This window comes from Pelagicoccus sp. SDUM812002 (assembly GCF_031127835.1).
Lineage (GTDB): Bacteria > Verrucomicrobiota > Verrucomicrobiia > Opitutales > Opitutaceae > Pelagicoccus.
Genome location: NZ_JARXHX010000007.1, coordinates 1 through 115,343 on the forward strand (window position 1 = coordinate 1; position 115,343 = coordinate 115,343).

Genomic DNA, 115,343 nt, shown 5'->3' on the forward strand with positions numbered 1-115,343 from the left:
GATTTAGAACCTATAAAGCGCTGGAAGTATGTCTTTATCATAATCTTGGGGATCTTCCAGAACCCGAATCAACCCACGAATTCTTCTGACGAGGCTTAAGTTTTTGTAGGAGTCTGTTGTGTTTAGTAGCATAAGAGGAGCGAAGGAAAGACTCAAACAGCACGGTTTGTTAGGCTTTAATTGTATTACTCCTAGAAAGGATGTATGTATTTATTACATAACCCCAGGGTATCGCCAAGATTGGAAGGATCACAAGTGCGAAAGGGAATAGCATTCCATGAGTTGATTCGTTTGATAAATTACCAGTGCGATAAAGAGGTAAAGCAACTAATATTAACCAGATGAATTTATATGCGATCTCTAGTAGTAAAATGGGCAGCATCTTCACTGTTTTGAAAATACCGATAAACGCAAATAAGGTAAATGCGGCCCAGATACTCCAATTCATGGCCTCGCTTGGATCCCAAGCTTGAGCATGTGAAAAAATATAGGTCCATACATCTTTAGCTAGCAAGGAAGCCATTAGGATATATATAAACCTCATTGCGTAAATGTTTATGGGACGAATTCCATCGAATTTTTCATAGTCAGGCGTGAAGGTACGTTTTAATATACTCATTTGATAGTTATTTTGCGCTTGGGTCAAAGCAACGCGAAGATGGCTTCGCTTGAGATTCCAAATCTGTTTAGGTAAGAGTTTATGGGGTTATTTCGCGATAGGCAGGCGTAATTGCTTCATATTATTTCTTCTAGCGTCGAGTGCATACGCGGATATAGGCTAGCACGGAGTGCTGGCCGGAGCTGTATGCGCGACTGACTAGATCGATTTCATTTTCAGTATTTCTAGGTAGATCTCGCCTAAATAGGAAACTACATGGCCATTAGATACAGCGGCGAATCCCTTCATCTCTGTGGATTCTAGCTTCTTTTCATCGTAATGAGTTATTTGATACGACCAGATCTCGTCTACGGTGTAGAGCTGCTTCTTAAAGCCTAGCCACTTTTCGATTTCTGGATATCCGCCTATTACGTGTAGGTTGTCATCTGCAGCTTCGGCTTCAGCCTTGTTTGAGTATGCTTCACTTATCGCTCTTTCGAACTCATCGATTGAATAACCGCAGATCCAGCTCCCATCGTCCTTTGGTGGTCCAAGTGGCTTTGGAAATGCCGATTGAACGCAGATCAGGAAAGCCGCTAAGATGAGTTTCTTCATATTTTTGATTGTTCGGCTTAGGGGGAATTCAGGGACGAAGGGCGGCGTGGTACGGGGAGTAGCGACATATTTAAGTGGTTCCCGGCAAGAATTTGTTTCAGCTGACTTCGAAGAATCGCGGCTGAGTGTTTTCTTTGCTCCCTGCCTGTTGGTCGAGGCTAGGGCTTACTGTTTTAGGAGGCGTTGGATATGGAGGTCTTGAAAGGCTTCCTTGTCTTTCCAAGAGATTGCGACTTTGGCGGTGAAGGGGCCTTGGGGGTCGCGGAGAGTGTATCCGTCGTCCGTGACTGAGAATGTGATATCTTCATAGTTTAGCAGGCTTCCGTCATAGGCCATGTAGACAGCGATGTCGTCAAATAGGGTGGAACTGCGTGTGGTGAAGAAGTCGCACTCCATCCAGGGAACCCGCGGGGCCCAGACGCAGTAGTTTTCGATGACGGAACGCAGGAGGGGATCGTCGGTGGAAGACCAGATCTTTTGGTAGTTATCATCTTCGAGGCTGTAGAGGCCGCAGGTGTCGAGAGGGGTCAGGGTATTGGAAAGCCAGTTGGCGGACATAACGGCGCGAAAAGCGCCAGGGTCGACCCGGACGTTGGTCTCGGCGGAGATGCTTTCGCTGCCGCCGTAACCGAGGTCGAAGCTTCCGTGCATGCCGTAGAAGTGGCATTTCTCTGCGATCTCGGGCGCTTGTTTGAGGGCTGCAGCGAGAGAAGGGGGTGGGCCGATGGCGATGATATTTATGGGACCCTCGGTTGTTTTGACCAGATTGATAAAGGCTTGCACGCCGTCTTGGTGCACGGTGCCTGGATAGGCTGAGAGATCGTAGTTTTTGACCCAAGGGCCTTGGTGGCGATGTTGTTCTCCCATGACGCCGTAGTCTTTGCCGAGGGCGATGGAGACGTCGGCCCTTTGGGTAGCTTCAAGCACTTTGCCGGTGACTTGTCCACGGTAGAGGGCTTCGCCGGTCTCGGTGAGCACCATCTTTAGGTCGAGCTCTGGCGAACGAAGAATATGGGCGAGAGCCCAGGTATCATCGATATCACTACCGATGTCGGTGGAAAGGATAGTGGGTATGGGCTTGGCGGTGAGGAATGTGATAGTGCTAGCGAGGGTGAAGAGTGTAGTGAGAAGTTTCATACGATTGAAGGGGGGTAGGATGTATTTCAGTTGTGGGAGAGGATCAGGAGCCAGTCGTTCGCGGGTGACTCGTCGCCGGGGGGATTGAAGGTTCCGCCTTCAGGCAGAGCAAATGGGATTGAATGCCCGTCGCGTGGATTGAACCAGTGGGCATTTTCGATTTTTGGAAGTGAGGCGTCGCCGAGTGTGAAAGATTGCCCGTGGGGAATGTAAGCGAGGATTAAGTCTCTTTTCTCGGTCGCTGCTACGCGGATGTGCTGTTCGACTGAATCAGAGGGATCGAGAAGAAGGTTCTGGGCAGGGCGGAGATTTTGCCAATCGATGGATTCGAATGCTTTTCTCATGTATCCGGCTTGGTGGGCGCCGGGGTAGTAGATGGCTTCGCTCCAAGGTACGTCTGCGCCGAGGACGGGATGGTGCTCGGGCGACCACATTTGCCAAACGCTGTTATGGCCGTAGGTGTGTCCGAGGGCCCCGGCGAGGACGGACCAATAGCCGGCGCGACGGCTGTGGAAGTCGGCGAAACGCGGGTTTTCGGTTTTGAAATTGATGTGGATGTATTCGTAGAGAGGTTCGCCGTCCAAGGTCGGTTTTGCGGGGGAGAGGGAGAGGTCGTTTTCGACGAAGGTGTAGTTCGGGTTGTGCAGGAGAGAGTGACCGCTTTGGAAAAGGTTGAAGTCGAGCCAGTCGGCGTCGTGGAAAAACTTCGAGGAACTGCTCATGCCAGAGGAGTGGTAGGTGATTAGGTGTCTGCCGCCGGCGGCTGAGCGGATGCCGCGCGCCATGGCGTGGGTGATCTCGTAGTCTTCGGGTTCTTCGGGTGGGCGGTCGCCTCCGAGTATCCAGACGATGGATGCATCGGCATAGCGTCCGCTGAGGAATCGACCGTAGGTTTCGGCGTTCTCTGGAGAGAAGATCTCGGGGCCGACTCCCCACTTCTTGTTGAACTTGTCTCCCCAGGTGGGAAGGAGGCCGACTACGAGGCCGCGGGCGTTGGCATTTGCGACGACGGCATCGACGTGTCGGAAGTAGGCTTCGTTGGGGCGAGTGGGGTCGAGTTCGTGCAGGGGAAGGTCTCCGTTGGCGTTGGGTACGGTGAGGCCCGATTGCTCGGCGAGGATGACGGCTTGCACGAGGTTGAAGCCTTGGGCAGCGCGAACGTCGAGGTAGTGGGTTGCGTCTTCGAGGTTGAGCCGGTGGAAGAGCTCCCAAGCGGTGTCGGCCAGCCAGAAGAAGGGTGCACCGTTTTGGTCGACGAGCTGTCGGTTACTTTTGGATACGGCGAGCTGGCTGGGTAGGTAGGGGAAGAGCGTCGCTTGAATGGTCACGGGAAAGTGGTCCGAGGGGTAGCGTTGTTCGATGAGATCGCTACGCGTGGCGTAGGAGCTAACGGCTACGTCCGGTGCAGTGAAAATATAGTCGATGCGGTCTTGTGGTAAGGTCTGGTTGTCGAAGTCGTTGAAGGTCGCTTCCGGTCCGCATGGCGTAGTCGAGCTAAAGACGCGGCTGTCGAGAAGGTGTTGGGAAAGGAGTTGGATCGGCGGGGATTCAGGTGTGGCGTTTAGGTCGCCCATGAGAAAGTAGCTTTCGGTGGGGGCCACCAGTTCTTCGATGCGTTTCAGGATGAGCCGGGCGCTGTTGAGGCGAGCTTCAGGGACCTCGTGATCAAAGTGTGTATTGAATACCCAATACGTCGAGCCTGAAGAACGATCGCGGAAGTGCCCGTAGGTGCAGATGCGCCGATAATTGGCGCCCCAGCCGTAGGAGGGCTTCTGCGGCGTTTCGGAAAGCCAGAAGGTTTCAGTGGCGAGGAGCTCGGTATCGGCAGGTCGATAGTAGAGGGCGCTGAACTCGCCTTGGCGTTTGCCGTCGTCGCGGCCGACACCGATGTGGGTGTAGCCCTTGAGTCGTTCTGCGAGGTAGTCGACTTGGTGGGGCATGCCTTCTTGGATGCCGATAATGTCGGGGGAGAGTGCGGCGAGTTGGGCGGCAAGTTGTTCCTTGCGCTCGTCCCAGCGGTTAGGGCCGTCACTAGCGAGGTCTAACCGGATATTATAGCTGGTGAGGGCGAGCTCGCTGGCTGGCAGGGCGATGGTCGCTGATAGGAGCAAGGGGATCAAGATCGCGGCGAGTTTCATGTGGAATGGGGTTCAGTTGCTGTCAACAGGCTGGGTGGCTAACGAGCTATGCCTGTAGAAGGGTGGCTCCTACATTCCGGAGTTTAGGCTAGGGGTCAAATCGGTTTGGTTCTGGGTTGTTTGAATTCCTCAGGAGTGCTTGAAAAGAAGCCATGAGTGAAATCGTAGTGCTAGGAAGTTTGAATGCGGACCTGGTGGTCAGCGCGGAACGGGCGCCAGAGGGTGGCGAGACGGTGGCAGGAAGCGACTTTTCGGTTTTCAATGGGGGCAAGGGGGCGAATCAGGCATTTGCGGCGGCGAAACTCGGAGGGGCAGTGTCGATGCTCGGTCGGGTGGGAGAGGACGATTATGGGCGAGTCTTAAAAGCGGGCTTGGCTTCGGTGGGAGTCTCGGTCGATGGAGTGCGTTGTATCGAGGGTGTTACTACGGGTGTGGCTGCCATTACGGTGGAGGCGAGCGGCGAGAACCGGATCGTAGTGGTGCCGGGCGCGAACGGGGCTTACTCGGTGGAAGAACTGGAGCGTGACATGCCTCTTATCAAAGGAGCGAAGATTGCCCTGTTTCAGCTAGAGATTCCGATCGAAACGGTGAAGAAGGCCCTAGGCATAGCTAGGGACGCGAGCTGTATCACGATTTTGGATCCAGCTCCGGCGACGGCTTTGGACGAAGCGGTTTTGACCAAGGTTGACTATGTGACGCCGAACCTGAGCGAGCTTTCGCTTCTGGCAGCTTGCCCATTGAGCGCGGAATCGAGCGAAGCGGAAATAGTGGATGCGGCCCGCTCGCTCCTGGACAAGGGCGTGGGAAAGGTACTTGCCAAGCTGGGGGCTCGCGGCGCGGTCTTGGTCGAACGAAACGGATATGAACGTATCTACGCGGTGAACGCGAAGGCGGTCGATTCGACAGGAGCGGGGGATTGTTTTAATGGCGCTTTTGCAGCGGCTCTCTCCCGGGGGATCGCTGCTGTGGAAGCGGCCCGCTTTGCTTGTTCGGCGGCTTCGATTTCGGTGACCCGACCTGGAGCCCAGAGCAGCGTGCCTAGTTTAGACGAAGTATTGAAAGGGGTATAATGATATGAGCGAACCGAGCGTACTGGAAATAGCAAAGATGATTGAACACTCGTTGTTGCACCCGAAGCTAATGCGAGCGAAGGGCGGGCCGGATGTTGAGATCAAGACCGCCGGGTATTGAAGGGCGGGTGAGCGTTCGAGCGAACGCGGGCGTTGCCGCCCTTCGCAGGAGCGAATCAGGTTTTGGTTGCAGTGGCAGTTTCGATGGCAGCGTAGAGCTTGTCCGGGCGAGTGGGTTTGCTGACGTAGTCGTTCATGCCAGCGTCGATGCAGCGCTCTCGGTCGCCGTCCATTGCGTTTGCGGTGAGGGCAACGATGTGAATTGAGTCGTGGGCTGGGTCTGCGCGCAGTTGGCGGGTGGCTTCGAGTCCGTCCATGCCCGGCATTTGGCAGTCCATAAAAATGACGTCGTACCGTTTCTTCTGGGCGGCCTTCAGTACTTCGTGACCATCCTTGGCGAGGTCTGCCTCGATGCCCATTCGCTTGAGCTGGAGGAGGGTGACGCGCTGATTGATGGGTATGTCTTCGGCCACGAGAACGTTGACGGGCGGCCCTTTCCAGGTGGGTTTCTTAGTTTTCTTAGCAGGTGCAGAAACATCTGTTTCAACGACTTCGTCTTGGGAAGGAGCTACTTTCTCGAAATGGGCTGTGAACCAGAATTTCGAGCCGACGCCTTCTTGGCTGGTCATTCCGATTTGGCCGCCGAGGAGGGAGACGATCTCTTGGGAAATTTTGAGTCCAAGCCCGGAGCCACCAAAGCGGCGAGAGTGTGAGTTGTCAGCTTGTACGAATGATTGGAACAGCTTCGCTTTGGCTTTTTCAGGAATACCGATTCCTGTATCCACGATTTGGAAACGGTAGTTCACGGTGGTGTCGGTCTGGGAATCGAGTGAAATGGATACGCGCACTTCTCCTTGCTCAGTGAATTTGATGGCGTTTCCTACGAGGTTCAGGAGCACTTGGCGGAGGCGACCGGCGTCGCCGAGCACTTGCTCTGGCAAGGTCTCGGGCAGGGTGAGATGGAAATCGATCTCCTTCGAAAGGGCAGTGGTTTCGAGTAGATTGACGGTTTGCTTGACGGCCTCGGCTAGGTTGAAGGGGTGTGGATCGACGGTGAGTTTTCCGGCTTCAGCCTTGGAGAGGTCGAGAATGTCATTTAGCAGTACGAGGAGGGATGCGGCGCTGTCGCGAATGGTTTCTCCGAATTCGCGCGCTTGTTTGCTGACTTTGAGGTCTAGCAGAAGTTCGGTCATACCGATGATGCCATTCATAGGGGTGCGCAGCTCATGGCTCATGGTGGCGAGGAAGGCGCTCTTGGCCCGGGTGTTTTCCTCTGCGGCTTCCTTGGCCCGGGTGAGCTCGCACTCGACTTGCTTGCGGGAGTCGATGTCGTGCATGACTCCGAAGAGGTAAGCGGCTTCTCCTTTTCGCCGGATGAATCCGGCGCTGACTTCCACCCAAACGAGACTTCCGTCTTTCTTCCGTATCTGAGTTTCAAATACGGAGTTCTCGATGTTCCGTTTTCTGGAAAGTAGCTTGCGGAGGATGCGGCTTTTCCGTTCGTCGAGCAGGTCGTAGATGGTGTGGTAGCGGATTTGACTTTTGGCGTATCCGGTCAGGCGTTCTCCTGCTTCGTTGAACGTGAGGAATTTTCCGTCGAAGTCGATCGTGAAGATGAAGTCCGCAACGCTAGAAACAATTTCTCTGTTTTGGCTTTCCAGCAGGGCTTCACGCTCGATTTTTTCGCGAATGGTGAGGGTTTGGGCGGCGACTCTGCGACGGAGGAAGAAGGCCCACGAACCGCCGATGGCGATAGCGAGCAAACTAAGTAGCAAGGCGCCAACAGTTCGCTCCGGCGTCCACCAAGGGGCCGACTTTAGTATCACGATGTCGTCGGCTTTTCTTAGGAGGAGACTGGATTCTTGGGGGAGCGAGTGTTCGTTGTAGACAAGGTAGTAGACGCCGGTGAGTTGCAGCTGGGCGCCTTGGGCGAGTTGCGAAAGCAGGGGATCGAAGTCCTCGCGGTCTCCGATAGCTTCGATCATGTTTTGGTCGCAATTGAGGAAGAGGCGTATTTGCTTTTCGGATATGGCTAAGTCGGTGAGGCTGCCGTTCAAACTAATGAGGCGTCCGTCGAGCTTTTGGTCGAGGGCTGTGATTTCGTTGCCGAGGGGGATGGGCTCGATGTCGGCTGTTTCACCGGTCTTTTTAATCTGGGAGTTTCGCAGGTAGAGTCCGGTGGCTGAGCGCTGGGGGAGACCGACGACGTCCACTACATCGTTGGGCTCGAGTTGGATATTGGAGTGACTGAGGACGCGTAGAATATTTTCGCCGTCGCTTAGGTAGAGGGTGCGTCCGGCTTGGTGGTGGGTTACAACGCCTCGGACATGCTGGTACTGGTTCGAAAAGTTACGCGGTTTGTAGCGCTCGAGGGTTCCGAAGTCAGAGAGAGGGAGCTCGAAAGGGTTTTCGAGCGTTTTGACTTCGATGCTTGTGAAGCGTTCTTCCGGTACGACAAAGAGGATCGAGCGAAAATGGCGATTGCTGTCCGCTTCGGTAACGAGAACGCCGCGTAAGCGCATCGTGGTGCCGACTTGAAATTTCGGGATATTCGTCTCGTTGGCGGAATAGATTTTTGCTTCGAAGTCGCCTTGCGGTGTGGAGAGCACTAACTCTGTCCAATGGCCGTCGCTGCGGGCTTGGTCGACGTAGCCAACCATCTCGACCCACTGGCTATCGTAGCTGCCGGAGAGGGCTTCGTTATAAGATGTATACTCGGGCGCGGGAAGGGGAAGTTGACCCGAGAATTTGAGGTCGCGAGCCAGTACCATGGGGGAGAAGGGGCCTGGAGCGATGGCGCCTTCTACCGAGACCGAATCGCCGATCTGAGGTACGGCGGTGATCGGTTCGGTGGGCTCGATGCGGACGCCTCCGGTCGAGTCTTGCATGTAAAAGTACTGGTGCTGCGGGTCGACGTAGGTAATGACGCCGGAAAGTTTGGCTGAATGCCCAAGTTCTAATTGGTCTATGGGTACACTGAGCACTTGCTCAGAAAGTCGATACTGGAGGAGCAATGCGCTGGTTTCCTCCGAGGTATCGCCTGTCTTCGCGGGTAGGTAAAGCGCGTCGGCGAGGCTCCAGCTCGCTCCGGCGGGACGAGGGTAGCCGATTACGTCCACGAGGTCGCCGGTTTTGAGTGGGCTTCGTTGTTGAATGGGTACTTGAACCTGGCCGGTTTGGTCTCGGAGGATTAGCGTGCTTGCGGGGCTATGCCGGTAGACGACGCCGTGGACACGCAGGAGTTGGTCGGGTTGATGCTCGGGTAGGGTTTCGAGATCGCTTTGCGGAAGTTTGGAAGCGCTTTCTGCAGATGCGGTGGAATGCTGGATATTGTCGATTCCGTCCACCCAAATGGTGATCCCGTCTTCTGTCTCCTCGCCAGCGTTGGTGACGACTATCAGCCCTTGGATTTTGACGAATGATCCGGTCACGTTTGGAATGGGTTCCCGCTTGTCGACGAGAAGGCGAACCTCAATGCGTCGTCCTCCTGTGATCATCTCGTAGGCGAGGTGGGTAGGGTCTTGGTGGACGAGTTGATCGATGTAACCTTCGACGCTGGCCCATTGAAGTTCCTTTTCGCTCAAGGCGTCACTATCATCGAATGCGGTGAAGCTCCTTGGGTCGGGGAAGGCTTCAGCTGCGAGAACGCTTGGAGTTATGAGCTCGGGTTGGAGTCCTTTGCTCGGAATGATGAGTCCTTTGAGCGAGACGCGGTTGCCCGATTTGAAGGGCATCGGAGTGGAGGAGATCGGAACGTAACCGCCGACCCCGTCTTGAGCTGCCCAGAGGTTTCCCCATTCGGGGTCGTAGTGAAGGACGTCGAACTCGAGTTCGAGTGAATGTGGCAGGTCCTTTAGTTCCTCGATTTGAGCGGCTATCCAATACTCACCGAAGGTTGTGATCTTTGTGGGTGTGAGGCTGCCACTGTCTTCGGACGTTGATTCGTTTTGGGCACGGGCGAGCCCGCCAACTCCGCCAAGGACGAACACAATGGATGCGATCAGAAGTGTGAGGCAACGGGTGTGTCGAAAATTGGGATGGGTGGCGTTTGCTGATTTCAACGGAGATTGGGGATATTCCCTAGTCACCTAAGGTGTATCGACGCACTCGAAGAATCTTTCATTTAATAATGCGTTTCAGGGTACGATTTTGGGTCGTTTCAGAGTGATTTGATCGTTTTTTTAACGGTAGGTCTAACGGGATGCGGTCGGTCGCGCAGTGCCTTGTATTTCTATGCTCTTTTGGGTGAGTTCTGCGGAGCTTTGGCAGGTACGGTCCTAAGTCTATGAATCCAGTTTTAGAGCCGATGAGCAGACGGCTCTATTCGATGATTCGAGCGTTCACGTTCGCATCCCAAGCAAACTTCAATTCCTCTATCCCAATGAAGAAAAGTCTATGTCATGGATTGAAATCCGTCTTGTTCAGTATCGCAGCAGCAGCGGTGGCACTTGCATCCTGGGCTGAAGGTACGTTCAGCGACGAGCGCAGCGCCTTGGAATCCGGGAAGCAATTTTCGCAGGTTTCGGTTGATGGGAATCGATTCGTGGACGCGTCGGGCGAGACGGTGGTTTTTCGCGGCTTGGCTCTGGTGGATGCGGCGGCCTTGGTGGATCGGGGCACCTGGAGCCGGGAGTACTTCGAGAAGGCGGCGAGCTGGAATGCAAACGTGGTGCGGCTACCCGTGCACCCGCGAGATTGGCGCCGCTTGGGTGAGGAGGGATACCTGAAGTTGCTGGATCAGGCGGTACAGTGGTCAGCCGAGTTGGGCATGTACGTGATCATCGACTGGCACTCGATCGGCAATCCGTTGACGGATGTCTACCACCGCCCGATGTATAAAACGGACCGGGGTGAGACTTTCCGGTTTTGGCATACAATCGCCATGCGTTATAAGGATAATGCGGCGGTACCGTTTTTCGAGCTGTGGAACGAGCCCACGAACCAAAGCGGGCGCATGGGGCGTCTTCCATGGTCGGACTACAAGGCCTACATGGAGGAGCTGATCTTTATGATCAAGGCCATCGATCCTAAGAAGATTCCTTTGGTAGCAGGTTTCAATTTTGGATACGATTTGACGGATGTGAAGAAGGATCCGATTTCGTTTCCAGGGGTGGCTTACGTGGCCCATCCTTATCCGCAGAAACGTCCGGCTCCGTGGATCGAAGATTGGGAACGGGATTGGGGCTATGTGGCAGACAGGTATCCGATGATCTGCACCGAGTTCGGGTTTATGAGCGAAGACGGGCCGGGAGCTCACGTGCCGGTTATTGGCGACGAAGTCTATGGTGAGGCCCTGATCTCATACTTCGAGAAGAAGGGCATTTCGTGGACGGCTTGGGTGTTCGATCACCGCTGGTCACCACAACTGTATTCGGACAAAGACTACACGCCAACCCGTCAAGGCACTTTCTTCAAGGCGAAGATGGAAGAGTTGAACCAGTAGGCGATCGGGGACGGGGGTGTCGCTCGAGTTTTTTTGTTTTGGCCAGATGGTTGGGCTTTAGGTCTTCGAGTCGGGCGAGACGATCTGGCGTATGAAGAAGAGGACCCACTGGTTGGAGGCGGTGCGCTGTTCCTGGCGTGTCACCAGGAGAGCGGTCCCTTCGATTAGGCATTGCAGAGCGTAGAAGCGCTTGTTGATCTCGTCCTCGGATAGGAAGCTGCCGGACTTCTCGGCCAGGTTGTGCATCCATTTCTTGAAGTCGTTTCGGTAGGCATTATCGGCTTGGGTGATTGCGGCCTGTATCTCTGGATCTCGCGAGGCTTCCGAGCACATCTCGATGAACAAAACTGGATTCATGCGTGAGAAGTCGGAGCTAGTCCAGCTGTTGACCAATCCGAGAATCTTCTGGACGTAGTCTTCGGCGGATGAGGATTCCTCGGTGATAGAGTGGCGCTCGGAGAGTTGGCGCTCGATAATGGCGAGGATAATGGCGCTCTTGCTTTTGAAGTAGCGGTAGGCGAGGCCTTGGCTGATGCCGGCAGTTTCGGCCACACGGGCCATGCTGGCCGCGTGGAAGCCGAATTTGATGAAGCACTCTTCGGAGGCGTCGAGGATGCGGTTACGCTGGGCCTCGGCGTGCTTGGGGGAGCGGGGATTGTCTTTTTCGGCAGGTTTCATGACTCTTCATTCCAGCCGCCTCCAAGGACTTTGTAGAGTTCGATGCGATTGCTCTGTTCGCGGAGGAGTGACTGTACGAGGGCTTGGCGGGCACTGTAGAGGGTTCGTTGCGAATCGAGCAAGGTCAGATAACTGTCGCGGCCCGCTTGGTAGCGTTTCTCGGAGAGGGATTGCGTTTTGGAGGCGGCCTCGACGAGGGCTTCGATGGCCTGGCGTCGCTGAGCCAAGGTCGAGCTGAAGGTGAGGGCGTCGGAGACTTCCTTGAATCCCGTTTGGATGGTTTTTTCGTAAGTGGCCAGGGTGATCTCACGGTCGATTTTGGCGACGTCGCGGTTGGCCCGCAGCTTGCCCGCTTGGAAGATGGGCACTCGGATTTGAGGAATGAAACTCCAAGTGCCGGTGTTGTCTTCAAAAAGATCGGACAGTTCTCCGCTCAAGCTGCCTACTGTTCCGGTGAGGGAAATGGAAGGGAAGAAGGCGGCGCGGGCGGCGGCGAGGTTTGCGTTGGCGGCGCGGAGCTGGTGCTCCATGCGTTGCAGGTCGGGACGGCGGAAGAGCGTTTCCGAAGGGACGCCAGCTGAAAGCGGGGCGAGTCCGCTCACTTGTAGGTCGAAGCTATCCGGCAGTAGATCGCTGGTTACTGGGCGACCCACGAGCAAGCTGAGGGCGGAGGTATCTTGAGCGATTTGTCCGGAGTAAAGGGCGAGGTCGGCCCGAGCGCTGGCCAGCAAGGTTTCGACCTGGCTGAGCTCGAGGCTGGAAACACTGCCCAGCTCGTAGCCGCTGCTGGATATGTCGAACTGTTCTCGGTAGGTCTCGAGGGTGGCTTGGGCGATGCGTTGCAGCTCGAGATCCGAGGAGAGGGTCAGGTAAGCGTTTGCGACCTCGGCGATCAAGCTCAACTGTACGCTGCGTTGGGCCTCTTCGGTGGCGAAGTAGTTTTGCAATGCGGCGTCGCTGAGGTTTTTCGCGCGACCGAAGAGATCAATTTCGTAGGAGGCGATTCCGAGATTGGCTTCGTACTGTTCAGTTTCCGGAAGGGCGTCGCCGCCGGTGCGGGTCATCGCTGCCGTGCCGTTGACCGAAGGCAGGCGATCTGATCTTTGGATACGGTACTGTGCGCGGGCACGCTGCACGTTCAACGCGGCGGCACGAAGGTCTCGGTTGTTCTCGAGGGAGAGCTCGATGAGCTGTTCCAGATTAGGGTCGGTGAAGAAATTGCGCCAGCCGACGTCGGAAGCGTTTGAGGATCCGAAGATGTCTAAAGATCTGTCGGCTGGCGGTGATTGCGTATTGCCGCTTTGCCATTGCTCGCCGATTTGGGCGTTTGGCTGAGGCAAGGTTGGCTGCAGTGCGGCGCATCCGGATAGTGAGAGCGCGGCGGCGATGACGGGAAAAGTGATGATTCGATTATGCATGGCTCTGGTGTCCTTTTTTGCGGATGAAGAGACGTTCGATGACGAAGAAAAAGAGGGGTACGAAGAACAGCCCGAGGAAGGTGCCGACCAGCATGCCGCCTAGGACTCCGGTGCCGATGGCCATCTGGGCGCCGGAACCGGCTCCGCTGGCGATGGCAAGAGGCACGACGCCGAGACCGAAGGCCAGCGAGGTCATGAGGATCGGTCGGAGGCGGTCGCGTACGGCGTGCAGCGTTGCATCCAAAAGATGCATACCGTTCTCCAAGTTGATCTTGGCGAACTCGACGATGAGAATGGCGTTCTTGCTGGTGAGACCGACGGTGGTGAGCATCGCGACCTGGAAGTAGACGTCGCGCTCGAAGCCGCGTGCCATGTTTGCCAATACAGCTCCTACGATTCCCAGTGGCGCGGCCAAGAGGACTGCGGTGGGGATGGTCCAGCTCTCGTAGAGCGCTGCTAGGGCGAGGAATACCATGAGGAGCGAGAGGGCGTAGAGGAGCGTGGTCTGGTCTCCGGCCTGACGTTCTTGGTAGGAAGAGGCTGTCCATTCGATTCCGAAGCCCTCTGGAAGCTGTTGGACGAGTTTTTCAACCTCTAGCATGGCGTCGCCTGAACTCACTCCAGCGGATCCTTGGCCCTGTATTTGTACTGCGGATACGCCGTTGTATCTTTCCAAGCGAGGGGAACCGTAACTCCACTCTGTGCTGCCGAAGGAGGAGAAGGGCACCATCTCGCCGTCGGCATTGCGTACGGACCAGGTTTCGAAGTCTTCCGGTTGCATGCGGTATTCGGCTTCCGACTGCATGTAGACGCGCTTGACGCGGCCGCGGTCAATGAAGTCGTCGATGTAGAGGCCGCCCCACGCGACGCCCAAGGTGTTGTTGATTTCACGAATGGAGAGGCCGAGCGATGCGGCCTTGGCATTGTCGATGAGGACGCGAAGCTGGGGAGCGTCTTCCATGCCGTTGGGTCGAACATTGGTAAGCTTCGGGTTTTGGGCAGCCATGCCGAAGAACTGGTTGCGAGCAGCGATGAGGGCGGCGTGGCCTTGGCCTGCGTTGTCCTTCAGGTAGAAGGTGAAGCCTGAGGAGTTGCCGAGCTCGGTGATGGGCGGCGGGGCGAAGGCGAATACAGTGGCGCCTTCGATACGGCTGAAAGCGGCGTTGGCGCGGCCCGCGAGGGCTTGGGCGCTTTGCTCGGGATTAGGGCGGTCGTCCCAGTTTTCCAGGCTGACGAAGGCCATGCCGTTGCTTTGGCCGGTACCCGCGAAGCTGAAGCCCTGTACGGTGAATGCGTCGGCGACGACTCCTTTTTCAGCGTTGAGCAAGTAGTCCTCAACCTCTTCAAGAACTTCGAGGGTGTGCTCTTGGGTTGCTCCCACTGGACCGATGATTTGGGCGTAGATGGAACCTTGGTCCTCGTTTGGCAAGAAGCCGGTGGGCAACCTGAGGAATAGAAGGACCATGAGGCCCACGATTATTAGGAAGGCGGCGAAGAAGCTCTTGCTGTGGCCGATGATTTTTCCCACGGTGCCTTGATAGCGATTGTTTAGGCGGTCGAAGGTGCGGTTGAACCAACCGAAGAATCCTGTATCCTTAATGTGGTGACCTTTCTCGATCGGCTTCAGCATGGTTGCGCAAAGGGCTGGCGTAAAGACGATGGCCACGACGACGGAGAGGGCCATGGCCGTGACGATGGTGACTGAAAATTGCTGATAGATCACGCCGGTAGCGCCTCCGAGGAAGGCCATGGGAACGAAGACAGCGGAGAGAACGACGCCGATGCCGACGAGGGCTCCGGTGATTTGGTCCATCGATCTGCGAGCGGCTTCCTTAGGGCTGAGGCCTTCCTCGCTCATGAGCCGTTCCACGTTTTCCACGACCACGATTGCGTCGTCAACCAATAGGCCGATGGCGAGGATCATGGCGAACATGGTCAGCATGTTGATGGAGAATCCAAGTATCGAGAGTACTCCAAATGTGCCGAGTAGGACTACTGGAATGGCGATGGTCGGAATCAAGGTGGCTCGCCAATTTTGGAGGAAGAGGAACATGACGATAAAGACGAGGGCAACCGCTTCCAACAAGGTGTGGATGACGCCTTCGATGGCGACTTGGACGAAAGGAGTGTTGTCGAAGGGTATGACCACGCGCAGGCCTTCCGGTAGGAAAGGTTCGATTTCCTTTACGAGTTCTTTGACGGCGGCGGCAGTTTCGAGGGAGTTCGCTCCTGAGGCTAGGGAGACGGCCATGCCGCCGGCTTGTTGGCCGTTGTAGTGAACTTCTTGGCCGTATTCCTGGGAGCCTAGTTCGACTCGAGCGACATCGCTGAGACGGAGTATGGAGCCGTCGGGATTGCTGCGTACGACGACATTCTCAAACTCGTCGGCGGTTTGCAGGCGCCCACGGGTATTGATGGTGAAGTTGATTTCTTGCCCTGGTACCGAAGGCGCACCGCCCAGCTGGCCGATGGAAACTTGCTGGTTCTGTGCTTGAACAGCGGCAGTGATATCGGAGACCGAGAGCTCGTAGGACTTGAGCCGGTTGGGATCGAGCCAGATGCGCATGGCGTATTGTCCGCCGAATACACGAGCGCTTCCGACTCCTTCCACGCGAGCGATCTGGTCAGCGACGTTGGCGACGAGGTAGTCGGCAATGTCGACGCGGCCCATGCTTCCGTCGTCGGAAACGAAGCCGAGTACCATGAGGAAACCTTCTCCCGCTTTGGATACGGTCACGCCCTGTTGTTGCACTTGATTCGGAAGCAAGGCGGTGGCGGATTGGATCTTGTTTTGCACTTGAACCTGAGCCATGTCCGGGTCGGTACCGGTCTCGAAGGTTGCGGTGATAGTGGATACGCCAGATGATTCGCTAGTGGCGGAGAGGTAGATGAGCCCGTCGAGTCCGGTGAGGCTTTGCTCGATGATTTGGGTGACGGAGTCTTCTACAACTTGTGCGGAGGCTCCCGGATAGACGGCGGTAATCCCCACTGATGGAGGAGCGACGGTTGGATAGCGGGAGATGGGCAGCTGCATCATACTGAGCCCGCCCGCGATCATTATCGTGAGGGCGATGACCCAAGAAAAGATGGGTCTGTCGATGAAAAATTTGGCCATGGTCGTAGTGTATTAAGAATTGCGGTACGCGAGGGATTAGCCCTCGCTAGACTCCGTGCCGCTGATTTTCACCGCGGTTCCTGCTGGAGCTTTTTGTAGTCCGTTTATAACGACGCGGTCGCCCGGTTTGAGGCCGCTTTCCACTATCCATTTGTGTCCAATAGTTCGGCCGAGCTGGACGGGGCGCGATTCGACTTTGTTGTCCGCTCCGACCACCATGACTGCGGTGGATCCATCGAACTGACGGTTGACTGCTTTTTGCGGGACGAGGATGCCGTCGGGGCGAAGCCCTTCGCTAATTATTCCGCGGACATACATGCCCGGGAGGAGAACGTGGTCGGGGTTGGGCGTTTCGACGCGGAGGGTGTAGGTGCCGGTGCTAGGGTCGACGCTCACTTCCGAGAAGGAGAATTTACCGGGATGTTGGTATTCGGTGCCGTCTTCGAGAATCAGCTTAACCGGTAGGTCCGTTGCTTGCAGTTCGCCATTGGCGATAGCCCGGCGGAAAGCGAGGAGTTCGCTGCTCGACTGCGTTAGGTCCACGTAGATAGGGTCGAGCTGCTGGACGGTGGCCAAGGGGGTCGGCTGGTTGGCGGTGACGAGGGCGCCTTTGGTGACGCTCGATTTGCCGATCCGTCCGCTGATGGGGGAGGCGATGCGACTGTAGTCGAGGGTGATTTCTGAGCTCGCGAGCGAGGCTGCGGCCAGCTTGGCCTGGGCTTCGGCTTGCTGGAGGGTGGCTTGGGAGCCGTCGTACTCCTGGGCGCTGATGGCTTTGGACTGAAACAAGTCCTTGCTGCGATTCGCTTCCGAGCGAGCCAGCTTGAGTGCCGATTGAGCGTTTTCGAGAGAGGCTTTGGCAACCTCGTAGTTGGCCTGATATCGCGCGTCGTCCAGTTGGTAGAGGGCTTGATCTTCCGTAACAAGAGCGCCTTCGGTGAAGAGGCGCTGCTCCACGATGCCGTCTACTTGCGGGCGTACTTCGGCGATGAGAAACGGAGAGGCGCGGCCCGGAAGTTCTCGGGTGATGACAATCTCTTCGCTCTTGATTTCGGTCACTGTGACGGAGGGCGCGGGCCGCTGCCGGGTGGCTGAATCGGCGGTTTCTTGCGAGCCGCAGCCTGCGAGGAATGCTGACGAAAAAAGGAAGAGAGCGCTGAAAGGAATGTGGTGCTTCATGATTTAGGAGGAATGAATGTTCGTTCATCTATAGGCCGTCAATAAAAATGAATGTTCATTCATTGATAAAGCGTATGAAAGCCGAAATTGAGGGGAGGGGAGCGTTTAGTCTTCGTCCGAGCCTCTGGCGGGGAAGATCGGCAGTTTCCAGTCCCAGAGGAGGGCTCCGGCTCGGAGGGTGAAGGTGGCGAGCATGGCGGCGATGGTTGCCCATGCCGGATTCCAAGGGAGGACCAGAATGTAGACGGTACAGCCGACGATGCAGGCGCTGGCGTAGAGGCGTTGGCGGTTCAGGACCATGGGTGTACGGCTGGCGAGGAGGTCGCGGATGAGCCCGCCGGCCACACTGGTGAGTGTGCCGAGGAGGATGGCGACGATGGGCGAGTCGACCGTCTGTAGGGCTTTGGCCGTACCCATGACGGTGAAGGCGGAGAGCCCGAGGGCGTCGGACCACTGGATCGCGCCGGCGGGGATGTGCTGGGTGAAACGTGCGGCGATGAGAGCGACGGTCCAAGTGCCGAGGATCAGGTAGAGATAGCTGGGATCGACGAGCCAAAATACCGGTACGTCGAGAATGAGGTCGCGTAGGGTGCCGCCTCCGATAGCTGTCACGGCGGCGAGGACGAGGGCTCCGAAAAGGTCGAGGTTGTTTCGTCCGGCGGCAAGTACGCCGGTGAGGGCGAAGACGATGGTGCCGAATATGTCGAGAGCGTGCAGCATGGAAGGTCGAATCGAAAGGAGTGCAGTTCTGGCAGCTTGTCCACAGAGAAGCTTTTTAGGTTACGGCGGAGAGGTAGGAACCTTGGGGCAGAGCTGTCTCCTCCATCGAGTTTATTTTTTGCTAGCCGCTCACTTCACGTAGCTTCCAAGCGACCAGCGAGCCGGCGACCGAGATGATTCCGAGAACTCCAATGGTGCCGCTAGGACCGAGCGAATGGGCGAGGAAGCCAAGGCTGCCCATGACGAGTAAGCTGATGCCGATGATCGTATTGCCGACTGCGACGTATGCCGATTTGTCGCCGCTGATCATGTCGACGAGGTAGGCTTTTCGTCCGAGACGGACGCCGGCGTAGAAAACGCTGATGACGAAAAATAGGAAGGCCTGTGCGATGGGGCTCTGCAGCCATTGGCTGTTACCGAATTGGTAGGACAGAGCGGTGCCGATTCCGAAAAGGCCGCTGGCCAACGAGGCGAAGGCCATAGTGGAGCGGCTCGAGATGTCCGCAAACTTGCCCCAGATCGGTCCTCCCAGAGTACCCGCGAGTCCGCCCGCCAAGATGAGCCAACCGAGTGTGCTGGTGGAGTCGTTTCCTTCTTTTGCCAACAGCGCATAAAAAGGGGGTGCAAGGGCGACGCTTAGCAGTAGTCCGCGGGCGTAGAGGTAGTGGCGAAACTCTCGATCGTCGGTAAGGAGGCCGATGTTTTCGCGGATCGCCTCGATTGGACTGCGCGCTCCCTCGGTCGCTCCCGGTTCTTCTACAATGCGGGAAAAACAAGCGACCGATGCAAACCAAAGGATGCCGGCCACGACGAGGAGGATAAAGGGAAGCGAGTCGCCGCCGGCACGCTCGGCGAATGTGAGCCATAGCCCGATTGCCAGTACCAAGGCGCTTGATACACCGGCGCTGTAGCCCATGAGGGTGCCTCTCCGCTTTTTGGATACAGTCTTTCCGATGACGTCTTTGGCAGATACGGAGCATACGCCGCGGCCGAGGCTGTAAGCTAGCAACAGCAATAGCGTGGTGTAGCCAGCAACGGTGCTCGAAAGATAAGGCGTAAACACACCAACGAGAAGCAAGCAAAGGCCCGAAAAGGCAGCTCCGGCGAGCCAAGCGTATTTTCGAATCTCTTTTTGTCTAAGGTATTCGGATACAAAAAGCTGAGGTAGCAAAACGCCTGCTTCTCTCATGGGCACGATAAAGCCCACGAGTCCGATGGGAGCTCCGAGAGAGGCGAACAACCACGGCAGGACGAGTCGAGCGCTGCTCAGCTCGTCAGCGAGTTTGCTTAGGACATTGGAAGCGAGGTAGGCGAAGTAGTTTCGCGGGAGGTGCTTGCAGGCGGACTCGGGTATGTCCTTGCAGATTCGGGTCTCTTCCTCGCCATTTACGTTGTCGTAGAGGTGGCCCAGAGCCTTCCCAGACATCTTAGGCTTCCAGTTTCTCGGTAGCGTTGCGCAGAAACTCGAGCTGCATGGAGTCGGTGATTCCCTTCTTGTCGTCAAAATTGTCGTAGAAGCTAGGGAGGCTATAGGTGGCTTTGAGATCGGCTCCCATGCGTGGGAAAGTCTCCTTGGCGGTGGCCAGCACAGTCGCTCCACCGCGACCGCCGGGAGATGTGGCGAGGAGCAGCATGGGTTTGCCGGCCCAGACCTTTTGTTCTTGGCGGGAAGCCCAGTCGTAGAGGTTTTTGAAGGCGGCAGAATAGGAGCCATTATGCTCTGCTAGGGAGAGGACAACTGCGTCGTGGGATTGTATCTGCTCGAGGAATTTCTTCGCGTCGTTTGGAACGCCGTTCGCTTCCTCTTCGTCGGCGCTGTAGATTGGGAGCTTGTATTCACGCAGGTCCAAGGCGGTGACACTCGCTCCTGAGATGAGGCTTGCTGCGTAGAGCGCGAGCTTGCGATTGATGGATTGGGAACTGGTGGAGGCTCCAAAGGCGAGGATTTTCATAGCGAAGTGTGGACGTGAGAGAGATAAGGTTCTCTGGTTCGATTGAGGGAAATTCGACTCGTGGCAGCGTGCTCGAGTTATCCGTCGATAGCAAGTTCCTTGCGAATTGCCGGGGCAACGAGAGTGCCCAGCAGCTCAATGGCACGCATGAGTTGCCCGTGAGGCAGTGAGGCGACGGACATTTGGAAACTGAAGCGATCGATACCTCCGAGGGCTTCGTGCTGACGTAGTACTTTTTCGACTACGGATCCGGGCCCGCCCACATGTAATGCGCCTGTCGGACCCAGAAGGGAATCGAAATGGGGGCGGGTCACGGGCGGCCAACCACGTTCCTTGCCGATAGCGGTGAAAGCTCTAGCGTACCCGGGGAAGAATTCTTCGGCAGCTTGAATGTCACTGTTGGCCGCGTAGCCGAGGCAATGGAGACCCACCTTGAGGGTTTCGGGACTGTGGCCCGCTTCCTCGCCCGACTTGCGGTACAGGTCGATGAGCGGTCTGAAACGATGCGGCTCTCCTCCGATGATCGCTACCATAAGCGGCAGTCCGAGCCGCCCCGCTCGAGCGAAGGATTGGGGCGTGCCTCCAACACCGAGCCAAATGGGAACAGGGTTCTGGATGGGTCGTGGATATACGCCTTGACCTGAAAGTGCGGGGCGGTGTTTACCCGTCCAATTGACGTTCGGTTTTTCTTGGAGCTTCAGTAGTAAGCCGAGCTTTTCGACGAAAAGGTCGTCGTAATCTTCGAGGGCGAGGCCGAAAAGGGGGAATGATTCGATGAAGGAACCGCGACCGACAACCATCTCGGCTCGGCCTTGCGAGACGAGATCCAGGGTGGCGAACTGCTGGAAGACGCGCACAGGATCGGCGGCGCTGAGCACGGTGACGGCGCTGGTCAGGCGGATGCTTTTGGTGCGTGCAGCAGCGGCGGCTAGGAGCACCGCTGGAGCGGAGTCGAGATACTCTTCCCGGTGGTGCTCGCCGATGCCGAAAACATCTAGTCCGACCTGGTCGGCTAGCTCAATTTCCTCGAGAAGGTCGGCCACACGCTGGCGTGGGCTAACGGTTTTTCCGGTTAACGGGTCGGCGTCGGTCGCCACGAAACTGTCGATTCCTATTTGCATATCGTCGTGGTGTTTAGACCTACAACGATTCAGGGTAGGAGGATGTTGCGTGGCTGATTGCGAGCTACCTTCCGCTGGTCAATTGGCTTCGGCGGTCGGGAACCTCTCTTGAAGGAATCGGATCTTTTCGGGGTTTCGCTGTTGGTAAAGTGTTTGGATCTTTCTGTCGTGTATTTCGATTGTAAATACGGTGTCGATCACTCCGTTTGTGAAGATGAGGGCGGAGGGTTGGCTGTTGATTCGAGTGAATTTCGCTGTCCTAGCGTCACCGCTCTTACGGGCCTTTCGCGACAGTCCGACGAAAAGGCGAGTAATGAGTTCGCGAGAACGCAAGGGCTTGCGGACTGCTTTAGCGAGAGATCCACCGTCTGAGTAGAGGATCGCGTCTTCAGCGAGAATCGCTTCCAGCCCGCTTTCGTCGCCCTGTGCTGCAGCTTGGATGAATGCTTCCAGGAGCTTTTGGTGGGCCTCCGGTGCGACGTTTGATTTTGGTCGATTCGCTTTCAATGCCTGACGGGCTCGGGAGGCGAGTTGCCGGCAGGCAGATACTTCTTTTTGCAGGATCTGGGCAATGGTGGCGAAAGGATAATCGAAGACGTCATGCAGGATGAAGGCTGCCCGTTCCGTGGGAGTGAGCCGTTCCATGGCGTGAAGTAGTGCGAACGTAATGGAATCGTCGATACTTGCCAGGTCGGCTGGTGTAGTTTCGGTGATAAGTAGTGGTTCGGGAAGCCAGGGACCGATGTATGTTTCTCGCTGTCGTTGGGCTGATTTGAGGTGGTCGATGGCGAGCCGGCTCGCCACAGTGTGTAGCCAAGCGAGTGGCTCGCGAATGGCGGTACGGGTTTGCTCGTCAAGCTGGTGCCATTTTAGCAAGCTCTCTTGGGCGATGTCTTGGGCGTCGACCCTAGAACCGAGCATGCGATAGGCGAGCCCTTCGATGGAAGAGCGATGCGTTTCGATGGCAGTTTCGAGGGAGTCGGCCATGATTTAAACTTCGAGGGTCACCACAGAGCAGGATTTGTAGTGGCCGGTGGCGCTTTTGACGATTGGGAAAACTTGTGCCGCTGCGATGGCGAGACCGATTTCGATCATGGCGGCGGGACCGAGTTCCCAGCTGAGCTCGCTGCGCAGGGTTTCGGAGTCTGCGGTGTTGGCGAGGCAAGCTCGGGTGAACGCTTGGGTACGTTCGAGAATTTCGCTTAGCTCCCCGCTATCGAAGACAAGCGTCTCGATGAGTGAGTCGGGGACGCCGGCTTGCTGAGCGAAACGTACGGCGAGCTGGAGGCATGGGCCACAGTCCGCGTGTCGGTAGGCGGTGAGCTTTGCTGCGAAGTAGACTTCAAGGGGTGCGTGCCTGCGATGTCCGGCCATGGGAACGAAGGCGTTGAAGACCTCAAGGGCTTCGGGAGCATGCTTGAGCATGGCCTTCATGTAAGTACAGTCGTAGCCATAGGCGGTCTCGAAGGCTTCGATCTGGCTAAGGGCAGATTGCTTAGGATTGTCGGCGTTTTGTATCGTTCCAGTTGTCATCACTGTGGATGACGAAACAGGTTGGAATGGTGTGACAGCCTTTGGGCGTTTTTTCTAATTCTGGGGACGTTTTTGCTTTGCCCGCTCGCATCGTCTCGCAGGAGAAGTAGACGGCGATCGAGCGGCGATCCGTGGAAGGGTGTGACTCCTCCAACAGAGGGAGGTGGAATATTCAAGGACGGCGTACTCGTCGTTTCGTTCTTAAATGTCGCGAGTTTTTTTCGTAAACCGCTTTGTCGCGATCAGCGCGAATATCGATAGGGAAGCTACGAACATTGAAGAACCGTTGTCTGGAACCTTTGTCGTTTTGCTCACATGAATACTGTCAAAAGTCACATCGTATGCCCCGCCCATACTCGATTGGCCGGTTGTGAAAAACTCGAATGATGCTACTTCTAGAGAGCTGGGGTTTGACGCGAGAAAATCCAGTGCTCCTTCCAGTCTAATGGAGCCCACTGGTCGATAGCCGTTTAATACAAACTCCAAGAGACTGCCTGGAGTGCCGAACTCGTAGCCGCCGTTTGAATTGGATTGGGATATACTCTCTACTATTGGCAAACCTAGTATCGCTGCGTCCTGTTCGGAGGAACCGAATACGACCGTGTTTTGGAGGCCACTGACGTGGATTGCGTTTGTCGTCCCGTAATCGAAAAGATGGTTACCCCCAAATTGGAAATCGAATTGGGTATTTCCGAAATAATTGGCCGAGTATTGGTCGGGTCCAGATCCAGCAACATTTTCGAAAAGATCTGGAGTCGAGAATTGGTACAGGGTTCTCCCATAGAACTTGTCGCCCTCCTTGGGGCCATTGGCGATTTCTCCAATCACCGAATCAGAGAAATTGTAGCTTAAAGTGCCTTCGAAGTTAACTTCGTAGCAGTACTGAACGGCAAATGCCAACTGAGCAGTTCCTGCAGCCAAGGTGATAGCCAAGAGTATGCCCCTAAGAGATTGAGTTTTATGATTCATATCTCCTTAGTAATACTTACCATCGAGAGGTCAACGGGTCGTGAATATTTAGGATATTCCTCGGTACGCCCCCGCGTATTTACCTGCCTATCGAGTGCTCCTATTTCCCAGGCCTCTGCACTGACTTGTCGAGCACTCCACATCAAATGTGCATCTCAGCCTGATAGAGTCGCATTTTCATGCTAGGCCCAAAAGCCTTGCAGCAATCTATCAACTCGCTGGTTTGAGGCGGTAGATGGCGCCGGCTCGCGGAGATTGCTGAGTGATCAGTATGTAGAGGAAACCGTCTGGGCCGCTGTAGACGTCGCGTATACGTCCTTGTCCTTTGAATACAATTTCATCTGCGACAACTTGATCGCCTTCGATGGTGAGTCGATGAAGTTCCTGCGAGGCCATGCCGGTTACGAAGAGATTGTTTTTCCATTCAGGGAATTTGTCGCCTTCGTAGAAATCGATACCACAAATCGCGATGGAGGGTACCCAGTAGTGTTTAGGTGCCTCGACGCCGTCTTTATCGGTGAACTCGGTGATTGGGGTCCCGTTGTAGTTCATGCCGTAGGTGGCGATGGGCCAGCCGTAGTTGAGGCCGGGATGGATGAGGTTGGTTTCGTCTCCTCCACGTGGGCCGTGCTCGACTTCCCAGAGAGCTCCGGTCTCTGGATGGGCGTCGAGACCTTGGGGATTGCGGTGGCCGTAGGACCAGATCGTGGCGAGGGCTTTTGGGTCGTCGAGGAAGGGGTTGTCGGCCGGGATGCGTCCGTCGTCGTGGATTCGGTGGATCTTGCCGTTGGGACGTCCGAGCTCTTGGGCTTGATCTTGGCGACCGCGGTCACCGATACCGAAGAATAGGTAGCCGTCCTGGAAGACGAAGCGGGTCCCATAGTGGGCTCCGGCGGCAGAATGCAGGTCTTCTGGGGCGTGGTAGATCTCTTCTTGGTCGATCCACTTGCCGTCGCTTATTCGCCCGCGGACGACGGCGGTCATGCCAGCATCCTTTCCGTCGTCCTTGCCGCCTACGTTTTCGGAGTAGCCGAGATAGATCCAGCCGTTTTCGGCGTATTCGGGATGGATTTGAACTTCAAGAAGGCCGCCTTGGCCGTGCTGCCAAACTTCGGGAGTTCCTTCGATAGCATTCCGCTCGCCGTCCTTGAAGTGCCATAGGACACCATCGCGCTGGGTGACGAGCATTGAAGCGTCGGGCAGGAATTCGATGGCCCAGAGAATGCCTTCGCCTTGCCCGACTTCCTCGAGGGTAAAGTCGTGTTTTTCGGAGTTGAAGACTCCTTGCTTGGGCTTGAACGCGTCCTCCGGAAGGGCTTCGCGGGCGGCCATTTGGCCTTGCTCGCGGATGTAGATGACAAGGGAGCGGATTTGTTTTTCTGAGAGCGAGTGCTTCCATGGGACCATTTCGGTCTGGGGAATGCCTTCCGCGATGACTCGCGCGATATCAGCGTCGCTGCTGCCGTGGGCCCAGATGCCGTCGACGAGGGAGCTGCCTTGCCCGCCGCGGAGGTTTTCGCCGTGGCAGTTTGCACAGTAGGTTTTGTAGAGTTCGCTTACGTCTCCCGACCCGATCCGGTTCTGAGCGGATAGGCTAGTGGTGAGGGCTGCGATGGGTAGGAGCAATAAAGTAGCGTTTCGAATCATGGTGTAGACCGCTTAGCTTTCTGAGGATTCAACCAAACGCCAGACGAATGGCTGGGTTGAACTCATGCAATCTTGTCTAACAGTTGAGCGGTTAACGACCTAGTGCACGCAACACGAATTTCAGCTCTGAGAGCTGCGGGGGCTAGTTGGAATTGGCAGCCTTGGATGTGGCGACTCTTTCGGGGTAGTCGCTGAGTTGCACGTCTACGCGGCAGATGTGGTTGGACAACCAATTCTCAAGCTTGGAGTAGAGGGTTTGAGCCCATTCCTGAGAGTATCCGTTTTGATGGTATACTTCGAGAGTTCGGGTGAGGTAGCCCTTGAATGCTAGGTGCTCGGAACGGTTTTTTTGGGCCACTGGGCAACGCCGCTTGAGCATGCAGGCTTCCTCGTAACGGAAGTGGTTTTGGATGTAGGTTTCAAGAAAGCGTAGCAGGTGATCGACCTCCCTCGTATCGACTTCGGCTTGCTCGGCTATTGCTTCTAGCTTGTTGGCGAAGCGAAAGATCTGCTGGTGCTGCTCGTCGATATGGGGGTCATTGGTAGCGAAATTTTTTCTCCATTCGATAGCCATGATCGTCCTCCGGAACTGCTTTGAAATTCGCGTAAACGCCAAATAATAGCAACGGCCGGCTGGAGATAGGGGGCAATTATAAGGCTAGGTATTCGGATGTGTTAGACTGGGTTCTGCAGGAACCCGTGTTTTGCTCACAAAAAAGCCCGGCCGCTTGCGCGGACCGGGCTTTTCAATTTGGGGTGGGTAATTGATTAACGCTCAGCCGTAGGCAGCACCGGTCTCGACGTCGATGACTCGGTAGTTTTCGACGTGGAAGTTCGGGTCGGCTCGGAAGGTGAGCTGGGCGTTGTAGTCTTTCTCGAGGCTGATAAGCAGGTCAGCGTCTTCTTCGCGGAGGCGATCAATGATAGACGGGTTGACGAGAATGCGCAGCTTGATGGGCTTCTCGAGGTCGGGGGTGCGGTTTCGAGCGCGGCGGATGATGCCGGAGAGCTTGCGTTGCAGTTCGACGGAAACGGTGGTGCCAGATTTGACGATGCCTTTGCCGCGGCAGTAGGGACAATCGGTATAGAGACCGGAGGAGACGGATTCCTGCATGCGTTGGCGGGTCATTTGCATGATGCCGAGCGGGGAGATGGGCAGAATGTGCGTCTTGGCCTTGTCGGGTGCCATGGCATCTCGCATGCGAGAGAGAATGGCGTTGCGGTGGCGGCGCTGCTTCATGTCGATGAAGTCGATGATGATGAGGCCGCCGATGTTGCGCAGGCGAATCTGTCGGGCGACTTCTTCGGCAGCTTCGCAGTTCACCTGGAATATGGTGTCGTTCTCGTTGCCCTTGTTCTTGTGAGAGCCGGTGTTGACGTCGATGGCGATGAGAGCCTCGGTTTCTTCGATGACGATGGCGCCGCCGGAAGGGAGTGGCACTTGTCGCTGGAAGGTTTGCTCGATCTGCTTCTCGATATTGTAGCGCTCGAAGATTGGGATCGAGTCCTGGTAGAGCTGGATCTTGGAGGTGGAGCGCTTGGATATCTGGGCGACGGTTTCGGAGATGCGTTCGTGGTCCTCGGCGTTGTCGATGAGGACGCGATCGATATCCTCGGTGAGGAAGTCACGCACGGTGCGCTCGGCGAGGTCTGGCTCCTTATAGAGACAGGCTGGGGCCCGGGCAGAGTCCATTTTCGTTTGGATTTTCTCCCAGGTCTGCAGAAGGATGTGAAGGTCGCGCACGAAGTAGCGTGCCTTCTTCCCTTCGCCCGCGGTGCGGACGATGATGCCCATGCCCTCGGGGATGGTTAGGTCGCGAATGATCTTTTTGAGGCGGGCGCGTTCCTTGTTGTCTTCGATCTTGCGTGAGATGCCGCACTGGTCGGAGTTTGGAACGAGTACGATGAAGCGTCCGGGAATTGAGAGGTTGGTCGTAGAGCGGGGACCCTTGGTGCCGATCGGTCCTTTGGTGATTTGGATGACGATTTCGGTGCCGATGGGGTAGTGCTTCGGGATATCCTTTAGAGGAACCTTTGCCTGCTTTTTCTTCTTGCTTGAAGAATTAACGCGGACGACCTCGATGGACGAATCGGCTTCCTGCGGCTGGATGTCCCAGTAGTGCAGGAAGGCGTTCTTGGGCATACCTATGTCTACGAAGGCGGCTTTTAGACCTGGGTCTAGGTTCTTGATGCGGCCTTTGAAGATGCCGCCAACAATGCGTTGGGCGGAGTGGCGGCGCTCGATATCGAACTTGTCGAGGATGCCGTCCACGAGGGAGCCGACTCGGATTTCGAGGGGCTCGGAGTTGATGATGAGTTCGCGGTAGGGCTTCTTCTCTCCTTTAAACTTTTCGATGATCTTGGTCATGAGCGGGCGTTTCTTGGCTCGCTGGTTTGCTTCCGATCTGAGCTTGTCCTGGTCGACACGGGTGCCGGTCTGGGGCTTAGGAGGGTTGCGAAGTTCTTCGTCTAGCTTGGTCGCTGGGTCTGATGGTTGGTTTTTTTGTGTTTCTTTTTCGCTCATTTGGGCGCGTTTCCTGTGTTTCTGCAGGGGGCGTCCCTAAATGGAGAGCGGCAGCGGTGTTATTCCTGTTTGGATGGTATTTCTCGAAGGCGTGGGTTGCGTCGGCTGTTCAGGGCAGACTTAGAAATCCTTGCGATAGCGATAAACGCTTTGAACCAGTCCCAGGAGGATGCAGCAGCTCACCATGAAGGTGCCTCCATGACTTAAGAAGGGGAGCGGCAATCCTGTGATCGGCATCAGGCCAATAGTCATAGCGATGTTCACGAAGACGTGGACGGAGAACAGGGCGACGACGCCAAGCACGAGCAAGGTACCGAATCGGTCCTTGGCTTGGCCGGCGATGCGCAGGCTGTTTGCTAGTACAATTCCGAAGAGGCTGATCACGACTGCGCTTCCAATAAAGCCGGCTTCTTCCGCGAGTACGGAGAAGATGAAGTCGTTATGGGCTACCGACCGAGGCAGGTAGCCGAGTTGGGCCTGGGATCCCTGTCTGACGCCTTTGCCAAACAGGCCGCCCGAGGCGACTGAAATGATGGATTGTTCCCGGTTCCAGCCGGTGCCACGAGGGTCGGCCTTGTCAGGATTTACGAAGGTTAAAATGCGGTTGCGTTGGTAGTCTTTGAGGGGGAACCAGGTCGTTTCCTGGTAGCGGCGGTCGATGTTTTGAGGGTCGATGCCGTTTTCGTCTAAAAATTTTACGTAGTTGTGGTTATCGATTAAAATGGCTCCCACCAACGCCACGAACACGAGGATGGCGGTAGTGAAAAAACGTTTGGAAAGATTTGAGGCGTATAGTTGGGCGAACACGAAAATGGGGATGACCAAGGCGGACCCGAGATCAGGCTGAGCCAAGATCAATAGAAACGGCACCGAAATCGCAAGCGCCATTTTAGCAAGCACTTGGAGCGAATCCTTGACGTCGCCGACCTCCGAGCGAGTGAGGATGCTGGCGCTGATGACGATGCCGGCGAGCTTGGCGATTTCGACGGGCTGGAAGGTGTAGAACCCGAGGTTGAGCCATCGGGTAGCGCCGTAGATGGTAACGCCAAGGGGGCTGAACTTGACGAGTATGAGCATGACCACGGCAGTGAGCCAGAGCCAGTGGCTGTATTTCATGAAGAGGGCGTAGTCGGTCAGCGACACGGCAGTGTAGATACTTAAGCCGATAAATAGCCAAGCGATTTGGCTATGCCACTCGGTGCCACCGCGCGAATACTGGGCACTGTATATAAACAGGATGCCGATGGAGGCGAGCAGCAGCATGCAGATCGGGTTGATTAGGTCTACCCGCGGGTGATGGTGCTTTTGGGACGAATGGAGCAAGGCGTTGCTGGGTGCTGGTTGCTGGGGAGGATTGTGGATTAGGGCTTTGTATGGGAAGGAAAAAGAGTGGCGGGGGGCGGGATTTGTTTTCTAATCTGGAAGCTTGGAATCAAAGAATTTAGAAAAGGTTCGGATCGACCGCTGGCTTTGGGCGGTACGGGTCTTCAAGACACGGGGCCAAGCTGCGGATGCCTGCAAAGGGGGGAAGGTCGAGATCGGTGGAGAAAACGTGAAGCCATCCCGACCGGTGCGCGTCGGTGAAACTATCGAAGTGACGAAAGACGAAATCTTGCGCGAGTACAAGGTGGTAAAACTGCTGCTGAAACGGGTGGGAGCCAAGGTGGTTCCGCAATATATGGAGGACTTGACGCCTCCGGAGCGGCTCGAGGTGCGGCGTGAGACGCTGGCCCAGGTCGTCCTCAAGCGAGAAGCTGGCAGTGGGCGTCCTACCAAACGAGACCGCCGCGACATGGAGCGGTTGTTTGGCGATGGATAAGGCCACCGGTTTGGATTGTTGGTTCCCGCGAAAGGGGATCTCAGTTTTGGGTTACCCGGCCTTTACCTTTTAAGGGTCATCCTTTTGGCATTGGATTTCTTGGGCGGCGTAATAGCTTATTCTGCCATGGAAGAAGAACCGAAAGAGCCCAGTAAGGTTAAGACCGTCTATTTGCCGTTGGCGATCGCGTCAGCGTTTGCTCTCGTTTTGTGGATAGGTATGCCGGAGCTCGGTGTATTGGCGATCGGATCGGCCTGGTTTGGCACGGTTCTATTCATGAGTCTTTGGGGAGCCTTCTATTCGTGAGCGGGGCGGATCTCGAAGTACTCTTCAACGAAACTTTGGCTGCCCGACGTCGCGTCTATGAGGCAGCGTCTGCAACGCCGCTTGAAAAGCTAGACCTCGGTACCGATGAGGAGGTCTACGTTAAGAGGGAAGACAGCTCGCCTATTCACGCCTACAAGTGGCGCGGAGCCTACAATCGCATGAAGCTGCTTAGCGACGAGGAGCGGGGGCGCGGTGTGATCTGCGCCTCTGCGGGCAATCATGCCCAAGGCGTGGCTTTAGCAGCCCGTAAGCTAGGGACGACAGCGACGATATTTATGCCGCGTTCGACCCCGCAAATGAAGCAGGAAGCGGTCAAGTCGATTGGCGGCGCGTCAGTGAAAGTGATTCTTGAAGGTGACGCCTACGATGCGGCCTCGGCGGCTGCCAAAGCCCTGTCGGCCTCAACGGGGCAGACTTATGTACATCCTTACGACGATTTGGCGGTGATTGCCGGTCAAGGAACGATGGCGGACGAGATCGTGATGGCAGGCGTGGGCGCTTTTGATCTTGTCTACCTGCAGATTGGAGGGGGTGGCATGGCGTCTGGCGTCGCTTGCTGGCTGAAGCGCTATTATCCGGAGATCGAGGTGGTGGGCGTGGAGGGAGTCGACCAGGCGTCGATGGCGGCTGCTGTGAAAAATGGTTCGCCGCTGACACTGGATTACCTAGACGTCTTTTGCGATGGAACGGCGGTGAAACGGGCGGGCGACCTCACGAGCCAGTTCTGCGCGAAGTTGATCGACCGATTTGTGACGGTTACGAATCCGGAGGTATGTTCAGCGGTTCAGCTACTTTGGGAACGCTTGAGGGCGATTCCGGAACCGGCGGGCGCCATGGGCTTGGCGGCTTGGATGAAGGAACGCGAATACTGCCGTGGCAAACGAGTGCTGACTATTATGTGCGGGGGTAACATGGATTTCGGTCAGCTGGCTTGGATCGTTCGCCACGCAGGGATCGGGTCGGCTCATCGCAAGTATTATCGATTTGAGATAGAAGAGCGTCCGGGAGCTTTGCTATCCTTGTTGGAAAAGTTTCCCGATGGAGTGAGCATCGTGGAGTTTCAGCACGGCGCGGTGCAGGGTAGGGCGGCTAAGCCGGTGATCGGGGTGGATGCGATGCCTCAGCAGTTGGCATTGTTTGAACAAACTCTGCGGACTTTGAGCATCCCGTACGAAGACGCGACTGGTCAGGAAGACGTCGAGTTTCGTATCATACACTATGATGCCTCGATGATGCAGCGCCCGTTGTTCATCAGAATCGAATTCCCCGAGCGTCCAGGGGCTCTCAAGGAGTTTTTGGGAACGAACTGCCAAGCCGCCAGTATCGTCTACTTCAACTACAATTACACCGGCGAACGGGTGGGGCGCGCCTTGATCGGCTTCGACTTTTCGAGTGACGAGACGAGAGATTCGTTTTGCAAAGCTGTCTTCGAACGCGACACGGTCTTGCGCTACGCAAAGGAGATTTCAGCGGACGCTATGCGGCGCATCGTCTAGATTCCGCTTCTTGTCACTCCCCCCGGCATGAGTGAAGAGCAGAGTCGCAGTCTGCTTGCTTTCCAAGAGCACAGGTTTTCTCCGACCAAGGCCGCTGCTCCTGATCGTGCCACCGGGGAGATACTCGCAAAAAGCGAGAGCATAAGGACGCCCTGATACGCGTTATTTATCCTACAAGTGTCTTATAACCATCAGGTTGCGTCTCGATGTAATGAGGACTTACTACTTTTTTCCTCAGATTGAGGGGAAACCATGCGCCGAAAGTGTAAAGAACTCTGAAAAATGGCGGTTCGAAGTGCTTGTTAATCGGTAGCTTACACAGAGTTTACAGTTTTCTTGAGCGCTCTTCCTCAGGCACCCTAGAGGGATTTTGCGTTTTGCCCCGATAGGCTTGGTCGGGGGAAAGCTGAGAGTTAAGTTCCTGAATGTGAGTTCCTTGCTAGGAAGCCTTTTTTAAGCGAATGTTTGATCAATCCAGCAGATCCCACTGCGAAACTAACAACATCATGAAAACCAAACTTCTTACTCTCACCGCAATCGCAGCCGTCTTCGCTGTTAGCTCAGCTCACGCTATCTCATGGACTTATTCTGAGTACAGGGATGTCGATCTAGTTGGCAAGACACTCACCAACAATGGTGACGAATCCCAGAAGTTCGCTGAGGGCACTTTCGAAATTTCTTTCAACGACGCCGACTCTTACCACTGGGACGCCCACACTTTCGACAACACGAAAGAGAAGCTTATCGGTGCGGAAATTGGGCTAGGGTTTTACCACAATAATCAGGGCACGCTCGATTACCTTGGCGATTTCAGGTATCATTTAGGCGAAAACTTGTTGCCTTTCGTTGGGAGCGTGGGTGCCGCTGGTGGGTTCGCTGGTTTCGACCTCAATATTGTGACTCCGTACATCGGAGAGCTGACGGGCGCGTTACTCTTAGAGCTAAACGACAATGGTGTGCTTGATTGGAGAGTTGAGCTGAACGAGAACTTCCAAGGAGAGGTCGTTCTACACTGGGCAGCTCTTGCGGCTGATGCCGAACCGATCCCGGACTCTGGATCTACTTTTGCGATGCTCGGTATGGCTGCTCTAGCAGCATTCGCAGCCAAACGCAGATCGAAGTCGCAGCGTTAAGTTTTCGCAGAGAACTGGTTTTATTTGAAGAGCATCCAATTAGGGTGCTCTTTTTTGTGAGGAAGTTTCTTGGAGTTCGCGCTTGAGATCAGGCTCTGCGTGAATTCTGCCATTTAGTTATGAAGACGTATTCTTACACCGCTTACGGTCTCGCGATAGAGTCGGAGATTGAATTTCGTGAGTTGAGCCATGGTTCGAGTGAGAAAACGGATGTTTACATCCAAGAAGCGAAGGTGCCGCTGCCTTCCAATGGTCAGTGGGGTGAAGGTACTGATTTTCACGCTGAAGAGGGCAAGTTGCTCTTGGTCGTAGATGGGGTTGCTCGATACCTCGCCCAAGGAGGTATCGAAATCACATTCGAGAGGCTTAATGATGCCTCATACGACGATGTTCGTCTTTTTCTGCTAGGTTCAGTCTTGGGAGCGATCTTAATGCAGCGGCGGCGTCTGGTACTACACGGGAGTGTCGTAAGCTCCGGAGGCAAGGCAGTTGCCTTTCTTGGCGACAGCGGCGTAGGGAAATCGACGCTCGCGGCTTCACTGGTGAAAGCGGGGATGGCTTTACTTTCCGATGATATTTGTTCGATCAGTGGGATCGAAGTCGATTCAGGATTCCCTCAGAGTAAGCTGTGGCTCGATTCCCTCGATTGGATGGGCCTATCAGAAAACGAGTTTAGGAGGGTGAGGCCGCAGTTTGAAAAGCGAGCGATTCCGATTGATCTCAAGGACTTTCATTCGAGTTCTTGCCCACTGGAGCGTATCTTCGTCCTGAATAAAACAGCCGGTCGATCTCTCGTCGTGAGAGACCTGTCAGGGACTCGAAAGTTTTTGGGGCTTAGCGAGAAGAGCTATCGGCTCCAGTTCGTTGAAGGGATGGGTCTCTCGCGTTTGCACTTTCAGCAGATAGCAGAGCTTGCCAAAACTGTTAGGGTCACAGAAGTGATCCGTCCGAGCGACGGGATGCCTATCAACAGGTTGGTTTCGGCGATTTTAGAGAATTTGGAGGTTGAGTGAGCGACAGCTTAGTTGATCATTTCTCCTTCGTGTCGTTCTAACTTGTTTTGTTGAAGTGTTAATTGGATGAAGTCGGAATAGTTTGATGGGCAGCACATCAGATCAGAACATTAGCGTAGACACAGTGATCGCTCGTAGTGTTGAACAGGTTTCCTGTGAAATCGATGGGGAGATCGTCGCTTTGAGCGTCGGTAAAGGGCGATATTACCAGATGGACCGAGTCGGGAGTCTGATATGGGACGAGCTCTGCGAGCCCATGACGGTTGGGAATTTGAGAGATCGTATGATGGTTCGTTTCGAGGTCGACGGGGAGCTCTGCCTTTCCGATATTCTCAGTTTTTTGGTAGAAATGTTGGCTGCGGGGCTCATTGAGCGTAATGAGGTTTCCAGTGAGTAAATTGCGAGAGCTTAGGATTTGGGAGCTTATATTATTTTGTGAGGCAACAGTATGGCTTGTGCTAGCCCATGCTTTGATAGCCCTAGTGCCTTATTCTCGGATCCATCGACAAATAAAAGGGGGGCGATCGAATGAGCGACACGCGGTGATGGCCAAAACGAGGGATGGCGTTGATGATTATGTTAATGCGATCCTACGAGGTGGACGTTATCTTCCCCTCTCAACTAAGTGCCTGTGCAGAGCCTTGGCCGGGAAGTGGATGCTTGGGATTCGAGGGATACGGTCCGACATGGTTATAGGAGTGAAAACGAATTCCTTCGCCGCACACGCTTGGTTGACTTGCGGGGGTGTCGTTGTGATCGGAGGAGGTAGAGCTATGCAAGAATACACCACACTTGGCGGCCGACCCTAACTCAGGGATTTAATTGCTTCATCTGCGCCTTGACACTCGTCAAGTGAGTCTTCCTTTTTATCAGCGTGACTCTCATTCCTGACCTATCATGAAAAATTCAGATATTCCCGAATCTAGCTATCTTGGTGAACGGAGTGAAAAGGCAGTTTGGTCGCCTCCCACTCTCAAGGATTTGGGCGATGTTGTGGAAAAGACGCTGGGAAGTCCAGGAACTGGGTCTGACGGCAGTCTCGCGTCCTAACCCGCCTCGAGAACTCGCAGGAATCGTGCGACCATGATGCTTCGACATAGTTTGAAGCGGTAGGTGTGAATCGGAGCTGCCGAAGCTCCCGGCCAATTGTTAACGAGATCTTCAAGTGCAGGAAGATCCAGTGCGTGCGTAGCCAGAGCTGAGGTTCTCGCGTCTGCCAGTTCTTGACGAATTCTAGGCAGTTGCTTTTCCAGGGAGTAGGCCCACCCCGCTGCTTGTAAACCTCGTTTTTTGTTGTTGAGTATCGAAGGAGGAAGGAGCCCTGATCCAATCCTTGTAGCGAGCCAGCGAGGCTGGCCATGCCTCAGGTATTGTGACTCCGGAATGGAGAGGCACCATTGGAGGAGGCGGATGTCACCGAGCGGATCACGCAGCTCGATTCCGAACATAGTGCTGATGCATTGGAGGAATTCGCCGAAATAGTCGTAGCCGATCGCTGTGTCAGATCGGGCCTTTTTTCCATCGTTGGAAACTCTGTATGAGCCGTCTTCGAATTTCTCGCGCAAGCCGTGCTGGAGGATGAAGTCGGAGTTTATGGCAGAATAGCTTTTCCAGGGGAACCCTCCTTTGTTGCGGTACTTCATCGCCATTTTCCAGATTGGATTAGGGCAAAGCGGCATAATGAGTTTCGACCGAGTGAGTGCACTTAGCGGTATCTCTTGCTCACGAGAAGTATCCCGGAGTATTCGAACGAGTTTTCCCCACTGCAACGTTCCAAACAAGGAGGGGAGGTTCCACAGTCCGTCGTAGCTGAAGCTCATGTTCCCTGATTGTCCTGTAAGTAGTACATTGTTTCCTTGTTGGGATGCGACTTCCGCGATGTCTTCCAGCCAGATTTGGTTGAATGGATTTCGATAGGGTCCCTCTAGGAGTTCGGAACGCTTTTCGAAGTTTTTGAAAAGGTTGGGGGTCGTGCTCTCAACGAAGTGGGGGGAGATGTTTGCATGCATTTCGCAAACATCGTGGATGAAGAGGCTTTCGTCGCAGTAGCGGGCTCGGTTGGGAGGAGGGAGGTTGAGGGATTGATCCGGGACCTCGGTATAGGTTTGTATCGCGCCGCCAGATGCGGAGAGCAATCTTGCTGCCGTGCACGCTACTGCTGAGGAGTCGAGTCCCCCGCTCATCATTGCCCCGATTGAAGAAGTGCTTCGGAGATTGGATTTCACGCAGGTGTTTAGAAGCTCTCTACCATGTTCCTCGTACTCTTTGTCGGAGGAGTACTCGACACTTTCGTTTAAGTTTAGGCTCCAGTACTTTTTCAATCTATACCCTTGAGGCCGAACTTCAATGGAGTGACCCGGAGGTAGTCGATCAATGCCTCGATAGAAAGTCGTAGCGTGATTTGAGTGATCCAGGACAAGAAACTCGGCTAGTTTTCGCCCGTTGAGGTTTCGCTTGATCCAAGGCAGGGCAAAGAGACCCTTTGGCATACTGGCGAAAGCGAAGCAGCCATTGCTTTCGTGGTAGAAGACAGTCTTCTCCCCCCGCTGATCGCGCGCGAGGAAAAGGCTTCGCGTCTGTTTTTCCCAGATAGCGAACGTGAAAGCCCCGATGAGGCGCTCAAGGCAGCTGTGCCCCCATTTTTGGTACGAACGAAGTATCAGGGCTGTGTCAGAGATGGGAGCTCTGATCGTGGAGTTTAATCCTAATTTAGGGAGGAGATCGTCCCTATTGTCCAAACGGACGTCGGCTACGATCGTGATGCCATTTTCCACGAGCGGTTGATTATCGTGGTAATCTTCCGGCGTCACGCGGAGTAGGTTTGAGACTAAGCCGCAGTTGTCATCGTACCACTTGCCCGAAGCGTCCGGACCGTGTATTTGAAGTGCTGCCCCTTGTTTGTTAAGGTTTTGAACCGCAACAGGTCCTGTTCTCTCAACAATCCCTGCTATCGCGCTCATCGAACAGTTTTGTGGTGCCGGTTGTTTTGGGAGTCAATCATTGGACCTGCCATTCCTTCTGATATTCCAACACTGCATTGGTGATGTGCCGGCCATGTAGCTGCGAAGGTTAGTTACTCGCCTCTAGAAAGATCCAGCTTGCTGATGTGAGGGTGCAGCCGAAGGATAAGGATTCTGAGATAGTGTGCTCGTTTGGTATCATCTATGCTGGAAAGCGATCTTGGAATTCAACCGAATAACCCCTGTAATGGAAGTCATTGAGCTCCACTTTAACATCGAGAGAAGAGCTTTTTGCTATGAACGATATTCAGACAAATGAGGGCTTTTGATTAGCCTGAAATGGGCTTGCTTTTTTCTCATTCCCACGTGTGACTGACATTCCCATCTACGTATAAGTTCGCAAGACCGATATTTTGAACTCCCTATTGTTGTTTCTTCTCGCGATTCGCAATGCGCATCGTATCCACGCTCTGCTTCCTCATGCCGATGAAAAATAACACAAACATGTGGGCCCATCGATTTCGCCGCCTACTGGCACTCAGTGCAGTGTATTCGATTGCTTGCATAGCAAGTCTCACGCTTGCATTCGAGTTTAGGGATGATTTTACCATATCCGCCGCGACAACCGGAATGCTATGGGATAGCATGTATTGGGTGTTACCGGCTAAATTACTATCCCTCTACCTTTTCGGACAGTATCGCGGATTGCTCACCTTTTTTCGTCTGCCGGACGTGTACCGAGTCGGAGCAGCCTACGGCGTCCCGTCTCTGGTGTTTTTTACAGCTTCCTTTTATCTAGATGGGGGAATGCTCCAATCGAAGTCGGCCATTGTGCTAGATTATTTTTTGTCGGTAACCCTGCTATGTGTCTTTCGGACCTCTCTCCGAATCTACAGGGAAAAGATGGCGGGCGTTCGTGTATTGTCCGATCCCGCAGACCAACACCGTGTGGTGATCTACGGTGCAGGACACACAGGAGCGGCTTTAGCTGCAGATCTCATGGCCAAGCGGCACAAGCCTTTAGTCCCTGTAGCTTTCATCGACGATGACCCATTCAAGTGGGACAAGAACATCCACGGCCTCAAGGTTTTTGCTTCAATCCGAAACGCTTGTGATGCGAGCAGCGGCTGCAGTGCGACCAAGCTCATAGTCGCTATGCCGGGAGCGAGCCCTACCAAAGTGCGCGAGATCACGGAGGAGGCGAGCAAGCTATCGATGAAGGTTGAAATTGTACCATCGTGGGAGGATCTGGCTTCCGGACGAAAAAAGGTAGACCGGATCCGTCCGGTCAAAATTGACGATCTGCTTGGACGAAACTCGATCAAGCTACACTCCAAAAAGGTTCTGGGAGAACTTTCGGGCAAGGTCGTGATGGTCACAGGAGCGGGGGGTACAATTGGCGGAGAGCTTTGCCGTCAGATTGCCCAATGTAATCCGAGTATGGTATTAATGGTTGAGCGAGCCGAGTACCTCTTGTTTCAGACCGAGCAGCGGTTGAAGTCGGAATTTCCCGATGTCGCCTCCCATGCTTTTATTGGTGATATCACCGACGAGGCACGAATGGACTTTTTGATGGAGGGATTCTTGCCGGACGTGATTTTCCATGCAGCAGCTCACAAGCATGTTCCAATGATGGAATACCAGCCGGGAGAGGCAATTCGTAACAACACCTTAGGCACGGCATTGCTCGCCGATTTGGCGATAAAATACGAAGTGGAGCGCTTTGTGTTCATCTCGACGGACAAGGCGGTCAATCCTACGAACGTGATGGGTGTCTCTAAGCGGCTGGCTGAGATTTTTCTACAATCGTTGCAGGACTCTGTTCGCATCCCGCAGTTCGTCGCTGTGCGTTTCGGTAATGTTCTTGGCTCGTCTGGCAGCGTTATTCCAACCTTTAAGCGCCAAATTGAAGAAGGGGGGCCGATCACGGTAACTCACCCAGAGATTACGCGTTACTTTATGACGGTTCCGGAAGCGGTGGGATTGGTCCTTGAGTGCTCCATCGATGCGAAAGGAGGAGAGATATTCGTCCTAGACATGGGCGAACCGATTAAGATCTACGATCTGGCGAAGCAAATGATCAAACTCAGTGGGCTAAAGGAGGGTGAAGACATTGATATCGTCTTCTCAGGCCTTCGACCTGGGGAAAAGCTCTACGAGGAACTTCAGCATGGCCAAGAGACCTTGGAAGTCACTGAGAATAGTAAGGTTTTCCGTTTTACCGGCAGGAAATCCAACGAAGAAGAAGTACGCAAGTTCTTGAAGGAGCTTTCGCCTTTGCTCCGGTCCTCAGATTTTAACGCGCTCAAGCGGAAAATCCACAGCTTCGTTCCTGAGTACGTTCCTGACTACTCCGCACCAGCTTGGGCTCCGGCTCATGCCGAAGTTGGTTACGCTTATCGCAGGGATGGAGTTGTTTTCGAAGCAGGCGAGAAGTTGGTAGCTTTCAAGGACCAAACAGCTTGAGGAGTCTTCTCTTGCTCATCTCCGGCAGGTCGCGCGCGAGAGGTGCTATGCGCGAAGCACAGTGAAACCCCCAAAGGAATTCGTTGCTTTGCTTTATGCCCTCGACGCAGAGGGAAGGTCAGATAAGATGAGGCATCTGGAGACCCTCTTAGAGGAGGGCCTCAATTGGGTAGTATTAGAGGAATTATTAGCTAGACACAGAGTACTCGCTTTGTTTGTCCTCAATCTTCGAGCAGCGGGGCTTTGGGAGCTTGTTCCTCGAAAGCGAAGGGGCATCTTGGAAAATCGACTGCGCTCCAATCAGTTTAGGCAATTAGCTGCGATTCGTGATTTGATCGAAGTCGCTAAGTCTCTGAGCGAGAGGCGTATCGAGTCGATTTGCTTGAAGGGGCCGACCTTGGGAGTGCTCCTGTATAAGGATCCGCTTCTGCGCCACTATTCAGATCTAGATATATTGGTTCGTCGTAAGGATGTTTCCGATACCGTAGCGATATTGCTCAGGTTAGGTTTTAGGCTTTCTGATTTGCACGATATCCAAACTCGCGAAGATTCGGACCCAATGTGGAAGCACCTTTACCATGTCCACTTGGAGCGAGGCAGTTTAACTCTCGAGTTGCATTGGAGGTTGTCTAGAAACGACAGACTCTACAACTATCCGATCGAACAACTTTTTACCGAAAAACAGAAAATACATTTAGGCGGAGGTGTCCTGTATACTTTGAGTAATGTGCATCTTCAGGACTATATAGCTTTGCATGGAGCTTCCCATTGCTGGAATCGGTTAAAGTGGCTACACGATGCGAAACTTATTTGTTCCCAAGCAGAGGACTTTATCGAAGATAGGCCTCAAACTGAAGCGGTACGCCTGATGTACTCCCTTTCCCACCGCCTCTGGCAGCAAGATTTTTTGCAGCCGATGCAGAGTTCCCAATGCCGAATTACCTCTCTTTGCTTCCGTCAGCTTGTCTCTCCGGAAGAACATCCACGAGCCATTTCGAATATGCTGAGAAGGACGTGGGTCCTTGCCCTGCTATGCCCCAGTTTGAGTGCAAAGCTCGCCTATTTGAGCGGTATATTCGTCTGGCCGGACGTCTATCAACGAATCCGACTCCCACGCGCGCTGTCTCCTCTATATTATTTTCTTGGCCCAATTTTTTGGGCAATTTCGCAGGTACGATTGTTAGCGAGTCGAGCGTTTGATTCGATACAGTTACGGGGCGGCCGTTGATTAGACGGCTTTGGGCTCTTGGCGTTTTACGCTCTCGGCGAAGTGTAGCACGAAGCAAAAGAAGAGGCCGAAGAAGCCGCCCAGCAAACCAGCTGCAATGACAATGAGAGTCCGTTTCGGTTTAACCCTTTCCTCTGGAGTCATCGCTGGATCTATCACTTTAAAAGCGTAATCTTCCTTTGCGTTAGCTAGCATGGCGTTCTTGGTTTGGCTTTCGATGAGACCATAGAGTGACTCCTTGATCTCTAGAACTCTTGTTTCAGCTATTTGTTTGTTGAGATATTCTAGGTTTTTTTCTGCTTCCAGTTTCGCTTGCTCTCGAAGGTGGGCGTTAAGGCGATCCGCCAGCTGATTCGTCCATTTGGCTGCGAGCACTGGGTCCTGCAACTCCATGGCGAGGGTGACGATTCCAGTTTTCTTATCTTCGGAGATGTTCATGTATTGTCTAAATCGCTCGTAGCTTCGAAGTTTGCTGGGGCGGTTGCCTTCTTGCGTTCGTTCGTTGGATGCGATCCAGGTCTTTGTGTCTTCGTCCCACTGTTTAGGAAAAATTGCTTTGAGCACTTCCTCATCTTCGAGGAATGGCATGAGGAACTTTCGGGACTTCAAGGTTGCGATCGCCGTTTCCGTCGACCCGCCGCTCCCTGGGTTGATGCCGGCCATGGAAGCGAGACCGCCGAATTGGCCGGCTAATGCGGCAAGCCCTCCTCCACCTCGCTCTCCTGTGTTGGGTACCAGTGTAGCTTCAGCTCGGAAGATTTCTGATTGGTTGAGAGCGTAGAAGATTCCGATAATCGCGAAAAGGGGGCCAAACGTCAACCACGGCCACTTGCGCTTCCAGACGATATTCCAAAGGTCGATGAGGGAAAGCTCATCCTCTTCGTGAGGGTAAGGGTATTGTGGATAAGGTGGAGGAGGGGAATTCGAATCAGGCATTTGTTAGTGAAGTGTTTTAGCCGCAGAGTTCGCTGAGATGATTATTGGAGATTTAAAATTGTATATTGAAAGTTGATTCGTATCAGCGATTCGACCGGCCTAGGTGGGTGTCGAATCAGTGATGGGCTTTGAGAGCACCATGGTGCACTTGTAGTTGGTCTTGAATTGTTCCTCGTGATACAACCTTGATCTAGGGCGACCTAAGGGAGAGCGATGGTACTTCCCCTGGGCTTTCTTTTGAGTCGGTAAGGATCTGACGGAATCCTTTGGTGGAGCTTCCGTCAAAGCTTCCGGCTATGTTTGTCATTACAGACAGGCCCGCCCGTTGAATCTGGTCCTTGAGTCCGAAGTCTTTTGAGGATTCGTCTTGCTTGGTCAGTTTGTAGATGAGCTGAACAAGAGATCTTGCTTCCTGCCAAATGGGCAGTTCTTCAAAGAGCTGGTAAGCTGCCATTAATGGTTAATTTTAAATCCGAAATTCAAAATCGACACCCTGTGTCGCTAGAATGAATTGATCGCGGCAGCACCGAGGGCGATTTGGTAGAAGATTTGGCTGGTGGTGGTCCATAGCTTCAAGGGAGCGACTCTATCAACATCGGTTGGCACCACTACGGTGTCGCCTGCTTCGATGATGGTTCCACCTTTCGGAAAGAAGCGGGATCGCTTTTCGGTAAATACTTGGCCATTGGCACGTACGATATAGATCTGCTTTTTGTCCGCCTTTTTTGTCAATCCACCAGACAGGTTGATGTAGTCGAATTGGTTAAAACCGGTTTGGTAAAGATGGGAGGTCGGGTAGTTGACGCTTCCTATAATAGTTACCGCTTGAGGGCGTTGTTTTATAATCAGCTGATCTCCATCGATGACGGTAATATCCTCCAGTCCGTCTAGGACCTTTGGGAGGTCGATCACGAGTCGACCCACGGCTTCCGTATTCTCAAGCTGGTCTAGGATCGACTGTGCGGTTTCTACGCCGTCGAGGGACAGAGCGTCGCTCTGGATCGATGCGGCTGCAATATCGCTGCTGAGACGTTTTCGCAGTCTGAGAAGGTTTGCTTCTTCGGTAAGTCGAAGGCTTTCGCGTATGAAGACGGCAGATTCGGGGTGCGCAAGGTCTGTCAGGCCACCTGCCCGTCCTATGATGCGAGATAGGGTTTCTCCACGCTCGATTATGTAGGAGCCGGGAAAGCGTACTTCACCGCTTAGAATTATCGTTTCTTGGTCCGTCCATTCTGGTATGCGTTTGATGTTTATCTGGTCGAATTCTTGTAGACTGACGTCTTGGCTTCCTCGGCGTTCGTTGAGCAGTCCATCTAGGTTCACGGGTATGAGTATCGACTCTCGCACTGTTTTATTGTTGTCTTGGTAACGAATCAGCTCGGCTTGTAGAGTATAAGCGTCTTCGGTGAAGCCTCCCGCTGCACGAACAAGGTCGGAAACCCCCATAGAGCGATCAAGAGGGTACTCGCCAGGATGTCTTACGCGTCCAGTGATGCTGACTATCTTTTGAGGGGCATCGCTGGTTCCTTGTGCCTTCAGGCGTTCTATCACTTCGACGAGGCCGTCGCGCACCTCCGAGGTTCCGTCGAATACCATGATTCGGTCCTTCGGTTCTAAAACAAGATCATGCGAACTGTCTTTCTCCAGGAAAAGCTGTTCGAGGCTGAAGGATCGGGTGGTAGTCTCACCGTTTAGTGAATTTCTGGATACGACGAGTGCGTAGTCTAGATCCGCTGTGGGTAGAAGTTGCTCTATATGCGGAATAACGTCGGAGATTCTTTGTCCCTCGCGCCATTCGTAGTCTCCGGGACGTTCCACCGCTCCGCTGAGCCGTACGAAGTTCTCGACCCGATCCAATGCGGAGAAAATGCGAATGATGTCCCCGTTTGAGACATTTCTGTCGAGATTGGCCTGTTTGTTGAGGTCGATATCGAGCAGCTTTTTCAGGCCATTTTCTGTGATGCGCTCGATCTGCGAGATGGCCGGATAGGCTTTTGGCGTGAGGCCGCCTGCCATGGCAAAAATGTCGTCGATCGAAGTTTCGGGTTTTACTTCGTAGATGGCGGGGCGCCGAACTTCTCCGGCGATGCCAACGAGAGTGCCGACAGGCGGCACGAAGATTACGTCGCCGGGTTGCAGTCGGGCATCAGCTGAGGTGTCGCCCTGCAATAGCAGGTCGTACAGGTCGAGGGTTGTGACAATCTCGCCGCCGCGCTTAAGCTGGATGTTGCGCAGAGATCCGATGGTGCGAATACCGCCGCTCACGAAGAGGGCATTGGTCATAGTGGAGAGCGAGCTCACCGTGTAAGCTCCCGGCTGATTTACGTCTCCCAGCATGAAGATACGCATGGAGCGGAGCTCACCAAGGCTAACAAAGACTTCGACACCGATCATTTGCTCGCTCACGCGCTGGGCGATAGAGGATTTGAGCTCGTTGAAGCTTTGCCCGGCTACAGAGAGCGGACCCAAATCGGGGATTTGCAGTATTCCGTCTCTTGATACATACAGATCGTAGGAGGCGGCTCCTTTCCCGAAGAATTGGATGCGGAGCTGATCGCCCGGACCGATGACGTAGTCGACCGGTACTGGAATTTCTGTCACTGGAGCGAACGTGGTAGGAGAGCCTTCGAAAAGGTCGTAGCCGAATTGCTTGAGCTCCACTTTAATGACCTTCGCCTCGCTTTTTTCGATGCCTTCGGTCAGTTCGTCGTTAGTGCCGAACTCTTTCTCTACCTGCCCATCTCCTACGTCGACTCCGGTTTCACCTTTCTTGACGACCTCAGGGGTTTCGAGTGCCTGTGCCGCCTTGCTACTGGACTGATTAGATTGTTGTTTGCGCAGCTCGTCCATGGCTTGAGCGCGCAAGGGAGCGGGTAGGGAATCGAGCTTAGCTTGACGTTCGGCAGATAGCGTTTGAGCTTGTGAAGGGGTCGCTGCTGAAGAGGCGAGTATTAGTATTAGGAGTGGATAAAGCAACTTCATGGGAAAGGGTGTAGGTTTAACCGCGAACAATGCGGGGGACGCAAAGTTTTTTAACCGCGAAAGGCGGGAATTTTCGTTTGCCGAGAAATGGAGTTACGACGCGTGAGAGGAAACTCGACGAAACAATGGGTTGTTGTTACCCAACGGGGGGCGGAGATCGCGGAGTTTTTTTTGTGGAGGAGCAGTAGGCGAATCGCACGTTTTGAAATGGGTGGATTTATTACTGCTAACGACGCTAGAATCCGCAAATATGGATTCGGACTACAGTGGTTTGGGATCTTTGGTCTTCGATTTTTCGTCCACACTGCGTCTGATTCGTCGCTTCGTTTTTTTAGTGGTGCGCCGAACGCTCGGTTTGTTCCAAGCGAAACGAATCGGCTTGCCCGATGGGGATGTGGTTTTATAGCAGCACGTGGTGCTTTTCTTTTTGGGGTGTTCTGCCAAGAGTTGACAAGTCGTTTGTCTAAGGTCGCAAGTTTGCCTCGGTCCTGCGTCGCGAGCAGGATTAGGAGGGCATCGGAAGGCGGCTTTGGGCGAAAACGATTCAGCGCGTGGTTGAGAAGACTGATGGTATCGGGCCAGAAAGCGTGGTAACTGTTGTTTGCGAATGGATTGAGCGAGGATAGTGCTTCTTGAATTGTGGTTTCGAATCCGGGTACTTCGGATTTGAAATGACCCGAGTAAATCCGTTCTCGGGCAATGGGCAGCTGGCCCGTGCAAATTGTTCGTTAGCTTTGGGTCTGATACCTCGAAGCTTGCTTCGGCTTTCTGCAGTGCAAGATCGTGGCGTTGGTTGGGTGGGTAAAAGGTGACATCCTCTTTCAAATGCCTCGAAGCTTGCTCCGGGGATCTTTACTAGCAGCAATCTATTCGTGGCAGTCGGCGTGGGGGCTAAAGAGAACATTTCTTCCCTCTGCGAGGCTGCGTTCTCGAAGCCGCTTTGCGGCTCGGCGGTTAAATCAAAAGCTCGTGACGATCGAAAGATGCCCCCCGAAGTCCGGATCGCTTTCGCCGTTTCCTTGATTCTCTTGGTCGATATAGTGGAGGCCTCCCGTTACTCGAATATTCGAGGACTGCAGATTGAAGATTGAAAATTCGTTGAGATCCAATTCGAAGAACCCTTCGATCGAGCTTCCTTCGGCGGGATCGATGGTCACCGAATTGGGGCCGCGACCGTCTCGGTTGAGCGAGTAGTTGCGGTACTTGGCTCCCCAGAGGTTGCCGTTTTCTTGCACGATGAATACTCCTATCGATCGCATCACGCCATCGCCGTCCATGGCGTGACCGATGGCTCGCCCCTTGCGGCGGTAGCCGGAGCGGTAAATGCCGTGGTTATAAGCGGTGTTGAAATCGCGGTCGGGTCGAGGGTCGCGGCGGATGTAGCCTGCCCGTGTATCGGCCCATTCGAAGTATGCTCGCCATGTGGCTTTCTGGGCGTCGAGTTCTCCCCATGTTTCGACGCCGGCCAGTATCATGTTGGCATCTGGCAGATAGGTTTCCTCGTCTTCGCCGGTAAGTTGGGCGTATTGGGCGACGTTCCACCCCGGAATCCTCAAGCGGTAGTCTATGCCTGCTAGCTGGTTGCCCGGTTCGTTCTCGAAGGTTACTCCATTTACACGATTATCTTCACCAATGAGCAGCCGCCAGAAGGTGCTCAGGTCTCCCGGACGTCGATCGCCCGCCCACTGGGCAGTGCGGCTGAGGCCGATGTCTAGGTTGTTCCAGCCGAAAGGGGAGAAATCGATGCGCATGCCAAAGAGTCGTGCGTCCGATCCGGGCCGATCGCCTTCGTCGTTGTCGAGCTGTCCCGTGAAGGTGTTAAGGGTCCAAGGGCCGACCCATTTAAGCCATTTATAATCAAAAATATACGGGGAAATTCGGGTGAGTGACAAGGCAGGTACGGGGCGTGCGTTGTTGGAAAGGATCAGCGATCCATCCCAGCCGGGCCCCCACCACCTATCCACTTGGTCGATACCGAATGACCAGTTGCCAAGTGCAACGGCCAGATAGCTTCCATCGAGCCGGAACTCGTCGCGATCCGGTGGGTTGTCAGAGTAATTAAGACTGATGTTGCCCGCGAACCACTCGCTCAGCCAAGCTTGGGAAAGGGAGGCTTCGAACTGTTGGCGCGGCTGCGATCCGAAGCTGGGAAAGGGTAGCGTGTCGGAAGCGAGTGCAAGCGAGGCTTCGGTAGGTCGCCAGCCTAGTTCGCTGGCAACTTGATAGGTATAAGCGAATCGTTCCCTCGCCGATTCGTAGCCGGAGTTCGAACTTTCAGATGCAGGACCAGTATCCGTAGCTTTGCGCCCCAGCGGCCACGGCCATGTCAGCACAGCGCTTTCGAAGTCACCTGCGCCTTGCAGAAGTAGCATATCGTGTCGGTCTGCAATCGAATTGGAGTCGATTCTGGGAGAGGCTGCGGCGTTGGACGCTAGTAGAGAGACAAGAGTGATCAGTGTATTCTTCACTGCGAAGATGAGATGGGGAAGACTTCCGACATGTAAATCGTAGAGTTTTAAACAGGGTTCGTAGTTCTGAGTTCGGCGCTCGTCGTTGTGACCGCTCAACACGGTGGAAGAAGGAATCTACGTACCTAAGTGTTTCAGGATAATGGAGGGCTTATTAGAGCTTTGTGGATTATTGGGTTGGCTTCGACTGTTATTGTTCAGTGGGCGAGAGGTTTATTTGTTCGCACGTATATTGGCCATTCAAGGGAAAGGCGAGGTGGTGGGGTTTGACTCTGTGCTCGGAAGTATTCGGTAGAAGGGGCGTGTGCCCCCCCTTGAGCTTCTAAATCACCTCCGTGACCGCTCTGGAAGGCCAGGCAACGTTCCAGCTCCCGCAGTTGTTGGTTGTCCGTTCGCTCGCGTGGAACTAGCCAGACCGGTAGGTTTGTATTGACGAAGATGTGGACGAGTAAGCATTGGGTGAAGACCTGGAGTCTGTGCTGAGGTCGGCAAACTGCCTGTCTTTCATCATTTGGGAAGCTTGTGATCTTGCTCGCGCCTTTCTTCTTGCCACCGAGGTATTTTGATTTGTCGATTTTTATAGGCGGACTGACTCATGTCTCGCAATTAGGCCGAGACGGGTGCCTGATTCTCCACATAGCCGCCTTTCTCGGTTATCATTTTAGTATTGCGAGACGTTTGCAATAGCTGAGTCGACCTGTGGAGGCCGCTGGTTTGGCTCGGTATCGCAGCGGTTGTTGTAGAAGGCGAATAGCTACGCCTTCGGGAAGCGCCGTGAGAAACGAAGCAATGCTCCCGCGGGTGCTAGGGCAATTGCGTATGCTGCGAATAGATTTAGGTGCCCGAGGTGGACTAGTCCGGCCGCAAGACCACATAGCACCGCCCAGGCTGTGTAAGCACTCGCTACTTTCTGGTGGCTTGCTTCCGATTGAATCCATCGCTGGTAGAGGTGGGAGCGGTGGGCCTCGGTTAGTTCGCTGAGGCGTACTAATTTTACACCGAGAGCTGAGGCTTTGGAGGCACTTTGTGATGAAGAGTTTTCAATCAGAATGCAGCGTGCCCTCCTGAAAAGCGTGAAAGTACCGTCGAAGATAAAAGGGAAGAGGGTGAGGGCACCGAGGTTGAGCTTGAGCCATATGTCTGCAGGAGTCGGAACGGCGACGAGGATCGGGAGGGCTGCGAAACTGAAGCCTAGGAAGCCGCTTGCCCCGTCGCCCATGAAGACTTTGGCGGGGGACCAGTTGAAGCAAAGGAATGCGAGCAGCCCGCCGAGGAGGGCGGCTGCAAGGGCCGCGGTCTTGAGTGTACCTAGGTTGTCGGCTTCGCCGGCGGGGAAAAGGGAGATTGCGAGCCAGGTGATGGCTGCGGCGATGCCCTGCCCGGTGGCTATGCCGTCGATGCCGTCCATGAAATTGTAGATATTTAGGCAACCAACAATCCATATTGTAAGGGCTGCTAGGCTGACAAAGAGGAGGGGTGAGGACAGGACGTCGGTTCGCTCGGGGGCAGCGAAGATAACTCCGGCGATGAGCAGTCCGGCGGCGAGGATGTGGCTACCGAGGCGAAGTCGGGGACTCAACGTCTTGAGATCGTCAACGAATCCAGTGACTGTGACCAGGGCACCGCCGGCGAGAAGGGCCCAGTCGACGGTAGGTGGCGCGGCGAAGGCAGTGACGACCAATACCGTAAGCAACGCTCCGACCGCGATAAAGATGCCGCCGCCGCGAGGCGTGGGCGAGTTATGTGAGCTTCGCTCGTTGGGTACGTCAACTATATCGTTTGATCGCGCCGCACGAATATAGAATGGTATGCAAATGACACTGAGCAGTCCATTCGCGGCAAGGATATATATTAGCTGTACAGGAGGCATTCGGTTTCGGTAGAAAAAAGGAATGCTCTAAGGCGAAGCGAGAGAGTCCACTGTTTTTTTCAACCCATCTTGGGTGGTTACGGGAGGATTCCAGCCTAGGGTTTCGCGTGTATGGTCGATATTTACCTGAAGTGAGCCGAGCAGTCGCTCTGCAATAGTCCGCTTACCGCACGCGATTGCGATGAGGTTCAGGAATCCCGTGGGAACTGGGATGAGCCGAGGTGGCTGATTCATTGTTTTCGCAATTGATTTGATAAGTTGAGCGGTGGACAGGTCGTTTCCGTCGCTTACAAGAAATGTCTGATTATTGGCGGCCGGATTATTAAGACAGGTAGCTATTAGGTCTACTAGGTTGTCGAGCATCACTAGGCTGCGCTTATTGTCAGCGAGCCCGAATGGAAGGGGGATTCCTCTCGAGACAAAGTGGATCAATTGTCTGAAATTCGCTTTGACTCCTGGCCCATATACGAGGACTGGCCGGATGATGACTATATCGAGACCACTCGACTTTGAGAGGTCTTGTAAAGCGAGTTCTGCTTCGAGTTTGGATATTCCGTAAGGATCACGAGGTGCCGGCATGTCGCCAGCTTTGAAGGGTCGACCGAGAGGCGTCGATTCGCCATTTACCTTTATAGAGCTGAGGAAGATGAAGCGCTTGACTCCGGCGGAAGCGGCTTGTCGAGCAAGTCTGAGAGTACCTTCTACATTGACCTTCCGAAACTCATTCAACGGGTTCTCTGCTGTCTCGGTCATAACGTGCACTCTAGCTGCGCAGTGAACAATGGCCTCAACCCCTTTTAGTAAGGGTGCCCAGTTCTGGTCCTCGGTCAGCCCAGCGTAGATAACCTGTTGGACATCAGCTGGGAGTTCCGTCGAATAATGACGCAATGCAGCGACCGTACTATTCTTACCATCTGTTAGCCTTTCGGCGACCGCTTTGCCGATGAAACCTGAGGCCCCTGTTACCAGTGTCTTCATTGTTGCTCTACAGTTGCGCCTGCCTAAAATCACAGGTTAGGACCGCAAATGAATTTGATTTCCCGTGAGTAAGGGCGGAAATGGTCTGTTTCATCGCCATCGTGAGCAGTTTGGAGCCCTCCACTTGCAAATCCTGCCGACCGCAATGAAAATGGGCTCCTTCGGAACGACTGGAACTTTCCGCGGCCATATTCCCGACAGCCTCTGGTGTCATTTGTCGAGGGCTCAGGGATAGGTTGGCAGAGGATCCTCGATCCTCGCGAGTTGTCCCGATTTGAGGTGATCGAAGAATCCATTTTGCTTTAGTCGTAAATAGGGTCGGATCTGCTTTTGGTATAGAGGGCCTAGGTGGGACCGTAGGATTAGCTGGACGTTTCTATAGGATTTATTGAGTTTTGCTCTGGAAGTTCCGCAGAGTTGCAGAAAGCCGCGAGGCAAGATAGATGAAAATTTCGAAAAATACGGAAGTTAGGGGAGTCCTTAGTCGCAGGCGTTTTGGTCAGCTTTTGGCTGGTGTGCTGCTGCCGTCAATCGCGTCGGAACGCTCAATGGTGGCGTCCGAGGGTGGAAGCGAAACCTCGGAAGGATCGTGGGTAAATGTCAAAGCTTATGGAGTTAAAGGTGATGGCGTCGTCGACGATACATTTGCGTTAGTCCGTGCTGTAAAAGCCGCGAAAGGAAGGCCGGTTTTCTTCGAACCAGGGAAGTATTTAATCTCTTATTTACAGCTTTCAGGTGATCCGTCTGAACCTCATTTTATTGATTCTAACGCCTTAACTATTGTAGGGCGAGGTCAGGTTGAGATTATTTCGAAGTCGTTTGTTGGAGAGAGGCCACCTAAATCGCTCGGAGTCAAGTATGGTTTCACGGCTTCTGCATTGTCCCTTCATGGTTTTACGCGAATATCGATTCAGGGATTAACCTTTATTGGGCCGCTTTTTAGGAATATAATCGAAGATGTAAAGCCGTTAGTCGAAGGTAGGGGGACTTATAATGCCTATAATACGCGAACGAAAGCGATAAGCGTAAACTTTTCGGAAAACGTCACAATACAGGACGTTTTAAGCCGCCAGCATTACGGTGGGATTTACCTTCGCGAGTGTTCGGATAGCGTAGTGAAAAACGTCGAGCATCGCGAAAGTCGGCAGTCTTATCTCTTTCAGGACTGCGACAACCTAGTAGTCCGAAATGCAAAGTCATATCACGCTCGTTTTACTCTAGATAATGTCCCAAATGCATATGCTGATGGGAAAGTTTATGAAAGAAGTGGAACCGCACTGATATATACAATTGCACCGGAGGCTACCGGCGGAAAAACCGGCGTTAAGCGAGTTTCGGGATATGGATTTATCGTGGCTGGTTGCAGGAACTCGACCTTGGCCAACTGCTATTCGTACGCTGCAGGGAGCGATTGCTTTCGAGTTCAGAATGGTCCAACGGGTAGGCAGTCGGTAAGTGTTAGTTTTATCGATTGTGTTTCGGATACGGGAGCAAGGCATGGATTCAGTGTCTACGCTGGGAATTGTCTGAGAACCACATTCAAGAGGTGCGTGGTCACTGGTCTCGCCGACATCGATTTCTACAATGCTCAACCACCAACTACTCTAACCGAAGCTCGGAATCCAGTGGTGAATGCCGATTCAATTCATTCATTTTGGGCGTTCAGATTAAACCGATCTATAAACACGGCTTTGTATCATCAGGGGATCGATACAGTCTTCGAAGAATGCAGCGTGAAATCCAAAGATGACCTGAAAGTCAAAGATTTCTCCAAGCTGTCGCTTAGATTTATGAAAGCTCATGATGCTTACGGCCCGCAATGTTTGTATCAGGATCACGGTGCAACAAATGGAGTTGTTACGGGGTGCGTTTTTGCGGGGCAAGTCGAATCTAGGTCTGGGATGATTCAGTTTATGGGAGGAAGAAGCATTAAGTTCGAAGGGAATAGCGTGAGTACATCGACCGGACGTTCACGGGCTACCTCGACTGTATGTATTATCGGTTTGAGAAGCGACTATTCATCGTTAGAGCTAGTTTCAAATTCCTTGGAAGGCGGTATGTATTCCGTCTATATGGTAAACACATCAGGAACCTACTCGATTGAGGGGTTCGTCAGCTCAAATAACGTATTCTTGAATCCGGGAATTAGCGTATTTCGTGTAGTATTGGCGACGCATGTTTACAACCTAACCTCACTAGGTGATACGTTTCAAGGCCCAGCGTTGTGTTCGACGCTTTCAGGAGGAAAGCTTCAGGGTATTTTATTTAGAAATCCAACTTTGCGAGTTTCGAGTATTGGATTCAATACCGCTGATGAATCCGAGATGATTCGGTTCAGGCATTCCGACGAAGGACAAGGATCTAAGTAGGTTGCGATTTTGTGTGCTGTTGTTTTCACGCCGCAGCTGCGTTCAACGCTCTACTTTGGTGTCGGTTCACGATTTAGGTAGACCTCGAATCCTCTCGCTCGTTTGTCGTAGAGCGGGATCGATCTTCTGGGGGGACTTTCATTTTCGCCGAATTGTAGGACCCGCTTCAGGAAATCTTCCTTATGGCGTTTTTATGGGAACGTTTATACCGTGGCGATTGGGGTGACCGGCGATCCAACGGCACCAGTGAGGCGGAGTGGCGGGGCGGTCAGGAGGAAGCGTGACCGATTGTTGGTTTTTAGCCATTGGGCCAATTCTGCCAAGTACCATAGTTCCCCGAGGTGGATCCCTAGTTCGAACAGGCACCTTTTGTGTAAGGGTAGGCTCGTTCCACAACAATCATCCGTAAATGGTTTCCCAACTGCTTCCACGGCGAGATTGTCCGAGGCGATGGCGGCAATTCCGCTTTCGGTGATCCAATCGAGTAGTTTCTCGTCTCTTCCGTCGAGGACGGCGCAGGAAGTTTTGAGCCTTGTCTCTGGGTGGCCGTTCATGCTGAGAATCATCTGGTCGAGTCCAGTCCAGAGGCAAAGGATATCCCCTTTTTCGACGGTGACATTACCTTCATCCATGACTCGCTTAAGATCGTCGTACCCGACCTCCTTTCGAGGCGTTTCTCCGAACACGGAAAACAAGTCAACCATGACGCCGCGACCTTGAACTCCGTGCTCCGCCATATTTTCGATACCGAGAGACTGTGCCTTTGTGCCTTGAGGCGTGTCTGCAAGGAGAGCTTTCTCTGCAGGAAAGCCATTGTAATAAACAGGTTCGTCGACGCCGTCCCCGTTTGCATCAAATAAAGAGCCGCGGTGAGCTAGGCTATCCCACTGTGTAGAGTACTGTGTGTGGAGTAAAACGACATCATCCGCAGCAATGTCGGTCATTCTTGGATCAAATTTCTGCCAATTGTAATTATAGTATGGCTCTTCATTGCGAATAACGGGCCGTAGTTGCGGCGGGAATCTGACGGGACTGAGTAAGTTGCCCCCCGGGAGGTCCAGAGGTAGGCTTAGGCAAAAGGTTTTGCCGACTTTCACTTCGGCAACAGCCTGGAGGACTTTTCGGTGATCGATTAGGTTCAGCCGGCCTTTCTGGTCATTTTCTCCAAATTCGCCCCAGTTCGATCCTTTCGGGCGTTGTTTCCATCGTTTGTTTTTCATAGTCTCACTCAAGAGAGTAGTTTTTGCTATCGGATTTAGGCGTTGGCTCAATAGCTATCGTTACTTGGTTTTCGCCAGCACGGAGTCTATCATATCTCTTGCACTACCTAGATAGTTTGAAGGGTCGAGAAGCTGGTCCAGTTCGGAAACACTTATATGGGTCATGATCGCTTCATCGTTGATGAGAGCGTCTCGCAGTGAAATCCCCTCGTCATTGGCCCTGCCTGCTGCTTCGTAAACTAGCTCGTGGGCTTGACCTCTTCCAATCTTTGGGGCCAGGCCCATCATGACCGCCTCTGACATGAGAAGCCCGCCTCCAAGGGTTAAATTCCTCATCATTGAGGATTCGTTGACTTGGAGCCCTTCCAGCAGACGTTTGGAATGCATAAAACTCCCGGAAGCGAGGACGAATGCCTCTGGAATAACGATCCATTCAAGAGGTTGAGTTGCCACGGCCCGCTCGTGATCTTGGATCATCGCTGTCAGCATAGAGCTTGTTGATTCTTTGATGCGATTGCCAATAGCTATAATAATTGGGCTGCAAACCGGATTGCGCTTCTGGGGCATGGTGCTGCTTCCTCCGCGTCCGGGGGAAAATGGTTCCCGTAGTTCATCAATTTCGGTGCGCATCAGTGAGGCTACTTCGGTCGCGATCTTGGAGAGGGTAGAGCAGGTTAGAGATAGCCAGAAAATGAGTTCGGCCCAGCTATCGCGTGCTGTGTGCCAAGTTATGGAAGGTGTTTCTAACCCTAGTTCGCGGGCAAGCCTTTCGAGTACGCGTACGCCGTCCGCGCCGAGGGTGGAGAGAGTTCCAACTGCTCCGCCGAAGCTGCAAGTCAAAGCTCGTTGACGGACCTGTTGAAGTCGCTGGCGGTGGCGCAGCATTTCGTCCAGCCAGACTGCTGCCTTGTAGCCGAAGGTTACAGGTGCGGCATGTTGCTGAAACGTGCGACCGACCATGACGGTGTCACGGTGGACTTTAGCGAGGCTGGAAAGCGCGCAGATAATTGCGTTTAGATCCACTTCCAACAAACTAAGAGCTTCCTTCATTTGAAGGACCAAGCCGGTATCGATAATGTCCTGGGTCGTCGCCCCCCAGTGAACGTACTTTGCGGATTCCGGTTCGCAGGCCGAAGCGATTTGCTTGACTAGAGGTAGTATGGGGAAGCCAACTCTCTCGTAGTGTTCCTTCATTGAGGGAACATCTAGATTATCTATTCGTGCAGCTTGGGAGATGTTTTCGGCTGCTTCTGTAGGTATCAATCCTAACGAGGCCTCTGCTTTCGAGAGGGCGATTTCAGTTTCCAACCAAGAGCGAAAACGACTCTCGTCGGAAAAAACTGAACGCATTAGTGGCGTACTAAATGTATCGCAAAAGTAAGAGGAGTTTAGTAGCATTGTTAAAGTGTGTATTTTTCTAGCGTGCGGTCTCTCTGGGCTGCCTCGGATCTAAGTAGGTTCGTGGGGGTATAAATCTTTTCTTAGTTGCGGGTTTCCTTCGTTGTCGATCACCTCGACGCAGTTTAATGCTTTATTGATCTTTCGCTTTACTTCTTCTCTATCTCGGGCGCTGACAATGATGCTTCCTACTCTGTTGTTGCTAGTAAGTTCGAGCCCTACGTGCATTCCTTTTGTTTTGTACTGGTGAACGTGGTCGATTGTCCCGTCCTTTGTGGCGGATTCATCTATGTCGATGTGGTGGAAATCACATTCGTGAGAATAGAGAAATGTTTCTGCAAAGATAAAATCTGAAGGGGAAGGCAATATGTCGACAGTTTCGTGCAGGAATGAGCGAATTGATAGGTCGATTATATCGACTCCTGTTGCCAATTCGATCACTTTGAAACTTTCCCCGCCCCCAAATCTTGCAGCGAATTCTATGACGCTTATCCCGTCCTTGCCCGCAATCGCTTGAATCATTAGTGGACTATCTCTGATTTCTAGGGACGTTGCTATCCTTCCTGCGATTTCAATACTTTCTTTAATCTCCTCCTCTGATAACTCGGCTGGCCAAAAACATCCGTAAATCTGTTGTGCTGCGGTCGCTGTTGACGGAATCTTTCTTCGCTCTTTAGTTATGAGTAGTTTAGGAATTCCGTTATTTATATAGAAGTCCATCCCGACTTCTCTGCCTTCGATGAATTCCTCCACTATCGCTTCTCTTGATCTGCTTAATCTGATTGCGCTTTTGATGGCTTCACTGATCTGATCTTGTTTCTCTATTCTTTTGACTCCTTTAGAGCTGTTGCTATCGGAGGGTTTTACGATTAGGGGGTAATTGAGCGTAAGGCAATCAGTCTGACTGGGGTTTCGGATGGCTATAAAATCCGATGAAGGGATGTTATTGCTTCTCATGAACTCTTTCATGAGCAACTTGTTTGTGACGATATTCCCTTTCTCCGTGTTATACGGATGAGGAAGGTTTAGTGTCTCTGCCACTGAGCAAGCTATCAGGTTTGCCTGGTCGATGCATGAACTGATCACCAAAGCAGCGTTTTCGGCTATTGCTATTTCTAGAACTTTCTCTCGGTCGAGAGTGCTCGCTTGAATATGTTTGTCTGCGTGCGGAGCAGCGCAAGGTACTGAATAGTAGTCAATGAGGACCGTCTCGAATCCGCGAATAGACAGGTTCTTGAGTAGCTTTATGTGGGGGTACGTGCCGCCGAGGACAATGGCTGTTGGCTTGCTTTTATCCATCAAGTTTAGGTGCGTTTGCAAGGTGATTCATAATCCGTTGTTTCTGATCTTTGGGTATTATTTTCAGAATAGGCATGGTGGTGCGCATGCCCTTTTGGATTCGGACTTCAATGAACGATGGGCGATGCGAATTCTGCATTTGTCGAAGTGCTTGCCCCAGTTCTTCAGCGGATTCTACAAAGGAATCTAGGCTTCTGTATCCGGAAGCCGCAGCGATTGCTGTGAGGTTCGCCATGTGACCGACTGTAGGCTGCCCGCCGACTGATTCGTGAACGCCGTTATTTAGAACGACGTGTATTAGGTTTGGAAGTGAAAGGTTAGAAGAAATGGGTAGTGAGCCAAGGTGCATGATTGCAGCGCCATCTCCGTCGAGGCAGATTACTTGTCTTTTAGGTTCAGCAGTAGCCAGGCCGGTCGCAATAGAGAGTGAGTGTCCCATTGCTCCAACGTTCAGAAAATCAGCATCATGTGATTGGCCGAGATCCTCCCGGATAGCGTAGAGCTCTCGAGTTATCCGTCCGGTGGATGCTACGAATATAGCATCGTGAGTTGCGTTTTGTACAATTGTCCGAATCGCATTCTCCCTGCTGAGTTGGTATTTCTGTGTGGAAGCTTCGAAGCCTGATTTTTCCTTCTTTGCGAGTACGCCTTTACTTACTAGCAAGGCGGTGGGTTTCTGGTTTTTTCGGGCTGTTCTGACGGCCCAACTTGCCATTTCTGCACATTTACTATTGTTCGATTCAAGCGTTTGGTATGGTATTTCGAGCGCGTCAAGCAGAAGGGGACTGAGCTCACCTTGGCGTTGGTGTTGTGGCCAGTCTCCTGAACCTGGTTTTCCGCGCCAACCGATGAGTAGGACCATAGGTATGGAGTAAACGGTCGGGTTGGTGAGAGAGATAAGTGGATTGACTGCGTTGCCCATCCCCGAGTTCTGCATATAGACAAGGGGAATGGTCCCGGTAGCAAGGTGACGTCCTGCGGCGATGGCGATGGCGTTGCCTTCGTTTGCCGCTATGACGTGGGAATTGTTTGGCCAATGCGTATCTAGTCCGAGGCAGAAGTCATTGAGGAGTGTGTCCGGAACACCGGTGACGAAATCGACACCTTCAGTTTTGAGAAGTTTATAGAATGCAGATAGGTCAATCACGATGTTTTGGACTAGAGTAGGGTGGGATTTGGATTCTCAAAAAGAAACTTTCCAGAGAGTCTGGGAGATTAAGTACTGTATCAATAAGGGTGTTCGCCTGTTTTAGTGATATACCCCCAGAAGCGGATAAGGTAATAAATTTATCTTTCAATTCACTGTCTGACATAGGGTTTTCCGGTTCACCTTTTGGGAACACACTGGATGCTCGGATAACTTTTCCGCACGTATAGTGTATCTCTACAAGTGCTGCGCGCTTTTCTGGAACTTGGGCAGTTAATTCGGGATCCTCGATGATCGAGACTTTCTCTGCCAGACTGCAAGTAAAGGGGTCGCGAATGGCGTTTTCTGTGAAATCGCCAATGTTGGCTCCTCTCCTGACGAGGGAAATCGCAACCGATAACGGGATACTCATTTTTGCAGAGGAAATGCTACTTGCTCTGCGATGATCGTGACGACCGGCTAAGCCACCATAAGTGATGACTTTTATCTCTTTGATGTTCTGTAAGTTGAATGCGGGATTGTCGCCCACCGATATGCATGCTTCAATGGCGGGGTGGGCATGTCGACAGGCGGCGTACGGCTTAACGTATATTTTCAGAATCCAGAGCCCTGCGTCGCAGTCGTTTAGAATTCGCGAAGAGTCGCAACGATCGCTACACATGCTCAGAAATCCATTTGTACCTGAAAGCGAGTCTAGAGGGCCCGGAAAGCCTGCCTTCGCTACCATGAAGGACTGGACAGCGCTAGCTGCCGCATGAGCGGTGTTGAATGGCTTCAACTCTGAATCTCCGCCGATTACTTTGAGGGTTCCTGAGGCAGTCACGGCCGCAGCGGCTAGCGCGTGCTCTGTCTTTTCAAAGTCTAGACCTAGCATGGTAGCCAATCCGACAGCTGCACCGATAGAACCGCACGTTGCAGTTGGGTGATAGCCGCGTTGGTAGTGCGACGGTTGGATGGAGGTGGAGATGCGTAGGGTGGTTTCATAGCCTGCTACAATACCTAGGAGCAGGTCTGCTCGTCGGACTCGAAATTGTTCGGCGGCGGGTAGTAACGCAGAGAGGATTGGCGATCCGGGATGTACCATACCGAACCGCGCACCGTCGTCCATTTCCGCTACGTGAGAAGAGAGTCCGTTCACGAATGAGGCCATTAGCAACGAAACTTTTCGCGGGAATCCGATCGCCGTTGCTTTTCCGGCGGGCGGGCCATCCATTTCGAGCAGACTGCAGGCCTTCTTTTCCAACATACGTGCTCCGGCATAGGCAGCTCCGAGATAGTCTAGAAGGCAGCGCTTAGCTTGGTGCTCAACTTCAGGCGTCAACCCGGTTGTTCGTATTTGCGCTATGCGTTCGACGAGGGATTTTGACAGGTTTGTCGGCATCTTATGAAGACTAGTAAGCGAATGTCTTAAACTGAGGTGCGAAAGTAGTCCGGACACTCGGATTTCGCAGCACACCAAGCTTGGTCGTATGCCTTTGCGATAGTTTCTGGAAGAGGACCTTGAACGAGGATTCCGAGGTTTTGCTCCAGCTGGCATGCGTTTGAAGCTCCAATGATCAGTCCGTCTCCTAGGTCGCTGTCGAGACTCGAATGGAACGCAAGCCACCGGTACGCGCTTTCGACTAGCGAAATACCCAGTGTGTTGCAGGTGTCGTTGAGAATTGAGAGAGCGTCGAAGAAAGGTTTCTTCCAGTACCGACTGCGGTAGTTGGGTCTGTGTGTAAACCGTCCTGATATTGGTTCCTTCGAGAAGTCTTGATACTTTCCCGCAAGAATACCGCCCGCTAGCGGGTTGTAAGCGTAAAATCGTATGCCGAGGTGGCGTAGTGCGGGGATTAGCTCTCGCTCAACCGCTCTGCTCAAACCGTTATAAAGCCCTTGGTAGATCTCAGGCACAGGCCAGCCGCTTTTGTGGCAAAGATGCCAAATGTTTACTACTTCCCAAGCTGAAAAATTGCTCAGTCCGAATCGCTTGAATTTGCCCTCCCGGTAGAGTTCTGCACAAACCTCTAGCGTCTCGTTGATCGGGGTACTGGGATCGGGAAAATGGAGGTAAAGTATGTCTACCGAGTCCCGCTTCACGCGCTCGAGTGATTCATTGAGTTGCGAAGTTATAGCGTCACGGTCAAGTCTTCCCGTTACGCGGGGATTAACTTTGGTGGCTACCTGAGCGGAATCAATTAGAGATTCGGTTAGAATGTTCCCCAGGAAGCGTTCGCTGTCGCCTCCGTTGTAGACATATGCAGCGTCGATTTCCGTGTTCCCATGGTCAAGAAAGCGGCTAACCATCATGCGGCTAGTTTCCAGGTCAACCTGGGGGCCGAAGGTCATTGTACCGAGAATTAATCTCATTGTTGTCCTTTTACTCTGTCGATTTTAGATCAGGTGTAGAGTCCCTTCTCTGACTGGATGGCCTCTGGATAGTATTCACGGATTACGCGGTGAACGAGTGAAACCTGTTTGGCACGCTTTTTTGCGTCTTCGGCAGTGGATTCCCAAGAGTGTGTTTTGGCGACGGAACCACCTGTTTTCAGGTAAAGAGGGGAGGCAACTCGTATCATCTCTGGTACTTCGTAGTGCCGGATAAAGCCTCCCGAGGAGGCTGGGTTTTCGGTGTGGATGTCGAGCGGTATGTCGATGCATTGGCGTATCGCTGCGAGCATTTGCAACTGAATGTCGCGCACGGGATTGAAAGAATCTGCGCCGATTTCTTCAAGCAGTTTAGCGGAACATGGATTTCCGTGCCCTGTGTGTGCGGATATTTTGAATTTGCAGTCGCTGGGGATTTCGCCGATCTCACGAGCCTTGTTTAGTATCCAGAGATTGCCTTCATCGTAAATCAGGAAAGATCGGCAGCCAAGGCGCGCGGCGCGCTTCACATCTTCGATAGCCCGAACCACTTGTTCCTGTCCACGGAGCCGATATCCCATTCTTTGTCCCTCAGATGTCTGTACGGATGCGCTAGTGTCGTAGGTGGCACGAGGGCCCACAGCTAGGACAAGCTCGACTTTCCACGTGTGGGAAAGGCTTACCATTTGGGTGATTTCTTCATCACTAAGTAGCATTATGCCTTTAGTTTGAGTCACCCTATGAATAGGAACGCTCAGGGCCTCCGTTTCTTCTAAAAGTGCCTGCATTGTCTTTGGTCCTTGTATTCCAGGAACTTCAAATCGAAATTGGGCCCCATCGCTAAAGCGCTTATCGGAATCAGGGAGATTGTAGGCGTCTCCGGCTGGCAGTCCGACGGTGGTGAGAAATTTGCGGGTGTTGTTCATAAAAACTTTGGTGAGGCTTGAATTTATGTGTAGATGTTACGGTTCGAGTATTAACTTTATATAATCTGTCTCGCTTTCGATGACGCCGTATGCCTGAGCGCATGAATTGATTTTTTTTGCCCAGTTTCGGTGAGGGCTAATTTCATTCATCTTGTTCGCCTTCGCGCTCTTTACTACCCCTCCTTCAGCTTCCAGTATTTGAAGAGCATCTTCATATTCTTCTGCTGTGATAGCTTGCATTGCGTTTACGTATTTAAGATGGGAAGGATGGATAACTGTCTTTCCTACGAAACCATTTGCTTTGTCAATAAGGACTTCGCGCAAAAGGCCGTCGATTGCCTCGTTGACGATTGGGTTTCGATTCAAAAGTGATCGATGGATGTCTTCGCTAAGGAGATGTTCTAGATTTTCGTCGACATATGCTAGAAAGTATTCCCACACCGGGGCCGATACGATATAACCGTCTTCTGCCCGATTGAAATAATTGAGGATATCTGATAAACAATCGCGTACAGGTAGTATATCATATATTGATGAGTTTATTCCTCTGCGAACTCCAAAAAGAGATGAGAAGTCGGTGCCTCCTACGCGGATGTTGAGAATCCACTTCCGAAAAGGCTTAAGGACTGTCTTCAGCATGTTGAGCTCATCTACTCTGCTCTCCCGGAATGCAATCGTTCGACCTTCCAGTATGGGCATTCCGTACAGGAGTATTCCTAACTTTAGGTTGAGTTCACCTAATTGTTCGAGATAAATGTAGGCATTGTTACTATAAAATTTAGGGAAAACGAACCCGGTGAGTGCATCGGCTTGCTCGATAGTAAGAAGATTTGAGAATTTAATGAATTGGTCCGTGTTTCGAACTCTTATAAAAATGAGTGGGACTTCACTTCTTGCGATCAGGTTCGATTTGAGAGCGTTTGCTATTTCGTTGAGTTGGACAAGGACGTTTGTCTCGGCAGCTGCTAGCGCAGACTCTTCAATTGCGTCTTCTAAGCAGAAGACCATGGAGCTCAAATCGTCTAGTCGGCGTGCAAGGATCTTGCCCACGACGCTTTTGGTGCCAGGCATGTAAAGCGTAGCTCCTAAGCAATACTGAAGAAGAGACTTCTCAGTGTCCTTGTCGAACTTCACGGGTTCCTTGACGAAGGGAAAATCGCGTTTAGTTGTGTGGTGCCTCATTCGTTTTAGATACGGTTCAGGGGGATCGGAGGACTGTGTTGATTGAGTTTAGCTGTCTTATGCCGGTAGCATCGAGCTATTTTCTACTTTGTTAGTTGCCCTATTAGGAACTTGATTCGGCCCTTTGCGTGGTTCAACCGATTCTTCATCTTCTTTCTGAAGACCAGCCAATGAAACTCGTGCTCTGTCCACTCATCAAAATCGGACCACATTCTGAGAATGGCTTGATGGTGCTGGCTCTTGCGGTTCCAGTCTTTCATGGAGCTACTCCAAGAACCAAGTGTCATTCGTCGATAGACGCTCATGACGTCGTCGATGTATCCTATTTTTCCCTTAGATGCAAGGATGAGCATGAGTGGCGAGTCTCCGACAGGGGCCCTTTCGACCCATTCGGGACGTTCGATAATATGCTCTCTGTGAAACACCATGGAGTTGGTGGCCATGAATCCGCCGCCGTTTAATACGGCGTGCCTCATCTCGAACTTGTTGTCTGAAGGAGCGTCTTTCGGGCGATGGATGAAGAACTCGATCGGGTTATCAGCTTGAACGTGTTTCGAGGCGTGGAAGCATATTGAGCAATCTTTGTTTTTCTCCAAATAGTCTACTTGCTTTTGAAGTTTGTATGGGTCGGTCCAGTAATCATCTCCTTCGCATAATGCCATATACTTGCCGCGCGCTGCACGGATGCAACGTTGTCCGTTTGCCTTGCTGCCAACGTTGTAATCAGCGGTCAGTACTCGTATCGAATCTGGATGTTTTTTTGCATATTTGAATACTATTTCTCGGGTGCCGTCTTTACTGAAGTCCTCTCCGATTATGTATTCGATCGGGAATGTCGTTTTCTGCGACAGAATGCTATTTATACACTGTTCAATATACGGTCCATGCTGATATGTAGAGGTGCGAATTGAAACCAGCGGAACGGGGGCACTGTTCAGTACATTGTTTGGTATCTCGTACGAATCGCCAATCCGCCTCTCGATTTCTTCTTTTGGTAGCTTCATCGCGTTGGACCTCTTGGACTTTCTCGTTTCTCCATAGTTGCTGGGTGAAAGACTTTGGTCTATTGTTTAGCCTGACTTTTGCAGTCAGAAATGATCGAGCAGATTTTGAGAGCAGTTGGAATTTCTAGATTTGGGTATATTGGCAAGCATATTACCTCTTCTGCCTTTCGTTTCGCTGCTGGTAGGTTTGACGGAGCGGATGATTCGAGACCTTTGTACATGGGAAACTCGGTGATCAATGGGTAGAAGTAGCGTCGACCGAAGATTCCGTTGTCTTTCAATCGGTCGTATAGTTCGTCTCGTGTTATGCCATATATTCTCTCGTCAACGAAAATTGGAAAGTAAGAATGATTTGGAGTCATGCTTTCGCGCTCTGGTAGCAATGATATACCATCGATGGGGGAGAGCTTACTGCGATAGATATGTGCCAGCTTACTCCTCTTGTCGATGTTCGATTGATGGTGTTTCAGCTGCACTAAACCGAGAGCGGCCTGCATCTCGTTCATTTTGGAGTTGATGCCGGGAGCAATGACGGTTGTTTCTCCGGCAAATCCAAAGTTCTTGAGGAAATCGATTCGTTTTTTGGTTGCGTCGTCGTTGCAAATAAGGGCTCCTCCCTCCATTGTGTTGAAAACTTTAGTGGCGTGAAAGCTCAGCATGGAAAGATCTCCGAATCTACAGATTGATTGCTCGCGGTGGTTCACACCGAACGCATGTGCAGCATCGTAGATAACTTTAAGACCATACGTATCTGCAATTTCTTGGATTCGTTTGGTATCACATGGATTTCCGTAGACGTGAACGGGCAAGATTGCGGTCGTTTTGGGTGTGATCGCCGCTTCGATCTTTTCCGGGTCGAGATTACAGAATTCCGGCTCTATGTCTACGAACACCGGCTTTATGTTATTCCACCACAGGCTGTGTGATGTAGCTACAAAACTGTAGGGTGTAGTGATTACTTCACCTGTAATTCGCAGGACCTGTAGTGCCGTGACGAGCGCGAGCGTTCCGTTGGCAAAAAGTGAAATATAGGGGACGTCAAGATATTCTGCGAGTTCCTTTTCAAACTGCTGATGAAAAGGCCCATTATTCGTTAATTGTTTGTTCTTCCAGATTTGTTCTAGGTAAGGTATGAATTCATCGAGCTCAGGTAGGGAGGGTTGCGTTACGAAGATAGGATCGCTAAGGTTTTTCATTTTTAAAAATTGTGGAGGGTTTCAGTCTTTCCAAAACCAAATTCTTTATTTCGATGTAGTCCGAAAAGCGGGTTAATTCGCAATATGCAATAATGGAGCTTGCTCCTAGCGACATTTGAGCCAAGAGCGTCCAAAACCCGTTAGTTGGAGACGCAAGTCCTGCTATGTGGACGACTATACCCATACTGCAGGCTAGAGTGAAAGAAGGGACAATGTCTCTTATTTGTTGATAAATTGGATAGTTTATAAGTCTACCGCTCCATTGGCTATTCAAATAGTAGGAGATGAGTGTATTTATCATCATGCCTCCTATCATTGCTTTTATTCCGAATGCAATTCCAATTCCGAGGGGGACGGTGGCTAAAAGTTTCTTAATGATCTCTAATTTTAGAAACAGGTCAGACCTTCCGCGGGTTTTTAGTATATTAAGGTTCAGTGCATGTAGTGGGTAGAACATACCGATGAAGCAGAGCATTTGTAAATAAATTACTGCTGGTAACCATTTCTCACCGATTAGTGTGGTGATTAGAGACTCCGCTAGTGATGCCATGCCGATTACGAGTGTGAACGTTATGAAGACCGTGCAGCGTATGAGCTTTTGATAGGTTACTCTTAGTTGTGGAATGTCGCTTTGTATGCTGGATAGAATTGGATAGGTTACCCGTTGAATTACTGTAGTTATATTTTGAGCTGGAAGGTTGCGGAATTGAATTGCTCTTGTGTAGTATCCTAACTCGGAAATAGAAAAGAACTTTCCTATTACAATGAATTGGATGTTCTGGTAGGCACTACTAATTATACTGCTCGCTAGCAATTTGCTTCCGAAGTCAAAAAGTTCTTTGAAAGAATCTCTACTAAAGGTGAAGGAAGGGAGCCAGCGATTCCAACTCCATAGTAATAGTGAGTTTACTAGTTGTTTGTTAAGTTGGAGCGCTACTAAGCTCCACACTCCGAAATTATTGTATGCCATTGCTACGGCTCCGATGCCAGAAGTGGTTGAGGCAATTATCGAGATCCTAGCTTGCAGCTTGAAATTAACCTTCTTGATTAATTGTGTTTCTTGAATGGCAGTCAAAGATCGAATGATAGGGACGATGGAAAAGACTCGGAGTAGAGGTTCCAGTGTTGGCTCCTCGAAAAGCTGACTGATTGTGGGTGCACTGAGATAAAGTGTAAGGGACGCGAAAAGTCCCGCAGCTAGGTTGAAAAAGAAGACTGTTGAGTAGTCTGTTTGAGTGCATCTCTCTTTTCTAATGAGAGCCTGCGGGAATCCTCCATCGACGAGAGACTGCGAGATTGCGATGAAGAAAGTGAGTATGCCTACGAGTCCGAAGTCGTGAGGTAGAAGTATTCGTGCAAGAATAATTCCAACAACAAATTGTATACTAAGGTTGGCGAAATTGTCGACAAAGCTCCAAAGGAGACCGCTGGCAGTTTTTTGTTTTAAGGTCAAATTTTGGGCTCGATGCTTTTAGAAAGGCTTTTGACCTTCTCTCGCGAAAGTCGATTGGAGAGACAAGGGGTATTAAAACCAAGATTTAGACTAAGGTGAAAAGCAAGATACCAGTAAAATGAATTCTTGGAAATCGGCTGGTTTGTTCTGTCCGTGATCGCTTGGTAGTGAGTTCTTTTCGAAGATTGTTTCTAGTTTGGCTGCGATCATTTCAACGATATTTCTGCCAACGTGGGGATGTTAGGCTGCAGGATCAACTCTGTCGAGGTCAGCTAGTCGGCTCTAGGTAACTTAGGCCTTAAAAAGGTTTGTTGTGTTCTGAAGCTTCTTGTGCCGAAGCCTAACTCTGTTGCACGGTGGGCAAGTGAGCACGCTTCAGTTTGCTTAGCTTGTCCGGTCAGGTAATAAGATAGGTTCGAGGATTCGCCCTCAATTTTTGAGGTGTCGAAATGAACGTTGCTTCAAACTGCGAGTCGATGCGGTGCATCGAGAAGATTGGAATAGATTGTCCTGAGTGTTCAGTTCTCGAGACGGGTAAGTCTAGCGACCTTGTATCTTTAAGCTGCTAAAACGCATATGGTGTAGGCCGGGGGCTGCGGACGTGATCTGTATTGATTGGAAATTTGTAAATCAGGGTTCCTTCCTGGCGATGATCGAGGCTCCCCGTATGGAAAGTGTTTCGTTTGTCTTTTCATGGAACCGATTATCAGGTGTAATCTCTCCAGACTGTAACAGTCGTAGCGACCGCTTGTCTTCGGTTGGGTAGACGGAGACAGGTTTAATGCTATTAGAAGTGAATAACTCTATGTAATCATCGTGTCTCAGCCGGTTCATATACATATAACGGTTGCCGGCCAATTTTTCCCATTCAGAATCGCTATACTTTAGGAAATTAGCTGCACTAATTTTCTTATCGGAATGGGAGAAGTGGTCGCTGTAGTCTATGCGGTGAATGAAGAGCCCGTCTTTTTTGATAATTCTTGCTCCTTCTCGTAGAATGCTCCGCAGGATACTTGGTGGGACATGCTCGAAAACGGTGTAGGATATATGATAGTCTATGGAGTCGGGGGTTAAGCCTGTATCTGACGCGTCACCCGGCGCGACATACTCTATTTGCGTATGCTGGAGAAAATCATCGATCGAATAACGTTTGCTTTTGCTGAATTCACTGAGGCTTTCGAACCGCTCATCCATGAGTTGTTCTCCGTAGATAGAGCGTATCTGTTCGTGGTTGGATTGAATGTGTCGCAATGACTCTCTGATTAGTTCAAGCTTGAGATAAGGGTTGGCATCATATGTATATGTTTTTTTCGCTCCTAAGAGCCACAGTGACAGTGGAACAATGGGGGCTCTGCCGGTGCCCACTTCGAGAAAGACCTTGTCGCTTGGATTTTGGTCGAGGCTGGAAATTAGGTTCCAAATCCAAACGCCGGTGCCTAATCTCGGTTCGGGGTTAAACACTTTTAGATTTCCGAAGCGACGTTGAATCCAGTAGTATAGCTCGTAGGAAACGCCGGATGGAAGGGACGCAACTCCGTTTTGTATAGCCGACTTAATCTTCCAATTCATTTGTTATCTGTTGGTTGGTGGTAAGCAAAATATGCCGCATTTCTTTTGAGGCGTAATATTGTAAAAGTATCAGTGGAATGCTATTTAAAAACGAAGTCAATGATTACCTAGGGGGATGGTGTCTGGAGTGCGTTATGACTCACCTCAAAGTATTGCTGTTTCGTAGGTTTCGTGGTGCTTTGCTTTCGCCCATTTGAGTTGTTTTTGAGGTGGCTTTGATGCAAGGGTACAGTACGGGCAAGATGCTTCGGAGGTTCGTATGGCCGTTTTCTTGAAGTTCTTCAATTGTTTTTAATAAAGTGTAAGGCATCAGGGTTTGCAAAAAGTGGCAACATTCTTCAAGAAGGTTTGTTTTATCAAAATGCTATTGCGTGCGTAATGTAGAATACCGCATCAACTGTTGAAGCGCGTAGAAGTTTGCGAGTTCTAGGATTAGGAAGAAGACGGGTCTTGTCGTGCAGCGTCGGCGTCTGTTTGTTCTGTAGCCATCCTGTTCAGGGCAGCCTTATTCCTTAGTTGTCGGTCTCGATCTAGAAACCATCCCCATTTGTTAAAATAACGAATGTAGGAGGTTATCGCAACAAATAGCAGCCGAGTGCTATGCCTCGAACCATTCCCATATTTATGATATGCGGTTGCCGTAGGAACGTAGTAGGCTTTGTATGTACGTGTGATCTGTCTTGTTAGATCGAAATCTTCAAAGTAAAGGAAGAAACGCTCATCAAAACGGCATCCAGCGGTTATAGCAACGCCTTTTATGAAGGCAAAGCATCCGGAAACAACGTTGATTTCAGATGGCCGCTTTTGGTCGATTTGATGCAGTTCGAATTTTTGATTGATTGAATGTTTAAATGCAGCCAGTGCCGGTAGTCTTCGTACTGGAAAGGTTAGGGGCGTTGGCAGCAGTTTTAGTAAATGTTGGACTGTGCCGTCGGTGTTGAGAATCTTTGGAATGCAGATGCCTGCATTTGGATTTGCGATTGCGAAGGTGCAGAGGTTCTCAATTGTTTGTAGGTTGAATGACACGTCGGGATTTAAAATAAGGTGAAAATCCTCTGTACGTTCCGGTTCGTTTAACGCGACGTTGTGACCAGCACCAAACCCAGGGTTGCTTGGATTGTGGATGTATTTGACAGTGCAGTGTTCTGAAATGGTCGCTAGTTCAATTGATGGTGAATGATCGATGACAACGATTCTTTTTACGCGATCAGACTGAAGTAGGCAGTCGACTACAGCTTTTACCTCCTCGTAGGTGTTGTTGAACGCTACGATTGAAGCGGAAATTGTCTCTTTTTCGGATTTCATTTTAGCGACTCTGGATGGCTATTTTGTGGGGATTTAACAATAGGAGCGAAGCTATCGTTGGTTGTGTCGCTTCCCTGTTGGTTCCAGGGTCGCTGCGTAACGATTGCGAGGTGGTTTGAGGGGTGATTGATAGATGTCCATTTTTCAGTTCCTATGTATGCTTTATTAATGGCTTCTACGTGGAAGCTATCGCTTTCGAAAACGGCAGCCTGTGCGTGAAGGCAAGAGTAGGATTTCGGGAGGCCTTCTACGATGGGTCTGCTGGTCAGCCTGCCGGCTAGTACTGTCGGCATCTGAATTTCAAGTATATGTTTTGATATTTCTCAGACATCTTTTGAGCGGAGAAATGCTTGCAGGCGATATGTCGAAACGCTATTCCGGCTCTTTTGGACCTTCGGTTCGAAGCAGCGAGGATCTTCTTTGCCAGATCATTGACGTCTGTTGGGTGAAACAAAAATGCTTTTGGAGTTGGATGTTTTGATAGTAGTTCGCGATGCTCGGGGATGTCCGAAATAAGCAATTCCAAACCTGTGGACATGGCTTCCAAGACTGAATTAGGTAAGCCTTCGGATCTTGAAGCTGATACTAGCAGGTCAGCGGAATGGTATAAGTTTATGATATCTTGAACGAGGCCTAAAAAGTGTATATTTCTGCAGCCGTACCGATTTTTCAAACTATCTCTCAGTTCACCACCTCCTGCAATAAGGAGGTGTGCGTTAATGTTTAATCTTTTGAATGCGACTATTATCGTTTCTACGTTTTTGCGAGTAATCAGGTTGCCGGATACTAAAATGTAATATGAATCCTGATCTAGGTTAAGCGCTTGTCGTGATTCTTTTTTGCTTTGTTGACTAGTCTGTGAAAATCGACGTGTTTCGACTCCATTCTGTACCACCTGTGAGCGTATCCTGTTGAAGTACTCTATTCGCTTTCGGATTGCATAGGAACACGAAACAACGTTCGTGATGGAAAGTAGGGTGAGGTGTAGGCGAGCGATGACTTGAGCTTTTCGTCCTCCAAATATGTCCCGATAGTCGTAAGGAGGGTAGTTGCGAAGGGTTGCTAGGTGTTGCGTGGGAAATAGTAGAAACCCTAGGGTATCTGCGATGACTCCTTGCGTGTGAACGACGTCTGGAGCGATCTTAATCGCTTTGTGCGCATTCCTTAGGAGTGAGTATGCATTGGTTGTCTTCTTTTTCAGGTTAAGTGACTGAACGTCTATTCCTTCTTTCTCGAACTGATCTAGCAGTGATTGTTTGGGTTCCTCGAATATAGTTAGAATAATGGGTCGAAATGTAGAACGCGGTAGATTGCGTATCAAGTATAGCAGCTGGTTCGTTGGGCCAGCACGTACCAAGCAGGATGCAATGAAAAGCACGCGAACTCTGTGGCCGCGGACATTGTTCGTCTTCGCAAGTGACTTGTGTTTTTGCGGGATGTTTTGATTGTCCGGTTGGCCTTGCGATAGGTTCGTGTGGCCTGTTCTGGTTTCGTAGCATAGTTTCCCAGACTTGCTGATCGAGGTCATTGCTTTTTTAGTGATAGTAGAGGAGATTAGTGCTTTACGAGTTGTTTAGAAAGCTAGCTATGTTAATACGCCATTTTTCTAATAAGAATAAATTTGTCTAAATGTTTGTTTGTGAAAATTGTTCGTATCCTTAGGGAGCTGAAGTCCTCTTGCTTGATCGACTTCTCTGGCTCGTGGTAGTTGTTTTTGAACCAAAGTCTATTCTACGGGAAGCGCCCTAGCCAATTTCGACCGAATCTGGGATTGTGTGATAACCCGGTCGTTTGGCTGTTATGTTGGATTGGAGGTCCGTGTAGTATAATTTCAGGAAGATTACCGTGGCGTAGAGAATGGTCATTGAGAAATTATTGTATTGAACCATTCCGAAACCTGCTAGTAGAAGAAACGCCGATAGCGTCTTGATGGCCTTGTAATACGGATGTCTACGTTTTACGCTAAAAAACATATAGAGGATTGGGACGTAGTACAGAATCAATCCCGCTACGCCAGCGTTCAATAACATCTCGATGTAATTGTTGTGACTGTAGAAGCCCTCTTCTTCTCCTCGTGCTTCAAGACCTGGAGGGATGAGGACGAGCCTTGAGTTGTCTACGCCTACTCCCGTTATTGGATTTTCGGAAGCCACTTTTAGGCCTTCGACCGCTAGCCACATGCGCAGGAGAGCGCTTTGGCTAGCATCCAATTCGGTTGGGTTGTAAAAGGCTACGGCGACACTGTTTATGCGCTGCTGAATGCTTGGGAGCAGTAGGTATGCAGCTATGACGACAATGGTCCCTGTCGCTATGGCAATTACCCGCCTTCGTAGTCCTGACGATAAATAGAGTGGGTAAAATAGCACAAAAAAGAAGAAGAGAAAGCCCTTTAAGGAAAGCGTGGCTAAGATCATAATTCCCCCAACGGCTATTAAAAAACCTTTGAGGAAGTTTCCTCGGGCAAAAAACAGCATCATCGATAAGAGTGAAATGGTTTGAATCGCGAACTCGTTGCGGTTTCGGAGTATACCAGAAAAGTTTCCGGCTTTATATTCATAGGATCCGTTTGACCAAAGTAGGAAAAAACACAAATTTAATATAATCCAAGACGAAGTTGTAATGGTGATCGCTTGAGGGTATAGATGTTGCCTAGAGAATACTGTTATGATTGTGAATGCAGCAATAATATTGAAGGTTATTGATAGTGAAAGTTTCTCCAAGTGTAGGGAGATGTCTATTGCGAAAGGGGTAATTATAAGGGCAAAGAAAGTCCAGAGTAGTGGAAGAAGGATTGTATAGGCCTCTTTTTTTGCTATTCTTCTACGCAATAGGATAAAAATTGAGACGAAGCCGGAGATTAATATACCTGAAGACCAATCCAGAAAACGTATTTTGTATTCTGACAAACTAAATATCAATAGGAGATAAAATGCAAAGGCACCAAATATCCAGCTGCCTTTGGGAGCCCACGAATACATCTTTCGAGAGCCTTCTAGGTTATTCTTTGATTGGATCACGTGTGATGGTGTTGCAAAATATGGAAGCGGTGATGCCAGACTGGTCAAAAAGTGTTTGCTATTGTGTTATCGTATACGATTATCGATAAAAACAACTAGGCGGAGCTCCTTCATATCCGTCTTAGGCGGTCAGATTCGATATTTCTTCGGCGTAACGTGAGAGAATCGGTTCGGGTGAATAGCGTGCTGCTGTGGCGCAGACAGTAGACGCGTCCCAATCTCGTCCCGCTGCCTGGCGCATTGCCTTGGCGAGGTGAGGTTCGTCTTGGTATCTAACTAAGTGGCCGTTGACGTTTTCCTCAATTATTTCGTTCGGTCCGCTTTTGCAGTCAAAGGCAATGACCGGGGTTCCATGGGCTATCGATTCAATCAGCACATTGGGAAATCCTTCGTACAGCGACGTGAGAATCGTTGCTTTTGCATTAGCGTAGTAGGGACTCGTGTTTAACTGAAAACCTTCAAAGTCTACGAGATGCTCTACTTTCAACGCTCTCGCATTAGCCCGCAACAAATCTTCCGAGCTGCCGGAGCCTACGAACTTTAGTCTGAGATGCGGGAAATCGTTCTTAATAATTGAGAAAGCTCTAATAGCGTAATCGAATGCTTTTGCGGGTTCCAGACGTCCTACGCAAAGGAGATAGTCCCGTTTATTATCTACATCGTTGATATTCTTCATGCGATGCTCGTCGATCCCTGGATTGATCGGATTTGGAATAACAACTATTTTGCTGGGGTTTATACTGTAGTAGTCAGTCAGATCTTTGCGCATGTCATGGGATTGCGCGATAATTCTGTTAACCTTGCTATAGAATAGTTTTAGAATATAGTCCACCGCATGTTTATGCCAAAATGAACCTTGGATTTTGCGTGCTTCGGATAGGGTGCTTATGTTTCTGGATATGATAGCGAAGTCTTCACGAAGCAAAATGCGAGCGAGGACTAAACAAATAGCTAACTGATGGTTAAAAACGAGGAATTTATTGGGTCTACTTTTGAGGATGTGCTTTATTAATGATATTAGTGCTGTCCGAGAATGTTGCTTTTCTAGTACTACAATATCGATTGTATTATCGAGTTGTTTATGATGAATAGAGTGCTCTAGATGTAGGACTATAAGTGTAATCTTCCACCCGCTTTTTGCTAATCCATTAGCTAGGATGGCGCAAACATTCTCCGCTCCTCCTCCGCCCAGTGAATTTATCAGGAATGTAATCTTCTTATCGGACATCGCAATCTCGTATAAAATCCTCTATGATAAAGTGTTGTGGAGTGAAGCTCGTTGCTGTCCAGTTCAGCTCCTCGTTCCAATATCCGGGGCACGAGGTATAACCTCCTGGGGCAAATGCATAGCTTATTTCAATGATGCGAGGTTGGCTATCGTCGTAAATGAAATCATAGGCGAGACATTGAGCCTGCAGACGCTTTGATGTAGTGAACGCTAGTTTTATACATTCAATCGGGATCTCTGCAGGATCATGTATGATTGTGCCGCTTCCAGAAGCGCGAAAGTCTCCCTTGCGTACCATGCGTTTTATTGCAAAAGCCCGATGGCCAACTACGATAACTCGTATGTCATGGTCGTTGTGTGGGATGAATTCCTGAAGGTAGAAGTAGTTTTTCTCGACAGGTAACTTTTTTAGTCGTTCGTCGGGCCAGAGGATTCTCGCAATTCCCTTGCTTAAGGCAATGAATGACTTGAATGTTTTGTCACGCCTATAGTGCCACAGTCTTTCTTTAATTGAGTGTAGCCTTCTTTTCGCCCGATGGCCCTTCCCGAACATGCGACGAATCATTCTCTTGGCTGCTGAATAGTCTGCGACAAGTTTCACGTTCTCCGCGCCGGCTCCGCTGCGGAGTTTAAAAACCTTTGGATAATCGCTTCGTTGGGCCCATGCTAGTGATTCTACTTTGTCGTAAAATACGTAACTAGGTACTACCGGTGCTCTAATTGATTCTAGGAGGTATTTTTGTCCTATTTTGTCGTCGAAATGCCAACCTGTATTGGTGTCTGGGAACACCTTTAATCCTACGCGCTCTAGTGAATGCGTCAATTGTCGGGCGAACAAAACGGCTTTGGGGTCATGGTGGGCCCAGTGCCACATGAATCCACGGCAGTCAGCAGTTTTGGCGATAATGTCCGAGGAGTAGGGGTCGACTGTTTTGTATGGGACATTGTGTTTCTCGCAATACTGGATCCACTCATGGCTAAAACTATTGTTGCGATGGGCGATTGCTAGCATGTTAATATCGTTCTATTATGGGTTGGTAGGCTAGGCGTTTTTATTTATACGTTATTTCTTCTTAGTTATGTTTCGCCTTCAGAGCGATATGCTCGAGAGCTATCTGGGCGAATGCAGTATAGGATATTAAACTCAGTTGTAGACGAATACGCAGGTATTATTGTTACCTGAATGAGGTTGATTATGGGTTATCTAATATGCGAATCGATAAAGTAGGTCTGGTTTTTCCCATTTGCTTTAGGATGTTGCCTAGGACAATAGAGAACCTATCTTTTCATGCACATCTCTTTGCTTCTCAAGCGGCGGTTTGATTGTACCATCTCCTAGGGAAGCCCTGAGATCGTAACGCTTAATTTTATTCGCATTCTACTGTTTGTCTGTCGGGAGCATTATATGCGGCTTTGAATGTTTAGTTATATTCGCATTAAAAACAGATTTATGGCTAATCTGAGTTTCTACGGTCAGCGACTTTTGGGGGTGATAAAAGAACCGGCAGGAGGAAGGCTTATTCTATAGCTTTACGGAGTTGAGCCAAGAGCGATTAGCGAGATACCATTGAATACATTGTTCCACTCCATCGCGGACCTCTGTTTTTGGTGACCAGTCAAGAATCCTGTCGGCTTTTGATATGTCAGCCCACGTTTCTTTGATGTCTGCTTTGTGAAAAGGCTTTTTAAGTCTCGAGGCTTGCTTGCCGAGCGATTCTTCTATCCATGATATAATCTCGTCAAGGGAGATTGGGTTTTTGCCTCCTCCAAGGTTGAATACCTCATAACTGACAAGTTTTAGTGCCGCGATGGTGCCTTTCGCTATGTCGTCTACAAATGTGAAGTCACGTGATTGGGATCCGTCACCGAAAAGCTCAATTGGCGTACCTTCGTCTATCCACTTGATGAAGCGGAAGATGCACATGTCTGGTCTGCCGCAAGGACCGAATACTGTGAAGTACCTAACGATGGATACGTCGATTTCGTACAAGTAGCTGTAGCTGTGGGCGAGCATTTCCGCAGCCTTTTTTGACGCGGCGTACGGCGAAATCGGGGTGTTCACTGCTAGCTTCTCGGTGAAAGGCATTTCTTGTCCGGCGTACAGTGAGGACGTTGAAGCTAGCACCAGCTTTTTAACACCGAACTTTTTCATGCCGTCCATTAGGTTCAGCGTTCCCATGGCATTTGTGCGCATGTATATATCTGGATTTTCCATGCTGTATCGGACGCCCGCTCTTGCAGCGAGATTAAAAACGCCATCGAACTTATGTCGGTTGAAGAGATCGAGAACCTCGGGTTTATTTTCAATGTCTAAGAGTTCGAACGAAAAGGCACCGGCCTGGAACTTTGGAATCGAAATGCTCGATTGGCTGCGATATGCAGATTTTAGTTTTTCGCGAACCTCGGGATTGGCAACGTTCTCATTTGCAATTCGTGAAAGGCGGTAGTGCTTTAGGCGGACGTCGTAGTATTCATTTAAATTGTCGATCCCAATGACTTCGTGCCCTTGTCGAAGAAGAAGTTCAGTGGTTCTTGAAGCGATAAAACCCGCTGCTCCGGTAATTAAGTATTTCATGAAATAGTGATTTTAGTTAGACTGAAGGTAGCAATGGGAGAGATTAGGCTTTATAATAGTTTGCAGGTCGAGGCGAGATGCAGTTTCGGGTGTCCACGATTGGGCATCGAAAGTGGGAGAAATCCGTTTTTTTGTAAATCTCGTGGTTGGTAGCGACGAGGATACAGTCATAGTTGTCGAGAATTGGGACTGACTTGCGACCTGCGAATCTTGAGTGTTCGCGGCTGGGCCGTATGAAAGGGACATGTGGATCGTTGTATTCAACCTGTGCCCCCATTGATTCCAGCTTTCCCATAAGAGCATAGCTCGGAGACTCACGATCATCGTCCACATTTGGCTTGTAGGCGATGCCAAGCAAAAGAATTCGAGAGCCGTTGACAGATTGTGATCTCTCATTCAGGGCCTCCGCTACACGTGCAATGACGTAATTTGGCATGTTCGCATTGATCTCGCCTGCTAGCTCGATGAAGCGCGTGTGTTGGTCGTACTCTCTTGCTTTCCAGGTAAGGTAGAATGGGTCGATGGGAATGCAGTGCCCACCTAGGCCGGGACCAGGGTAAAAAGGCATGTAACCGAAGGGTTTGGTGGCAGCTGCATTTATTACTTCCCAGACGTCGATCCCCATTCTTTCGTATACAACCTTTAGTTCGTTTACCAAGGCTATGTTGACGGATCGGAAGATGTTTTCCGTGAGTTTGGTGGCTTCAGCGACGCGACAAGATGGAACAGGGTGTACGGCATCGATAGCCTTGGTGTAGAGTGCGACGCATCTGTCTAAGCAGTTTTGTGTATAGCCACCCATTACCTTTGGGATTGTCTTGACGCCGTGGTCGGTGCGACCTGGATCTTCTCGCTCTGGGGAATAGGCCAAGTAGAATCCTTCTCCGGCTGTCAGTCCGGATCCTTCCTCGAGAATGGGGCGAAGTTCGTCCTCGGTGGTTCCGGGATAAGTTGTACTCTCGAGTACCACAAGCTTATTGGGATTGCCTTTGCTGAGGTGTGGAGCGATTGCTCTTCCTGTATCGAGCACGTATGATAAGTCAGGCTCGCGGTATTTGTTTAAGGGGGTGGGCACACAAATTATCGCGGCTGTTACCTCTTCGATGCGAGAAAAGTTGGTGGTGGCCTCAAATTGATTCGACTGAGTAATAGAGGTTATCTGTTCCGAGTCGATATGCTTGATGTAGCTTTTTCCTGCATTGAGCTTGTCGACTTTTGATTGATCAACGTCGAGTCCGAGTACTTGAACGTTGGATTCGCAGAATCGGATGGACAGAGGGAGGCCAACGTACCCGAGTCCGATGATGGCTATTTTTGTCATAATGAAGCTAAAATATTTGATTGCGGGTGTTCGCGAAGGGGCGCCGCTGTCAACGCAATATAGGAGGTCTGCTGGGGACGTTTTGAATCGAGGTAAGCTTGTCCAGTGTTAGAGTCATATTGTGGGTTTCGTGTCTTTGACTTTCGTTGTGCCTAGGAATTTGCTGACGACGGGGAAGAGCAAGTCGGCTTTCTTTGTCCAGGAAGAAATGGTGTCGATACGGTCCAAGACAACCGGGTCGGACGAGTCGCTTCCTCGCGGAGTAACGTTTCTTAGTCGGGTTGCGCCGTCTTTGAGTTGGGGGCGGATGCGCTGCCCGATGAAGCCGTCCGCGATGCGTCGCAGGCTAGTCTCGGCGGTGTAGTGGTCTCGGCGGTCGCCGGGGAGGTAGGCGGAATTGAGAGCATTGATGCTACGCAGGAAACGGATGCCCTGGCTGGCGGAGCCTTTGCTGATCTGGAGACGGGCGACGACGTCATCGAGCGCGAGTGGGGGCTCTGAGGCGAAGTAAAGCCCGAAGATCTCGCCATAGGACTTGGGCAATCCGAAGGCTTGGGCGGCGTTCACGAAGAACGCAATGAGCTCGCGTTGCGGCTCGCTTAAAGGCGGGTGTGCATCCGCCTTCGTGCCATTAGTTGGAGAATGGCTATGGCGTGACAGGTTGTTGGCCATCTTGGTAGATAAGTTATTTTCGGTGCAAGGTTCAAAGGCCTCACTAAGGGGGAGCTGGAGGTTCGAGAATCAAGGCTACAGTTTCAGAGTTCTAACGGTGGTCCGTGGGGTTCTCGCTGTAGGCTTTGAGTTAGCGTTTCGCGTTTTTGCTGATGGTGAAGAAAGTCCTTTTTAGCTTACTCAGAGGTTCTTCTGGATAAACCTTGGTGTCTAGCGCAGGTTTTGAACTTCGGATGTTTCCTGAATGCCCCAGGATTCTGAGTGGCTGCCGCCACAGGCTGTTCAGTGGGTGGGAACTGAGGCCGTCGGGGAAGAACGAGTGTCTAAGGTTTAACAGACCCAAATGGAGGGTGAGAGCGTTTGCCTTGGCGAGGTCTAGCGGTGTGGAAACCAGTTTATTGGGATTTAGATTCGAAGCTCCGAATTCAATTGTACCTTCGTACTCTCGGCTTTGGCTCTAGGTCCGGTAGGAGGCTCTGTTTAGCGTGGTGTTCGAACTGTTCAAGAAAAAATGAACGTTATCCCGTGCAAGGCGGACTTGAAGATGGTGGGTCAAAGCTGAACGCTGCGAAGAGATTGAGCCAACCGCCGATGGTGCAAAGAATCGGGGGCGCTTGGAAGGCTTTGGACAATTGGAGACATGCGGACCAGCGATTGAGATGAACCCCACGGACGTCAAAGAATGCGGAAGTTTTGTTGTAGCTGAGCGATTGGCATTAGAACTAGGCCTATTCTAGCGACAGGGTAGAGTCAGCAGAAACTTGAGATCGTAGGTATCTATAGGGCAGGATATCAACTCGGAGTCTAGTTGTGTATATTGGCGGTGATGTAGGGTGACTGGAGTGGCAAGCAAGTTGAGTGGCTCCGCCTTCGCTGTATTTGGAAGACTTAAGATTCGAAAATGAGCAATTGGAGAGGCTTGAGTCAGTTTCATAATCGGCTCACTTTCGAAGTCAGAGTTCTCCGAATCAGATGTTTGGAGCCCCGTTCAAGCGGTCAGTTCGAAATAGTTAGCAAGTCAGCTAGGGGACGGAGGACAGTGGCCTATGGGCGTGGAGCTTGAGCCGTGGGTGATGCTACTCAGGGATTGACTGTTGAATGGCAGGTGAATTGACGTGTCGAGGTATGAAGCGGTGGTATTGTTTGCGGACAAAGTTGAATCAGGAACGTATCGCCCTGAATCGGCTTAGAAGGGAGTTGGGCGTGGACTGTTTCCTGCCGATGGTGTCCCGTCTCGGCCGGAGAAGCCGAGCAGGCCAGCTCGTAAGGGAACCTTTGTTTCCGGGATATCTTTTCGCCAAGGTCGATTTGTCGGCTGACCTGAGGAAAGTGAAGTACGCCCGAGGCGTGCTTGATTTCGTGCAAATGGGTGAGCGTTACCCAAGTCTCTTGGAATCGGAGATCGAGGGCCTGAAACTCGTATGCGTGGAGGTAGAGCAAGTCATGGAGACTCGGTCGGCTGTCTGCGTGGGCGACTCGATCGAATTGGTTGGTCGATTATTTGGGGGAACTCGGGGAACCGTACGAGAGTTGATACCCGCTAGGAAGCGAGCCCGGGTCCTGATCGAATTCCTTGGTCGGGCGGTCGAGGTGGACGTCGATTCTGAGGGCATACGGAAAGTAATGGACCAGACTTGAGAATGGGTTACGGATTCGAGGTTTCGAGTTTTACCTATAAGGAGGGACCGTCCGCCGTTGCTTTGCTACGGGTGGCAACTAGGTAGCCCGAGGAGCGAAGGTGAGTGAATTAAGTTGTCCTCGATCCCGTTAAGTTGATAAGATTTCACAAAGTCAGACCTGATTCCAGCAGTATATTTGACGAGCCATGCCCTTCGTCGCAATCATTCTGCTCCCCGTTACGCGAGCTGTACTGACATGGATCAAACCTAGTGCTACGTCATACGATTTTTGATATGTGACACGATACCAGTGCACTTCTAGTGCGGGTAGGTGAAACTGAGACATTTTGCTGGATGCGGGGAGAATGTGAGGCAGGGTTTGTGTAATGTGGCTATGGATTTTCAGTTGGTAACGAACAGGGTCCTTCGGGACCTGGATGAAGCGGGGGTTCGCTATGCGTTGATCGGTGGATACGCATTAGGATTGTGGGGTGCGACACGGGCCACGTTGGACTTGGATTTTTTGCTGCTCTTGGAGGATCTAGAGAAAGCTGAGGCAGTACTTTCGGAGTATTCCTACCACGTCGTTTTCAAGAGCGGCGATGTCGCTCAGTACGTTTCGGATCTTGCTCCGTTTGGACAAATAGATGCGTTGCTAGCCCATCGGAGCATTTCCAAGGCAATGCTTAAGCGAGCGGAGTTGAGGTCATCGGCGGTTGGCGCCTTGGTTGAGTTGCAACCTGAGGATTTGATTGGTCTGAAGCTTCAGGCTTTGGTGAATGATCCAAAACGAGAGGAACGCGAGCTGGAGGATATGAGGGCTTTGCTTGCAGCTTCCAAGCCAGAAGGTCGTTCTATGGATTGGGAGTTGCTGGAAGACTATTTTTCGCTTTTTGAGCGGGAGGAATTGTTGGAGGAGCTGAAGAAGGCGAATGGCTAGGTTGAGCGAGGAGGAAAAGAGGGAGTTTCTGGAGGATGCTCTTTCGGAGGAGCGGCGAAAGGCGTTCGAATCGTTGCGGGCGGGGACGCGTAGGCGGCTGGAGCCAGACGAGCTATCGGCTTTTTTGAACTGGGCTCAGCAGTTCATGACGGAAGACGTGTCGAAACGAGGGCCGATCCGAGGGACGAAGTGGCTGTTGTGAGGAGTTTTTCTTAACTGCTGTCCGTCCGTCGCCAGAGGCTATGGAGGATTGAAAAGGACGCGGTAACGAGCATCTTGTGCGACACTTGAGGAGCGGAGGGACGAGACGATTGCGGCGTTTATAGGGCGCTCGTTTCGGCAAGAGAGTTTGAGGAATCGTTTGTAAGGTCGCCCTGTGGGCGAGTAGGTGTCGCGGGGCGACAGTAGGTTTCTTTTTGGCCACTACCGAGGAGCGGTAGCGACAACACTTGAGGAGCTTTGCGACGAAACAAAAGGCGCGAAGAACTAACCGATGAGGGACCTTTGCTATAGCGAAGGCTGGGGGTTGTAGGATTGCTTGGGTCTTTTTGTGGTATAGGGAAAGTGGGTTTGGACTATCAACACATCGCGGGCAAGGTCGTGTCTTGTCGTATGACTCCGCGAGTGTCGCGTTGCTCGGTACCTACGTCTCTGCGAGGAGGACGCGGATGGTATCGAGGTCGAGGGCGGTGGCGAGGGATGGGTCGTCGATGAGGGTGCTGGCGAGCTGGGATTTTTCTTTCTGCAGGGCGCGGATCTTTTCTTCGATGGTGTCTTTGGCGATGAGGCGGTAGGCGATGACTTGGCGCTTTTGGCCGATGCGGTGGGTGCGGTCGATGGCTTGCGCTTCCACGGCGGGATTCCACCAGGGGTCGAAGAGAGCGACGTAGCTGGCGGCGGTGAGGTTGAGTCCGCTGCCGGCGGCTTTGAGGGAGAGGAGGAAGACTTTTTCTGTATCGGGTTTTTGGAAACGTTCGACGAGAGCGGCTCGGTCTTGGGTTTTGCCGGTGAGCATGAGGCTGGGGATGCCGATGGCGTCGAGTGCGGGCTGCAGGAGCTCGAGCATGGATACGAATTGGCTGAAAACGAGGATCTTGTGGCCTTCTTCGACGAGGGGTTGTATGTGCTCTAGGAGGGCTTGGGTCTTGGCGGAGGGCGTTTTGCTGGGCTTGGCTCCGAGGAGCTGGGGGTCGCAACAGATCTGGCGCAGGCGCAGCAGGGACTGGAGGATGTTGAAGCGGCTTTTGTCGAACTGGCGTTTGGTTTTTACCTCGACGAGGAGTTGTCGGGCTTTTTTGAGTTCGGCTTGGTAGAGCTTGGCTTGGGCGCCTTCGAGCTGGCAGTGCAGCTCTTCTTCGATGCGGTCGGGGAGGTCTTGGGCGACTTCGCGCTTGGTGCGTCGCAGGAGGAAGGGCTGGATGCGGCGGGCGAGGCGGGGGAGGGCTTGCGGATCTTTCTTTTCGTTGTAGAGGCGCTTGAATTGGGCCTGCGAGCCAAGGGCCCCGGGCATGGCGAAGCGGAGCAGGCTCCAGAGGTCGAGGGAGCGGTTTTCGATGGGGGTGCCGGTGAGCACGATCCGGTGCGGGGTGGCGAGCTGGCAGGCGATTCGAGCGGTCTGGGAGGCGGGGTTCTTGATGTATTGGGCTTCGTCGAGGATGATGGCGTCCCAGGTTTCGGCGAGGAAGGCGTCGGCGCTGCTTCGCAGCTGGGTGTAGTTGGCGACGACGAGGTTGGCGGCGGCGAGGGCATTGGCTTGAGGGGCGTCGGGCTTGCTCTGGTGGCGGGCGGAGGTGAGGCCGGTCTTGAATTTTCCGGGTTCGGAGAGCCAATTGTCCATGACGGACTTGGGGCAGACGACGAGGACGCGGAAGGCGGATTTGGGTTTTGGTCGGTTGGCTTTGAGCCAGACGAGCCAGGCGAGGGCTTGCAGCGTTTTGCCGAGGCCCATATCGTCGGCGAGGATGCCGCCGAAGCTGAGTTGGGTGAGCTGGCAGAGGAATTGGAAACCGTCGCGTTGGTAGGGTCGCAGGATCTTGCCGAAGGGACGGGGGGGAGTGGGGAGCTTTTGGGCGCGAAGGGTGTCGAGTCGGGCGTGTAGCTGGGCTTTGGCTTGTTCGGTGAGGGCGGAGCTGGCGGCTTCGTTTTGCAACTGCAGGGTGTGGAGGCGTTGGGTGCCGTCTGATTTTTCCATGCCGAGTTCTTGCATGAGCTCGGTGGTTTCTGGAGTGGTCTCGATGTCGAGGCGTCGCCATTGGCCGCTGGGGAGCTGGACGAAGCGTCCGGGGGCGGCTAGCAGGAGCTGCATTTCCTCGTCGGTGAGCTGGGTGTCGCCGACGCGTTGGACCAGTTTCACGTCGAACCAATCACGGGTATCCGTTTCTTGGATATCGACTTCGTAGCTAAGGGATACGGGGGCGCTGTCGAGGCCGGCGAGGTCGGGGCTGAGCTCGACGTTTATCTCGGGGGGAAGGGTTTGCAGCCATGATCCGAAGTCGGGGAGATCAGTTACGTCGCGTAGGGGACGGTGCCAATGGGTGAGCGGTTCGTCCCACTTCAGACTGAACTTCGACAGGACGGAAGAGAGATCGAGAAGGGCGCTGGGATCCACGAGTTGGATACGCTCTGTGGAGTGGGAGGCTGGCTCCTCTTCCGTATGGCTCCACCCGGTCGGCGTAAAGTGTCGAAGGGGACGGTTTTGAGCGTCGACGGCTTCTAGCTCGACATGCAGGCTGCGGGTTCTGCCCCATGAACTCGGAGTTTCAATCGTGCTCGCGCGAAGCCTGAGCTGGGGCTGGAGGGTATCGACGCGTTCTGCGATTTCGGGAGGGAGCTCGCTTCCTTGCGAACGAAGGAAGGCGACTCCCTGTTCGGATTCGATTACTTCCCACGGTAGGGCAAGGGTCGTCTTGCCCTCCACAGGCGGAGGCCCCGGGTAGACTTTGTCCTTGCTCAGGTAAAGAGGGGCGTCGTCCTCGGCAGGGGAGGCATTTCCGTAGGTGTCGTAGTTCAGCAGCTGCAGAACGATAGCGTTTTGGGGGAGTGGCTTTCCGCTTGGCAGACAGAGTCGGAGCTGGGCTTGGGGTTCTTTTCCGGAAATGGACTTGCTGGCGATCCAGCGAAGAGGCTTGTCGCTCCACCGGATCGGGGTGTGGCTTGTATCCAAAACATGGTTGCGAAGTTCGGGATGCTGGAGGAGACGGTGCAGGAATGCTCGGGCGTATTGGGTGGTGGGGGCGGTGCTGGCTCCGCGCCAGTGTTGGAGGAAGTGCTCCGCGGCGCCTAGGAATGCGATCGCTTGGGTGGACAGGTTGGTTGCGGTCGATTCTCTCAATTCCTGAAGTTGCGCGCTGTCGACGCGGTGGTAGGGACCTTCGCTGCGGGCGTGTATTTCGCACTTTGATTTGCCGAGTACCATGGCCAGCTGAATGGGAGCGGCGGGGGGCGATGCCTTGGGTAATCGCGCTTTCGAGGATTGCTCCAAGGTGGCCTTCCAGGATCGGATTTCGTTGAGGTGGAGGTTGCGTTTGACGCGGGCTTGGTAGTCGGTGAGGTCGAGCAGCTTCTTCGCAAAGGGAGGAACGTTGACTTCGTTGAGTTTGAAATAGATGCAGGCGTAGCCGAGCAGTTCGAGGGGATCCTGAGGGGGTTCGTTGAGGTATAAACCGAGGCGGTCGATTTGTTTCCAGGTGCGGTAGTGGACGTCTTGGTTGGCTAGCAGGGTGAGCACGTCGTCGCTGGCGACGCCTTCCTCTTGGAAGAGGTGCCATGCTTTTTGCACGCGTTCGAGAAAGCGTTCCTCTTTGGCGTTGAGGGGACGGTCGAGAATTTTTTGGGCGGGAGCGAATAGGCCGTTCTTTGCTCTCCGGACGGCTTTTTTTGTGGGAGCGGCGCTGGCAAGGGGATGCCCGTTCTCGGCCAGCACCGTTGCGCCGAGGGCGAAGGCGTGTTTGCATTCGTATCCGATGGGGCAATCGCATTCCGCTTCCCATCCTGTGTGGCGTTCGTAGCCGAAGTGGACGAAATACTCCCGGGAACCGTCAACGTACCCTTCGATGACGTGGTTGGTGGTGTAGGAGACGAGAGCGCGGGCATCGCGGGCGTAGGCCTTGCCACGTTTCTTCGTGCGCGGATCGAAAGTGCTGAGATACTGGGCGAGGGCGTTGAGCGGGCTAGCGTCCATTTAAATGGCTTTGCCTAGCGCCTTCATGGGGCCTGGAAAAGGAGTTTTTGTTTCTGGGTAGCATCGGACTTCACTATTGCGTGACGAGCGCGCTTCCACTTGCCCGGCGCACCTGGATTTTCGATTTTTCAATCTGTAATCTTCGATTTACGCTAGCGACTGCGCAGGGTGCCTTGGGCGAGCTGTTCGAGGAAGAGGGGGTAGGTTTTGCGGATACCCTCTTCGAGGGGGATTTGGGCGGTCCAGCCGAGGTCGCGCAGGCGGGTTACGTCGAGCAGCTTTCGGGGGGTGCCATCGGGTTTGGAGAGGTCGTTGACGATTTTGCCTTGGTAGCCGACGGTCTGGGCGACGAGTTCGGCGATCTGGCGGATGCTGTGCTCGATGCCCGTTCCGGCATTGAGTACGCTGGGTGGGTCTTGTAACTGGAGAGTGAATACGACGCTGTCGGCTAGATCGTCTGCGTGCATAAGCTCGCGCAGCGGCTTGCCGGTACCCCACATAGTGACCTCGGGTGATTCGGCTTCCTTCGCTTCGTGGAAACGTCGAAGGAGGGCGGGGAGGAGGTGGGAGTTATCGGGGTGATAGTTGTCGCCCGGACCGTAGAGGTTGGTGGGCATGAGGGAGTGGTACATCACCCCGTACTGCTTTCGATAGAACTCGCAGAGCTTGAGGCCAGCTATTTTGGCGATGGCGTAGGCCTCGTTGGTAGGCTCTAGTTCTGAGGTGAGCAGAGCGTCTTCGTTCAGCGGCTGGGGGGCGAGCTTGGGGTAGATGCAGGATGAGCCGAGGAAGAGAAACCTGGATACGCCAGACTGGTACGCAGCGTGGATAGTATTCGAAGCGATCACCAAGTTTTGGTAGGCGAACTCGGCTGGGTACGTATTGTTTGCGTGGATACCGCCAACCTTTGCTGCAGCCATCACGACGACGTCGGGCTTTTCTTCGTCGAAGAAGGTTTCGACGGCGCCCTGGTCGCATAGGTCCAGCTCCGAAGACGTGCGCGTTACCGTATTGCTAAAACCTAAGGCGTGCAGCCTGCGGATGACCGCGGAGCCGACCATGCCGCGGTGGCCGGCGACGTAGATTTTGGAGGAGGGAGTCATGTTGCTTTAGTGGCCATCTGGTCTAAGGGCCTAAGCGAGCGCCTTTTTGATCTTGGCTTCGTTTTCGGCGAGCTTGAGGTCGGCTTCGGTCATGATCTTGACCAGTTCCTTGAACTTGACCTTGGGCTCCCAGCCGAGCTGCTTCTTGGCCTTGGCGGGGTCGCCGATGAGCAGGTCCACTTCCGCGGGGCGTTCGTAGCGGTCGTCGTAGTCGACGTACTTCTCCCAGTCGAGGTCGAGCTGGGCGAAGGTTTCCTGCACGAACTCCTTAACGGTGTGGGTCTCGTTGGTGGCGATGACGTAGTCGTCGGGCTCGTCCTGCTGGAGCATCAGCCACATCATCTCGACGTATTCCTTGGCGTAGCCCCAGTCGCGCTTGGCGTCGAGGTTTCCGAGGTAGAGCTTCTCCTGGAGCCCCATCTTGATGCGGGTGGCGGCCCGGGTGATCTTGCGGGTGACGAAGGTTTCGCCGCGTCGCGGGGATTCGTGGTTGAAGAGGATGCCCGAGCAGGCGAAGAGGTTGTAGGACTCGCGGTAGTTCACGGTCAGCCAGTGCGCGTACATCTTGGCGCAGCCGTAGGGGGAGCGCGGCCAGAAGGGGGTGGTCTCGGTCTGGGGGACTTCCTGGACCTTGCCGAACATCTCGGAGGAGGAGGCCTGGTAGTACTTGGTCTTCTTGACGAGCTTGGCCTCGCGGATGGCTTCGAGAATTCGGACCGCTCCGGTGCCCACCACGTCGCCGGTGTACTCGGGCACGTCGAAGGAGACGCGCACGTGGGACTGGGCTCCGAGGTTGTAGATCTCGTCGGGCTGGAGGTCGTAGAGCAGCTTGACCATCTGCACCGAGTCGGCGAGGTCGCCGTAGTGCAGGAAGAGCTTCACGCCGTTGACGTGGGGATCTTGGTAGAGATGATCAATGCGCGAGGTATTGAAGGTCGAAGCCCGGCGGATCACGCCGTGCACTTCGTATCCCTTTTCGAGGAGGAGTTCTGCGAGGTAGGAACCGTCCTGTCCTGTGATGCCGGTGATGAGGGCTTTCTTCATGAAACTATATTTGCTGGATGGAACAAGAAACGGGAAGCAAAGAGCTTTGGGATGATATGTCGATCCGTTCTTTCTCAGAGAGATAGAGAGCGGAGTCTCTGAGTCGGATGATGGGGTCGGCTTGCGGGGTGTTGGTAGCGGACGGAACCGGACCCTCCAATTTTTATTTTAAGAAAAAACGCCCGCCGCGGATGCGGTGGGCGTTTGAAGTGGTTTTGGGCTAAGTTTTTCTTAGCGGCTTAGGCGCAGCGGAGACCTCCTGCCCGCGGTGAGCGGCTGGGTTTACTCTGCCAGTACCATCGGGTCGGCGGCGCGGTTTCCTCGGTGCGAGTGGGCTCAGTGTCGACGGAGCGTTGGTAGTTCGGCTGCGGAGCGTAGCCTTTAAGCAAGGCTTCGATGATTTCCTGAGCGTAGCCGCGTCCGAGTTCGTTGGAAGCGAGGGCGTTGATGGGGCCCTGCCCGAGGTGACGCGAGCTGAACCCGGTAACGCCAATGGCTTGGCCGGTGTCCTTGTGGATGACGATCCACCAGCTTCCGGCGTGCGTGCGGTGGTCTTCGAGCATGCGTATGATGGCAGTGCAGGCGGTTTCCAGCGTACTGATGGCAGGACCGACTGTGGCATGAGCGAAGAACGGATCGGCTGCAGCGAGCTCGTGCAGCGCGAGAGCGTCTTCGATGCGAGGCGTTCTGAGGATGAGTCGCTCGGTCTCGATGATCGAGGGTGGCAGCTTCTCTATTGGGCTTGCGTGTGTCATGGTATGGTTTCCTGTCTAAAGTCTTTCTGAAATTCGTTGGTGTGATTGGGCCAAAAAAAGGCCGAACGTCTACTGGCGTTCGGCTTGGCGGTGCGGGTTTCGTTTTTCCGGATTTAGTTAGCGTTTCGCTCCGGTGTCTTCCCCGCATGCCAAGCCATTGCCCATTGGCGGCAAGCCGCTACGGCTTGTGCTTGGACTGCTTGATGTTTGTCTTGTTGTTGTGATTGAGAACGGATCATCGATGAATTGAATGCGTTAAAGCATTGGCCGTGCCTAAATGGAAGGATTTTAATGAAAAGATAAGGTTACAGCACAGGGGGATGGCTTTACATTCTTTTAAATACCTGTGTTGCAAGCGAATCCCATCTCGGCATCGTTTTGAACTCTGATGCGAAAGTTTACGCAGATTCTTGGCCTCTTTTTCAGCAGTTTGCCCGTGGTGTCATGGGCTTGGGCGGACCAGACGGATTTCGCGGCCCTGCGGGAGGAGACCTTTGAGGCGGCTTGGAGCCAAGTCGGGGCGAGTTATTACGACTCGACTTTCGGTGGCTTGGACTGGGACGAGGTTGGAGATCGGTATCGAGCGAAGCTTCCGACGGCGGAAAGCATGGACCAGGTCCGAGCTTTGATTTCGAGCATGATCTACGAACTAGGTGACTCGCACCTGGCCTTGATATCGTCCGACTACGATCCGGAGGAGATCATGAAGCCGTGGAGCGGTGGAGCGGCGGGAGTCGAAGCATGTTACGCAGGCGATAGGATCGTGTTCTATCGAGTCGATCCAAAGGGTGCGGCCTACGAAGCAGGACTGCGGAACGGGGACATCTTGTTGGCGGTTGACGGGGAGAGGGTGAAGGACTTCCGTCGTTCGCTCGAAAAGACCGGTCAGCCCGAGCATGTATTAAAATACAGCTTGATAACGGCTCTCCTCTCTCGGCTTCGCACGGAGGCGGGGGAGAAGGTGAAATTGCTCGTCCGTTCGCCGAGAGGAAAAAAGCGTTTGCTCACCGTCGAACTGAAACGATACGAAGGTCGGTCGACCGAGCCGCTCGGTAGGATGGGTCGTATGCCGCTAGGTTTGGAGGCGACGCTTCGTGAGGATGGGGTGGCTTACTTGCGTTTTAATCTTTGGTTCCCAGCGGTCATGCCGGAGGTGCGGGCATTTGTAGGAAGCCTACCGGCGGAAACGTCTGGCCTCGTGATCGACCTGCGGGGCAACCCTGGAGGAATGATGGTAATGGCTGGCGGGTTAGCGGGTTTAGTCCTACAAGAACAAGCGGAGCTCGGGCGTACTACGTTGCGGTCAGGCCATGTGAACGTGGTAGGTTTTCCCCAGAAGGACGCCTTTGCTGGTAAAGCCGCGATCCTAGTGGATGAGACGAGTGTTTCGACCAGCGAGGTGTTCGCAATTGGACTTCAGGAGTTGGGTCGAGCGCGAGTGTTTGGTCAACCGACCCCAGGAGCGGCGTTGCCGTCGGTCTTCTTCGCCTTGCCCAATGGGGATTCCTTGCAAATCGCATTGGGCGACTTCAAAACCCCCAATGGCGTCAGTTTGGAAGCTCGCGGGGTTATCCCCGACGAAGTGGTCTCCGTTTCGCCGGTTGAACTTTCCGCCGGCAAGGACACTGTCCTTTCTGCGGCTCTTAACTGGATCCACCAACCCAACTAGCTCAAATGAAACTATCCTCATTCCGAAAGACTGCCATTGTCTTTGCATTTTTAAGCGCGCCTTTTCTAGCGACCGTTCAGGGAGCTCTGCCTGTCGAAGTCGCAGAGGTTCTTGATGCCAATATCAAGGCCAGCGGTGGCCGTGATCGTATCGCCGCCATACAGTCCTCCCGCTTAAAGGGGACTATGGCGATACCCGCCATCGGCATGAACGGCACCACCGAGATGGTGATGAAGGCCCCTGACAAGCTTTACGTTGCCCAGGAGATTCCCGGGATGGGTAAAATGGTGCAAGCCTACGACGGTGACACGGGTTGGGCCAACGACCCCATGCAGGGTTTCCGGCTGCTCAGCGAAGGGGAAATCGCCTCGCTCAAGCAAAACGACAATTTCTCGGACATGCTCGCCTACGACGAAGTCTACAGTTCAGGCGAGAAGCTACCCGACGCAATGGTTGATGGTCAATCGGCTCACGTCGTGAAGCTGGTTGCGGCGGCGACAGGGTTGGAGCAGACCTGCTATTACAGTAAAGACACGGGATTGCTCGTCCGCATGGACATGTTGGTTGACATGGGTCCCATGGGCCAGCTGCCGGCCAGCATGATCGTAAAGTCTTACCATACTCAGGATGGGATTTCCTTTCCCGCGGCCATGGAGATGACCAACGCTGGGATGAATATCAATATGACTTTTGACTCCCTTGAGATCAACTTAGAGATCGAGGATTCGCTTTTCGCGGCTCCTCAGTGAAACATTATTCATTACACTAAATCGAAGCCTATGAATCCAAGAAAACTGATCGTATCCGCCCTCGCATTTTTCAGCATCACGCTCGCAGCATCGGCTGCGCTTGAGCGGCAGCCATCGCCTGAAGGGGCGGAAGTCTACATTATATCTCCAGCAGATGGAGAGGTCGTGGGGAAGACCTTCACCGTGCAGTTCGGTCTAATAGGTATGGGGGTCGCTCCGGCCGGTATCGATATGCCCAATACAGGGCATCACCATTTGCTTATCGACGCGGAGGGTTCGCCCGACATGTCTACGCCGATGCCCATGTCCGATAACCTCAAGCACTTTGGTGGTGGGCAGACGCAGGTGGAGCTTACCCTCGCTCCGGGCGAGCATCGCTTGCAGCTGGTGCTCGGCGACTACCTGCACATACCGCATCAGCCAGCGGTGATTTCCGAGGAGATCACGATCACCGTGAAATAAGACTTCGGGTGGCGCTGCCGAAACAGCGCTTCTCATATTTGACGCCTGCCCGAACGCTCGGGTAGGCGTTTTTGTTTTTGCTGAAACAATGGGCGGTCGCGAAGCGAGGCCACTTGCATGAACCGCGTCTTTGTGGACGGGTCCATCGCATGAGAGGGAGTGACATTGTAGGCTCTCAGGCCGTACGTAGAAAACGCTTGAGCGACCAAGGGCATTTGCTAGCTATTATGGATCGTGAAGAGGAATCGTTTCTTTGCACGACCCCACTCTCCTCCGCTTTTATGAACGAATCCCCAGCCTTCCCAGGCGGAGAGCCGCCGGCCTCGCCTGACGTAGCGATCCCCAATACGAACTACCCATTCAGCTTCACAGGTCAAACCGGGGAGTACTTCCGTATTTGGATTGTGAATATGCTTCTCACTCTGGTGACCGTCGGTTTTTACACCCCATGGGCCCGGGTGCGTACCCGGCGGTATTTTCACGCCAACACCCATTTGGACGGGCATGCTTTCGATTACCTCGCCAAGCCAATCAACATTCTTTGGGGCTACCTGATCGTGTTGTTCATCGTCGGAGGCTATTACGCCGCAGGCCTGTTCAACCCCGTTTTCACTGTCCCGTTCTTCCTCATCTACGTATTCGTGGGGCCGTGGGTGGTCTACAAGGCGATGCGTTTCAAGGCGCACAACACCAGCTATCGCAATGTGCGTTTCCAGTTCCATGGAACGGTAGGGGACGCATATGTGATCTATCTGGGAATCGCGATTTTGATCCCAATTACCTTTGGCTTGATCATTCCCTATTGGATCATGAAGCAAAAGGAGTACTTTTACAAAAACCTGAGCTTCGGTGGCCGTAAATTCGAATTCACTCCTCAGGCGGGCGAGTACTATATCGCCTACATCGTGGCTGCAGTGATCGTGGCTGGAATCTATGGGGTGATGCTTGTCGGATTTATGGCGACAGCATTCGCAGGTGCGAGTACCGGCTCCCTTGAGGGTAGCGATGCTCCGGAGGCGTTGATCGCTGGGATCTTCATCGCCCTTTATATTCCATTGATGCTGGGTATGGTGTTCGTGCAGATCTACGTTTATGTAACGCTTTTCAACTACAATCTGGGCCGCTTGCTAGTCCAGCAAACTGCTTTCTCTTCCACGCTTAAGGTTGGCAAGTTCTATTGGATAACTTTGACGAACATCTTGGCGACGGTCTTCAGCTTTGGATTGCTGGCCCCTTGGGCGGCGATTCGCAAAACCCGCTACTTAGCAGAGTCAGTCGAGCTTACTCATCCGGAGACTGGGTTTGGGGATTTCGTGGTTGAAGCAGGCAAAGACCAATCCTCCATCGGCGACGCGGCGGCTGACATGTTCGAGATAGACATCGGATGGTAGACCAAGTCGAGGGAGGTTTCTACGCGGCCGGTTCGTCTCGCAGCGTCAAAGCAACGTTAAGGCTCCTTGCTGTCGAGGAGTTCGAGCTGAGCGCATCGGGTCGGAACTATAAGTATCGAAAAGGCCAATACTTGGTGGAGCCCGCTTTGGGGTCTCTGCCGCGAGTCGTGCATTTTAAGGCCGAGGGCGGTGACAGCCGCTTCGAGACAAGCGACCTCCTAGGATTTCGTGAACTTGAGCGAGGTCTGACGTCAGGCAAGCTTTGGTCGGGTATCGCTTGGCTGGAGGGGCACTGGAAGGGGACTGTGGCAAGTGTCGTACTGCTCGCTTTCTTTTGTGTGGCCTTTCTCCAATGGGGCTTGCCTGCCCTAGCTTGGAAGGTGGCTCAGGACATGCCGCAGTCATGGCGGGTGGCTATGACCGACCAGAGCATCGAATCGATGGAACGTTTCAATTATCTGGGCGAAAGCGTTCTGCCCGTGGAGGAGCAAGCTCGCGTGCAGGCGATTTTCGCAGAGTCGCTCGATTTTGCCGGATTGACCGAATCCGTCTATGACTACGAATTGAGGATTTTTGCGGGCAAATCGATCGGCGCGAACGCCTTTGCGTTTCCCTCAGGCTTAGTGGTCGCCACGGATGAGTTCATCAGACTGTGCGAGTCGGACGAGCAGATCCAAGCGGTCTTTCTGCATGAGCTTGCCCACGTCGAGCAGCAGCATGGAATTCGGGGGTTGGTCCAGCGTGGCGGCGTGTTTATCGTTTTTTCGATTCTAGTCGGGGACGCGAGTTCGGCGATCTCTTTGGCCGAAGGCATTCCTGCTTTGGTTATGAACTCCCAGTACTCTCAGCGGTTCGAAATGGAGTCGGACACCTTTGCGGCACAAATCTTAGAGCTCTCGGGAATCGGAGCAGAAGCGATGGAAGAAGTCTTAATCCTGCTGCACAAGGATGCGCCGGAGGTTCCCGTGGCCGCATTCCTGTCCTCGCACCCGAGTCTTCGGGAACGCGTAGAGAATCTGCGGCAGATTCAGGCTGCAGGAGAGTAGGGCGAAGGCGCGCCCTGCAATAAGCAGCTACTCTTCTTCCTCGTCCGAGTCGCCATTGGGTATGGCTGCTCCTGCGACTTTTGCGGTTGCTTTCACGCCGGTGGTGGCGGTCTTAACCCCCAGTTTTGTTGTCTTGGCGGCTACCTTGATGGGCACCGTTGCGACGCAGCCGCACAAAAAGACCAAACTTGTGGCCAATGCCAAGACTTGCAGGGTATGTTTCATAGTGGAGTGAGCTGGAGTTTAGGTTGGAATTGCTTAAGCGGGGCCGCCCGATGGTTTTTGTGATTGAAGTGATATGATTTGGCAAAGGCGAAGCTGCGGCTTTGACTAAGGATCTTCTAGGCGTTCCTATTGTCTGGCCACCTATCTGCTCTCTCGCTGCAATTACTGCGAATAGAGCTTTAACTTAAATCCTGCTTCATATGATCGTCACTCGGAAGATTGGTTCACTAGTTCGTGGAAAAACGACGCCATTCCAAATTTATGCAGCTTGTCTGCTAGGCGCCTTACTCGGGTTCATTCCCAGTTTCTCGCACGCTCCGGCTCTCATGCTATTGTGGATCCTTCTCTTGCTGGTCCTAAATGCGAATCTCTTTCTAGCGGGAATCGTCCTGCTTCTGAGCAAGCTCGTGATGCTCGTGGCGATGCCGGTGATTTTTGCGGTCGGACGCTTGTTGCTTGAAGGTCCGACGCAGGGGCTCTTCAAGACGCTGATCAATGCTCCTGTGACTGCGTATTCGGGTTTAGACTACTATGCGGTAGCGGGCGGACAACTTGTGGCGCTGATCCTAGGTTTTGCATCGGCGTTTTTCTTGAAGCGTTCGATTACGAATTATCGCAAGAAGATGATGACGCTATCTGAGGACTCGCAGCGGTTGAAGAAGTACAACGAGAAAACGTGGATAAAGGTGCTCAAATTCCTTTTCCTCGGAAAGGGGCGGGGAAAGAAAAGCTACGAGGAGCTTTTATCCGTAAAGATGGGAAATCCGGTTCGGATCTGGGGATTGGCGATTGTGGTTTTTCTCGGGGTCGTGTTGGGCGTTGGTTTCAGCAAGTTGACTGCTCCCTTGCTCACTTCGCTGGCCAAGTCTAACCTTGAGACTGCTAACGGAGCGACGGTCGACCTAGATAGCGTCGACCTGAGGCTGCAAGAGGGAAAGCTAGAGGTGCTAGGGCTTGCAATGGCAGATGCCCAGGATCTGGATACGAATATTTTCTCGTCGAACCGCATCGTAGCGGACGTCAATACGTCCGACCTTCTCCGGAAGCGATTCTCGATCGATAACCTTGTCTTGGAAAATGCGGCTTCTGGCGAGGCCCGAGCAACTCCAGGGGAGCAGATCGGACCGAGGCCTAAGTCGGACAAGAAGATTGAGATGCCAGACTTCGACGATCTCGACAGTGTGCTGGAAAATGCGGACGAGTGGAAGGATCGCTTGGCCCAAGCGAAGCGTTGGTTGGAGCAAATTACGGCGGGTGGCGAAGAGGCTGAGCAAGCTCCGAGCTGGAAAGAGGAGCTTAATGGCCGCATCCGTGCTCTTGGACATGTGAATGTAAAAGCCGATTTCTTGACCGAGGGTAGCCCCACTTTGTGGATACGTCGTATCGAAGCAAAGGGCATCAAATCGCCTTATTTCGAGGGAGCGACACTTGATCTCAATGGCACGGACCTGTCGACGCATCCAAGCCTCGCTGGTGCGGCACCCACTCTCTCGCTTGTGTCGGACAACGATAAGTTCGATGCTCGGCTCAGCCTTGCAGGAGCAAGCGGAACGGGCACTAACGACTTGAATCTCCTCTACAAGGACTTAGCGGTGGATCCGCTGGCTGCGAAAATCAAATCTGACGGGCAACCCCCGCTTTCTGGAGGAACCATGGATATAGATCTGAGTGGTAACATCGGTACGGTAGAAAATGATTTGGTGGCTCAAGTAAAGTTCGCTGGCACCACCGCTCGCATTGGTGGGGATCCGGTCAGTCTCGATGGAGTCACGTTGCCGCTCGCCATTCGAGGTCCGCTGGATCGTCCGGGTATCAAGCTAGAGTCAAACGCGCTCGAGAAAATAGCAGGGTCTGTCCTCAAGAAAAAAGCTGCAGAAGAGGTATCCAAAAAATTGGGACTGGAAGGCGATAAAGCGGATGCGGCAGGTCAGTTGCTGGACGGGTTGTTTAAGAAAAAGAAGTAGAGCGATTGGGTTCTCAGTTTTAGCCACTGTCGGTGGGGCGACAGGTAGGTGATCTTAAGAAATGTATCCCCTTTAACGAATACTTGTATGAATAATCTCTATTGTGAAGCCTGCGGAGCGAAAGTTTTCTTTCAGAACTCAGTCTGTTTGAGCTGCAGTTGCTCTATCGCATACGACTTGGAATCGGGTCGCATGGTCGCTCTCTCTGGCGAGTCAGCTAACGCTGCTTTCAAGCCCTGTCGAAACCAAGTCGAATTCAATAATTGCAATTGGGTAATCGATGCGAATTCAGAATATGAATACTGCCAATCCTGCCGTTTGACGGAAATTATTCCCAATCTCTCGGAACCGGCAAATTTGAAAGCATGGGGAAAACTGGAAGAGGCAAAGCGGCGTCTCGTCTATAATTTGGATCGCCTTGGACTCAGGCCGGTCGAGAAAAAGGAGGAGGATGACTCTGGGCTATCCTTCCATTTCAAGGCGGATTCGAAGAAGAAGGGAGTTCCCCGTGTGCTGACTGGTCACGCCAGTGGAGTGGTCACCTTGAATATCGTGGAAGCGGACGATGTGGAGAGGGAGCGAATGCGTTCGGCGATGAACGAGCCCTATCGTACTCTATTGGGACATTTCCGGCACGAAGTGGGGCACTACTACTGGGATCAGCTGGTAGCTCCGAACGCTCTCGATTCCTTCCGGGAGTTGTTTGGCGATGAGTCGGTCAGTTATGCCGATTCGTTGGAAGCTCACTACAAGAATGGACCAGCTGCGAATTGGAGAGAACTGCACATCAGCGCCTACGCGGCGGCTCATCCTTGGGAGGATTGGGCGGAAACCTGGGCGCATTACCTGCACTTGATGGATTCGCTGGGAACTGCTTTCTACTCCAAAATTCGGATCGAGGGAGAGCGAAGCGAGGATCCTGTTTTCAGTTATGACGACCTCGATCTAAAGTGCTTTGACTCTATCATAAAGCACTGGCCCGCAGTCGCCTGTATGATCAATAGTTTCAACCGAAGCTTGGGAGTATCGGATGCGTATCCGTTTTTTATTCCCGATCGCGTAGTGGAAAAACTAAGGTATGTGCACGACATGATTCCTCAGCACCGGAAAGACTGAGGTTTCATTTCTCGCGACTTGTGAATCCGTTCACGGACGTTCTATTTCGAAGAACGCGTCTGTACGGCAATAGCCGTTGGGGCCGTGCATGCGACCGACGAGTTGCATGGCGTTTGTGTCGGTGTATCCAGTTTTAGGATCGTAGAAGCGATCCTCGATGGCTGCCTGCACGACCTTGGCGATGATGAGCCGATTTTGACCGATTTCTTGGATACTGTGAAGCTCGCACTCCAATGCGACTGCCGCTCCAGCGATGCGAGGAGGAGAGACTTTGACGGATGGGACAGTGGACAGGCCAAACGCAGCGATCTCACTTTCCTCGTGCGGCAACGATGTGGAGGTTTTCACCATCTTTTGGGCTTGGGCTTCGGACACGGTGTGGATGACGAATTGGCCAGAGGTTTTGATGTTGAGAACGGTGTCCTTGGGTTCGCCGGTATCAGGTCGATTTCCGATACCGAGAACCACGAGCGGTGGCTTGGAGCCGAAAACGTTGAAGAAGCTAAACGGTGCGGCATTGACGACGCCAGCTTCGGAAAGGGACGTAACCCAGGCGATGGGACGAGGCACGACGACGGAGGTCAGGAACTTGTAGCGTTCGGTCGGGGAGAGGTTTGGCAGGTCGATTTCCATGTTTGTCCAAGCTGTGGCAGAGAGCGTTCCCGGGCAAAGTGAAAACGAGAAAGGCACGCCAGTTGGCGTGCCTTTTGTCAGTTGTAATCTAAAAATGTGTGTAGCCTAGGCGAGAACGCTGAGGAATTGGCCGACCAATGTGCTACGATCAATTCTGCCATTAGTGCCGTAGGCTTGGCGCGGGACGTGGGAGATGGGAGAGTGTTTATGGGCTGCGCGTTCGAGGGTTTCCTTCGATATGTTAACTGATTGCTTAGTATCTTTTTTGACGGGATAGCGGACGGAGGGGCGACGTGTGAATTGGAATTCCTGGTTGAAGGACTCCGGAGTGATTCGCTTGGCCGTTTCGAAAGACATGGCCGGAGTTTAGCAAAAATTTAGCAACTTGGCTATGGAGTGAAGCGCTCAAATCGATGTTTTTCCGATTGAATACCCAGTGAAAGGGTTGCGAGAACACGCAAAGATAGTACCTGGTTGCCTTTCTGGAGTCGTCGGGAGACTCGCTCGCAATTCTAACTCTGGTGCTTTGATTAAACACTAGCTTTGGTCGCGCCAGCTATGGCTATGGCTGCACTCTTGGCCGTGGCAGCTGCGGCAGCTGACGCGGTCGTGCTTCGTAACGCTCGCGAAAGATTCAGTCCGCCGACGAGAACGCTGAGGGCGCCCCAGGCTAGGTCTCGTCGCTGAGGCTCGTCACCGTCCTTTAGTCCGGCGGAAAAGACGGCCACGATTTTCGCCATTTTTTCTTCGTAGAGCGTTCGGATGGATTCAGGAAAGCGTACGACATGTGGCAGTGGTATTTGGCTTTGAGGTGGTTGAGTTAGCTGGGAGACATGAAGTCTGCTGCTTTGGATGCGAAGGGGAGCAAGGCGAATATGCGTGAGAATACTTGGGTGTGAGCTATGCGTTATAACGACTTTGCTAGGGTCTTCCATTCGGTGGCCATAGCGTGGGCGGCAGGACTGAGGTAGCCTGACTTGCGATAGACGAGGGCTACTTTTCGTCGAATTCCCGGTTGGGCGATGGGGACGGAACGAAGCGTCGCGTTCATGAGAGGGGAGTTGGCGACTTGGGCGGGAAGTACGCTGGCGAGGCCCGTAGATTCGAGGGAGGCGATGATGCCTTCTATGGTATTCATTTCGATGGCAACTTTTAAGGAAACGTCTAGGTCGTCGCAGGTTTTTTCAAAAATTCGCCGTGTGCAATAGTCGCGGGTGAGGAGAATGAGTTCTGCTTGGGCGAGCGTTTTGAGGCTGATGGTCTTCTTGTTGTACCAAGGATGGCCACGGGGAGCTAGAGCGACGAAACGTTCTTCGTAGAGGGTTTCCGAGGCGAGGTTGGGCGAATCGCAGGGGCCGAAGCCGATGCCAAGGTCGAGCTCGCCTTTGAGGAGTGAGGTTTCGATTTCGTCGGCGGCTAGTTCGGCGAGGGAAACGAATACCTGCGGATAGCGACGTTTGAAGGCGCTGATGACGAGGGGTCCGAAGCAGCAATTGGGCGTTTGGGCGATGCCGATGCGTAGGCGTCCGCGAACGAGGGCGCTGTGCTCGCGGGTGGCTTCGGCGGACTCGTCGACGAGGGAGACGATTCGGTCGGCGTAGTCCCAAAAGAGGGAACCTGCATCGGTGAGTCTGACGCCCCGTCCGACGCGTTCGAAGAGTTGAGTGCCCAGTTCCTCCTCCAGTTGGCGCACTTGTAGGGACAAGGCAGGTTGGGCGATGTTTAGCTTTTCTGCGGCGCGGCGGAAGTGTTCTTCGGCGGCGACGACGCGAAAGGAGCGAATTTGGCGGAGTTCCATGAAGCAATTAAATGATAACTAATTCCTATCAGAACAATAGAAAAGTATTAATATTATTATCAAATGGAGTTGGCTATCTTATGGGCGAACCAGATGCCAAGGGGCATCGAAACGAAACCTAAAAAAAGAAATCTGAATTATGAAATCCAAAGCTATCTATTACCATGCTGGTTGTCCTGTTTGCGTCGAAGCGGAGCGCGGAGTCGCGTCGGCCATCGATGCGAATCGTTATGATGTTGAAATCGTTCATTTGGGGGAGTCTCCTGAACGACTTGGCGAAGCGTCTGACGCTGGAGTTGTATCCGTGCCAGCATTACATATCGGCGAGAGCGTGTTTCATGTGAATTTCGGCGCGCCGTTAGAGCAATTGGGGGCGAAGTCGTGAGCCGGGTGAATAGGAAAGGTGGTAAGCTGGGAGTTGGGCTGCTCGTCTTTGTGTTAACATTGTCCCTGTCGCCGCTCGCATTGACCTGTCCCAATTGTATCAAGGCTCCCGACGACGCAACTGAGTTTCAGATCAAGTCGACTCGGGTAGTCGAGCTTGAGGATCTCGATGCGTATGTTTTCGAGGTGAAAGTGGCCGGCGAAGCGGGCAGGATCACTCCGGAGGCTGCTGGACAGCTGGATGGGGCTCCTGTCCTGGGCTATGTCTTTCCTACGAATCTGAATCCTTCTTCGGTTGGGTTTGGGAGCGTGGAAGGCATTCTTGCACTGGCTGTGACATCGCATCCAGATTTTGACGACACGCCGCTTTGGGATGAGAATGCGGACGGAGACTGGAAAAACGACGGTCGGATTTGGCACCCGCATTGGGTGGTGCTGAACAAAGACGAGCGAATCGATTCGCTTGCGGTCCGGCAATTCGATCCGGGCGATGCGTCGGTGACGCTTCCACCAACGAATCCGGGGATGCCGATGTACATGGACTCGCCGGGGTTTAGCGTTACGACGAAGGGATCGTTGCTGAGAGTTCTTGTGCCGAGGAGTCGGATACGTGCTGCGGGGGATTTTCGCTTCGATGCGGTGACGGCTTATATGCAAGTGAATACAAGTGACAAGAGCCGTCCGATGCTAGGCGTGTACAAAGTCTACAGCGTGGCTTCTGGCGACCTGTCTTTGCCCTTCGAGGTTAAGGCTGGTAAACTGTAGGGACCGTTTCGATCGAGGATGCTCAGGCTCGGGCATCCTCGATTTTTTGGGTTTCGGCACCGATTAAGTCTGGTCGTTTGTTCGAAGGACGTCTTCCTCCTTCGCCAAGGCTTCGGCGACGCGTTCGGTGTCGGGGCGTCGGTGGATTTCAACTACGGTCGTGAGGCTGACTTCGACGGCTTTTTGGGGGGAGACTGGGTTGTGCTTTGTTTAACCGCAGATGGACGCAGATGGGGCGATTTGTGATTAGGAGGCGTTTTGGGGCGAGTCTGATGACTCGGGGATGGGCGGTGTTGTTGGGATTTGGAAGGCTCGTTGGTGGTTGGGCTTTGCTGGACGCGGACTTCCCCCTTCGCTAAGGCTACGGCGGACAGGGAGAGTTCCGCGCTACGGGATTCGGTTTTTCGCGGAGGACGCTGAGAGCGCGAAACTGGGAGTTGCGGCGTGCCGCGAGCGGCAGCCCTACGGGTTTTGGGCATGAAAAAGTGGGGGGGGATGGAGACTTTGTGGGGCGAGTCTGATGACTCGGGGATGGGTTGTTGGGGCTTGGAAGGCTTGTTGGTGGTTGGGCTTTGCTGGACGCGGACTTCGACCTTCGCTAAGGCTACGGCGGACAGGGAAAGTTCCGTGCTGCGGGATTGGGTTTTTCGCGGTGGACGCTGAGTGCGCGAAATTGGGAGTTGCGGCGTGCCGCGAGCGGCAGCCCTACGGGGTTTGGGTACGTACGGGGTTTGGGTACGAGAAAGCGGGCGGTTTGGGGCCGCCCGCTTTGGGTGAGATTCGTTTGATTCGGCTAGAATTTTAGGCCGCCGAGGGCGTCGCCTAAGGAGTTGCCGAAGTTTCCGCCGCGGTTGTTGCCTCCGCCACGGTTGCGGTTGCCGCCGTGCTGGGGGCGGGGGCCGCGGTTTTGTTGGTTGGCTTTGTCGGCGGCTCGTTCGGCGGGGGAGCGTCGGTCGATTTCGACTACAGACTTTAGGCTGAGGCCGATGCGCTTGCGGGCTACGTCGACTTCGGTGACGGTGGCGGAGACTTTTTGGCCGACCTTGACGACTTCATTTGGGTCCTTGACGAAGGTGTCGGAGAGTTGGCTGATGTGGGCGAGTCCGTCTTGGTGCACGCCGATGTCGATGAAGGCGCCGAAGGCGGTGACGTTGGTGACGACGCCGGTGAGCTTCATGCCTTCGGTGAGGTCGGTGATGGCGTTGACGCCTTCCTTGAACTGGACGAGTTCGAATTCGGCGCGGGGGTCGCGGCCGGGCTTGGCGAGCTCTTGTACGATGTCTTGCAGGGTCGGAAGTCCTACTTCCTCTGTAGTGTACTTCTGGATATCGATTCGGTTACGGGCGGAGGAGTCGGCGATGAGGTCTTTGAGGGATACTTCGACGTCGAAGGCCATTTTTTCTACGAGGCCGTAGCGTTCGGGGTGAACGGCGGAGGCGTCGAGCGGGTTCGCTGCGCCGCGGATGCGGAGGAAGCCGGCGGCTTGCTCGAAGGCTTTGGGGCCGATGCCGGCGACTTTGGTGATTTCTTTGCGGGATTTGAAGGGACCGTTGGTTTCGCGGTGGGAGACAATGGCTCCGGCGAGGCGGGGGTTGAGTCCGGAGACGTAGGAGAGGAGCTGCTTGGAGGCAGTGTTCACTTCTACACCGACGGCGTTGACGCAGGAGAGGACGGAGTCGTCGAGGGAGGCTTTGAGGGCGCGTTGATCGACGTCGTGCTGGTACTGGCCGACTCCGATGGACTTGGGATCGATTTTGACGAGTTCGGCGAGCGGGTCCATGAGTCTCCGTCCGATGGATACAGCTCCGCGCACGGTGATGTCTTTGTCGGGAAATTCTTCGCGGGCGACGTCGGAGGCTGAGTAGATGGAGGCACCGGATTCGTTGACCATGACGATGGCGATTTGTTTGGGCAGGCCGAGGGAGCGAACGAAGGTTTCGGTCTCGCGGCCGGCGGTGCCGTTGCCGATGGCGATGGCTTCGACGTTGAAGCGTTGGGCGAGGCCGCTGACGATGGTCTTGGCTTCGTCGATCTGGCGTTGGGATTGGCTGGGGTAGATGACGGTGTCGAAGAGGAGTTTTCCTTGGGCGTCGAGCACGACGGTCTTGCAACCGGTGCGGAAGCCGGGGTCGATGGCCATGACGGAGCGTTCGCCGAGGGCCGGGGCGAGGAGGAGTTCGCGTATGTTGGATGTAAATACGTTTATGGCTTCGGCGTCGGCTCGTTTTTTGATTTCTAGGCGAGCTGCGGTTTCCATGGAGATGGAGAGAAGGCGCTTGAAGGCGTCTTTGGTGGCGAGGCGGACTTGCTCGGCGGCGGGGCTTTGTCCTTTTACGAACCGTTGTTCGAGCTTGGCGACGGCGAGGTCTTCGTCGGGGCGGACGGACATGGAGAGGATCATTTCCGACTCGCCGCGGCGGATGGCGAGGATGCGGTGGGAGGGGGCGTTGGCGACGGGTTCGGACCAGTCGAAGTAGTCGCGGTATTTGGCACCTTCCTCTTCTTTGCCCATCATGACCTTGGAGGTAAGGGTGGAGTGTTTGGTGTAGAGTTCGCGGAGCTCGGCGCGGGCGTCGGCGTCGTCGTTGATCCACTCGGCGATGATGTCGCGGGCGCCGGCGAGGGCGGCATCGGAGTCGGCGACTTCCTTTTCGGCATCGACGAAGGCGGCAGCTTCGGTGGCGGGGTCGATGGCGGCGTCTTCCTGGTTTTGGAAGAGGGTTTCGGCGAGGGGCTCGAGGCCTTTTTCGCGAGCGATGGTTGCCTTGGTTCGACGCTTGGGCTTGTAGGGGAGGTAGACGTCCTCGAGGCGGGCCATGGTTTCGGCGGCGTTGACCTTGGCCTTGAGTTCGTCGGTGAGGACTTTTTGGTCTTCGAGGGATTTGAGGATGGCGGCGCGGCGGTCTTCGAGGGCTTTGAGCTGGTCGAGGCGGTCGCGGATGTTGGCGATCTGGACTTCGTCGAGTCCGCCGGTGGCTTCTTTGCGGTAGCGAGCGATGAAGGGGACGGTGCCGCCTTCGACGAGGAGTTTGGCGGTGGCGGCTACGTGGGACTCTGGGATGCTGAGCTCTTCAGAGATTTTTGGCAGGAAGTCTTCGTGCATGAAATTGGGATTTGGGTACTTGCTGTTCGGTGCTGGCTGGCAAGAGCGCCTTCGGAGGACACTTTTCACCTTAGGAAAGCCGGTGAGAATGAGAGTGGCTCAACGGGTGGCAAGGCGGATTTGCAGGTGAGTTGGCTTTGCTGAAAACGGTGATTTAGCTGTAATTTATACGTCTACCTATAGGACTTGTCGTTCGAACTTGTGGAGTTGTCTTGCCTGCGCAATGTATGTGAATTCCTCGCTGTTCAGAGACACTACCCCTTCGTTTCTGTGCAGGCTAGGTCGTCCAAGGGCCATTCGTCGAGTTTCGTTTAGAGGTGCTTTGCGCCTGGTTCTTGCTTTGAACATCACCCCCTGAACTATCCCATAGCCCCCAAGTAATTTGAGCCGCAAGCTCTGTCGATGAACTCGGTCTCGTTTAGTGTAGACGCGCGTTTTGAGATTAGGCGGGACGTGGAAATCAACCAATCGTTGCTACATGATACTCAATTATTCGCTAATGAAAATTCGCGGGCTTCTCGAACGTGAGAGACCCCATCCGCAAGCTCGCCGTGGGCGGCTTTTTCGACTCTTTTCTAATGCTCGTCTCGCGGCAGTGCTCCTAGCAAGCGCTCTCGCAACGGGCGCAGCTAGTGCCCAGGTCGCTGATAACAATTTTGAAGACGGCAGCACTCAAGGCTGGGGGCCACGCGGTTCTGTGTCGGTGGTGAATTCCTCGTCTGCGGCCTACGCTGGGTCCTCCAGTCTTCTGACCTCCGGCAGCACGGCCACTTGGAACGGTCCGTCGCTTGATGTGACAAGTCTCTTGCAGCCAGACGTGACCTACCAGATCTCTGCTTGGGTCAAGATGGAGGCCGGTCAAGTGCCTGCGGACCTGAAGTTTACGGTGCAGCGCAACGAAGGCGCAACGGCGAACTACTCTCAGGTCAACGCTCCGGTGACGGTGACCGACGCGGATTGGGTGGCGCTGCAAGGCAGCTACAGCTTCACCGGCGATGCGACCACCCAAATCCAGATCTATCTGGAGGGAGCGACCACGGGAATCGCCTTTCACATGGACGATTTTCTAATTGAAGGCGAGGAACCAGGCGAGTTTTGCCCGACCCCTTATGACCAGTCAGGCTTGATGTCTGACTTCGAATTGGGCACGAATGACGGCTGGTCTAGTCGAGGTGGCTCGGTCACGGCGCAGGTCGTCTCCACCGATAGCTACGATGGCGATTACAGCCTTGAGGTGACCGGCCGTAGCGCGACTTGGCAAGGGGCATCGATCGACACCATGTGCAAGATGCATAGGGGCGACAAGTATCTGATTTCGCTCTGGGTCAAACTGCTGCCAGGGCAGGAGCCGACGAATTTGCGAGTCAGTCTCCAGTCCAGTCTTGATGGGCAGACATCCTACAGCCAAGTGATCGGTGACACGGCAGTGTCCTCTGACGAGTGGGTGAATTTGATAACTGAATACACCTTTACGCGTGAAGCGGAATCGATGCAGCTCTATGTGGAGTCCACCAGCGCGACCGCCTCCTTCTATATCGACGAGTTTCTCTTGATGTACCTGCAGCCGATCCCGATCCAGACCGACATACCTTCGGTGAAGGATGTTTGGGCAGATAGCTTCCCGGTCGGGGCCGCGATCAATCCCGGCGAAACGGTGGGGCAGCATGCCGAGTTGTTGCTCAAGCATTTCGCGAGCGTGACAGCTGACAACGCGATGAAGTGGAGCAGCTTGCAGCCAAGTGAGGGTACCTTCAATTGGGGGCCTGCCGACACGATCGCGGACTTTGCTCGTGAGAATGGCCTGATGCTGCGCGGGCACACTTTGGTTTGGCACTCTCAAGTGCCTGATTGGGTATTTGAGGATAGTAGTGGAAATCCGCTTACGCCGGGAGATTCAGATGCTCGGGATCTCGTGATCGAGCGCATGAGGACGCATATCACTGCGGTGATGGAGCGTTACGCGGACGTGGTCGACGACTGGGACGTGATCAATGAAGTGATCGAGGCGAGTCAGCCAGGAGGTCTTCGGGTCTCGCCCTGGTTAGAGATCGTTGGTCCTGAGTTCATAGACCTCGCTTTCCAGTTTGCGGATGAAGTGGGTACCGGAGCCGGGCTCTACATCAACGATTACAGTACGACCAATCCGGCGAAGCGCGACGCCTTGAAGGCGGTGGTGCAAGGCTTGCTTGAACGTGGTGTTCCGGTTGATGGCGTTGGTCACCAGATGCACATGAATGTGGAGTACCCAGGCTTGGACCTGATTCGCGAAACGTTGATGACCTTTGCGGAGTTGGGCTTGGATAATCAAGTGACGGAACTCGACATCAGTGCCTATACCAACAGTACGGATACGGCGCCGGTGACGCCCGAAACCTTGATTGAGCAAGGCTATCGCTATCGTGACGTTTTCAACCTGTATCGAGAACTTAGTGACATCATCAGCTCCGTGACCTTATGGGGAATGGCTGACGACAATACTTGGTTGAAGACCTTTCCAATAACGCGCGACGACAAGCCGCTTCTATTCGACGAAGACCTGCAAGCCAAATGGGCCTATTGGGGAATCGTGGATCCCACGGTGTTGCCGCTCTCAACCAAAGCGCTCTCTGTGACGAAGGGCAGTCCACGCATCAACGCGGCAGAAGACCTACGCTGGAAAGCTATTGCGGATACCGAGCTGGAATCGGAAGGCGAAGAAGGCAGCTGGGCTTCCTTCAAAGCCCTTTGGGAGGGCGAGACCCTCTACCTGCAAGTGGAGGTCGATGATCGGCTTCGTTGGGGCGATAGCGTCGAAGTCTTCTTAGAAGGTATGGAGTATCGGTTCAATAGATACGGACGCCAGAGGCTCGCTGGCGCCAATGCGATGATTACGCCGACTTGGAAAGGCTATCGGCTCGAAGCGTCACTGCCGGTAGGAATCGAACTTCAAGTTGGCGACGAAGTGAAGTTTGATGTTCGAGTGACGGATGCTGCCACGTCGAGACAGGCGTCTTGGAGCGACATTCGCCATGGCCAAGACGAGAGTGACGAGAATGCCGGCACGCTGACCCTCATGGATAAAAAGAAGATCGAGATTGTGCTCCCGGGCTACGCGTCGATTGACGGGCTTGCCGACAGACGTTGGCGGCACGCTTCCGGTTTCAAGACGAGAAATTTCGTCTTGGGCGATTCGGGAGCTACGGCAAAGGTACAGTTGATGCACTCTCGTGGATCGCTCTACCTATATGCCATGGTGAGCGATCCGGTGCTGAGCAAGGTGAGCCCCAATCCTTGGGAGCAGGATTCTATCGAAATTTTCATCGATGCGAACAATGCCCAAACCGCATCCTACGATGGAGACGACGCCCAATATCGGATAAACTTCGACAACGAGCTGAGTCTTGGGGGAGCGGCCAGCGTGGACCGCATCGAATCTGCCACGCGTGTAGTGGCTGGTGGATACGTGGTCGAAGCGCGGATTGATTTGGGTGATTCTGACACGTTTGTTGGTTTCGATATCCAAGTGAATGATGATGGGGCCGGCGACGGCATACGCAGCAGCGTTTCGACTTGGAACGACGTCAGTGGCGAAGCGTTTCGCGATGCGTCTCAGTTTGGGGCACTGATGCTATTGGGTCAAAGGTGGTTCCGTTAGGAAGCCCTCTCGGTTGATTTTGAACGAGCCCGCGCCTACAGCGCGGGCTTTTTTTTGAGAGGTAGGCGGCTGGCAAGTGAGATTTGGGTAGCCTGACGTTTTCTGGTCTCGACTCGAAATTGGCACAGGCGGTGGCTTGAAACTTGCAGCGGGATCGCGGATGCTGCGGATCATGTTTTTACGTGCTTTAGGGGGCTTTGTTGTGCTGACTTGCGCGCAGGTGGCCGCATGGACGGAACCTGTCGCTGAGGTTGAGTTTTCCGCGATCCGAGTTGATCAGGAGGTGGATGGGGATGCTGAAATGGTCGCCTACCTCGCTCCCTATCACGAGGGAGTGGAAGCATATGCAAGTGAGGTGATCGGCTATGCTGCAGAACCGTTGTCGCGGCGGAGGCCTGAGTGTGGTTTGTCTAACTTAGTCGCGGATTCGTTACGTGTGGTGGGGGCCAAGGAGTTCGAGGTGGAGGTGGATCTAGCAGTTACGAATTTCGGTGGCTTACGACGGGACCTGCCGGCTGGGCCACTCACGATGGGCTTGATTTCAGAGCTTTCACCTTTTGAGAACTACCTAACTTATCTAGAAGTTAAGGGAGATCTCGTCTGGGAGCTGGCGCGACAGGCGACGTCGGGAGTAGCCTTGTCTGGTATCAGAGTGAAGCTCGACGAGCATGGTGAAGTATTTGAAGCGACGGTGGGCGGGCAGCCGGTCGAGAAAGGGAAGCGGTACCGCGTGATAACGGTCGACTACTTGGTGGCGACCTACGACTCGTTATTTCGTGAAGAATGGATCCTCGAGAAGCGCGTATCGAAGAATCTGGTACAACGGGATGCGATCGTCTTGCATTTGTCGCAGCTGAATGCGGAAGGGGTGAAGATATCCGATGGTGGAGAGGGAAGAGTGGAGGTGGTAAAATGAAGGTTATGGACAGGAGACGTTTTATCGGAACGGCGGGATTTGGGCTAACGGTGCTCTCTGGGGCTCTAGGGCGAGGTGCGAGCAACGCTCCGCGGTTGACGATCTTGCAGACCAATGACACCCATTCGCGCATCGATCCTTTTCCGATGGATGGCGGTCGCAACCAAGGGCTGGGCGGTGTGGCCCGCCGAAAAGTATTGATTGATCGGATACGTAATCGAGAGCAGTTTACTTTGTTGGTCGATAGCGGCGATATTTTTCAGGGGACGCCTTACTATAACCTTTATGGAGGCGAGGTCGAAATCGAAGCCATGAATCGGATGGGCTACGAAGTCGGCACGGTGGGCAATCACGAGTTCGACAATGGAATCGAAGGACTTGAGAAAACCATGCCCTTGGCGAAGTTCGAGTGGGTTTCCAGCAATTTGGACTGGAGCGGCGCGAATGCGTTGGCACCTTTGGTAAAGCCTTGGACCGTCCGGGAGGTTGGTCCGTTTAAGGTGGGGCTCTTCGGCTTGCTCTGCGAGCTGGACGGGATGGTCGCCCCCAGCAACCACCAGGGTGTGATCTATCTCGATCCGGTGGAGTCAGCTCGTCGAGCGGTGAGGGATTTGAAGCGGGAGGGTTGTAATCTGATCGTCTGCTTGTCGCACATGGGGTACGGTACTCGATCGGAGAATGAGCAGTTGCGTGACGACCGTTTACCCGCTGCGGTGGAAGGCGTCGACTTGGTATTGGGTGGTCACTCGCACACTTTCTTGGACGAGCTAGTAGAGCTGCCGCGCAGAGGAGGAGGACTGACGCGTATCACACAGCAAGGCTGGGCCGGGATGCGGATGGGGCAGATCGACGTGAGCTTAAGCGCGGGCAGTGAACTTGTGATGCGGCAGGCCCCTGTTTGGGTTTCCTAGCGGAACACTTGAAAAGGCCGGTGTGAATTGGCTGAAACCCTTATGACTCGGAGAAACCGAAGTGGATCTAGTGATTATCTAGGATGCGTCTTGCGGTCTGATGCTGTCGAGCGTTGAGAGAACGCTCTCTTGCGTTAGGGCAATACTCGAGCTGAGTACATCCAGGAGTGGTGCTATGCTTTCTGAGTCATTTTCGATGCAGGCCTTTTCTAGTTGTTTGGCGAGGGCGCTAAGCTTATCCGCCCCGCACTCGGCCGCACTACCTTTTATAGTGTGCGAAACGAGGCGAAGCTCTTCCAAGTTTTGATGGGTTTTGGCCTTTTCGGCGAATGAATCGAGGTTGCCCACAAATACAGTTAGGATTTCGCTGATTAGCTCCATGTCGTCAGTCAATAAAGATACAAGCCGGTCTAGATTGAAGTATTGGCTCTCAGGTGGGGGCTCAGCGTTATCGGGCAAAGGAAGTACCTCAGTTGTGTCGGGAGATATGCGCTTGCCGAGCCATCTTTGGAGAGAAGCGACTAGAGCGTCTTGGGCGATTGGCTTGGATAGGTAGTCGTCCATGCCGGATTCGATGCATTTTTGTTGGTCCCCGAGGAATGCGTTCGCTGTTAAGGCGATTATGGGAACGTGTGGCCTATCCCCATCCCGTTCATATTTGCGAATAGCTTTAGTTGCTTCGAAGCCGTCCATGATCGGCATCATGCAATCCATGAAGATGGCGTCGTAGTTGAAACTGAGATACTGTTTAACGGCCTCTTTCCCGTTGCCAGCTGTATCCACGCTGTATCCATATTTCTTCTCCAACATGCTTCGGAGGAGAGTTTGGTTCAGGGCTGTGTCGTCTACGAGTAAAATACGGAAACGTCCGCCCGGCGGCGCTGGTTCGGGTTTATCGATGAGGTTTGATTTCTCGGATAAGTTGGAGCAATCGTAGCCAAGTGTTTTGGCAATCGCGAGCCTCAGCTGTTCCGGTTTGATAATGGGCTTAAGGAAGAAGGCGTCGAACCCGGATGCGAGGAAGTGGGATTGGCCGTTGTGAAAGCTTCCGGATGTGATCAGGATCAGTTTGGTAGTTTGAATCTCCTGATCTTCGCGTACTCTCTTAGCGAATTGCGGGCCGTCCATCGTGGGCATGCAATAATCTATGAGGGCTACTTGGTACGGCCTACCTTCTCGGACTGCATCTTTGAGCTTTTGCAAGGCGTCTGCCCCGTCTGCTGCAGTATCTGCTGTGAGGTTCCATTGTCCGCACTGTTCCGCGAGTAGGGTGCGGTTAAGTGGATAGTCGTCTGCAATAAGTATCCGTGTATTGGATATATCAAGGTCAGTCTTCTCGGTTTTGAGTTCGATGGGCGTGGGAGGAATAGGAAGCGTGAACCAGAAGGTGGAGCCTTGGCCTTCTTTGCTTTTTAAGTGAATTTCTCCACCCATCATTTCGGCTAACAACTTGCAGATGGCGAGACCTAGTCCAGTTCCCCCGAACTTTCGGGAAGTGGAGCTGTCGGCTTGAGTGAACTTCGTGAATAGCGAGGCGTGTGCGTCTTCGGGGATGCCAATTCCCGTATCCGACACGGAAATACGAGCGAAGTTGTCAGGCTGTTCCGGTTCACGAGTGACTTCGATGAAAACATGCCCGGAATCGGTGAACTTTATAGCGTTTCCTGCGAGATTTATTATAATCTGGCGAATGCGGCCTGGGTCTGCGTGGAAGCCGAGTGGTAGGTCCGGATCATAGCGTAGCAACATTTCGAGCCCTTTGTCAGAGGCCTCGTTGGAAAGTAGCTCTGCTGCCTCCTCAGCGATCTGGCGCAGGTCGAAGGGCATGGATTCGACTTCGAGCTTTCCAGCCTCAATTTTGGAGAAGTCGAGGATGTCGTTAATGATGGCGAGCAATGACTGGCCAGAGTTAAGGATGTAGCGAGCGAAGTTTTTGGCATCCTCTGGGAGCTTAGAATCAAGCAGAAGGTTGGAGAAACCGATGACGCTGTTCATGGGGGTGCGAATTTCGTGGGACATGGTGGCGAGGAATTCGCTCTTAGCCTTATTTGCAGCTTCAGCATCTTCCGAAGCTTGTTTGGCTCCCTCGAGAGCTATAGCCAAGTCCTCTTGGGCCTTGATGCGCTCTGTGATATCGGTGCGGATCGCTACGTAGCTCTCGAGTCTGCCTTGTTCGTTACGGTAGGGCACGATGTTGGTGTCTACCCAGTAGTGTGTTCCGTCCTTGGCCTTGTTTTTAACTTCAGCGCGCCAGACCCCACCGTTCGCGATGGTCTTGTACATGTTAGCGAAGAAAGAGCGGGGATGATGGCCAGAGTTGAGGATGCGGTGGTCCTTTCCGATGAGCTCTTCTCGCGAGTACTTGCTGATATCGCAGAACTTGTCGTTGACGTATTGGATGCGTCCGGAGGTGCTGGTTATGGCGACGATAGAATGTTGGTCGAGGGCGAAGGTCTGAGATTTAAGCTCGTGGCGGGCGCGGTCGGCACGGATGCGGCTTGCTTCGGCTTCCGCGGATTGGGCCTTTAGAAATACGAACATTCTTCTACCGAAAATGAGCGTCACAATGACGATAAGGGCGAAAAGGAGTAGTAGGATGAACTCGATTTCGGTCAGCTTCTCGGAGCGTTGGACCTCGGATTGGAAGTTTTGCTTTTGGATTCGTGATACCTCGTGGGTGAGCTTTGAGAGTTGGATGCTGCACTCTGCGGCGGTCCGGTCCATGCTTGCCATGATGGAGCCCGCGACGTCTACCTGGCCGGTCGCCATCGAGTCGAATATTGCTTGGGAATAGGCGTCGAGGATTCGGAAGCTCGCCTCTATATTGTTGATCTCATCGAGGAGGTTGGTGGCGGTTTCAGTGTTTTGAGAGGCTTCGCTGAGATGGGTTCGAAGCGTTTCTAGTCTTTCTCGAAATTGGATGTCTGCCTTGTGCTTGAAGTACCGTTCGAGGACGGGATCGCGGGAGTCGAAGATGTTGTTCCCGGGGGCGTTTGAGGCGACAATTGCATCGTTGAGGCTGATCATCTGGTCGGTGCTGGTGGACCAGAAGTTGTCAGTTTCGATCGTCTTCTTGTATTCGTTGTTTAGAAATGAACCGAAGAAGAACGCTGCACAGATGGTAGCGAGGTTTAGAAAGGCGAGAGCGTAGTACGCCCACTTCCACTTGTCGGTAGAGCGTCCGTAAGATTTCGGTCGGTTGGGCGTCGAAGCCGTTTGCGTGTCGGTGGGCATGATGGGCGGGCACGGGAGTCCCGGAATAGGCGCAGCTTATCTCAAAGGAAGGCTCGTGATAGTGAATCGACGCGTTTTAGAGGCTTTTTAGCCGAAAAACTTCAGTTTGGCGTCGCCAGATTTGCTCGAACACGCCTCCTGCCTCGGCGACAGGAGGGGGATTCGAGAAGCTCCTCCCTTGTCATTCAGGTAAAAGTACTCTAGCCATTCCGGTTCTCACTCATTATCGCAAAATGAAAGTTAAGAAAGTAGGTATCCTCACGGCAGGTGGCTTGGCCCCTTGTCTTTCTTCAGCAATCGGTGGCTTGATCCAGCGCTATACGGAAATCGATCCGGATGTTGAGATCATTTGCTACAAGAACGGCTACTATGGCCTGCTCAAGGGCTTGAGCTATCAGGTTACTCCCGAGATTCGCAAGAACGCAGGGAATCTTCACCTTTTTGGTGGCAGCCCGATTGGCAACAGCCGCGTGAAGCTTACGAATGTGAAGGACTGCGTAAAGCGTGGCCTTGTTCAGGAAGGTGAAGATCCGCAGAAAGTGGCGGCAGAGCAGCTCGTGAAGGATGGAGTCGACGTGCTCCACACCATCGGCGGCGACGATACCAATACCGCAGCGGCTGATCTCGCGGCCTACCTAGCCAAGAACGACTATGCGCTGCGTGTGATAGGCTTGCCGAAAACCATAGACAACGACGTCTACCCGATCAAGCAGTCCCTTGGCGCTTACACGGCGGCTGAGCACGGTGCGAATTATTTCGAGAACGTGGTAGCGGAGCACAACTCCAGCCCTCGCATGCTGATCATCCACGAGGTAATGGGTCGCCACTGTGGCTGGCTCGCGGCCTACACCGCCTACGAGTACCATAAACGACAGAAGTGCCGATACTGGGTACCGGAGATCGGTTTAGCGCGGGAGCGCCACGACGTGCATGCGATCTATGTTCCCGAGCTCGGCATCGACCTGGAAGCGGAAGCTGCTCGTCTGCGCAAGCAGCTCGACGAGCACGATGCTGTCAATATCTTCCTCTCCGAGGGTGCGGGCGTAGCGGACATCGTCGCTCAAAAGGAAGCTGCGGGTGAGGAAATCATTCGTGACGCGTTCGGCCACGTGCAGCTGGACTTCATCAATCCGGGTGCATACTTCGCCAAGCAGTTCAAGGAACTGATCGGTGCGGAGAAGGTGCTGGTACAAAAGAGCGGTTACTACTCCCGTGCTGCAGCAGCAAATGCAAAGGATCTCAACCTCATCAAGAGCTGCACCGACAAAGCGGTCGAAGCCGCATTCGCAGGCGAAAGCGGCGTGATCGGTCACGACGAAAACAATCGCGATATCCTGCGTGCTTGCGAGTTCGATCGCGTAGCGGGCGGTAAGCCGTTCAATACGGACGAGCCTTGGTTTGACGAGCTTCTATCTGAAATCGGCCAGCCGAAAGGCAAGGTTCAGGATACGAGCCACTAGACGTTTTGCTTCGGGTGGCTGTGGCAGTTGCTCGAGAGGTCGTTTCGTGGAACTTACTCCGCGATCATCCAAGATTTGAATACAGAGGTCGAAGCGTTTTCGCTTCGGCCTCTTTTTCTGCTAAAATTATGAGTGGTATTCGGGGACGGTGACACGTTCGATTTCTTCAAGTGTCGTTAGTCCTAGGAGTGTTTTTTTGAGGCCGTCCTCTCTCAGGCTCTTCAGTCCGAGTCGCTTGGCTTCTGCTTGGATTTCGGTGAACGGGGCGCGTTTCGAGATGAGCTCTCTCATGTATTCAGATATTTCAATGATCTCATGCACGCCTATGCGTCCCTTGAATCCTGTGTGGGAGCATTGCTTGCAGCCCTTTCCGCGGAAGAAAGGTATCTGCGGGTCGATGCTTTCTGCTTTGAAGTATTTGAGGAGGAGTTCCGTTTTGGGTTGATAGCTCTCTTTGCAAGATTCGCAGATCTTTCCGACCAATCGCTGAGACAAGACGCCGTTGATTGACGGAGCGACCATATACGGATCCACTCCCATTTCGACGAGGCGGAGGATGGCTTGAGTCGCGCTGTTAGTGTGGAGAGTTGTGAGGACTAAATGGCCGGTGAGGGCAGCTTCCGTTGCGATTTTTGCCGTTTCCAAGTCTCGGATTTCACCCACGAGTATGACGTCTGGATCTTGTCTGAGCGCGGATCGCAGGATGGTATTGAAATCGAGGTTTATATTGTGCCTGACTTCGAAATGGTTGACTCCCGGCAGCTGGTATTCGACTGGGTTTTCGATCGTCATGATATTGCGTTCGCGATCGTTCAAGTAGTCGAGGGCTGAATACAGGGTGGTTGTTTTTCCTGAGCCAGTGGGGCCAGTTACGATGAAGATCCCGTTTGGCTTGCTGATAGCGGTTCGGAAACTCTTCATGTTGCTCTTGGCAAACAAGAGCTCGTCGAAGTTCGGCAGGCCCTTCTTGCCGGCCTGGCCGAGAAGTCGAATAACTGCCTTTTCCCCGTGAAGCCCGGGGCAGGTTGAAATGCGGAAATTTTGGCTGAAGGTGCCGACTTCGACCGTGAACCGCCCGTCTTGCGGTAGCCGAGTTTCGGCGATGTTGAGTTCGGAGACGAACTTCATGCGCACCATCAAAGCGGTATGGGCCTGCTTTGGCAGATCGACAACATCACGGAGGTGTCCGTCCACGCGGAAGCGAACCTTGCCGTGGTCCTTATGGGCCTCGAGATGGGTGTCGCTGGCTCGTTGCTTGAAGGCGTTGTAGATGATGTGGTTTGCCAGCTCGACCAACGCGTTGTTCTCTACGAGCTCTAGGAGAGTGTCGCGTTGTTCTGCGGCGATGCTCTTACCTTTCGTGAATGCTTCCAAAGTTTTGAGAGCCTCGTCGAAGGAAATGTTCGACTGGTAGGTGATCTCTATGGCATGCGATATATCGTCTGCGTGTCCGAATACAGGGCTAACGCGCTTTTGCAGGTATCGCTCCAGCGATTCGACGAGGTTACGGTTCGTGGGATCGCTCATTGCCATCGTCACGTATCCGTCAAACTCATACAGGCTGATCGCCTGGATCTTTTTCGCCATTTCCAGGGGAATACGTTCTTCCTCTGGATAAGTTATGTTGATGGAAAGGGGGTCGACGTAGGTGATGTCGTGGGCGCGGGCCCAGAGCTCTCCAGCGGGATCCTTGCGGATCATGCCCTTGTCTATGATCTCCAGTAGCATCCCGGAGTGGTCCTTCTTGTACCTGCTCGTCAGAGCATTAAGAGTGACGGTGTCGATCTTACCCGTGCCGGCTACGAGCTCGACGAAGCGGTCGCATCTAATTTCTCTCATCGTCTTTCAGATTCAGGTTAAAGAAGTTGCCGATAGCTTCTTGGCCTAGCAGTTCGCGGGAGGCAATAATACTGTCGTATTCTGCCCGAGCCTCGACCAAGAGCTTGCCCATGTCGTATGTGACGACAAGGTCCTCGAGACTAGTGACTTCGGAAGTAGCAGGAGGAGTGTTCTCTGGCTGGGACATAAGTGGAAGGGTTCGGTTTAAGAAGCGGTTGCTCGGATTGTCGAAAGTACCTTGATGACGAGGTTCTTTATTTCGTCGGGGGTCTGTGTCTTGAGTATATAGTAGGTGGCTCCGCTGCGAGCGGTTTCCTCGATCGTATCGCGTGTGGATACCGCTGTGAGCATGATGACGGCTGCGTTAGGGTTGATCTCTCGGATATGTTTAAGAGCTTCCACTCCGTTCATCTTGTTCATGTTAATATCGAGCAAGATGAGGTCCGGCCGGTACTCTTGGTAGGCCTCTACGGCGTCCATGCCATTTTGCATGAGGTAGACCTTCGATATTCCAATGTCGTTGAGCAGGAGCTTCAGGAAGGTGCGCATATGCGCTTCGTCGTCTGCTATGAGTGCGGTTATGTTTTTGTAGTCCATTATGGGATACGGTTCAGTTGTATTTGAAAGTGGGCTCCGCCTTCGGGGAGGTTTTCTACTGTGATTTCTCCGTCGTGGCTGTTAACGATGCGCTTAACGACATAGAGTCCGATGCCGCTCGTGGATTCACCTGCGGTAGGCATGTTTGAGGTGCGGCTGAATTCTTTGAAGAGTTTGTTGAACTCGTCTTTCGGAATTCCTGGGCCCTCGTCCTTCACTGACATATAGACAGATTTGGAGTCGGTTCTGGTTTCGATCTGAACTCGGGTACCCTTTGGGGAGAACTTGATCGCGTTGCTTACGAGGTTCTCCACGGCGCGTGTGATTAAGCGTTTGTCTATGGAAGCTAGAGCACCGTCTGAATGATCAGTGTGAACAAGGGTGATGGCCTTCTTTTCGGCGGTGGGAGTTTGCATCTTGGCGGTCTGGGCCATGATGTCTCTGGGAGCCAATTGCTCGCGGGAAAGGTCGAAGTTATCCAGGTCGATTTTTGAGACGTCGAGGAGGTCCTCCACGAGATTTAGCATGTTTTCGCTCGCTTCGATGATGCAGCGGACCATCTCCCGTTGGCTGTCGTTCAGCTTACCGAAGCGTTCCGTCTCCAAGAAGTGCGATACCCCGGAAATGGAAGCGATGGGATTCCTAAGGTCGTGGGAGGCTACACCGAGAAATTTAGTTTTTGAGGTATTTTGACGGTGGAGATTGTTTATCGTAGCCGTCGTGTCTCTGCGTTTTCGAAAGTCAGCTATCTGTCTCCTAGCACGTGTCAGAAGTTCGGTCTTTCGAATGGGCTTCTGTAAGTAGTCGTTCGCTCCAGCGTCGAACGCCTGGTTCATCGTCTCCATGTGAGAGCTGCCGGTGACGAATATAAGTGGAATTTCAGATGTGGATGCTTGGCTCTTGAGCTCTCGACAGAGGGCAATCCCGCCTTCGCCGGGCATCTCTACATCGCATATGATGAGCTCGGGTGGCGATTTCGAGAT

General features: G+C 53.0%; 92 protein-coding genes (1 of these 92 running past the window's edge). 30 read left to right on the top strand and 62 right to left on the bottom strand.

Annotated elements, in window-relative coordinates; all coding sequences use genetic code 11:
* Positions 1-169 precede the first annotated feature (169 nt).
* The 4 genes from QEH53_RS11685 to QEH53_RS11700 all read right to left on the bottom strand — a co-directional run bounded on the left by QEH53_RS11685 (position 170) and on the right by QEH53_RS11700 (position 4,488).
* A complete protein-coding gene (locus QEH53_RS11685) occupies positions 170-619 on the bottom strand; it encodes a hypothetical protein (RefSeq protein WP_309023374.1) in 450 nt (149 codons plus the stop codon).
* A gap of 198 nt (positions 620-817) precedes the next feature.
* On the bottom strand, positions 818-1,213 hold the full coding sequence (locus QEH53_RS11690) for a hypothetical protein (protein WP_309023375.1): 396 nt from the start codon (positions 1,211-1,213) through the stop codon (positions 818-820).
* 165 nt (positions 1,214-1,378) lie between these two features.
* Positions 1,379-2,350: a nucleoside hydrolase gene (locus tag QEH53_RS11695; protein WP_309023376.1), complete on the bottom strand. Its 972-nt coding sequence runs from the start codon at positions 2,348-2,350 to the stop codon at positions 1,379-1,381.
* 26 nt (positions 2,351-2,376) lie between these two features.
* Positions 2,377-4,488, bottom strand: coding sequence for a DUF4038 domain-containing protein (locus QEH53_RS11700; protein WP_309023377.1), 2,112 nt, complete (start codon positions 4,486-4,488; stop codon positions 2,377-2,379).
* 152 nt (positions 4,489-4,640) lie between these two features.
* Here QEH53_RS11700 and rbsK point away from each other — a divergent pair, with 152 nt between their 5' ends.
* The gene (rbsK, locus tag QEH53_RS11705; protein ID WP_309023378.1) at positions 4,641-5,558 is read left to right on the top strand and encodes a ribokinase; all 918 of its coding nucleotides are present in this window, start codon (positions 4,641-4,643) and stop codon (positions 5,556-5,558) included.
* 176 nt (positions 5,559-5,734) lie between these two features.
* Here the strand turns inward: rbsK and QEH53_RS11710 are convergent, their stop codons facing one another.
* The gene (locus QEH53_RS11710) at positions 5,735-9,679 is read right to left on the bottom strand and encodes a response regulator (protein WP_309023379.1); all 3,945 of its coding nucleotides are present in this window, start codon (positions 9,677-9,679) and stop codon (positions 5,735-5,737) included.
* A 320-nt stretch (positions 9,680-9,999) separates the two neighbouring features.
* Between QEH53_RS11710 and QEH53_RS11715 the strand changes: the two genes are divergently transcribed.
* Positions 10,000-11,061, top strand: coding sequence for a glycoside hydrolase family 5 protein (locus tag QEH53_RS11715; protein WP_309023380.1), 1,062 nt, complete (start codon positions 10,000-10,002; stop codon positions 11,059-11,061).
* A gap of 57 nt (positions 11,062-11,118) precedes the next feature.
* Here QEH53_RS11715 and QEH53_RS11720 read toward each other — a convergent pair whose 3' ends face one another.
* The 15 genes from QEH53_RS11720 to rodA form a co-directional block, all read right to left on the bottom strand.
* Positions 11,119-11,739: a TetR/AcrR family transcriptional regulator gene (locus QEH53_RS11720; protein ID WP_309023381.1), complete on the bottom strand. Its 621-nt coding sequence runs from the start codon at positions 11,737-11,739 to the stop codon at positions 11,119-11,121.
* On the bottom strand, positions 11,736-13,157 hold the full coding sequence (locus QEH53_RS11725; protein WP_309023382.1) for an efflux transporter outer membrane subunit: 1,422 nt from the start codon (positions 13,155-13,157) through the stop codon (positions 11,736-11,738). The genes QEH53_RS11720 and QEH53_RS11725 overlap by 4 nt, the downstream gene beginning before the upstream one ends.
* Positions 13,150-16,272 carry an efflux RND transporter permease subunit gene (locus QEH53_RS11730; protein ID WP_309023383.1) on the bottom strand — a complete coding sequence of 1,041 codons (3,123 nt, stop codon included), beginning with the start codon at positions 16,270-16,272 and terminating at the stop codon, positions 13,150-13,152. The genes QEH53_RS11725 and QEH53_RS11730 overlap by 8 nt, the downstream gene beginning before the upstream one ends.
* Before the next feature lie 36 nt (positions 16,273-16,308).
* On the bottom strand, positions 16,309-17,451 hold the full coding sequence (locus QEH53_RS11735) for an efflux RND transporter periplasmic adaptor subunit (protein ID WP_309023384.1): 1,143 nt from the start codon (positions 17,449-17,451) through the stop codon (positions 16,309-16,311).
* A 105-nt stretch (positions 17,452-17,556) separates the two neighbouring features.
* The gene (locus QEH53_RS11740) at positions 17,557-18,171 is read right to left on the bottom strand and encodes a trimeric intracellular cation channel family protein (protein ID WP_309023385.1); all 615 of its coding nucleotides are present in this window, start codon (positions 18,169-18,171) and stop codon (positions 17,557-17,559) included.
* 121 nt (positions 18,172-18,292) lie between these two features.
* The gene (locus tag QEH53_RS11745; protein WP_309023386.1) at positions 18,293-19,597 is read right to left on the bottom strand and encodes a hypothetical protein; all 1,305 of its coding nucleotides are present in this window, start codon (positions 19,595-19,597) and stop codon (positions 18,293-18,295) included.
* A gap of 1 nt (position 19,598) precedes the next feature.
* On the bottom strand, positions 19,599-20,123 hold the full coding sequence (locus tag QEH53_RS11750) for an NAD(P)H-dependent oxidoreductase (RefSeq protein ID WP_309023387.1): 525 nt from the start codon (positions 20,121-20,123) through the stop codon (positions 19,599-19,601).
* Between the two features lie 77 nt (positions 20,124-20,200).
* A complete protein-coding gene (locus tag QEH53_RS11755; RefSeq protein ID WP_309023388.1) occupies positions 20,201-21,244 on the bottom strand; it encodes an LLM class flavin-dependent oxidoreductase in 1,044 nt (347 codons plus the stop codon).
* A gap of 78 nt (positions 21,245-21,322) precedes the next feature.
* Entirely contained in the window at positions 21,323-22,231 is a 909-nt protein-coding gene (gene sigJ, locus QEH53_RS11760; RefSeq protein WP_309023389.1) for an RNA polymerase sigma factor SigJ, read from the bottom strand.
* A 3-nt stretch (positions 22,232-22,234) separates the two neighbouring features.
* Positions 22,235-22,777 carry a hypothetical protein gene (locus QEH53_RS11765; protein ID WP_309023390.1) on the bottom strand — a complete coding sequence of 181 codons (543 nt, stop codon included), beginning with the start codon at positions 22,775-22,777 and terminating at the stop codon, positions 22,235-22,237.
* 201 nt (positions 22,778-22,978) lie between these two features.
* Positions 22,979-23,746: a hypothetical protein gene (locus QEH53_RS11770; RefSeq protein ID WP_309023391.1), complete on the bottom strand. Its 768-nt coding sequence runs from the start codon at positions 23,744-23,746 to the stop codon at positions 22,979-22,981.
* 210 nt (positions 23,747-23,956) lie between these two features.
* On the bottom strand, positions 23,957-25,393 hold the full coding sequence (locus QEH53_RS11775) for a PQQ-dependent sugar dehydrogenase (protein ID WP_309023392.1): 1,437 nt from the start codon (positions 25,391-25,393) through the stop codon (positions 23,957-23,959).
* A 142-nt stretch (positions 25,394-25,535) separates the two neighbouring features.
* Positions 25,536-25,967, bottom strand: a complete 432-nt coding sequence (locus tag QEH53_RS11780; protein WP_309023393.1) for a hemerythrin family protein — start codon at positions 25,965-25,967, stop codon at positions 25,536-25,538.
* A gap of 201 nt (positions 25,968-26,168) precedes the next feature.
* Positions 26,169-27,917, bottom strand: a complete 1,749-nt coding sequence (locus QEH53_RS11785; protein ID WP_309023394.1) for an Rne/Rng family ribonuclease — start codon at positions 27,915-27,917, stop codon at positions 26,169-26,171.
* Between the two features lie 120 nt (positions 27,918-28,037).
* Complete coding sequence (rodA, locus tag QEH53_RS11790; RefSeq protein WP_309023395.1) at positions 28,038-29,240, bottom strand: rod shape-determining protein RodA; 1,203 nt, start codon at positions 29,238-29,240, stop codon at positions 28,038-28,040.
* A gap of 103 nt (positions 29,241-29,343) precedes the next feature.
* Here rodA and QEH53_RS11795 point away from each other — a divergent pair, with 103 nt between their 5' ends.
* From QEH53_RS11795 to QEH53_RS11825, 8 genes are all read left to right on the top strand, one after another.
* Positions 29,344-29,736 carry an RNA-binding S4 domain-containing protein gene (locus tag QEH53_RS11795; RefSeq protein WP_309023396.1) on the top strand — a complete coding sequence of 131 codons (393 nt, stop codon included), beginning with the start codon at positions 29,344-29,346 and terminating at the stop codon, positions 29,734-29,736.
* Between the two features lie 126 nt (positions 29,737-29,862).
* On the top strand, positions 29,863-30,042 hold the full coding sequence (locus tag QEH53_RS11800; RefSeq protein WP_309023397.1) for a hypothetical protein: 180 nt from the start codon (positions 29,863-29,865) through the stop codon (positions 30,040-30,042).
* Positions 30,039-31,559 carry a pyridoxal-phosphate dependent enzyme gene (locus QEH53_RS11805; protein WP_309023398.1) on the top strand — a complete coding sequence of 507 codons (1,521 nt, stop codon included), beginning with the start codon at positions 30,039-30,041 and terminating at the stop codon, positions 31,557-31,559. Before QEH53_RS11800 ends, QEH53_RS11805 begins: the two co-directional genes overlap by 4 nt.
* Before the next feature lie 506 nt (positions 31,560-32,065).
* Entirely contained in the window at positions 32,066-32,692 is a 627-nt protein-coding gene (locus QEH53_RS11810; protein ID WP_309023399.1) for a hypothetical protein, read from the top strand.
* Between the two features lie 119 nt (positions 32,693-32,811).
* Positions 32,812-33,705, top strand: coding sequence for a hypothetical protein (locus QEH53_RS11815; protein WP_309023400.1), 894 nt, complete (start codon positions 32,812-32,814; stop codon positions 33,703-33,705).
* A gap of 85 nt (positions 33,706-33,790) precedes the next feature.
* Complete coding sequence (locus QEH53_RS11820) at positions 33,791-34,102, top strand: PqqD family peptide modification chaperone (RefSeq protein WP_309023401.1); 312 nt, start codon at positions 33,791-33,793, stop codon at positions 34,100-34,102.
* The gene (locus tag QEH53_RS24445) at positions 34,083-34,514 is read left to right on the top strand and encodes a lasso peptide biosynthesis B2 protein (protein WP_369426439.1); all 432 of its coding nucleotides are present in this window, start codon (positions 34,083-34,085) and stop codon (positions 34,512-34,514) included. The genes QEH53_RS11820 and QEH53_RS24445 overlap by 20 nt, the downstream gene beginning before the upstream one ends.
* A gap of 88 nt (positions 34,515-34,602) precedes the next feature.
* Positions 34,603-34,755 (top strand): lasso RiPP family leader peptide-containing protein, encoded by a 153-nt coding sequence (locus tag QEH53_RS11825; RefSeq protein WP_309023402.1) that lies wholly within the window; start codon positions 34,603-34,605, stop codon positions 34,753-34,755.
* Here QEH53_RS11825 and QEH53_RS11830 read toward each other — a convergent pair.
* The gene (locus tag QEH53_RS11830) at positions 34,752-36,665 is read right to left on the bottom strand and encodes an asparagine synthase-related protein (protein WP_309023403.1); all 1,914 of its coding nucleotides are present in this window, start codon (positions 36,663-36,665) and stop codon (positions 34,752-34,754) included. The two genes, QEH53_RS11825 and QEH53_RS11830, sit on opposite strands and share 4 nt — an antisense overlap.
* Before the next feature lie 486 nt (positions 36,666-37,151).
* Between QEH53_RS11830 and QEH53_RS11835 the strand changes: the two genes are divergently transcribed.
* Complete coding sequence (locus QEH53_RS11835) at positions 37,152-39,131, top strand: nucleoside-diphosphate sugar epimerase/dehydratase (RefSeq protein WP_309023404.1); 1,980 nt, start codon at positions 37,152-37,154, stop codon at positions 39,129-39,131.
* 127 nt (positions 39,132-39,258) lie between these two features.
* The gene (locus QEH53_RS24450) at positions 39,259-40,359 is read left to right on the top strand and encodes a nucleotidyltransferase family protein (RefSeq protein WP_369426442.1); all 1,101 of its coding nucleotides are present in this window, start codon (positions 39,259-39,261) and stop codon (positions 40,357-40,359) included.
* Here QEH53_RS24450 and QEH53_RS11840 read toward each other — a convergent pair whose 3' ends face one another.
* The 6 genes from QEH53_RS11840 to QEH53_RS11865 form a co-directional block, all read right to left on the bottom strand.
* A complete protein-coding gene (locus QEH53_RS11840) occupies positions 40,360-41,295 on the bottom strand; it encodes a Wzz/FepE/Etk N-terminal domain-containing protein (RefSeq protein ID WP_309023405.1) in 936 nt (311 codons plus the stop codon).
* Positions 41,296-41,485: 190 nt separating this feature from the next.
* Positions 41,486-41,749: a four helix bundle protein gene (locus QEH53_RS11845; protein WP_309023406.1), complete on the bottom strand. Its 264-nt coding sequence runs from the start codon at positions 41,747-41,749 to the stop codon at positions 41,486-41,488.
* Positions 41,750-41,796: 47 nt separating this feature from the next.
* Complete coding sequence (locus tag QEH53_RS11850) at positions 41,797-44,277, bottom strand: SLBB domain-containing protein (RefSeq protein WP_309023407.1); 2,481 nt, start codon at positions 44,275-44,277, stop codon at positions 41,797-41,799.
* Between the two features lie 959 nt (positions 44,278-45,236).
* On the bottom strand, positions 45,237-46,745 hold the full coding sequence (locus QEH53_RS11855; protein WP_309023408.1) for a capsule assembly Wzi family protein: 1,509 nt from the start codon (positions 46,743-46,745) through the stop codon (positions 45,237-45,239).
* 754 nt (positions 46,746-47,499) lie between these two features.
* Positions 47,500-48,615 carry a hypothetical protein gene (locus QEH53_RS11860; protein WP_309023409.1) on the bottom strand — a complete coding sequence of 372 codons (1,116 nt, stop codon included), beginning with the start codon at positions 48,613-48,615 and terminating at the stop codon, positions 47,500-47,502.
* A gap of 27 nt (positions 48,616-48,642) precedes the next feature.
* Positions 48,643-49,593: an SDR family oxidoreductase gene (locus QEH53_RS11865; RefSeq protein WP_309023410.1), complete on the bottom strand. Its 951-nt coding sequence runs from the start codon at positions 49,591-49,593 to the stop codon at positions 48,643-48,645.
* A 443-nt stretch (positions 49,594-50,036) separates the two neighbouring features.
* Between QEH53_RS11865 and QEH53_RS11870 the strand changes: the two genes are divergently transcribed.
* Positions 50,037-51,962, top strand: a complete 1,926-nt coding sequence (locus tag QEH53_RS11870; RefSeq protein WP_309023411.1) for a glycosyl hydrolase family 28-related protein — start codon at positions 50,037-50,039, stop codon at positions 51,960-51,962.
* Between the two features lie 203 nt (positions 51,963-52,165).
* Here QEH53_RS11870 and QEH53_RS11875 read toward each other — a convergent pair whose 3' ends face one another.
* The 20 genes from QEH53_RS11875 to QEH53_RS11965 form a co-directional block, all read right to left on the bottom strand.
* Positions 52,166-53,182, bottom strand: coding sequence for a cyclase family protein (locus tag QEH53_RS11875; protein WP_309023412.1), 1,017 nt, complete (start codon positions 53,180-53,182; stop codon positions 52,166-52,168).
* 60 nt (positions 53,183-53,242) lie between these two features.
* Positions 53,243-54,532 (bottom strand): adenylosuccinate lyase family protein, encoded by a 1,290-nt coding sequence (locus QEH53_RS11880; protein WP_309023413.1) that lies wholly within the window; start codon positions 54,530-54,532, stop codon positions 53,243-53,245.
* A gap of 99 nt (positions 54,533-54,631) precedes the next feature.
* On the bottom strand, positions 54,632-55,879 hold the full coding sequence (locus QEH53_RS11885; protein ID WP_309023414.1) for an ATP-grasp domain-containing protein: 1,248 nt from the start codon (positions 55,877-55,879) through the stop codon (positions 54,632-54,634).
* Positions 55,872-57,026: a phosphonopyruvate decarboxylase gene (gene aepY, locus QEH53_RS11890; RefSeq protein WP_309023415.1), complete on the bottom strand. Its 1,155-nt coding sequence runs from the start codon at positions 57,024-57,026 to the stop codon at positions 55,872-55,874. The genes QEH53_RS11885 and aepY overlap by 8 nt, the downstream gene beginning before the upstream one ends.
* Positions 57,019-58,407, bottom strand: coding sequence for an MmgE/PrpD family protein (locus QEH53_RS11895; protein ID WP_309023416.1), 1,389 nt, complete (start codon positions 58,405-58,407; stop codon positions 57,019-57,021). The genes aepY and QEH53_RS11895 overlap by 8 nt, the downstream gene beginning before the upstream one ends.
* A gap of 26 nt (positions 58,408-58,433) precedes the next feature.
* Entirely contained in the window at positions 58,434-59,378 is a 945-nt protein-coding gene (locus tag QEH53_RS11900) for an aldo/keto reductase (protein WP_309023417.1), read from the bottom strand.
* Between the two features lie 29 nt (positions 59,379-59,407).
* Positions 59,408-60,301, bottom strand: a complete 894-nt coding sequence (locus tag QEH53_RS11905) for a hypothetical protein (protein ID WP_309023418.1) — start codon at positions 60,299-60,301, stop codon at positions 59,408-59,410.
* Positions 60,302-60,337: 36 nt separating this feature from the next.
* Positions 60,338-61,483, bottom strand: coding sequence for an HpcH/HpaI aldolase/citrate lyase family protein (locus tag QEH53_RS11910; protein WP_309023419.1), 1,146 nt, complete (start codon positions 61,481-61,483; stop codon positions 60,338-60,340).
* 83 nt (positions 61,484-61,566) lie between these two features.
* Complete coding sequence (locus QEH53_RS11915) at positions 61,567-62,487, bottom strand: glycosyltransferase (protein WP_309023420.1); 921 nt, start codon at positions 62,485-62,487, stop codon at positions 61,567-61,569.
* Between the two features lie 59 nt (positions 62,488-62,546).
* Positions 62,547-63,683, bottom strand: coding sequence for a DegT/DnrJ/EryC1/StrS family aminotransferase (locus tag QEH53_RS11920; protein WP_309023421.1), 1,137 nt, complete (start codon positions 63,681-63,683; stop codon positions 62,547-62,549).
* Entirely contained in the window at positions 63,670-65,136 is a 1,467-nt protein-coding gene (locus QEH53_RS11925) for a lipopolysaccharide biosynthesis protein (protein ID WP_309023422.1), read from the bottom strand. Before QEH53_RS11925 ends, QEH53_RS11920 begins: the two co-directional genes overlap by 14 nt.
* Positions 65,137-65,766: 630 nt before the next feature.
* A complete protein-coding gene (locus QEH53_RS11930; RefSeq protein WP_309023423.1) occupies positions 65,767-66,705 on the bottom strand; it encodes a methyltransferase domain-containing protein in 939 nt (312 codons plus the stop codon).
* A gap of 432 nt (positions 66,706-67,137) precedes the next feature.
* Positions 67,138-68,010 (bottom strand): glycosyltransferase family 2 protein, encoded by an 873-nt coding sequence (locus QEH53_RS11935; RefSeq protein ID WP_309023424.1) that lies wholly within the window; start codon positions 68,008-68,010, stop codon positions 67,138-67,140.
* A 277-nt stretch (positions 68,011-68,287) separates the two neighbouring features.
* On the bottom strand, positions 68,288-69,538 hold the full coding sequence (locus QEH53_RS24455) for a glycosyltransferase family 4 protein (RefSeq protein WP_369426440.1): 1,251 nt from the start codon (positions 69,536-69,538) through the stop codon (positions 68,288-68,290).
* A 217-nt stretch (positions 69,539-69,755) separates the two neighbouring features.
* Positions 69,756-71,027: an O-antigen ligase family protein gene (locus QEH53_RS11940; protein ID WP_309023425.1), complete on the bottom strand. Its 1,272-nt coding sequence runs from the start codon at positions 71,025-71,027 to the stop codon at positions 69,756-69,758.
* 121 nt (positions 71,028-71,148) lie between these two features.
* Positions 71,149-72,255 carry a glycosyltransferase gene (locus QEH53_RS11945; protein ID WP_309023426.1) on the bottom strand — a complete coding sequence of 369 codons (1,107 nt, stop codon included), beginning with the start codon at positions 72,253-72,255 and terminating at the stop codon, positions 71,149-71,151.
* Positions 72,245-73,267 carry a hypothetical protein gene (locus QEH53_RS11950; RefSeq protein ID WP_309023427.1) on the bottom strand — a complete coding sequence of 341 codons (1,023 nt, stop codon included), beginning with the start codon at positions 73,265-73,267 and terminating at the stop codon, positions 72,245-72,247. Before QEH53_RS11950 ends, QEH53_RS11945 begins: the two co-directional genes overlap by 11 nt.
* A gap of 510 nt (positions 73,268-73,777) precedes the next feature.
* Positions 73,778-74,830 (bottom strand): NAD-dependent epimerase/dehydratase family protein, encoded by a 1,053-nt coding sequence (locus QEH53_RS11955; RefSeq protein ID WP_309023428.1) that lies wholly within the window; start codon positions 74,828-74,830, stop codon positions 73,778-73,780.
* Between the two features lie 43 nt (positions 74,831-74,873).
* Complete coding sequence (locus tag QEH53_RS11960) at positions 74,874-76,151, bottom strand: nucleotide sugar dehydrogenase (protein ID WP_309023429.1); 1,278 nt, start codon at positions 76,149-76,151, stop codon at positions 74,874-74,876.
* A gap of 114 nt (positions 76,152-76,265) precedes the next feature.
* Positions 76,266-76,823, bottom strand: coding sequence for a hypothetical protein (locus QEH53_RS11965; protein ID WP_309023430.1), 558 nt, complete (start codon positions 76,821-76,823; stop codon positions 76,266-76,268).
* 1,125 nt (positions 76,824-77,948) lie between these two features.
* Between QEH53_RS11965 and QEH53_RS11970 the strand changes: the two genes are divergently transcribed.
* The 3 genes from QEH53_RS11970 (at position 77,949) to QEH53_RS11980 (ending at position 79,584) form a co-directional block, all read left to right on the top strand.
* Positions 77,949-78,461: a transcription termination/antitermination NusG family protein gene (locus QEH53_RS11970; RefSeq protein ID WP_309023431.1), complete on the top strand. Its 513-nt coding sequence runs from the start codon at positions 77,949-77,951 to the stop codon at positions 78,459-78,461.
* A gap of 375 nt (positions 78,462-78,836) precedes the next feature.
* Positions 78,837-79,382: a hypothetical protein gene (locus QEH53_RS11975; RefSeq protein ID WP_309023432.1), complete on the top strand. Its 546-nt coding sequence runs from the start codon at positions 78,837-78,839 to the stop codon at positions 79,380-79,382.
* Positions 79,375-79,584 (top strand): hypothetical protein, encoded by a 210-nt coding sequence (locus QEH53_RS11980; RefSeq protein WP_309023433.1) that lies wholly within the window; start codon positions 79,375-79,377, stop codon positions 79,582-79,584. The genes QEH53_RS11975 and QEH53_RS11980 overlap by 8 nt, the downstream gene beginning before the upstream one ends.
* Positions 79,585-80,025: 441 nt before the next feature.
* Here QEH53_RS11980 and QEH53_RS11985 read toward each other — a convergent pair whose 3' ends face one another.
* The 4 genes from QEH53_RS11985 to QEH53_RS12000 form a co-directional block, all read right to left on the bottom strand.
* Positions 80,026-83,562, bottom strand: coding sequence for a DEAD/DEAH box helicase (locus QEH53_RS11985; protein WP_309023434.1), 3,537 nt, complete (start codon positions 83,560-83,562; stop codon positions 80,026-80,028).
* Between the two features lie 152 nt (positions 83,563-83,714).
* A complete protein-coding gene (locus tag QEH53_RS11990; RefSeq protein WP_309023435.1) occupies positions 83,715-84,665 on the bottom strand; it encodes a GDP-L-fucose synthase in 951 nt (316 codons plus the stop codon).
* 30 nt (positions 84,666-84,695) lie between these two features.
* Positions 84,696-85,709 carry a GDP-mannose 4,6-dehydratase gene (gene gmd, locus QEH53_RS11995; protein WP_309023436.1) on the bottom strand — a complete coding sequence of 338 codons (1,014 nt, stop codon included), beginning with the start codon at positions 85,707-85,709 and terminating at the stop codon, positions 84,696-84,698.
* A gap of 239 nt (positions 85,710-85,948) precedes the next feature.
* A complete protein-coding gene (locus tag QEH53_RS12000; protein ID WP_309023437.1) occupies positions 85,949-86,464 on the bottom strand; it encodes a GNAT family N-acetyltransferase in 516 nt (171 codons plus the stop codon).
* A gap of 388 nt (positions 86,465-86,852) precedes the next feature.
* Here QEH53_RS12000 and QEH53_RS12005 point away from each other — a divergent pair, with 388 nt between their 5' ends.
* The 5 genes from QEH53_RS12005 to QEH53_RS12025 all read left to right on the top strand — a co-directional run bounded on the left by QEH53_RS12005 (position 86,853) and on the right by QEH53_RS12025 (position 91,781).
* Complete coding sequence (locus tag QEH53_RS12005) at positions 86,853-88,133, top strand: S41 family peptidase (protein WP_309023438.1); 1,281 nt, start codon at positions 86,853-86,855, stop codon at positions 88,131-88,133.
* A gap of 5 nt (positions 88,134-88,138) precedes the next feature.
* Positions 88,139-88,882 (top strand): hypothetical protein, encoded by a 744-nt coding sequence (locus QEH53_RS12010; RefSeq protein ID WP_309023439.1) that lies wholly within the window; start codon positions 88,139-88,141, stop codon positions 88,880-88,882.
* 30 nt (positions 88,883-88,912) lie between these two features.
* A complete protein-coding gene (locus tag QEH53_RS12015) occupies positions 88,913-89,344 on the top strand; it encodes a DUF4399 domain-containing protein (RefSeq protein ID WP_309023440.1) in 432 nt (143 codons plus the stop codon).
* A gap of 281 nt (positions 89,345-89,625) precedes the next feature.
* Entirely contained in the window at positions 89,626-90,735 is a 1,110-nt protein-coding gene (locus tag QEH53_RS12020; RefSeq protein WP_309023441.1) for a YjgN family protein, read from the top strand.
* Positions 90,729-91,781, top strand: coding sequence for a M48 family metallopeptidase (locus QEH53_RS12025; RefSeq protein WP_309023442.1), 1,053 nt, complete (start codon positions 90,729-90,731; stop codon positions 91,779-91,781). The genes QEH53_RS12020 and QEH53_RS12025 overlap by 7 nt, the downstream gene beginning before the upstream one ends.
* Positions 91,782-91,808: 27 nt before the next feature.
* Here QEH53_RS12025 and QEH53_RS12030 read toward each other — a convergent pair whose 3' ends face one another.
* On the bottom strand, positions 91,809-92,006 hold the full coding sequence (locus QEH53_RS12030; protein ID WP_309023443.1) for a hypothetical protein: 198 nt from the start codon (positions 92,004-92,006) through the stop codon (positions 91,809-91,811).
* Positions 92,007-92,332: 326 nt separating this feature from the next.
* On the opposite strand from QEH53_RS12030, the gene QEH53_RS12035 reads away from it, so the two are divergent.
* The gene (locus QEH53_RS12035; RefSeq protein WP_309023444.1) at positions 92,333-93,970 is read left to right on the top strand and encodes a hypothetical protein; all 1,638 of its coding nucleotides are present in this window, start codon (positions 92,333-92,335) and stop codon (positions 93,968-93,970) included.
* Between the two features lie 87 nt (positions 93,971-94,057).
* Positions 94,058-95,086, top strand: a complete 1,029-nt coding sequence (locus QEH53_RS12040) for a putative zinc-binding metallopeptidase (RefSeq protein ID WP_309023445.1) — start codon at positions 94,058-94,060, stop codon at positions 95,084-95,086.
* A gap of 30 nt (positions 95,087-95,116) precedes the next feature.
* Here the strand turns inward: QEH53_RS12040 and QEH53_RS12045 are convergent, their stop codons facing one another.
* From QEH53_RS12045 to QEH53_RS12060, 4 genes are all read right to left on the bottom strand, one after another.
* Entirely contained in the window at positions 95,117-95,776 is a 660-nt protein-coding gene (locus tag QEH53_RS12045; protein ID WP_309023446.1) for a flavin reductase family protein, read from the bottom strand.
* Positions 95,777-95,824: 48 nt separating this feature from the next.
* The gene (locus QEH53_RS12050) at positions 95,825-96,076 is read right to left on the bottom strand and encodes a hypothetical protein (protein ID WP_309023447.1); all 252 of its coding nucleotides are present in this window, start codon (positions 96,074-96,076) and stop codon (positions 95,825-95,827) included.
* A 173-nt stretch (positions 96,077-96,249) separates the two neighbouring features.
* Positions 96,250-96,459 (bottom strand): hypothetical protein, encoded by a 210-nt coding sequence (locus QEH53_RS12055; RefSeq protein ID WP_309023448.1) that lies wholly within the window; start codon positions 96,457-96,459, stop codon positions 96,250-96,252.
* 167 nt (positions 96,460-96,626) lie between these two features.
* Positions 96,627-97,517 (bottom strand): LysR substrate-binding domain-containing protein, encoded by an 891-nt coding sequence (locus QEH53_RS12060; protein WP_309023449.1) that lies wholly within the window; start codon positions 97,515-97,517, stop codon positions 96,627-96,629.
* Between the two features lie 139 nt (positions 97,518-97,656).
* On the opposite strand from QEH53_RS12060, the gene QEH53_RS12065 reads away from it, so the two are divergent.
* The 3 genes from QEH53_RS12065 (at position 97,657) to QEH53_RS12075 (ending at position 99,329) form a co-directional block, all read left to right on the top strand.
* Positions 97,657-97,902, top strand: a complete 246-nt coding sequence (locus QEH53_RS12065) for a hypothetical protein (protein ID WP_309023450.1) — start codon at positions 97,657-97,659, stop codon at positions 97,900-97,902.
* A gap of 5 nt (positions 97,903-97,907) precedes the next feature.
* The gene (locus tag QEH53_RS12070) at positions 97,908-98,666 is read left to right on the top strand and encodes a hypothetical protein (RefSeq protein WP_309023451.1); all 759 of its coding nucleotides are present in this window, start codon (positions 97,908-97,910) and stop codon (positions 98,664-98,666) included.
* Between the two features lie 477 nt (positions 98,667-99,143).
* Positions 99,144-99,329 carry a hypothetical protein gene (locus QEH53_RS12075; protein WP_309023452.1) on the top strand — a complete coding sequence of 62 codons (186 nt, stop codon included), beginning with the start codon at positions 99,144-99,146 and terminating at the stop codon, positions 99,327-99,329.
* A 130-nt stretch (positions 99,330-99,459) separates the two neighbouring features.
* On the opposite strand, the gene QEH53_RS12080 is transcribed toward QEH53_RS12075, so the two are convergent.
* Positions 99,460-101,769 carry a Tex family protein gene (locus QEH53_RS12080; RefSeq protein WP_309023453.1) on the bottom strand — a complete coding sequence of 770 codons (2,310 nt, stop codon included), beginning with the start codon at positions 101,767-101,769 and terminating at the stop codon, positions 99,460-99,462.
* 499 nt (positions 101,770-102,268) lie between these two features.
* On the opposite strand from QEH53_RS12080, the gene QEH53_RS12085 reads away from it, so the two are divergent.
* The 3 genes from QEH53_RS12085 (at position 102,269) to QEH53_RS12095 (ending at position 107,230) form a co-directional block, all read left to right on the top strand.
* Entirely contained in the window at positions 102,269-105,403 is a 3,135-nt protein-coding gene (locus tag QEH53_RS12085) for an endo-1,4-beta-xylanase (RefSeq protein WP_309023454.1), read from the top strand.
* A 202-nt stretch (positions 105,404-105,605) separates the two neighbouring features.
* Complete coding sequence (locus QEH53_RS12090) at positions 105,606-106,319, top strand: 5'-nucleotidase C-terminal domain-containing protein (protein WP_309023455.1); 714 nt, start codon at positions 105,606-105,608, stop codon at positions 106,317-106,319.
* Positions 106,316-107,230 (top strand): metallophosphatase, encoded by a 915-nt coding sequence (locus tag QEH53_RS12095; protein WP_309023456.1) that lies wholly within the window; start codon positions 106,316-106,318, stop codon positions 107,228-107,230. Before QEH53_RS12090 ends, QEH53_RS12095 begins: the two co-directional genes overlap by 4 nt.
* A gap of 78 nt (positions 107,231-107,308) precedes the next feature.
* Here the strand turns inward: QEH53_RS12095 and QEH53_RS12100 are convergent, their stop codons facing one another.
* A complete protein-coding gene (locus QEH53_RS12100) occupies positions 107,309-110,464 on the bottom strand; it encodes a response regulator (protein WP_309023457.1) in 3,156 nt (1,051 codons plus the stop codon).
* Positions 110,465-110,697: 233 nt separating this feature from the next.
* Between QEH53_RS12100 and QEH53_RS12105 the strand changes: the two genes are divergently transcribed.
* The gene (locus QEH53_RS12105) at positions 110,698-111,924 is read left to right on the top strand and encodes a pyrophosphate--fructose-6-phosphate 1-phosphotransferase (RefSeq protein WP_309023458.1); all 1,227 of its coding nucleotides are present in this window, start codon (positions 110,698-110,700) and stop codon (positions 111,922-111,924) included.
* A gap of 126 nt (positions 111,925-112,050) precedes the next feature.
* On the opposite strand, the gene QEH53_RS12110 is transcribed toward QEH53_RS12105, so the two are convergent.
* The 4 genes in view from QEH53_RS12110 to QEH53_RS12125 are tightly spaced (at most 17 nt apart) and all read right to left on the bottom strand, a layout consistent with a single transcriptional unit that may run on beyond the window.
* Positions 112,051-113,763, bottom strand: a complete 1,713-nt coding sequence (locus tag QEH53_RS12110; RefSeq protein ID WP_309023459.1) for a GspE/PulE family protein — start codon at positions 113,761-113,763, stop codon at positions 112,051-112,053.
* Entirely contained in the window at positions 113,750-113,950 is a 201-nt protein-coding gene (locus tag QEH53_RS12115) for a hypothetical protein (protein ID WP_309023460.1), read from the bottom strand. Before QEH53_RS12115 ends, QEH53_RS12110 begins: the two co-directional genes overlap by 14 nt.
* A gap of 17 nt (positions 113,951-113,967) precedes the next feature.
* Positions 113,968-114,360, bottom strand: coding sequence for a response regulator (locus tag QEH53_RS12120; protein WP_309023461.1), 393 nt, complete (start codon positions 114,358-114,360; stop codon positions 113,968-113,970).
* Positions 114,360-115,343, bottom strand: the 3' portion of a protein-coding gene (locus tag QEH53_RS12125) for a hybrid sensor histidine kinase/response regulator (protein ID WP_309023462.1). 186 nt of this gene lie beyond the right edge of the window; 984 of the gene's 1,170 nt are visible here — the last part of the coding sequence; its start codon lies beyond the right edge, outside the window — the gene reads right to left on this strand; it ends in the stop codon at positions 114,360-114,362. The genes QEH53_RS12120 and QEH53_RS12125 overlap by 1 nt, the downstream gene beginning before the upstream one ends.

Coding starts and splice junctions, on each gene's coding strand:
- QEH53_RS11975 (WP_309023432.1), top strand. CDS start 78,837: ATGGATTTTCAGTTGGTAACGAACAGGGTCCTTCGGGACCTGGATGAA.
- QEH53_RS12015 (WP_309023440.1), top strand. CDS start 88,913: ATGAATCCAAGAAAACTGATCGTATCCGCCCTCGCATTTTTCAGCATC.
- QEH53_RS24445 (WP_369426439.1), top strand. CDS start 34,083: ATGAGGTTTCCAGTGAGTAAATTGCGAGAGCTTAGGATTTGGGAGCTT.
- QEH53_RS24455 (WP_369426440.1), bottom strand. CDS start 69,538: ATGACCTCGATCAGCAAGTCTGGGAAACTATGCTACGAAACCAGAACA.
- QEH53_RS11875 (WP_309023412.1), bottom strand. CDS start 53,182: ATGAAAAACAAACGATGGAAACAACGCCCGAAAGGATCGAACTGGGGC.
- QEH53_RS11950 (WP_309023427.1), bottom strand. CDS start 73,267: ATGCTAGCAATCGCCCATCGCAACAATAGTTTTAGCCATGAGTGGATC.
- QEH53_RS11985 (WP_309023434.1), bottom strand. CDS start 83,562: ATGGACGCTAGCCCGCTCAACGCCCTCGCCCAGTATCTCAGCACTTTC.
- QEH53_RS11695 (WP_309023376.1), bottom strand. CDS start 2,350: ATGAAACTTCTCACTACACTCTTCACCCTCGCTAGCACTATCACATTC.
- gmd (WP_309023436.1), bottom strand. CDS start 85,709: ATGAAGAAAGCCCTCATCACCGGCATCACAGGACAGGACGGTTCCTAC.
- QEH53_RS11945 (WP_309023426.1), bottom strand. CDS start 72,255: ATGTCCGATAAGAAGATTACATTCCTGATAAATTCACTGGGCGGAGGA.
- QEH53_RS12025 (WP_309023442.1), top strand. CDS start 90,729: ATGGTAGACCAAGTCGAGGGAGGTTTCTACGCGGCCGGTTCGTCTCGC.
- QEH53_RS11815 (WP_309023400.1), top strand. CDS start 32,812: ATGAAGACGTATTCTTACACCGCTTACGGTCTCGCGATAGAGTCGGAG.
- QEH53_RS12095 (WP_309023456.1), top strand. CDS start 106,316: ATGAAGGTTATGGACAGGAGACGTTTTATCGGAACGGCGGGATTTGGG.
- QEH53_RS11920 (WP_309023421.1), bottom strand. CDS start 63,683: ATGAAAAACCTTAGCGATCCTATCTTCGTAACGCAACCCTCCCTACCT.
- QEH53_RS11775 (WP_309023392.1), bottom strand. CDS start 25,393: ATGATTCGAAACGCTACTTTATTGCTCCTACCCATCGCAGCCCTCACC.
- QEH53_RS12055 (WP_309023448.1), bottom strand. CDS start 96,459: ATGGCGAAAATCGTGGCCGTCTTTTCCGCCGGACTAAAGGACGGTGAC.
- QEH53_RS12040 (WP_309023445.1), top strand. CDS start 94,058: ATGAATAATCTCTATTGTGAAGCCTGCGGAGCGAAAGTTTTCTTTCAG.
- QEH53_RS12100 (WP_309023457.1), bottom strand. CDS start 110,464: ATGCCCACCGACACGCAAACGGCTTCGACGCCCAACCGACCGAAATCT.
- QEH53_RS11870 (WP_309023411.1), top strand. CDS start 50,037: ATGAAAATTTCGAAAAATACGGAAGTTAGGGGAGTCCTTAGTCGCAGG.
- QEH53_RS11935 (WP_309023424.1), bottom strand. CDS start 68,010: ATGAAATCCGAAAAAGAGACAATTTCCGCTTCAATCGTAGCGTTCAAC.
- QEH53_RS11715 (WP_309023380.1), top strand. CDS start 10,000: ATGAAGAAAAGTCTATGTCATGGATTGAAATCCGTCTTGTTCAGTATC.
- QEH53_RS11820 (WP_309023401.1), top strand. CDS start 33,791: ATGGGCAGCACATCAGATCAGAACATTAGCGTAGACACAGTGATCGCT.
- QEH53_RS12080 (WP_309023453.1), bottom strand. CDS start 101,769: ATGCACGAAGACTTCCTGCCAAAAATCTCTGAAGAGCTCAGCATCCCA.
- QEH53_RS12085 (WP_309023454.1), top strand. CDS start 102,269: ATGAAAATTCGCGGGCTTCTCGAACGTGAGAGACCCCATCCGCAAGCT.
- QEH53_RS11895 (WP_309023416.1), bottom strand. CDS start 58,407: ATGCCGACAAACCTGTCAAAATCCCTCGTCGAACGCATAGCGCAAATA.
- QEH53_RS12010 (WP_309023439.1), top strand. CDS start 88,139: ATGAAACTATCCTCATTCCGAAAGACTGCCATTGTCTTTGCATTTTTA.
- QEH53_RS11690 (WP_309023375.1), bottom strand. CDS start 1,213: ATGAAGAAACTCATCTTAGCGGCTTTCCTGATCTGCGTTCAATCGGCA.
- QEH53_RS11725 (WP_309023382.1), bottom strand. CDS start 13,157: ATGCATAATCGAATCATCACTTTTCCCGTCATCGCCGCCGCGCTCTCA.
- QEH53_RS12050 (WP_309023447.1), bottom strand. CDS start 96,076: ATGTCTTTCGAAACGGCCAAGCGAATCACTCCGGAGTCCTTCAACCAG.
- QEH53_RS11765 (WP_309023390.1), bottom strand. CDS start 22,777: ATGACAACTGGAACGATACAAAACGCCGACAATCCTAAGCAATCTGCC.
- QEH53_RS12075 (WP_309023452.1), top strand. CDS start 99,144: ATGAAAAAGTGGGGGGGGATGGAGACTTTGTGGGGCGAGTCTGATGAC.
- QEH53_RS11910 (WP_309023419.1), bottom strand. CDS start 61,483: ATGAGGCACCACACAACTAAACGCGATTTTCCCTTCGTCAAGGAACCC.
- QEH53_RS12110 (WP_309023459.1), bottom strand. CDS start 113,763: ATGAGAGAAATTAGATGCGACCGCTTCGTCGAGCTCGTAGCCGGCACG.
- rbsK (WP_309023378.1), top strand. CDS start 4,641: ATGAGTGAAATCGTAGTGCTAGGAAGTTTGAATGCGGACCTGGTGGTC.
- QEH53_RS12030 (WP_309023443.1), bottom strand. CDS start 92,006: ATGAAACATACCCTGCAAGTCTTGGCATTGGCCACAAGTTTGGTCTTT.
- QEH53_RS12120 (WP_309023461.1), bottom strand. CDS start 114,360: ATGGACTACAAAAACATAACCGCACTCATAGCAGACGACGAAGCGCAT.
- QEH53_RS12020 (WP_309023441.1), top strand. CDS start 89,626: ATGAACGAATCCCCAGCCTTCCCAGGCGGAGAGCCGCCGGCCTCGCCT.
- QEH53_RS11720 (WP_309023381.1), bottom strand. CDS start 11,739: ATGAAACCTGCCGAAAAAGACAATCCCCGCTCCCCCAAGCACGCCGAG.
- QEH53_RS11885 (WP_309023414.1), bottom strand. CDS start 55,879: ATGGATAAAAGCAAGCCAACAGCCATTGTCCTCGGCGGCACGTACCCC.
- QEH53_RS11700 (WP_309023377.1), bottom strand. CDS start 4,488: ATGAAACTCGCCGCGATCTTGATCCCCTTGCTCCTATCAGCGACCATC.
- QEH53_RS11745 (WP_309023386.1), bottom strand. CDS start 19,597: ATGTCTGGGAAGGCTCTGGGCCACCTCTACGACAACGTAAATGGCGAG.
- QEH53_RS11755 (WP_309023388.1), bottom strand. CDS start 21,244: ATGCAAATAGGAATCGACAGTTTCGTGGCGACCGACGCCGACCCGTTA.
- QEH53_RS11970 (WP_309023431.1), top strand. CDS start 77,949: ATGAAGCGGTGGTATTGTTTGCGGACAAAGTTGAATCAGGAACGTATC.
- QEH53_RS11740 (WP_309023385.1), bottom strand. CDS start 18,171: ATGCTGCACGCTCTCGACATATTCGGCACCATCGTCTTCGCCCTCACC.
- QEH53_RS11835 (WP_309023404.1), top strand. CDS start 37,152: ATGAAAAATAACACAAACATGTGGGCCCATCGATTTCGCCGCCTACTG.
- QEH53_RS11830 (WP_309023403.1), bottom strand. CDS start 36,665: ATGAGCGCGATAGCAGGGATTGTTGAGAGAACAGGACCTGTTGCGGTT.
- QEH53_RS11915 (WP_309023420.1), bottom strand. CDS start 62,487: ATGAAGCTACCAAAAGAAGAAATCGAGAGGCGGATTGGCGATTCGTAC.
- QEH53_RS11865 (WP_309023410.1), bottom strand. CDS start 49,593: ATGAAGACACTGGTAACAGGGGCCTCAGGTTTCATCGGCAAAGCGGTC.
- sigJ (WP_309023389.1), bottom strand. CDS start 22,231: ATGGCCGACTCCCTCGAAACTGCCATCGAAACGCATCGCTCTTCCATC.
- QEH53_RS11990 (WP_309023435.1), bottom strand. CDS start 84,665: ATGACTCCCTCCTCCAAAATCTACGTCGCCGGCCACCGCGGCATGGTC.
- QEH53_RS11965 (WP_309023430.1), bottom strand. CDS start 76,823: ATGGCCAACAACCTGTCACGCCATAGCCATTCTCCAACTAATGGCACG.
- QEH53_RS12000 (WP_309023437.1), bottom strand. CDS start 86,464: ATGACACACGCAAGCCCAATAGAGAAGCTGCCACCCTCGATCATCGAG.
- QEH53_RS11685 (WP_309023374.1), bottom strand. CDS start 619: ATGAGTATATTAAAACGTACCTTCACGCCTGACTATGAAAAATTCGAT.
- QEH53_RS11880 (WP_309023413.1), bottom strand. CDS start 54,532: ATGCGTTCAGTTTTTTCCGACGAGAGTCGTTTTCGCTCTTGGTTGGAA.
- QEH53_RS12005 (WP_309023438.1), top strand. CDS start 86,853: ATGCGAAAGTTTACGCAGATTCTTGGCCTCTTTTTCAGCAGTTTGCCC.
- QEH53_RS11770 (WP_309023391.1), bottom strand. CDS start 23,746: ATGAATCATAAAACTCAATCTCTTAGGGGCATACTCTTGGCTATCACC.
- QEH53_RS11955 (WP_309023428.1), bottom strand. CDS start 74,830: ATGAAATACTTAATTACCGGAGCAGCGGGTTTTATCGCTTCAAGAACC.
- QEH53_RS11850 (WP_309023407.1), bottom strand. CDS start 44,277: ATGAAGTTGCTTTATCCACTCCTAATACTAATACTCGCCTCTTCAGCA.
- QEH53_RS12115 (WP_309023460.1), bottom strand. CDS start 113,950: ATGTCCCAGCCAGAGAACACTCCTCCTGCTACTTCCGAAGTCACTAGT.
- QEH53_RS11980 (WP_309023433.1), top strand. CDS start 79,375: ATGGCTAGGTTGAGCGAGGAGGAAAAGAGGGAGTTTCTGGAGGATGCT.
- QEH53_RS11960 (WP_309023429.1), bottom strand. CDS start 76,151: ATGACAAAAATAGCCATCATCGGACTCGGGTACGTTGGCCTCCCTCTG.
- QEH53_RS11860 (WP_309023409.1), bottom strand. CDS start 48,615: ATGCCTCCTGTACAGCTAATATATATCCTTGCCGCGAATGGACTGCTC.
- QEH53_RS11840 (WP_309023405.1), bottom strand. CDS start 41,295: ATGCCTGATTCGAATTCCCCTCCTCCACCTTATCCACAATACCCTTAC.
- QEH53_RS12060 (WP_309023449.1), bottom strand. CDS start 97,517: ATGGAACTCCGCCAAATTCGCTCCTTTCGCGTCGTCGCCGCCGAAGAA.
- QEH53_RS12035 (WP_309023444.1), top strand. CDS start 92,333: ATGCTATTGTGGATCCTTCTCTTGCTGGTCCTAAATGCGAATCTCTTT.
- QEH53_RS11750 (WP_309023387.1), bottom strand. CDS start 20,123: ATGAAAATCCTCGCCTTTGGAGCCTCCACCAGTTCCCAATCCATCAAT.
- QEH53_RS11845 (WP_309023406.1), bottom strand. CDS start 41,749: ATGGCAGCTTACCAGCTCTTTGAAGAACTGCCCATTTGGCAGGAAGCA.
- QEH53_RS11905 (WP_309023418.1), bottom strand. CDS start 60,301: ATGAACAACACCCGCAAATTTCTCACCACCGTCGGACTGCCAGCCGGA.
- QEH53_RS24450 (WP_369426442.1), top strand. CDS start 39,259: ATGAGGCATCTGGAGACCCTCTTAGAGGAGGGCCTCAATTGGGTAGTA.
- QEH53_RS11825 (WP_309023402.1), top strand. CDS start 34,603: ATGAAAAATTCAGATATTCCCGAATCTAGCTATCTTGGTGAACGGAGT.
- QEH53_RS11900 (WP_309023417.1), bottom strand. CDS start 59,378: ATGAGATTAATTCTCGGTACAATGACCTTCGGCCCCCAGGTTGACCTG.
- QEH53_RS12065 (WP_309023450.1), top strand. CDS start 97,657: ATGAAATCCAAAGCTATCTATTACCATGCTGGTTGTCCTGTTTGCGTC.
- QEH53_RS12105 (WP_309023458.1), top strand. CDS start 110,698: ATGAAAGTTAAGAAAGTAGGTATCCTCACGGCAGGTGGCTTGGCCCCT.
- QEH53_RS11730 (WP_309023383.1), bottom strand. CDS start 16,272: ATGGCCAAATTTTTCATCGACAGACCCATCTTTTCTTGGGTCATCGCC.
- QEH53_RS11785 (WP_309023394.1), bottom strand. CDS start 27,917: ATGAGCGAAAAAGAAACACAAAAAAACCAACCATCAGACCCAGCGACC.
- QEH53_RS11930 (WP_309023423.1), bottom strand. CDS start 66,705: ATGAATTGGAAGATTAAGTCGGCTATACAAAACGGAGTTGCGTCCCTT.
- QEH53_RS11735 (WP_309023384.1), bottom strand. CDS start 17,451: ATGAAGCACCACATTCCTTTCAGCGCTCTCTTCCTTTTTTCGTCAGCA.
- QEH53_RS11800 (WP_309023397.1), top strand. CDS start 29,863: ATGGAAGAAGAACCGAAAGAGCCCAGTAAGGTTAAGACCGTCTATTTG.
- QEH53_RS11810 (WP_309023399.1), top strand. CDS start 32,066: ATGAAAACCAAACTTCTTACTCTCACCGCAATCGCAGCCGTCTTCGCT.
- QEH53_RS11780 (WP_309023393.1), bottom strand. CDS start 25,967: ATGGCTATCGAATGGAGAAAAAATTTCGCTACCAATGACCCCCATATC.